General features: G+C 63.6%; 110 protein-coding genes, 3 tRNA genes, 3 pseudogenes, 1 CRISPR repeat array and 1 other annotated feature (1 of these 118 only partly in view). Of the genes and pseudogenes, 66 read left to right on the top strand and 50 right to left on the bottom strand.

The genetic code is table 11. The annotated features are described in order from the left end of the window. The 5 genes from GHK24_RS06370 to GHK24_RS06350 all read right to left on the bottom strand — a co-directional run. Positions 1-177: the beginning of a RelA/SpoT family protein gene (locus tag GHK24_RS06370; protein WP_228384570.1), read on the bottom strand. Its footprint begins 1,953 nt before the window's first position; the window shows 177 of its 2,130 coding nt (coding positions 1-177); its start codon is at positions 175-177; its stop codon lies beyond the left edge, outside the window. Positions 178-492: 315 nt separating this feature from the next. Then, positions 493-699: a DNA-directed RNA polymerase subunit omega gene (gene rpoZ, locus GHK24_RS06365; RefSeq protein WP_153470752.1), complete on the bottom strand. Its 207-nt coding sequence runs from the start codon at positions 697-699 to the stop codon at positions 493-495. Positions 700-717: 18 nt separating this feature from the next. Then, positions 718-1,326: a guanylate kinase gene (gene gmk / locus GHK24_RS06360; RefSeq protein WP_153470748.1), complete on the bottom strand. Its 609-nt coding sequence runs from the start codon at positions 1,324-1,326 to the stop codon at positions 718-720. Positions 1,327-1,584: 258 nt separating this feature from the next. After that, positions 1,585-3,126, bottom strand: a complete 1,542-nt coding sequence (locus GHK24_RS06355) for a B12-binding domain-containing radical SAM protein (protein WP_194286387.1) — start codon at positions 3,124-3,126, stop codon at positions 1,585-1,587. A gap of 350 nt (positions 3,127-3,476) precedes the next feature. After that, the gene (locus GHK24_RS06350; RefSeq protein ID WP_153470740.1) at positions 3,477-4,343 is read right to left on the bottom strand and encodes a YicC/YloC family endoribonuclease; all 867 of its coding nucleotides are present in this window, start codon (positions 4,341-4,343) and stop codon (positions 3,477-3,479) included. A gap of 180 nt (positions 4,344-4,523) precedes the next feature. Here GHK24_RS06350 and rph point away from each other — a divergent pair, with 180 nt between their 5' ends. From rph to hemW, 3 genes are read left to right on the top strand one after another with little or no spacing between them, the layout of a single operon-like run. Then, on the top strand, positions 4,524-5,252 hold the full coding sequence (rph, locus tag GHK24_RS06345) for a ribonuclease PH (RefSeq protein WP_153470736.1): 729 nt from the start codon (positions 4,524-4,526) through the stop codon (positions 5,250-5,252). Then, a complete protein-coding gene (gene rdgB / locus GHK24_RS06340; RefSeq protein ID WP_153470733.1) occupies positions 5,249-5,854 on the top strand; it encodes an RdgB/HAM1 family non-canonical purine NTP pyrophosphatase in 606 nt (201 codons plus the stop codon). The genes rph and rdgB overlap by 4 nt, the downstream gene beginning before the upstream one ends. Next, positions 5,854-7,116 (top strand): radical SAM family heme chaperone HemW, encoded by a 1,263-nt coding sequence (hemW, locus tag GHK24_RS06335; protein ID WP_153470730.1) that lies wholly within the window; start codon positions 5,854-5,856, stop codon positions 7,114-7,116. The genes rdgB and hemW overlap by 1 nt, the downstream gene beginning before the upstream one ends. A gap of 8 nt (positions 7,117-7,124) precedes the next feature. Here the strand turns inward: hemW and GHK24_RS06330 are convergent, their stop codons facing one another. Together GHK24_RS06330 and GHK24_RS06325 are read right to left on the bottom strand one after the other, a co-directional pair. After that, positions 7,125-7,637: a DUF2242 domain-containing protein gene (locus GHK24_RS06330; RefSeq protein WP_228384569.1), complete on the bottom strand. Its 513-nt coding sequence runs from the start codon at positions 7,635-7,637 to the stop codon at positions 7,125-7,127. Between the two features lie 90 nt (positions 7,638-7,727). Next, positions 7,728-8,951 carry an ankyrin repeat domain-containing protein gene (locus tag GHK24_RS06325; RefSeq protein WP_228384568.1) on the bottom strand — a complete coding sequence of 408 codons (1,224 nt, stop codon included), beginning with the start codon at positions 8,949-8,951 and terminating at the stop codon, positions 7,728-7,730. A gap of 47 nt (positions 8,952-8,998) precedes the next feature. Here GHK24_RS06325 and GHK24_RS06320 point away from each other — a divergent pair, with 47 nt between their 5' ends. Then, positions 8,999-9,628: an energy transducer TonB gene (locus GHK24_RS06320; protein WP_153470724.1), complete on the top strand. Its 630-nt coding sequence runs from the start codon at positions 8,999-9,001 to the stop codon at positions 9,626-9,628. A 58-nt stretch (positions 9,629-9,686) separates the two neighbouring features. Here GHK24_RS06320 and trmB read toward each other — a convergent pair whose 3' ends face one another. From trmB to thiS, 3 genes are all read right to left on the bottom strand, one after another. After that, positions 9,687-10,370 carry a tRNA (guanosine(46)-N7)-methyltransferase TrmB gene (trmB, locus tag GHK24_RS06315; protein WP_228384589.1) on the bottom strand — a complete coding sequence of 228 codons (684 nt, stop codon included), beginning with the start codon at positions 10,368-10,370 and terminating at the stop codon, positions 9,687-9,689. Between the two features lie 212 nt (positions 10,371-10,582). Beyond that, complete coding sequence (locus GHK24_RS06310; protein ID WP_153470721.1) at positions 10,583-11,377, bottom strand: thiazole synthase; 795 nt, start codon at positions 11,375-11,377, stop codon at positions 10,583-10,585. 259 nt (positions 11,378-11,636) lie between these two features. Further along, on the bottom strand, positions 11,637-11,837 hold the full coding sequence (thiS, locus tag GHK24_RS06305; RefSeq protein ID WP_153470718.1) for a sulfur carrier protein ThiS: 201 nt from the start codon (positions 11,835-11,837) through the stop codon (positions 11,637-11,639). Positions 11,838-11,956: 119 nt separating this feature from the next. Between thiS and GHK24_RS06300 the strand changes: the two genes are divergently transcribed. After that, entirely contained in the window at positions 11,957-13,123 is a 1,167-nt protein-coding gene (locus tag GHK24_RS06300) for an ABC transporter substrate-binding protein (protein WP_153470711.1), read from the top strand. After that, the gene (locus tag GHK24_RS06295) at positions 13,120-13,368 is read left to right on the top strand and encodes a hypothetical protein (protein WP_153470708.1); all 249 of its coding nucleotides are present in this window, start codon (positions 13,120-13,122) and stop codon (positions 13,366-13,368) included. The genes GHK24_RS06300 and GHK24_RS06295 overlap by 4 nt, the downstream gene beginning before the upstream one ends. A gap of 70 nt (positions 13,369-13,438) precedes the next feature. Here GHK24_RS06295 and GHK24_RS06290 read toward each other — a convergent pair. Beyond that, positions 13,439-13,512: transfer RNA gene (locus GHK24_RS06290), tRNA-Gly, on the bottom strand. Between the two features lie 154 nt (positions 13,513-13,666). Next, complete coding sequence (locus GHK24_RS06285) at positions 13,667-14,179, bottom strand: flavin reductase family protein (protein WP_153470705.1); 513 nt, start codon at positions 14,177-14,179, stop codon at positions 13,667-13,669. Between the two features lie 173 nt (positions 14,180-14,352). Between GHK24_RS06285 and purT the strand changes: the two genes are divergently transcribed. Next, on the top strand, positions 14,353-15,669 hold the full coding sequence (purT, locus tag GHK24_RS06280) for a formate-dependent phosphoribosylglycinamide formyltransferase (RefSeq protein WP_153470701.1): 1,317 nt from the start codon (positions 14,353-14,355) through the stop codon (positions 15,667-15,669). 64 nt (positions 15,670-15,733) lie between these two features. Beyond that, positions 15,734-16,918 (top strand): A/G-specific adenine glycosylase, encoded by a 1,185-nt coding sequence (gene mutY, locus GHK24_RS06275; RefSeq protein ID WP_340666121.1) that lies wholly within the window; start codon positions 15,734-15,736, stop codon positions 16,916-16,918. On the opposite strand, the gene GHK24_RS06270 is transcribed toward mutY, so the two are convergent. From GHK24_RS06270 to rapZ, 5 genes are all read right to left on the bottom strand, one after another. Further along, entirely contained in the window at positions 16,899-18,113 is a 1,215-nt protein-coding gene (locus GHK24_RS06270; RefSeq protein ID WP_340666120.1) for an MFS transporter, read from the bottom strand. The two genes, mutY and GHK24_RS06270, sit on opposite strands and share 20 nt — an antisense overlap. A gap of 76 nt (positions 18,114-18,189) precedes the next feature. Next, a complete protein-coding gene (locus GHK24_RS06265; protein WP_153470698.1) occupies positions 18,190-18,825 on the bottom strand; it encodes a flavin prenyltransferase UbiX in 636 nt (211 codons plus the stop codon). Then, a complete protein-coding gene (locus GHK24_RS06260; protein WP_194286393.1) occupies positions 18,818-19,387 on the bottom strand; it encodes a Gx transporter family protein in 570 nt (189 codons plus the stop codon). Before GHK24_RS06260 ends, GHK24_RS06265 begins: the two co-directional genes overlap by 8 nt. A gap of 74 nt (positions 19,388-19,461) precedes the next feature. Continuing rightward, entirely contained in the window at positions 19,462-19,836 is a 375-nt protein-coding gene (locus tag GHK24_RS06255; RefSeq protein ID WP_153470695.1) for a NusG domain II-containing protein, read from the bottom strand. After that, positions 19,836-20,696 (bottom strand): RNase adapter RapZ, encoded by an 861-nt coding sequence (gene rapZ / locus GHK24_RS06250; RefSeq protein ID WP_153470692.1) that lies wholly within the window; start codon positions 20,694-20,696, stop codon positions 19,836-19,838. Before rapZ ends, GHK24_RS06255 begins: the two co-directional genes overlap by 1 nt. Positions 20,697-20,936: 240 nt before the next feature. Here rapZ and GHK24_RS06245 point away from each other — a divergent pair, with 240 nt between their 5' ends. Further along, entirely contained in the window at positions 20,937-21,914 is a 978-nt protein-coding gene (locus GHK24_RS06245; protein ID WP_194286386.1) for a VirK/YbjX family protein, read from the top strand. A 16-nt stretch (positions 21,915-21,930) separates the two neighbouring features. Here GHK24_RS06245 and GHK24_RS06240 read toward each other — a convergent pair whose 3' ends face one another. The 4 genes from GHK24_RS06240 to ubiB form a co-directional block, all read right to left on the bottom strand. Beyond that, the gene (locus tag GHK24_RS06240; RefSeq protein ID WP_153470686.1) at positions 21,931-23,418 is read right to left on the bottom strand and encodes a high affinity choline transporter 1; all 1,488 of its coding nucleotides are present in this window, start codon (positions 23,416-23,418) and stop codon (positions 21,931-21,933) included. Between the two features lie 251 nt (positions 23,419-23,669). Further along, positions 23,670-25,841, bottom strand: a complete 2,172-nt coding sequence (locus GHK24_RS06235) for a diguanylate cyclase (protein ID WP_153470683.1) — start codon at positions 25,839-25,841, stop codon at positions 23,670-23,672. Positions 25,842-25,865: 24 nt separating this feature from the next. Then, the gene (locus tag GHK24_RS06230; RefSeq protein WP_153470680.1) at positions 25,866-27,008 is read right to left on the bottom strand and encodes a beta-ketoacyl-ACP synthase III; all 1,143 of its coding nucleotides are present in this window, start codon (positions 27,006-27,008) and stop codon (positions 25,866-25,868) included. A 148-nt stretch (positions 27,009-27,156) separates the two neighbouring features. Further along, entirely contained in the window at positions 27,157-28,692 is a 1,536-nt protein-coding gene (gene ubiB, locus GHK24_RS06225) for a ubiquinone biosynthesis regulatory protein kinase UbiB (RefSeq protein WP_153470677.1), read from the bottom strand. 259 nt (positions 28,693-28,951) lie between these two features. Here ubiB and argS point away from each other — a divergent pair, with 259 nt between their 5' ends. The 7 genes from argS (at position 28,952) to ubiT (ending at position 35,657) form a co-directional block, all read left to right on the top strand. Continuing rightward, complete coding sequence (gene argS / locus GHK24_RS06220) at positions 28,952-30,730, top strand: arginine--tRNA ligase (RefSeq protein ID WP_153470674.1); 1,779 nt, start codon at positions 28,952-28,954, stop codon at positions 30,728-30,730. A 25-nt stretch (positions 30,731-30,755) separates the two neighbouring features. Continuing rightward, positions 30,756-31,418, top strand: coding sequence for an SPOR domain-containing protein (locus GHK24_RS06215; protein ID WP_228384567.1), 663 nt, complete (start codon positions 30,756-30,758; stop codon positions 31,416-31,418). 18 nt (positions 31,419-31,436) lie between these two features. Further along, positions 31,437-32,114 carry a thiol:disulfide interchange protein DsbA/DsbL gene (locus tag GHK24_RS06210; protein ID WP_228384566.1) on the top strand — a complete coding sequence of 226 codons (678 nt, stop codon included), beginning with the start codon at positions 31,437-31,439 and terminating at the stop codon, positions 32,112-32,114. 81 nt (positions 32,115-32,195) lie between these two features. Continuing rightward, positions 32,196-32,972, top strand: a complete 777-nt coding sequence (locus tag GHK24_RS06205; protein ID WP_153470668.1) for an SDR family oxidoreductase — start codon at positions 32,196-32,198, stop codon at positions 32,970-32,972. A 194-nt stretch (positions 32,973-33,166) separates the two neighbouring features. Further along, a complete protein-coding gene (ubiU, locus tag GHK24_RS06200; protein WP_153470665.1) occupies positions 33,167-34,180 on the top strand; it encodes a ubiquinone anaerobic biosynthesis protein UbiU in 1,014 nt (337 codons plus the stop codon). Between the two features lie 113 nt (positions 34,181-34,293). After that, entirely contained in the window at positions 34,294-35,208 is a 915-nt protein-coding gene (locus GHK24_RS06195; RefSeq protein ID WP_153470662.1) for a U32 family peptidase, read from the top strand. Next, complete coding sequence (gene ubiT / locus GHK24_RS06190; protein ID WP_153470659.1) at positions 35,205-35,657, top strand: ubiquinone anaerobic biosynthesis accessory factor UbiT; 453 nt, start codon at positions 35,205-35,207, stop codon at positions 35,655-35,657. The genes GHK24_RS06195 and ubiT overlap by 4 nt, the downstream gene beginning before the upstream one ends. Before the next feature lie 42 nt (positions 35,658-35,699). Here the strand turns inward: ubiT and GHK24_RS06185 are convergent, their stop codons facing one another. Then, a complete protein-coding gene (locus GHK24_RS06185) occupies positions 35,700-36,950 on the bottom strand; it encodes an esterase/lipase family protein (RefSeq protein WP_153470656.1) in 1,251 nt (416 codons plus the stop codon). Between the two features lie 281 nt (positions 36,951-37,231). Between GHK24_RS06185 and GHK24_RS06180 the strand changes: the two genes are divergently transcribed. Beyond that, a complete protein-coding gene (locus GHK24_RS06180) occupies positions 37,232-39,253 on the top strand; it encodes a methyl-accepting chemotaxis protein (protein WP_153470653.1) in 2,022 nt (673 codons plus the stop codon). Positions 39,254-39,365: 112 nt separating this feature from the next. Here GHK24_RS06180 and GHK24_RS06175 read toward each other — a convergent pair whose 3' ends face one another. Together GHK24_RS06175 and GHK24_RS06170 are read right to left on the bottom strand one after the other, a co-directional pair. Then, on the bottom strand, positions 39,366-41,216 hold the full coding sequence (locus GHK24_RS06175; RefSeq protein WP_153470650.1) for a PHA/PHB synthase family protein: 1,851 nt from the start codon (positions 41,214-41,216) through the stop codon (positions 39,366-39,368). Between the two features lie 97 nt (positions 41,217-41,313). Continuing rightward, positions 41,314-42,492, bottom strand: a complete 1,179-nt coding sequence (locus tag GHK24_RS06170) for an MBL fold metallo-hydrolase (protein ID WP_340666119.1) — start codon at positions 42,490-42,492, stop codon at positions 41,314-41,316. Positions 42,493-42,785: 293 nt separating this feature from the next. Between GHK24_RS06170 and GHK24_RS06165 the strand changes: the two genes are divergently transcribed. From GHK24_RS06165 to GHK24_RS06100, 14 genes are all read left to right on the top strand, one after another. Then, positions 42,786-43,196 carry a MerR family transcriptional regulator gene (locus GHK24_RS06165; RefSeq protein ID WP_167681658.1) on the top strand — a complete coding sequence of 137 codons (411 nt, stop codon included), beginning with the start codon at positions 42,786-42,788 and terminating at the stop codon, positions 43,194-43,196. A 221-nt stretch (positions 43,197-43,417) separates the two neighbouring features. After that, positions 43,418-43,873, top strand: coding sequence for a PaaI family thioesterase (locus GHK24_RS06160; protein WP_153470644.1), 456 nt, complete (start codon positions 43,418-43,420; stop codon positions 43,871-43,873). Between the two features lie 5 nt (positions 43,874-43,878). Further along, positions 43,879-45,054: an isovaleryl-CoA dehydrogenase gene (locus tag GHK24_RS06155; RefSeq protein ID WP_153470641.1), complete on the top strand. Its 1,176-nt coding sequence runs from the start codon at positions 43,879-43,881 to the stop codon at positions 45,052-45,054. 106 nt (positions 45,055-45,160) lie between these two features. Next, positions 45,161-46,342, top strand: coding sequence for an acetyl-CoA C-acetyltransferase (locus tag GHK24_RS06150; protein WP_153470638.1), 1,182 nt, complete (start codon positions 45,161-45,163; stop codon positions 46,340-46,342). A 15-nt stretch (positions 46,343-46,357) separates the two neighbouring features. Continuing rightward, entirely contained in the window at positions 46,358-47,308 is a 951-nt protein-coding gene (locus GHK24_RS06145) for a DMT family transporter (protein WP_153470635.1), read from the top strand. Continuing rightward, complete coding sequence (locus GHK24_RS06140) at positions 47,305-48,447, top strand: acyl-CoA dehydrogenase (RefSeq protein WP_153470632.1); 1,143 nt, start codon at positions 47,305-47,307, stop codon at positions 48,445-48,447. The genes GHK24_RS06145 and GHK24_RS06140 overlap by 4 nt, the downstream gene beginning before the upstream one ends. Positions 48,448-48,534: 87 nt before the next feature. Further along, complete coding sequence (locus GHK24_RS06135) at positions 48,535-49,215, top strand: 2-hydroxychromene-2-carboxylate isomerase (RefSeq protein ID WP_228384565.1); 681 nt, start codon at positions 48,535-48,537, stop codon at positions 49,213-49,215. Beyond that, positions 49,215-50,840 carry a carboxyl transferase domain-containing protein gene (locus tag GHK24_RS06130; protein ID WP_153470628.1) on the top strand — a complete coding sequence of 542 codons (1,626 nt, stop codon included), beginning with the start codon at positions 49,215-49,217 and terminating at the stop codon, positions 50,838-50,840. The genes GHK24_RS06135 and GHK24_RS06130 overlap by 1 nt, the downstream gene beginning before the upstream one ends. Positions 50,841-50,886: 46 nt before the next feature. Further along, positions 50,887-51,690, top strand: coding sequence for an enoyl-CoA hydratase/isomerase family protein (locus tag GHK24_RS06125; protein WP_153470625.1), 804 nt, complete (start codon positions 50,887-50,889; stop codon positions 51,688-51,690). A 189-nt stretch (positions 51,691-51,879) separates the two neighbouring features. Next, entirely contained in the window at positions 51,880-54,090 is a 2,211-nt protein-coding gene (locus GHK24_RS06120; RefSeq protein WP_277986409.1) for an acetyl-CoA carboxylase biotin carboxylase subunit, read from the top strand. A gap of 1 nt (position 54,091) precedes the next feature. Further along, complete coding sequence (locus GHK24_RS06115; RefSeq protein ID WP_153470622.1) at positions 54,092-55,018, top strand: hydroxymethylglutaryl-CoA lyase; 927 nt, start codon at positions 54,092-54,094, stop codon at positions 55,016-55,018. Between the two features lie 49 nt (positions 55,019-55,067). Further along, positions 55,068-55,292 carry a DUF1289 domain-containing protein gene (locus tag GHK24_RS13610; protein WP_153470619.1) on the top strand — a complete coding sequence of 75 codons (225 nt, stop codon included), beginning with the start codon at positions 55,068-55,070 and terminating at the stop codon, positions 55,290-55,292. Between the two features lie 4 nt (positions 55,293-55,296). Beyond that, on the top strand, positions 55,297-55,485 hold the full coding sequence (locus GHK24_RS06105; protein WP_153470616.1) for a DUF1289 domain-containing protein: 189 nt from the start codon (positions 55,297-55,299) through the stop codon (positions 55,483-55,485). Then, the gene (locus GHK24_RS06100) at positions 55,485-56,465 is read left to right on the top strand and encodes an MBL fold metallo-hydrolase (RefSeq protein ID WP_340666118.1); all 981 of its coding nucleotides are present in this window, start codon (positions 55,485-55,487) and stop codon (positions 56,463-56,465) included. The genes GHK24_RS06105 and GHK24_RS06100 overlap by 1 nt, the downstream gene beginning before the upstream one ends. A 198-nt stretch (positions 56,466-56,663) precedes the next feature. Here GHK24_RS06100 and GHK24_RS06095 read toward each other — a convergent pair whose 3' ends face one another. The 3 genes from GHK24_RS06095 to GHK24_RS06085 form a co-directional block, all read right to left on the bottom strand. Beyond that, on the bottom strand, positions 56,664-57,338 hold the full coding sequence (locus GHK24_RS06095) for a hypothetical protein (RefSeq protein ID WP_153470613.1): 675 nt from the start codon (positions 57,336-57,338) through the stop codon (positions 56,664-56,666). 135 nt (positions 57,339-57,473) lie between these two features. After that, positions 57,474-57,701 (bottom strand): hypothetical protein, encoded by a 228-nt coding sequence (locus GHK24_RS06090; RefSeq protein WP_153470610.1) that lies wholly within the window; start codon positions 57,699-57,701, stop codon positions 57,474-57,476. Positions 57,702-57,787: 86 nt separating this feature from the next. Beyond that, positions 57,788-58,177 carry a hypothetical protein gene (locus GHK24_RS06085; protein ID WP_153470607.1) on the bottom strand — a complete coding sequence of 130 codons (390 nt, stop codon included), beginning with the start codon at positions 58,175-58,177 and terminating at the stop codon, positions 57,788-57,790. 348 nt (positions 58,178-58,525) lie between these two features. Between GHK24_RS06085 and GHK24_RS06080 the strand changes: the two genes are divergently transcribed. The 3 genes from GHK24_RS06080 to GHK24_RS06070 all read left to right on the top strand — a co-directional run bounded on the left by GHK24_RS06080 (position 58,526) and on the right by GHK24_RS06070 (position 59,773). Then, complete coding sequence (locus GHK24_RS06080) at positions 58,526-58,957, top strand: MerR family transcriptional regulator (RefSeq protein WP_153470604.1); 432 nt, start codon at positions 58,526-58,528, stop codon at positions 58,955-58,957. Continuing rightward, positions 58,932-59,333 (top strand): carboxymuconolactone decarboxylase family protein, encoded by a 402-nt coding sequence (locus tag GHK24_RS06075; protein ID WP_153470601.1) that lies wholly within the window; start codon positions 58,932-58,934, stop codon positions 59,331-59,333. Before GHK24_RS06080 ends, GHK24_RS06075 begins: the two co-directional genes overlap by 26 nt. A 149-nt stretch (positions 59,334-59,482) precedes the next feature. Next, positions 59,483-59,773: a hypothetical protein gene (locus tag GHK24_RS06070; protein WP_153470598.1), complete on the top strand. Its 291-nt coding sequence runs from the start codon at positions 59,483-59,485 to the stop codon at positions 59,771-59,773. A 32-nt stretch (positions 59,774-59,805) separates the two neighbouring features. Here the strand turns inward: GHK24_RS06070 and GHK24_RS06065 are convergent, their stop codons facing one another. After that, positions 59,806-60,765 (bottom strand): LysR substrate-binding domain-containing protein, encoded by a 960-nt coding sequence (locus GHK24_RS06065; RefSeq protein ID WP_153470595.1) that lies wholly within the window; start codon positions 60,763-60,765, stop codon positions 59,806-59,808. A gap of 103 nt (positions 60,766-60,868) precedes the next feature. Here GHK24_RS06065 and GHK24_RS06060 point away from each other — a divergent pair, with 103 nt between their 5' ends. After that, positions 60,869-61,570: a pirin family protein gene (locus tag GHK24_RS06060; protein ID WP_153470592.1), complete on the top strand. Its 702-nt coding sequence runs from the start codon at positions 60,869-60,871 to the stop codon at positions 61,568-61,570. A gap of 70 nt (positions 61,571-61,640) precedes the next feature. Continuing rightward, positions 61,641-62,195, top strand: a complete 555-nt coding sequence (locus tag GHK24_RS06055) for a flavodoxin family protein (protein WP_153470589.1) — start codon at positions 61,641-61,643, stop codon at positions 62,193-62,195. Here the strand turns inward: GHK24_RS06055 and GHK24_RS06050 are convergent. The 5 genes from GHK24_RS06050 to GHK24_RS06030 form a co-directional block, all read right to left on the bottom strand. After that, entirely contained in the window at positions 62,184-63,260 is a 1,077-nt protein-coding gene (locus GHK24_RS06050; RefSeq protein ID WP_340666116.1) for a GGDEF domain-containing protein, read from the bottom strand. The two genes, GHK24_RS06055 and GHK24_RS06050, sit on opposite strands and share 12 nt — an antisense overlap. A gap of 44 nt (positions 63,261-63,304) precedes the next feature. After that, positions 63,305-64,597, bottom strand: coding sequence for a Coenzyme F420 hydrogenase/dehydrogenase, beta subunit C-terminal domain (locus tag GHK24_RS06045; RefSeq protein WP_167682558.1), 1,293 nt, complete (start codon positions 64,595-64,597; stop codon positions 63,305-63,307). Between the two features lie 88 nt (positions 64,598-64,685). Beyond that, positions 64,686-64,913 (bottom strand): hypothetical protein, encoded by a 228-nt coding sequence (locus GHK24_RS06040; protein WP_153470586.1) that lies wholly within the window; start codon positions 64,911-64,913, stop codon positions 64,686-64,688. Next, positions 64,910-66,721, bottom strand: coding sequence for a 30S ribosomal protein S12 methylthiotransferase accessory factor YcaO (ycaO, locus tag GHK24_RS06035; protein WP_228384564.1), 1,812 nt, complete (start codon positions 66,719-66,721; stop codon positions 64,910-64,912). Before ycaO ends, GHK24_RS06040 begins: the two co-directional genes overlap by 4 nt. Before the next feature lie 92 nt (positions 66,722-66,813). Further along, positions 66,814-67,989, bottom strand: coding sequence for a M20 aminoacylase family protein (locus tag GHK24_RS06030; protein WP_153470580.1), 1,176 nt, complete (start codon positions 67,987-67,989; stop codon positions 66,814-66,816). 193 nt (positions 67,990-68,182) lie between these two features. On the opposite strand from GHK24_RS06030, the gene tolB reads away from it, so the two are divergent. From tolB to queC, 6 genes are read left to right on the top strand one after another with little or no spacing between them, the layout of a single operon-like run. Continuing rightward, positions 68,183-69,493, top strand: a complete 1,311-nt coding sequence (gene tolB, locus GHK24_RS06025) for a Tol-Pal system beta propeller repeat protein TolB (protein ID WP_153470577.1) — start codon at positions 68,183-68,185, stop codon at positions 69,491-69,493. A gap of 30 nt (positions 69,494-69,523) precedes the next feature. Next, positions 69,524-70,075: a peptidoglycan-associated lipoprotein Pal gene (gene pal, locus GHK24_RS06020; RefSeq protein WP_153470574.1), complete on the top strand. Its 552-nt coding sequence runs from the start codon at positions 69,524-69,526 to the stop codon at positions 70,073-70,075. Between the two features lie 2 nt (positions 70,076-70,077). Further along, positions 70,078-70,911 carry a tol-pal system protein YbgF gene (gene ybgF, locus GHK24_RS06015; RefSeq protein WP_228384563.1) on the top strand — a complete coding sequence of 278 codons (834 nt, stop codon included), beginning with the start codon at positions 70,078-70,080 and terminating at the stop codon, positions 70,909-70,911. 4 nt (positions 70,912-70,915) lie between these two features. After that, complete coding sequence (gene queE, locus GHK24_RS06010; RefSeq protein ID WP_340666115.1) at positions 70,916-71,569, top strand: 7-carboxy-7-deazaguanine synthase QueE; 654 nt, start codon at positions 70,916-70,918, stop codon at positions 71,567-71,569. Between the two features lie 23 nt (positions 71,570-71,592). After that, positions 71,593-71,955 (top strand): PilZ domain-containing protein, encoded by a 363-nt coding sequence (locus GHK24_RS06005; RefSeq protein ID WP_340666114.1) that lies wholly within the window; start codon positions 71,593-71,595, stop codon positions 71,953-71,955. 47 nt (positions 71,956-72,002) lie between these two features. After that, positions 72,003-72,692, top strand: coding sequence for a 7-cyano-7-deazaguanine synthase QueC (queC, locus tag GHK24_RS06000; RefSeq protein WP_153470571.1), 690 nt, complete (start codon positions 72,003-72,005; stop codon positions 72,690-72,692). A gap of 18 nt (positions 72,693-72,710) precedes the next feature. Here the strand turns inward: queC and GHK24_RS05995 are convergent, their stop codons facing one another. Further along, complete coding sequence (locus tag GHK24_RS05995) at positions 72,711-74,012, bottom strand: phenylacetate--CoA ligase family protein (protein ID WP_153470568.1); 1,302 nt, start codon at positions 74,010-74,012, stop codon at positions 72,711-72,713. A gap of 303 nt (positions 74,013-74,315) precedes the next feature. Here GHK24_RS05995 and GHK24_RS05990 point away from each other — a divergent pair. The 7 genes from GHK24_RS05990 (at position 74,316) to GHK24_RS13790 (ending at position 78,469) form a co-directional block, all read left to right on the top strand. After that, a tRNA-Lys gene (locus GHK24_RS05990) sits at positions 74,316-74,391 on the top strand. 23 nt (positions 74,392-74,414) lie between these two features. Continuing rightward, positions 74,415-74,490: transfer RNA gene (locus GHK24_RS05985), tRNA-Lys, on the top strand. 118 nt (positions 74,491-74,608) lie between these two features. Then, positions 74,609-75,775: a tyrosine-type recombinase/integrase gene (locus tag GHK24_RS05980; RefSeq protein ID WP_153470565.1), complete on the top strand. Its 1,167-nt coding sequence runs from the start codon at positions 74,609-74,611 to the stop codon at positions 75,773-75,775. Between the two features lie 86 nt (positions 75,776-75,861). Then, positions 75,862-76,074: a hypothetical protein gene (locus tag GHK24_RS05975; protein WP_153470562.1), complete on the top strand. Its 213-nt coding sequence runs from the start codon at positions 75,862-75,864 to the stop codon at positions 76,072-76,074. Between the two features lie 389 nt (positions 76,075-76,463). Then, positions 76,464-77,468 (top strand): tetratricopeptide repeat protein, encoded by a 1,005-nt coding sequence (locus GHK24_RS13795; RefSeq protein ID WP_153470559.1) that lies wholly within the window; start codon positions 76,464-76,466, stop codon positions 77,466-77,468. Further along, positions 77,431-77,853 carry a hypothetical protein gene (locus GHK24_RS05965; RefSeq protein ID WP_153470556.1) on the top strand — a complete coding sequence of 141 codons (423 nt, stop codon included), beginning with the start codon at positions 77,431-77,433 and terminating at the stop codon, positions 77,851-77,853. Before GHK24_RS13795 ends, GHK24_RS05965 begins: the two co-directional genes overlap by 38 nt. 493 nt (positions 77,854-78,346) lie before the next feature. Beyond that, positions 78,347-78,469: a hypothetical protein gene (locus tag GHK24_RS13790; RefSeq protein WP_277986408.1), complete on the top strand. Its 123-nt coding sequence runs from the start codon at positions 78,347-78,349 to the stop codon at positions 78,467-78,469. Between the two features lie 245 nt (positions 78,470-78,714). On the opposite strand, the gene GHK24_RS05950 is transcribed toward GHK24_RS13790, so the two are convergent. The 7 genes from GHK24_RS05950 to GHK24_RS05920 all read right to left on the bottom strand — a co-directional run bounded on the left by GHK24_RS05950 (position 78,715) and on the right by GHK24_RS05920 (position 83,236). Next, positions 78,715-79,542 carry a hypothetical protein gene (locus GHK24_RS05950; RefSeq protein WP_153470546.1) on the bottom strand — a complete coding sequence of 276 codons (828 nt, stop codon included), beginning with the start codon at positions 79,540-79,542 and terminating at the stop codon, positions 78,715-78,717. Further along, positions 79,481-80,071, bottom strand: a complete 591-nt coding sequence (locus tag GHK24_RS05945; protein WP_153470543.1) for a hypothetical protein — start codon at positions 80,069-80,071, stop codon at positions 79,481-79,483. The genes GHK24_RS05950 and GHK24_RS05945 overlap by 62 nt, the downstream gene beginning before the upstream one ends. Further along, positions 80,068-80,886, bottom strand: coding sequence for a hypothetical protein (locus tag GHK24_RS05940; RefSeq protein WP_153470540.1), 819 nt, complete (start codon positions 80,884-80,886; stop codon positions 80,068-80,070). The genes GHK24_RS05945 and GHK24_RS05940 overlap by 4 nt, the downstream gene beginning before the upstream one ends. Next, on the bottom strand, positions 80,883-81,293 hold the full coding sequence (locus tag GHK24_RS05935; protein ID WP_153470537.1) for a hypothetical protein: 411 nt from the start codon (positions 81,291-81,293) through the stop codon (positions 80,883-80,885). The genes GHK24_RS05940 and GHK24_RS05935 overlap by 4 nt, the downstream gene beginning before the upstream one ends. Positions 81,294-81,311: 18 nt before the next feature. After that, positions 81,312-81,944, bottom strand: a complete 633-nt coding sequence (locus tag GHK24_RS05930) for a hypothetical protein (RefSeq protein ID WP_153470534.1) — start codon at positions 81,942-81,944, stop codon at positions 81,312-81,314. An 87-nt stretch (positions 81,945-82,031) separates the two neighbouring features. Beyond that, a complete protein-coding gene (locus GHK24_RS05925; protein WP_153470531.1) occupies positions 82,032-82,910 on the bottom strand; it encodes a hypothetical protein in 879 nt (292 codons plus the stop codon). Next, positions 82,907-83,236, bottom strand: coding sequence for a hypothetical protein (locus GHK24_RS05920; RefSeq protein ID WP_153470528.1), 330 nt, complete (start codon positions 83,234-83,236; stop codon positions 82,907-82,909). The genes GHK24_RS05925 and GHK24_RS05920 overlap by 4 nt, the downstream gene beginning before the upstream one ends. A 176-nt stretch (positions 83,237-83,412) precedes the next feature. On the opposite strand from GHK24_RS05920, the gene GHK24_RS13965 reads away from it, so the two are divergent. From GHK24_RS13965 to GHK24_RS13595, 6 genes and pseudogenes are all read left to right on the top strand, one after another. Further along, the gene (locus GHK24_RS13965; RefSeq protein ID WP_153470525.1) at positions 83,413-83,562 is read left to right on the top strand and encodes a DUF4113 domain-containing protein; all 150 of its coding nucleotides are present in this window, start codon (positions 83,413-83,415) and stop codon (positions 83,560-83,562) included. 194 nt (positions 83,563-83,756) lie between these two features. Beyond that, positions 83,757-84,284 carry a hypothetical protein gene (locus GHK24_RS05910; protein WP_153470522.1) on the top strand — a complete coding sequence of 176 codons (528 nt, stop codon included), beginning with the start codon at positions 83,757-83,759 and terminating at the stop codon, positions 84,282-84,284. After that, positions 84,281-84,829, top strand: a complete 549-nt coding sequence (locus tag GHK24_RS05905) for a hypothetical protein (protein WP_153470519.1) — start codon at positions 84,281-84,283, stop codon at positions 84,827-84,829. Before GHK24_RS05910 ends, GHK24_RS05905 begins: the two co-directional genes overlap by 4 nt. A 14-nt stretch (positions 84,830-84,843) precedes the next feature. After that, positions 84,844-85,443 carry a hypothetical protein gene (locus GHK24_RS05900; protein WP_153470516.1) on the top strand — a complete coding sequence of 200 codons (600 nt, stop codon included), beginning with the start codon at positions 84,844-84,846 and terminating at the stop codon, positions 85,441-85,443. Then, positions 85,440-86,939 (top strand): hypothetical protein, encoded by a 1,500-nt coding sequence (locus GHK24_RS05895; protein ID WP_153470513.1) that lies wholly within the window; start codon positions 85,440-85,442, stop codon positions 86,937-86,939. The genes GHK24_RS05900 and GHK24_RS05895 overlap by 4 nt, the downstream gene beginning before the upstream one ends. Positions 86,940-87,030: 91 nt before the next feature. Further along, positions 87,031-87,779: pseudogene (locus tag GHK24_RS13595) on the top strand (IS3 family transposase); the annotation flags it as partial. A 177-nt stretch (positions 87,780-87,956) separates the two neighbouring features. Here GHK24_RS13595 and mobF read toward each other — a convergent pair. The 7 genes from mobF to GHK24_RS05850 form a co-directional block, all read right to left on the bottom strand. Beyond that, positions 87,957-91,340, bottom strand: a complete 3,384-nt coding sequence (mobF, locus tag GHK24_RS05880; RefSeq protein ID WP_153470502.1) for a MobF family relaxase — start codon at positions 91,338-91,340, stop codon at positions 87,957-87,959. Between the two features lie 8 nt (positions 91,341-91,348). Next, positions 91,349-93,241, bottom strand: coding sequence for a type IV secretion system DNA-binding domain-containing protein (locus GHK24_RS05875; RefSeq protein ID WP_153470499.1), 1,893 nt, complete (start codon positions 93,239-93,241; stop codon positions 91,349-91,351). Further along, entirely contained in the window at positions 93,242-93,574 is a 333-nt protein-coding gene (locus GHK24_RS05870) for a hypothetical protein (RefSeq protein WP_153470496.1), read from the bottom strand. It abuts the gene before it with no gap. 372 nt (positions 93,575-93,946) lie between these two features. Continuing rightward, a complete protein-coding gene (locus GHK24_RS05865) occupies positions 93,947-94,195 on the bottom strand; it encodes a hypothetical protein (protein ID WP_153470493.1) in 249 nt (82 codons plus the stop codon). Positions 94,196-94,223: 28 nt separating this feature from the next. Next, entirely contained in the window at positions 94,224-94,628 is a 405-nt protein-coding gene (locus GHK24_RS05860; protein ID WP_153470490.1) for a hypothetical protein, read from the bottom strand. Positions 94,629-94,827: 199 nt separating this feature from the next. Continuing rightward, complete coding sequence (locus tag GHK24_RS05855) at positions 94,828-95,370, bottom strand: hypothetical protein (protein WP_153470487.1); 543 nt, start codon at positions 95,368-95,370, stop codon at positions 94,828-94,830. Then, positions 95,345-95,971 carry a TonB-dependent receptor domain-containing protein gene (locus GHK24_RS05850; RefSeq protein WP_153470484.1) on the bottom strand — a complete coding sequence of 209 codons (627 nt, stop codon included), beginning with the start codon at positions 95,969-95,971 and terminating at the stop codon, positions 95,345-95,347. The genes GHK24_RS05855 and GHK24_RS05850 overlap by 26 nt, the downstream gene beginning before the upstream one ends. Before the next feature lie 241 nt (positions 95,972-96,212). Here GHK24_RS05850 and GHK24_RS14005 point away from each other — a divergent pair, with 241 nt between their 5' ends. Next, positions 96,213-96,581: a hypothetical protein gene (locus tag GHK24_RS14005; protein WP_228384562.1), complete on the top strand. Its 369-nt coding sequence runs from the start codon at positions 96,213-96,215 to the stop codon at positions 96,579-96,581. A gap of 102 nt (positions 96,582-96,683) precedes the next feature. Beyond that, positions 96,684-96,944, top strand: a complete 261-nt coding sequence (locus tag GHK24_RS05840; RefSeq protein WP_153470481.1) for a DUF1640 domain-containing protein — start codon at positions 96,684-96,686, stop codon at positions 96,942-96,944. Positions 96,945-97,087: 143 nt separating this feature from the next. Here the strand turns inward: GHK24_RS05840 and GHK24_RS05835 are convergent. Beyond that, positions 97,088-98,016 (bottom strand): annotated as a pseudogene (locus GHK24_RS05835) (integrase core domain-containing protein). A 168-nt stretch (positions 98,017-98,184) separates the two neighbouring features. On the opposite strand from GHK24_RS05835, the gene cas1f reads away from it, so the two are divergent. From cas1f to cas6f, 6 genes are read left to right on the top strand one after another with little or no spacing between them, the layout of a single operon-like run. After that, positions 98,185-99,195, top strand: a complete 1,011-nt coding sequence (gene cas1f, locus GHK24_RS05830) for a type I-F CRISPR-associated endonuclease Cas1f (protein WP_153470478.1) — start codon at positions 98,185-98,187, stop codon at positions 99,193-99,195. Next, positions 99,192-102,608 carry a type I-F CRISPR-associated helicase Cas3f gene (cas3f, locus tag GHK24_RS05825; RefSeq protein ID WP_153470475.1) on the top strand — a complete coding sequence of 1,139 codons (3,417 nt, stop codon included), beginning with the start codon at positions 99,192-99,194 and terminating at the stop codon, positions 102,606-102,608. The genes cas1f and cas3f overlap by 4 nt, the downstream gene beginning before the upstream one ends. 59 nt (positions 102,609-102,667) lie before the next feature. After that, entirely contained in the window at positions 102,668-103,984 is a 1,317-nt protein-coding gene (gene csy1, locus GHK24_RS05820; protein ID WP_153470472.1) for a type I-F CRISPR-associated protein Csy1, read from the top strand. Then, positions 103,974-105,020 carry a type I-F CRISPR-associated protein Csy2 gene (csy2, locus tag GHK24_RS05815; RefSeq protein ID WP_153470469.1) on the top strand — a complete coding sequence of 349 codons (1,047 nt, stop codon included), beginning with the start codon at positions 103,974-103,976 and terminating at the stop codon, positions 105,018-105,020. Before csy1 ends, csy2 begins: the two co-directional genes overlap by 11 nt. 21 nt (positions 105,021-105,041) lie before the next feature. Continuing rightward, the gene (csy3, locus tag GHK24_RS05810) at positions 105,042-106,079 is read left to right on the top strand and encodes a type I-F CRISPR-associated protein Csy3 (protein ID WP_153470466.1); all 1,038 of its coding nucleotides are present in this window, start codon (positions 105,042-105,044) and stop codon (positions 106,077-106,079) included. Between the two features lie 4 nt (positions 106,080-106,083). After that, on the top strand, positions 106,084-106,647 hold the full coding sequence (cas6f, locus tag GHK24_RS05805; RefSeq protein ID WP_153470463.1) for a type I-F CRISPR-associated endoribonuclease Cas6/Csy4: 564 nt from the start codon (positions 106,084-106,086) through the stop codon (positions 106,645-106,647). 129 nt (positions 106,648-106,776) lie between these two features. Then, positions 106,777-110,468: direct repeats of the CRISPR family, unit length 28 nt; unit sequence GTTCACTGCCGCGTAGGCAGCTCAGAAA. An 80-nt stretch (positions 110,469-110,548) separates the two neighbouring features. Here the strand turns inward: cas6f and GHK24_RS05800 are convergent. After that, positions 110,549-111,711: pseudogene (locus GHK24_RS05800) on the bottom strand (IS3 family transposase); the annotation flags it as partial. After that, positions 111,368-111,484: a sequence feature (AL1L pseudoknot), on the bottom strand. It overlaps the preceding pseudogene by 117 nt. Positions 111,712-111,941: 230 nt before the next feature. Here GHK24_RS05800 and GHK24_RS05795 point away from each other — a divergent pair. The 3 genes from GHK24_RS05795 to GHK24_RS05785 all read left to right on the top strand — a co-directional run. Continuing rightward, a complete protein-coding gene (locus GHK24_RS05795; protein WP_153470460.1) occupies positions 111,942-112,403 on the top strand; it encodes a hypothetical protein in 462 nt (153 codons plus the stop codon). 84 nt (positions 112,404-112,487) lie between these two features. Beyond that, positions 112,488-112,715: a hypothetical protein gene (locus GHK24_RS05790; RefSeq protein WP_153470457.1), complete on the top strand. Its 228-nt coding sequence runs from the start codon at positions 112,488-112,490 to the stop codon at positions 112,713-112,715. A gap of 604 nt (positions 112,716-113,319) precedes the next feature. Then, positions 113,320-113,472: transposase (locus tag GHK24_RS05785; protein WP_153468888.1), on the top strand; the 153-nt coding region annotated here is incomplete at its 3' end.

The following is a 113,472-nucleotide window of genomic DNA, read 5'->3' as shown; positions in this document are numbered from 1 at the left end:
CAGCGCGCCGGCAACGGCGAGAGGATGGGTGACGTAAGGCTCGCCGGACAACCGCGTCTGGCCCCGGTGCGCGATGCGGCTGAAGTGGTACGCCTCGCGGATCAGGCCGATTTCGTCAGGCTTGAGGTAATTGAGGCTGTCGATGAAGACGCGAAACGCCGGGTCTTCTTCCGCCAAGGCCCGCGCTGCGGCAGCGGGAGCATCAAGCGCACCGTCGGGCGTTACCGGCGACGGGCCAGATTGGGGCGACAGGGGCGAAGCGGGGGAGGAAACAGACGCAGAAACAGACTCAGAAGCAGGCGGAGAAGCGGGCGCCGGCGAGGTGGCAGGAACCGGCGCAGAAGCGGCGGGTGCAGCAGAAGCAGCCTGCTCAGGAGGAACGCCGGCCGCAGCAAGAGCGGCCGGCCCGGCAGGCGCGGCGGACGGAGTCGATAGGGGCGGTTCGGAACCTTCCCGGTTCATTATCGCTACCCGTGCGGCCCGCCCGCGGGATCAGGCCTGTCCCCGGTTGAGAATCTCGACGCCGAAGTGGCCGGCCGCCAGCTCGCGCAGGGCAATGACCGTCGGTTTGTCGCGGTCGGGCTCGACCATCGGCGTCGCGCCGGAAGCGATCTGACGCGCGCGATACGTCGCCGACAGCGTCATCTGAAAGCGGTTGGGGATTTGGTGCAGACAATCGTCAACGGTTACTCGTGCCATAGCGATACCTTGGAAAATTCAGAACAGGCTGGCAAACAGCCCGGAATGGCGCTCGGACTGGGCAGGCCAGCCAAGCCGCGAGGAGCGAACGACCGACGCCAAGTCTTCAAGAGCGTCGGCAAGGTCTCGATTAATAATAACATAGTCGAATTCGGCGGCATGGCGCATCTCCTCTTGTGCCGCCGCCAGGCGCCGCGCGATCGTTTCGGCGCTGTCGGTACCTCGCCCCCCCAGGCGACGCGCCAGTTCTTCCAGAGACGGCGGCAGAATGAAGACGCCGATCGCCTTGGGAAAGAGCGTGCGCACCTGCTGCGCGCCCTGCCAGTCGATCTCCAGCAGCACGTCGCGCCCGGCCGCCATTTCGGCATCGATCCATGGCTTCGACGTGCCGTAGAAATTGCCGTGCACCTCTGCCCACTCGAGGAACTGCCCCGCCTCGATCATCGCCCGGAAGGTCGGCACGTCGACGAAGTTGTAATGGACGCCGTCGACTTCGCCAACGCGCGGCGCGCGCGTCGTGAATGACACCGACAAACGGATACCCGCATCGCGCTCAAGCAACAGCCGCACCAGCGTCGTCTTGCCCGCCCCCGACGGCGCGGCGACGATGTAAAGATTACCGGCCATGAGCCTCTCCTGCCCTCGGCCGAACCAGCGCACCTGCCGCGCATGCAGCCCAGGGTGAGGAACACCGCCCCCCTGCCGCCGCCATTGAAAAAGATAGCCGCACGAAGTGACTCCTTGCGCAAAGCGGGCATTTTACCAGTTCGGAAAGCCCGTCCCCTGAGCCGTGTAGACGCCGGGCGACGGGATGCGCATCGAGCCCCGGCGCGGGCTAGTCGATATGACTATTTTCTTGCGCGCACCAATCAGAGCACGCGCCCGTCATTGCAGACTGTGCGCCCGAAAGTACTCTGTCCAGAACGGACTCTCCCGTACCATCAACGCCAGTTTTTGCCGCATTGCCGCCAAATCATCGACTTGACCGAGGCCGACCTTGCATTCGATCAATTTCAGCATGGCCAATGCATGGTCACTGCGCAGGGTAAGGACGTTTTCGAACGTTTCTTTCGCGCGCTGATAGTTCCCGAACTTGATATCGGTATTGTGCAGAAAATTCATTTCAAGGTTGATGCCATAGGCAATCGACTCGATTTGCCCCGGCGAGAAATCGTTCGTCTCGACCACGCATTTTTTATAACCCGCCAGTCGAATATCACCTTTGATAAAGCCAGCCTCCTTGGCCTTGATATACATTTCACTCCCCGCCAGAGGTGTCGCCACATTGATCCGATACCAATTGGCGTTCAGACCACGCAAGAACTCCCGCGTATCATCGATATCTTCCAGCGTCTCGCCGGGCATGCCAAGAATGATATTGCAATCGGTATAAATCCCCAGATCGTGGCAATCCTGCACAACCCGGTTGGTAATGGATAGCTTGAGCGGCTTTTTCATCGCCTGTTTCAGCACCCGCTCGCTCCCCCACTCGACAGCCAGGGGCAGCTGCCTGACGCCTGTCCGGTATAGCTCTTCCAGCATCGGACGATCCAGAGCGTAAAGCGCAAGCGCATTCGGAAAAAAACAGGCCAGATTCAGCTTTTGTGCAATCTTGAGGACTTCGGCCGCCCAGTTATTGTCCCAAAGGAACATGTCGTCTTCAATCACCAAGATATTTGGCGAATATGTTTGCGACAAGGCTGTCAACTCTGCCTCGATACGAGGAATGGAAAAACTGCGCATTTTCCGACCATGAACGGCGTGAGCAGAGCAGAATGTGCAATGAAACGGGCAGCCCCGACTGCCCATGAATGTAATGTAATTGGTTCGGTCACCCACCGAGGTGTACGCCTTGATGGTTGGGTTACGGTGATAATCTTGCAAAGCGATGCAGGAGTAATCCAGATACGGTATTTCATCAAGCTCGTCGATGAACTTATGCTGATACACCGTGCCGGCCTTCAGGTTATGCAAGGTAATCCACTGGCTCGACTGATCGCAATACGCCTTTTTATCTTCAGCCGCCATCAACTCTGTCAAAGCCAACTCGCCCTCGCCGAAGCACAGCGCATCAAACGCTTCCGGCGCATCCTCGAACAGCTCCTGGTACATCGTCGTGGGGAGATTCCCCCCGCAAATCCGGAACGCCCCGGGGAACATTTCTTTAGCGACCCCGGCCAGATCGATAAGATTCTCATACCCGGTAATGAAAAGTGAAGAAAAGCCGATCAGATCCGGGACGAAACCGGACTCCTTGACGGCGGCCAAGACACTGCAAAACCACTCATGAAACGATTCCGCATGGGCGTCATGCCAACTGTGATGAATTTCCGTATTGAAATCGATAACCCTGACCTCAGCGGCACATTTCTCCTTCAGCCAGGCGCTGATTGTCAGCACGCCGAGAGGAACGTCCGTAACCAGCACCCCATATCGTTTGCCATTAGGGTGCGTCCAGAACTTGCTGTTATCAGAAGGATTCGAAAATGCTTGAAAGGTAATGTTCGGTGGAGCAATCAAAAGACATTTAGGTGCCGCTCACGAATCTCCACAATTGATTGGTAACACGGCGCCGGGGCTATCACTACCGAACACAGAGCGTCTGGAGGCTTGGCGCGAACGCCACAAACTCACGTAACGCTGCACGCCACATGGACCCGCAGGCTGATCAGCGGCAAATCTACCATCTATTTCGCACGGCAGGACGAGATACAAAAAAGCCCCGAAAAGCGGGGCTCGTGTGGTTTTATTCTCGCCGCCTCATGCGGCCTGAAACTTCATTCGAGATTCTGAATCTGCTCGCGCATCTGCTCGATCAGCAGCTTCAGATCCATTGCCGTTTGCGAAACCGCGCTGAGAACGGACTTGGAGCCGAGGGTATTGGCTTCGCGATTGAGCTCCTGCATCAGGAAATCGAGCCGCTTGCCGGTCGCGCCGCCGGCCTTGAGTACGCGCTCGACCTCGTCGAGGTGCGTCGTCAGGCGCGCCAGTTCTTCGTCCACATCGATGCGTGCGGCGAACAGAACGAGTTCCTGCCGCACCCGCTCATCGTCGACCGAGCCGAGCGCGTCGAGCAGGCGCTGGCGCAATTTGTCCTGAAACGCCGCCTGCGCCGCCGGAATCAGCGGCGTGACGAGGCGCACATGCTCGCGAATGCGCGCGACGCGCTCGCGAATGACGTCGGCCAATTTGGCGCCCTCCCGCTCACGCGACGCGGTGAAATCGTCGAGCGCCTCGCGTAGCAAGGCCAGCGCCTCAGGCACCAGCGCTTCGACGTCGAGCGAATCGTCACCGAACATGCCCGGCCAGCGCAGCACCTCGCCGACCGACAGCGGCGCGGCGTGCGGTAGCGCGGCACGCACCTGCGCGTCGAAATCCGCCAGCCGCGCGAGCAGTTCGCCGCTCAACGCCTGCGGCACGGCCTTGGTCGCCGCCGGGATGAAATTGAGGCGGCACTCGATCTTGCCGCGCGACAGGCGCGCCGAGATCAACTCACGCAGCGCCGGCTCGGCGACGCGCAACTCCTCGCATATGCGGAACTGGAAATCGAGGTAGCGGGAATTGACGCTCTTCAACTCCAGATGAAGAGAACCACACTCGACATCGCGCGTGCGCGCGGCGTAACCGGTCATGCTGAAAATCATGGGGAATCCGAAAAGGAAGCTACGAAATAGGGAGGCAACGAAAAGGCACGCGCAGGCACCAAGCAGGCCGCGTCGCCAGGCGACAGACGCGTTCGCACGGCAGCGCAGGAAGCCGGATAATAGCCGCTCACTTCTCCACGCAACAAGCCACCACTCACTCCTCGCTCACGACAGGAAATCATGCGTCCCAGCCAACGTCAGCCTGCGCAATTGCGCGCACTTCGCCTCACCCGCCAGTTCACCCGTCACGCCGAAGGTTCGGTACTCATCGAGATCGGCGATACCCGCGTCTTGTGCACCGCGAGCGTTGAAGAGAGCGTGCCGCCCTTCCTGCGCGGCAAAGGCCAGGGCTGGGTGACGGCCGAATACGGCATGCTGCCGCGCGCCACGCACACACGCGGCGCACGCGAAGCCGCCAAGGGCAAGCAAAGCGGCCGCACGCAGGAAATCCAGCGCCTGATCGGCCGCTCGCTGCGCGCCGTCGTCGATCTCGCCGCGCTCGGCGAACGCCAGATCACGCTCGACTGCGATGTGCTGCAAGCCGACGGCGGCACGCGCTGTGCCGCCATCACCGGCGCCTGGGTGGCGCTCGCCGACGCCTGTGCCGGGCTGGTCGCCAGCGGCAAACTGCCGGCAAGCCCGCTGCGCGATCAGGTGGCCGCGGTGTCGGTCGGCATTTTCAATGGCGTTCCCGTGCTCGACCTCGACTACGCGGAAGACTCGCACTGCGATACCGACATGAACGTCGTCATGACCGGCAGCGGCGGCATCGTCGAGATACAGGGCACCGCCGAAGGCGCCCCCTTCTCGCGCGCCGAAGCCGACTGCCTGCTCGACCTTGGCGCCACCGGCATCGCCCAGCTGATCGCCGCGCAACGCGCCGCCCTGAACCAGAGCGCGCTAGCATGAAGCTCGTTCTCGCCTCCAACAACGCGAAAAAGCTCGGCGAGCTGCGCGAGATCCTCGCCCCCGCCGGCTGGGAACTGATTGCGCAGGGCGAACTGGGCGTCAGCGAAGCCGAAGAGCCCTACGCGACCTTCGTTGAAAACGCGCTGGCGAAAGCCCGCCACGCCGCCCGCGCAACCGGTCTGCCGGCGCTTGCTGACGACTCGGGACTCTGCGTCGACGCACTCGGCGGCGCCCCCGGTGTGCACTCCGCCCGTTACGCCGGCGAACCGAAGTCCGACGCGCGCAACAACGAAAAGCTGCTGGCCGAACTGGCACAGCACAGCAATGGCGACGCGTCGGCCTCGCGGCGTGCGCGTTTCGTCTGCGTCATCGTCTTTGTGCGCAGCGCCGACGATCCGCAGCCCTTGATCGCCGAAGGCGAGTGGATCGGCGAGATTCTACCGGCGCCAACCGGCGGCGGCGGTTTTGGCTACGACCCGCTACTGTGGATCGCCGAGTGTCAGGCCAGCGTCGCCGAATTACCCGCCGCCGAGAAGCACCGCCGCTCGCATCGCGGGCAGGCGCTCGCGCGTCTCCTCGAACGCCTGCGCGAACGCGGCTGATGGCGGCGAGCCGGCAAATTCCCGCACCAGACGTCCGCAGCACGGCGGGCGGCACCACGCCGCTGCCGCCTCTCTCGCTGTACGTACATTTTCCGTGGTGCATCAAGAAGTGCCCGTACTGCGACTTCAATTCGCACGGCGTGCGCGAAGCGATTCCCGAGGCAGCGTACGTCGCCGCGCTCATCGCCGATTTCACGGCCGCGGCGCCGGCCCTGGCTGGGCGGCCGATCCGCTCGGTGTTTTTCGGCGGCGGTACGCCAAGCCTCATGTCGGGCGAGGCGGTGCATCGCCTGCTCGACGAACTGCGCCAACAGGGCGCGCTGGCCGACGACGCGGAGATCACGCTCGAAGCCAATCCCGGCGCAGTGGAGGCGGCGCGCTTTCGTGCCTACCGGGAGGCCGGCGTCAATCGCCTGTCGCTTGGCATCCAGAGCTTCTCCGCGGCACAGTTACAGGCGCTCGGCCGCGTTCATAAGCAGGACGAAGCCCGTCGCGCCATCGAGCTGGCCGCCCGCCACTTCGCCAATTTCAATCTCGACCTGATGTACGCACTGCCCGGCCAGCGTGTCGACGAGGCGCTGGCCGATCTGGAAACGGCGCTCACCTTCGCGCCGCCGCATCTTTCCTGTTACCAGCTGACGCTGGAGCCGCACACGGCTTTTGCCGCCGCGCCGCCGGTGCTGCCCGACGACGACACGGCGGCAGCCATGCAGGAGGGCATCGAGGCGCGACTCGCCGCCGCCGGTTTCACGCACTACGAAACCTCGGCCTTCGCACGCCCCGGACGGCAGTGCCGGCACAACCTCAATTACTGGCACTACGGCGACTACCTCGGCATCGGCGCGGGCGCGCACAGCAAGCTGAGCTCGCTCGATGACGCCGGCCAGCTACGCGTGCTGCGCCAGGTGCGCTGGGCGCAACCGGCGCGCTACCTGTCCGAACTGGCGCCGGTCGACGCACGTGCCAGCACCGGCGGCAGCGCAGATGCCCCCACTCCCCGCCAGCCACTGGCCGAAGAATTCACGGTCGCCGCCGCAGAGCGGCCATTCGAATTCATGATGAACGCGCTGCGCCTCAATGAGGGCTTCGCGGAAAGCCTGTTCGCCGAACGCTGCGCACTGCCGCTCGCGCAGATCGAGGAGGCGCTCAGGCGGGCGGAGCGGGAGGGCTTGCTGGAACGCAGCGGCGGACGCATTGCACCGAGCGCGCGTGGCCGCCGCTTCCTCAACCGGCTGCTCGAAGGCTTCCTCAGCGACGACTGAGCAGGCGCTCACTCGTCGTCGCCGTCGAGCGCCTTGATCAGATCGAATAGCCGCCGGTAAAAGTCGGTCGAAGTGACCGTCTCCTCGCCTACCTTGACGAGCGAATCCTTGTCCGCCGCCCACGGCAAGGACAGCGAACCAATCGCCGAGACGCTGACGCCGGCGCTGCTGCCCTTCGATTTCATCTCGAATTCCGTCTCCAGCGCATTGGCGTAGATGGCGGTTCCCAGATTGCTCGGCAGGCAGACGAGCGTGATGGCCAGCCGGCTCGCCTTGTCGGGGGTTGGCCGGAAATACTTCTCGCCCTGGATGTTCGTCGGCTTGCTGTCATTGACCTGATAGCCCTGGCTCAACAAGGCACGTTTGGCGACTTCGCACGCGGCTGCCGGCGCCTTGCTGCTGTAGTACTGGAACGGCGTATCGCTGGGAAAGGTTTCCGCCTGATAGGCGTGCGTTTCCTTCACCGAACTGCACGCGCCAAGCAGGGCCAAAGCGCAGCCGGCTGCGGCCAGTGCTGCCATGGACCGTAATCGCATACTCATCGGCAATCATCCTCAAAAAGCACAGGCGCCACGCATGCGGCGCCTGACGACAAATCGCCATCCCCCGCGCTAACGCGGCAGACGGTCGAGCGCCTCGTTCAGACGGCGCTGAATATCCTGCGTTGGCCGCCCCTGCACCTCGGCCAGACGCAACTCGCGCAGCAGATCAGCCACTTGCCCCGGCGTGCTGGCGGCCGGCGCGCGACCGCCATTGCCCGCCTCGGCAGCACCTGCGGAAGCCGGCTTGGCGACCGGTGCACTCGACTGCAATTCGGCACGCTCGCTGCCGACCTGACCGCGCCGGCCGGTGATGACCAGCGTTCCCGGCGTTTGCGGCAAGGGGAACGGGCGCCGCGCCGCCTGCGGCGTGGGTGTCGTGTTCTGACGGAAGGTATTTACCGCCGCGAAGAATTTCTGCCGCAACTCGTCGGTAGGCCGCCCCTCAGCCTGCGCCTGTCGCAATTGCCGCAGCAGCTCGTCGATTTCGCCGGGAGCGCTGACGGAACGGCTGACCGGGCCAAAGCTCTCCTTTGGCGCGCGCGCGGCGATGGCGAATTCTTCCGGCGTCGAAATCATCCGTCCCAGACGCAGGTGGTCATAGCGCATCGCCAGGGTCAGCGCGCTGTCGCCCCAATCGTTCTTGGCCTTGGTATCGGCGCCCGCTTCGAGCAGCGTTTTTGCCAGCGACTCGCGCCCTTCACGCGCGGCGAGCATCAGCGGCGTCGACGCATTGGGCGAACGCGCATCGATCTTGGCGCCACGCTCGATGAGGAACTGCGCCACCTTCTCCTGACCATTGAACACTGCGTAATGCAGGGCGCTCCATTGCAGGTCGGGACGATTCAGCGTCGCGCCGTGATCGAGCAACCATTGCACCGCCGGCAGATGGCCGTTCCAGGCCGCCAGGAGAAGTGCCTGCTCGCCCGCGCGATTGGTCTGGCGCACCGTCGCCCCTCGCTCGACGAAGAGGCTCATCATCGGAATATCGCCGTTCCACGCGGCGATCATGAGGCCGGTGCCGAGGCGGTCGGCGATGAAATCCGGACTCAGACCCTCATCGAGCCAGCGCTTGACGGTGCGCACATCACCGCGCTCGACCGTCACGCCGAACTCGATCGGATCGGGCGCCGCCGCCTGCGCCGCCACGGGCAGGAACGCAAACGTCAGCAAGGCCGCCAGAGCGATACCGCATCGGCGCAAACAGTGGCCGAACCATCCCCGCCCGCCGTTAGGCCCGCCCGCCACCGGCATCGCCGCGAGGCCTGTCCGTGTTGCCATCCTGAGAATGTTCATCGTCGCTCCGCCTTTTCGCTCAATGCCCGGCAGATACCGCCGCTGCCATGGCCTTGCTGGTTTTGATGCACAATACCGCGCTCATGCCCTTACGCCTTGCCCTCGCCCTCGCGCTCTCGGTAACGCTGCACGCGGCGATTTTGCTCGCCGGCGCGATCCACCGGAAGGCGCCCCCACCGCCGACTGTTACGCTGGAAGCGCGGCTGCGCCCGCCCGAAGCGCCCGCCGAAGCGCTCCTCAAGAACACGCTCGACGCCACCGCTAAAGCCAGCAAAGCCGATACGAGCGCCCCCCCACCGGCCACGCCGCCCGAGCCGCCGCCCGTCGCGCGCGCGCCCGCCAAAGACGCGACGGCAGCGCCACCCAAACCCGCCCCCGCCTCGAGCCGTCGCGAAGCGCGTCCCGAGCCGTCTGCGAACGAGGTACGCGCGGCGCAGAAGAAGCTCGCCAGGCACCAGTATTACCCGCCGGAAGCCATCGCCGCCGGTCTCGAAGGCGAAGTGCGGGTCTTGCTCACGCTCGACGCCGACGGCGCGATCAGCGACGTCCAGCTCGCGGCCAGTTGCGGGCACGCGATTCTCGACAACGCCGCCCTGCGCGCCGTCTGGGCGATGGGTTCGCTGCCGGGAAGCCACCGCCGCGAACTGATACTGCCGGTGGTATTCCGTCTGCGCTAGCCGCCGGCGAATCGTCGGCACACGCGGCAGGCCCGGCACACCCGATACGGCACCGCGCTCACTCGGCCACTGGCAGACTGCGCTTGCGGAAGACGACATCCCAGATACCGTGCCCGAGGCGCAGGCCACGCTGCTCGAATTTGGTGAGCGGACGGTAATCCGGCCGCGGTGCGAAGCCCGCCGCCGTGTTCTCGAGACGCGGCTCGCCGGCCAGCGTTTCGAGCATCTGCTCGGCGTAGTTTTCCCAGTCCGTGGCGCAGTGAATGTAGCCGCCCGGCATCAAGCGGTCGGTCAGCAAGGCCACCAACGGTGGCTGAATCAGGCGACGCTTGCGATGACGCAGCTTCGGCCAGGGATCGGGGAAGAACACATGCACTCCCGCCAGCGAGTCGGGCGCGATCATGTCGCGCAAGACCTCGGCCGCGTCGTGCTGGATGATGCGCACGTTGCCAAGGCCGCGCTCGGCGATCAGCTTGCACAGACTGCCAACGCCCGGCGTGTGTACTTCAACACCAAGAAAATCGTGGTCGGCGCGGGCAACCGCGATGGTCGCCGTCGTTTCGCCCATGCCAAAGCCGATTTCGAGAATGCGCGGCGCGCGACGACCGAACAGCGCGTCAAAATCGAGCTGCGCCGGTGCGTAGTCGACCCCGATCTTCGCCATCATGCTGTCGCGGTAGCGCTGCTGCGCGTTCGACACGCGTCCCTGACGCAGGACGAAACTGCGCACCGGGCGCTGCATCAGCGACGCCGTATCGGCCGACACGGCGGCAGCGCCATCGCTGGCGGGCGTCGAGGCATCTGCGGCGTGGCCCGCGACGGGCCCTGCTTCCTGATCCATTTTTTGGCCTGCTTTGGGGCGCATGTCCTGAGCCGCTGCGTTACCCGGCGCAGCGTCGGTCGGCGAGGCGCGCAGCTGGCTGGCGGCGGTAGAGTCGTCTTGAGTCGTCATGGTCAGGAACCAATCAGGCCAGTGGTCGGCGACGAGGGGTCGGCCGAGTAGAACTTGCGCGCCATGCGCCCGGCGAGGAAGGCTTCGCGGCCAGCCTCGACCGCCTTCTTCATCGCCGACGCCATCAGCACCGGGTCCTGCGCGTGCGCGATGGCGGTGTTCATCAGCACGCCGTCGCAGCCGAGTTCCATGGCGATGGCCGCGTCCGAAGCCGTGCCGACGCCGGCGTCGACCAGCACCGGCACCTTCGCCGCGTCGAGGATCAGGCGCAGGTTCCACGGATTGACGATGCCCATGCCGGAGCCGATCAGCGAGGCCAGCGGCATGATCGCAACGCAGCCGATGTCTTCGAGCATCTTCGCCTGGATCGGGTCGTCGGCGCAGTAGACCATCACCTGGAAGCCTTCCTTGACCAGCGTTTCGGCGGCCTTCAGCGTTTCCGGCATGTTCGGGAACAGCGTCTTCGGGTCGCCGAGGACTTCGAGCTTGACCAGTGCGTGGCCGTCGAGCAGTTCGCGCGCCAGACGCAGCGTGCGCACCGCGTCGTCGGCGGTGTAACAGCCGGCGGTGTTGGGCAGGATGGTGAACTGCGACGGCGGCAGGAAATCGAGCAGGTTCGGCTCGCCGGCGTTCTGGCCGATGTTGGTGCGGCGGATGGCGACGGTGACGATCTCGGCGCCGGAGGCGTCGATGGCGGCGCGGGTTTCGGCGAAATCCTTGTACTTGCCGGTGCCGACGAGCAGGCGCGAGCGGTATTCGCGACCGGCGATGACGAGCGGGGTAGCAGTGCGGTTCATGGTTTTTCCGGAAGGAAGCAAATAAACGGGGCGCGTTGCGCGCGAAATTGGGGAAGCGCCGAGAATGTCGCGCCCATCGGCGCGATCTCGCTCAGCGGTCAGAAGACAGGTGATCTGCGATAGCGCATCGACACATTCTGGCAACTAATAGCAGCGACAATTTTCGCGCCGGCACGAGGCCGTCGGCGCTCGGCAAACGGGGCGCAGATGCGTCCCACCCGGCTGGCCGCCGCACAGCGCGTACCGACAGCCACCGCCCTCAGCCACCGCCGACCGCGACGACGATTTCCAGCCGGTCGCCCTCGGCGAGAGGCGTCTCGGCGTAGCGACTGCGCGGCACGATGTCGCCGTTTTTTTCGACGGCAATGCGCTTGCCGACAAAGCCCAGCGTATCGACCAGGCCGGCAACGGTCAGCGGTTCGGGAAAGGGGCGGGTTTCGCCGTTAATGACGAGGTTCATGGCGGGCGATTCTATCATCGCCCGCTCCCGACGCACGGCCCCGCCGGGAGCGGGCGCTGCCCTCTCGGCGGCGATTCGAGGATAATCCGCGGTCTCTACGCATTGTTTGAGGAGTTGCCATGCCCGTGCGTTTTCTTCGTCGCCGCCTCTTGCCGGCGCTGCTCGCCAGCCTGCTTGCCGGATCGGCCAGTATCGCCCTGGCCGACATCAAAGTCGGCGTGATCGCCTCATCGACCGGTGTCACCGCTGTCGTCGGCATCCCCCAGAAGAACACGATTGCCTTGCTGCCGAGCGAAATCGGCGGACAGAAAATCGATTACGTCGTCCTCGACGACGCCTCCGACCCAACCAACGCTGTCACCAACCTGAAAAAGCTGCTCGCCGAATACAAGGTCGATGCGCTGATCGGTCCGACGACCTCGCCGGCGGCGCTGGCCATGCTCGACTTCGTTGCCGAAGCGAAAACGCCACTGATCACGACGGTCGGTTCCTCGGCACTGGTGACGCCGATGGACGACAAGCGCCACTGGGTATTCAAGACGACGCAAAACGACGACCTCATCGCCGAAGCCGTCGTCGCCCACATGCGCGCCACGCACGTGCGCAGCATCGGTTTCATTGGTTTTAACGATCCGTACGGCGAGAACTGGTACAAGGTGTTCGCGCCGATGGCGGAAAAAGCCGGCATCCGCATCGTCGCCAATGAGCGCTTCACGCGCACCGATCCGTCCGTCACCGGGCAGGCGCTGAAGCTCCTCGCCGCCCGCCCCGATGCCGTTTTCGTCGCGGCCACCGGCGGCCCGGCGGTACTGCCGCAAACAGCGCTTGCCGAAAAAGGCTACAAGGGACGCATCTACCAGACGCACGGCGTCGCCACCAACGACTTCATCCGCATCGGCGGTGCCCGCGTCGAAGGCACGCTGATGGCCGGCGGACCGATGCTCGTTGCCGACGAACTGCCGGCGAGCAACCCGATCAAGGCCGTCGCGCAGAACTACATCAAGCTCTACGAAGCAAAGTACGGCGCCGGCACGACCTCGACCTTCGGTGCCAACACCTGGGACGCCGGCCTGCTGCTGCAAAAGACCATTCCCGAAGCGCTGAAGAAAGCGAAGCCGGGCACGCCGGAATTCCGCGCCGCGCTGCGCGACGCGCTGGAGCAGACGCGTGAACTCGTCGGCGCACAAGGCGTCTTCACCATGTCGCCGCGCAACCACAACGGCATGGACAGCCGCGCCCGCCTGATGATGACGGTCAAGGACGGGCACTGGATTCCGCTGCCGTGAGCGCACTCGAGCACTACGACGACGAACTGGCGCGGCTAGACCGCGAAATGGCCTACTACGCCGCCATCTGCGGCGTCGACCTGAGCGACCATGAAGCCGTCGAGGAATGCCTGCGCCACCCGCAAGACAACTGGCCGGAGGACAAGGCCCGCGAATCCCTGCGCGGCCTGATTCTGCTGCGCGTGAAGATCGAAGGCGAAATGCTCGACGACGGGCAAGTCGCCAAGGACTTCAATGGCTGGTAGCCGCCGTTGGTGACGGCAGGTCGATAAAAAAAGCGAAGGGCCGGAAATTCCGGCCCTTCGCTTTGCTGTCTGGAGCGGGTGAAGGGAATCGAACCCTCGTATAAAGCTTGGGAAGCTTTCGTTCTACCATTGAACTACACCCGCGAGGCCGCCATTCTATGCGGCGCCACCGATCACCACAAGCGTGCGCCGTAGCGCGGGCGGACACCTTTCGCGTCAACCAAGACGTAGGCTCTGCCGCCTACGAGGGCGGCAGAGCGGCGTCGGCACAAACGGAGTCCTCGTGCGGACTGTGGAGTTACTGCGCCGGCTCGGCCAGGGCGCGGTAGCGCCCGGCATGGAAGACCAGCGGCACGTGCGCATCCCCCGTCGCAAAGCGCTCGACGCGGCCGATGAAAACAAGGTGATCGCCGCCTTCGTGGCGAATTTCGTTGGCGCACTCGAACCAGGCACAGCAGCCGTCGAACAGCGGCGCGCCGCCGAGTCCTTGCCGTGGTTCGAGTCCCGCGAAGCGTTCGGGATCGCGGCCAGCAAAACGATCCGATAGCGCCTGCTGATCGACCGCCAGCACGTTGACGGCGAAATGCGAGGCAGCGACGAAATCTGCCAGTCGTGGCGAATTCGCCGACAAGCTCCAGACCACCAGTGGCGGATCGAGCGATACCGAGTTGAAGGAATTGACCGTCAAACCAATCGGCTGGCCGTCTGCGCCACGCGCCGTGACGATGGTTACGCCGGTGGTAAAGCGGCCAAGCGCGTGCCGGAACGCTCGCGAATCAAAATCGGCAACGGGGGAGGTCGAAGAAGGCATCGGGTAGTCCACACAAAACGGTTGAAATCGACACGTGGGGCCAGGCGGTGCGCAGCCAAAAACGCCGGAACACCGCCGCCGGAAAGCCTCTGAGCGAGGCCGCGCAAGGGCCGGGAAGAGCAACAGCGCATGCTAGAATCGCCCGTCCAAAACGGCTTCCGGGAGTCATTGCAATGTCAGGAAACACCGGCGCGGCAGCGCCTTCGGCGAATGCGGCGCAAACCGCCAGCGCATCGGCCATCGACGCTTCCCGCGCCGTCGCGCCGGGACCGCTTGGCTCGCTCGGCACGCCCTTGAGTCCGTCGGCCACACGCGTGATGCTGCTCGGCGCCGGCGAACTCGGCAAGGAAGTGATTATCGCTTTGCAGCGACTGGGTGTCGAGACGATCGCCGTAGACCGTTACGCCGATGCCCCCGGCATGCAGGTGGCGCACCGCGCGCATGTGGTGACGATGACCGACGGCGCCGCGCTGCGCGCGATCATCGAAGCCGAGCGCCCGCATCTGGTCGTTCCCGAGATCGAAGCCATCGCCACCGACATGCTGCAGGAGATCGAGCGCGAGGGCATCGCCGAGGTGATTCCGACGGCGCGCGCGACGCGCCTGACGATGAACCGCGAAGGCATCCGCCGCCTTGCCGCCGAAGAACTCGGCCTGCCGACCTCGCCCTACGCCTTTGCCGATTCGCTCGACGCGCTGCGCGCCGCCATCGACGGTAGCGAAGGCCGTCCGGGTATCGGCTTCCCCTGTCTGGTCAAGCCGGTGATGTCCTCGTCGGGCAAGGGCCAGTCGCTGCTGCGCAGCGCCGACGACGTCGAGAAGGCGTGGAACACCGCGCAGCAGGGCGGCCGCGTTGCCGGCGGGCGCATCATCGTCGAAGGCTTCATCGACTTCGACTACGAAATCACACAGTTGACCGTGCGCGCCGTCGGCGCCTCGGGGGCGGTGGAAACCTTCTTCTGCGAGCCGGTCGGCCATGTGCAGGTGGCCGGCGATTACGTCGAATCCTGGCAGCCGCAGGCGATGAGCGCCGTCGCGCGGCAGCGCGCACGTGACATCGCCGGCGCCGTGACCGCCAATCTCGGCGGCCGCGGCCTCTTCGGTGTCGAACTCTTCGTCAAGGGCGACATGGTGTGGTTCTCGGAAGTCAGCCCGCGCCCGCACGACACCGGGCTGGTCACGCTGGCGACGCAGCGCCTCTCCGAATTCGAACTGCACGCCCGCGCCATCCTCGGCCTGCCGGTCGACGTGACGCTGCGTGCGCCGGGCGCCTCGGCGGTGATCTACGGAGGTGTCGACGCCAGCGGCATCGCCTTCGATGGAATTGCCGACGCGCTGGCCGTACCCGACAGCGATCTGCGCCTCTTTGGCAAACCGGAGAGCTTCGTCAAGCGACGTATGGGGGTCGCGCTGGTGACCGCCGCCGATACCGACGAAGCGCGCCGTCGCGCCAAGCTCGCCGCGAGCCGCGTTCAGCCGCGGGCACGATGAAGGCGGTGCAGCGTTCGCACGGCTGGCGCTGGCGCGCCCTTGCCTTGGGCGGGGCGGCGCGCCGGTGAAGCCGCCGTCCGCCCGTCTGCCTACCGCCCCCTTGCCAGCGGGTGTCGACGCGGGCTTTGCCGAGCGCGTCATCGACTGGCAACGACAGCACGGTCGCCACGATCTGCCCTGGCAGCAGCGCGATTCGGCGCGCGATCCGTATCGTGTCTGGCTGTCCGAAATCATGTTGCAGCAAACGCAGGTCGCGACGGTCATCCCCTACTACCTGCGCTTTCTTGCGCGCTTTCCGACCCTCGACGCGCTGGCGGCGGCGCCGCTGGGCGATGTACTCGAACACTGGGCGGGACTCGGCTACTACGCGCGGGCGCGCAATCTGCACCGCTGCGCGCAAACCCTTGTCGCCGAGCACAACGGCCGCTTCCCGCCTGCGGCGGAGCGTATTGCCGAACTGCCGGGCATCGGCCGCTCGACGGCGGCGGCGATTGCCGTCTTCGGCTTTGGCGAGCGTGCCGCCATCCTCGACGGCAACGTCAAACGCGTTTTCGCGCGTCACTTCGGCATTGAGGGTTTCACCGGCTCACCCGCTATCGAGCGCCGCCTGTGGGCGCTGGCCGAGGCACTGCTGCCCACGCAGGGCGTCGACGCCTACACGCAAGGGCTGATGGACCTCGGTGCGACACTGTGCACGCGCGGTCAGGCGCGCTGCAACGACTGCCCGCTCGCCGCCGGCTGCGTCGCCCGCCGCGAGCAACGGCAGGCCGAACTGCCCTCGCCACGTCCGAAAAAACACGTTCCCGAACGGCAGACGACCTTCCTCATTCTCGATGACGGCGCCCGCGTGCTGCTTGAACGGCGCCCCGCCAGCGGTATCTGGGGCGGCCTGCTGGCGCCGCCGGAACTCGTCAGCGGCGGCCTCGACGACAGCGCCCCGCCGGCGACCGACCTTGAGGCCGCCGCCATCAGCGATGCCGAACGAACAGCAGCGAGTGCGCTCGCCCGCCGCCACGGCTGCCGGTTGCGACAGATGGAGGTTCTTCCGGCATTGACGCATGTATTCAGCCACTTCCGGCTGCATATCCGCGCCTTGCGCTGCCATGTCACCGCGCCGGGTGGCGGTATCGCCGAAGACGGCTGGTACTGGCTGGCCCGCAGCGCCCACGCGCACACGGCAGAAGCGACACTTGCGCGTGCCGCCTTACCGGCACCGATCCGCCGGCTATTCAGCGCGCTGCCGGACTGAAGCGGGCAATCGCCCAGCGCCCGAGAAATATCCCTGCCGCCAGCGTCAGGAAGCCTGCCCCCCAGCCAGCACGGCTTCCCGGCCCGACGAGATCGAGGGCAAGGCCGAAAAGCACAGGCCCCAAACCAGCGCCGGCAAAACCGACCGTCGCGTACACCGCCAGCGCGGCGCCGCGTTCGCTCGGCGCGGTCCCGGTGAGGAGGCCGGCCGTCATCGCCGCCGAATCGAGGTTCATCGTCGCCGCGTAGATCAGCAGCAAGGGCGCCAGCAGCCAGCTCCAGTGCGGCGGCGTCAGCGCGACAGCCAGCGCCAGCAAGCCCGAGGCTGGCATGACCCGCGTCAGCCAGCGGCGACGCCCCCAGCGCTGCGCGCCCTCGTTGCCGAGAATGCTCGCCGGCACCGCCAGAAACGTTGCCAGTGCGGCAATCAGGCCGGGCGATGACGTCCACAACGACGGCGCCACCGCCTCGACCCAGACGAGATAGGCGACCAGCCAGCTCCGAAAGGCGAAAAGCTCCCAGTTGTGGCCAAAATACGCCCCGCAATAGGCAATCACCCGGCGGTCACGCAGTACGCGACGCCAGCGCGCGGGATCGGGGCGCTGTGCCACGGGCGCCTTGGGCGCCACGCCCAGCCAGACCAGCGCAGCCGCCGCGAGGGAGGCCAGCGCCGCGAGGCTAAACAGGGTGGGCCACGCCAGCCAGCGCTGCGCCGCATCGACCCACAGGAAGGAAATGCCGGCGCCGACGCCGAAGCTCGCCGTGTAGAACGCCGTGCAACGCGACTGCGCGGAAGGCGGCAGGCGGTCAGTCAGCGCTTTCAGACCGGGCATGTAGGTGCCGGCGAGCGCCAGTCCGGCCAGCCACCACCAGGCGAGGGCGACGTTCAGAGCGCGCGCCGTCAAGGCGAAACCGGCCAAGGCCAGCGCCGACATAAGCGCACCGGCAAGATGTACGCGGCGCGCGTCGATGCGATCGGTCAGGTTGAGCAAGAGCGGCACGGCGAGGATGTAGCCGATGAAATACATGCCCCCCAGCCAGCCGCCCTGCGTCGCGCTCATCTGCCACATGGACGTGAAATGCGGCAGCAGCGACGGCGCCAGTGCGAAACCGCTCATCGAAAGGATTTCCGCCAGACAGAAGAGCGCGGTCAGGCGCCGCGCGGCGGTCGCGTCGACGGCGAGCACGGGCGCCACGGTTGGCGCCCTAGGCGGCGTACTCACCGGCGGAGCCGGGACACCCCGGCCACTCGCGCGGCGTCTGAATCGCCACTCATGCGAGGCCGGGAGCCTCCGTTCCGGCAGCGGTCGCACCCCAGCGCTGCATCAGCGAATGCGGCACGCGCAACTGATCGAGAATGCGCGCAACGACGAAATCGATCAGCGCATCGACGCTTTGCGGGTGGTGATAAAAGCCAGGATTGGGCGGCAGGATGACCGCCCCCGCGCGCGCCAGACGCAGCATGTTTTCGAGATGAATCGCCGAGAGGGGCGTTTCACGCGGCACCAGAATCAGCCGCCGCCCCTCCTTCAGCACCACGTCAGCGGCGCGTTCGATCAGCTTGTCCGCCAGGCCCTGCGCCACGGCAGCAAGCGTTCCCATCGAACACGGGCAGATCACCATGGCGTCGGGTGGATTGGAGCCGCTGGCCACCGGCGCGAACCACTCTTCGCGGCCGTAGACCTCCAGCGTTCCAGGCAAATCGGCGTAGCGCTCGCGCAGCGTCGCACGCAGGTCGGCGGCCCGTGCCGGCAATTCCAGCCCCATCTCCTGCCGGGCGACGATCTGTGCCGCCTGCGAGTACAAAAGCTGCACGCGGCAGCCGGCCGCCAGCAGGCATTCGAGCAGACGAACCCCGTAGGGCATGCCGGAAGCGCCGGTAAAGGCGAGGCAGACGGTATCAGGCATGCGGAACTCCGGAGTCGGCGGATAGCCGGGTGAGGGGCGCCACCTCGCCATCTGGCGGCGGCGCGTCGGCAGGCGCCTCGGCAAGCAGGCGCGCGGCGATCAGGCCGTTGATGATACCGAAGCCGAGCGCTGCCACGAAAAAGAAGGGAACCATGTAAAACAGACCGTTATGCGGAATCAGCCACAGGCGCGCCAGCACCAGCTGACTGCCGATGTGCGCGAAGGCCGCCAAAATACTCCAGCTGACCGGCCCGAACCAGCGCCGGGGTAGACGATACGCCAGCCCGAGCACGGCGAGACTGCCGAGCGCGCCCGCCAGACTGAGAAAGAAGCCCGGCGCCAGAAACTGCCCCAGGAGCAAGGCACCGGCAATGACGCGCAAACCGCTCACCCACGCCGCCGTGCGCCAGCCATAGCGCGCCAGAACGATCAGGGTGACGATGTTCGCCAGCCCCGGCTTGATGCCCGGCAAGGGCAAGGGAATCGCCGCGTCGATCAGCGACAGGCCGACGGCAGCGGCGGCCAGTTGAGCGATGCGATGGTCCTCCGGCGTCGTCAGCAAGGCCACCGTACGCGACGCGGCAGGCGCGTTGGGCTCACTCACGCGCTGCCTCCGCCGCACGGGCGCTGCCGCGCTCAATAACTAAGCGAGTCATACGCCTCCCGATTTCCCTTGATCTGCACGCTCACCTGATTCGGCGCGCAAATGGCAATCTCGCCCGGCCGCTCCAGCCAGCCCTGCCGCACGCAATACTGACGCGGCCCCGGATCGGCGACGACGCGCACCCGCCGACGTTCGACGGCAATCGTCGTCGTCCCGAGCGGCCCCGGCACGTCGATACGGCGATCACGCCCGAGATCGAGTTCGGCGAAGACCTCGCCCCCCCGCTTGACCACCGCTTTCTCGGCAACGCCGGCCTGAAAGGCGAGCGGAAACGACACTGCCACCAGCCCGGCGCCCGCCGCTGCCACCGCCCAGTCGCCGGGGCGGACGAAATCCAGCCAGCGCATCAGGCGCTCCCGGTAGCGGGCGGCGCAATCTGACGGTGGCGAACGAGAACGCGGGCATGCGACTGAAACAGGCGCCCCAGATACTCGGCGAAATACACCGAGCGATGCTGGCCGCCCGTACAGCCGATGGCGATGGTCAGGTAATTGCGACTGTCGCGGATGTAGGACGGCAGCCAGTCGCCGATGAAGCGGGCAATGTCGTCGCGCATGCGCAGCACTTCCGGCTGGCTTTCGAGAAACTCGAGCACCGGCAGGTCGCAGCCGGTCAAGGGCCGCAGTTGCGCGTCGTAATGCGGATTGGGCAGGCAGCGCACGTCGAAGACAAGATCGGCGTCGAGCGGCAGCCCATGCTTGAAACCGAAGGACTCGAACAGCAAGGTCAGTCCCTGCCCCGGCTCGGCGGCGACGAACTGGCGCACCCAATCGCGCAGCGTATTGGGCAGCACGTCGCTGGTATCGATGTGATGCCCGAGTTCGACCAACTCCTCGAGTCGCAAACGCTCCTCGGCAATCGCCTCCGACAGGGTGCTATCGCCAATCGCCAGCGGGTGGCGCCGCCGCGTTTCGGAAAAACGCTTGAGCAGCGTCTCGTTCTTGGCGTCGAGGAAGAGGAACTGCAGTTGCAGGTCGTGGGCACGCAAGGCATCGAGCTGCTGCGGCAACATGGCGACGCTCTCGCCGCCGCGAATGTCGATGGCCACCGCGCATTTGTCGTAGCCCTGCTGGTCGAGCTGCCCCACCAGCTGCGGCAGCAGGAGCGACGGCAAATTGTCGACGCAATAGTAGCCGGCATCCTCAAGCACCTTGAGGGCGATCGATTTGCCGGAACCGGACAGGCCGCTGATAAGGACGAGGTGCATGCGCTTCAGGATAGCGGAACGCCGCCCGACGGGGCAAGCCGGAAGCTGGAGAACGACACCGCCAGCTCCGCGCCGATGCCTATCCACGACCGGGCCAAGTGAAACAACGCCACTGACGGCTCGAGCCTGGTCATGCCCGACACGCCCAATCGGCATTAATCCTTCGCCCGCACGCCACACGTTGTTACAATTGGCAACAATCGCCTAACCCTCCGGCAAGACTCTTGCCCTGAAATGAACTTGAACCACCTGCAGGCTTATTGCCAGTCCGTTTCACATGTCTGGGGACTGAACCGGACACGACGTGCCGTCCGAGTTTCACGTTACCTACTGCGAGGACTGATCAATCCACTCGCCGCCTTCCACTGGTCATCCGCCGTACGAAGCGTCCCGGAACTCCAGCTTTGCCTCACGCACAATCCGCGTTTCCTGCTGAAACCGAGCCGGCACTATCTCAACCGCCACTATTCGTTCGCCCAGCGCGCCGCCGTCATTGCCAGCCACCACGCCGTGCTGGCCCGCCTGTTGGCGCCGGAACAACGCCTGCTCCTTGTCAGCGGACAGTCCATCCGGCTGGCCGAAATCATGGGAAAGCGCGGGACTCCCTACGCCATTACCCTTTGCAGAACCGACAAATTCGACCGTGAAGGCGAGTTGATCCTGGGCTTGCGCGACAGCGCGCAGCAACGCGATGTCTTTCGCCTCGCCTTTTCGCTGCACGCCACGATGAAAACGCTCTCGCTCGAGATTGGCTGCATCCAGGGCGTACGCAGCCCGGATGCCCGCGAGCTGATCAAGGTGGCAACCAAAGAGTGCCACGGCATCCGGCCGAAAAACCTGCTTTTGGAAGCACTCATGCCGCTGGCGCGGGTCTGGAATGTCGGTACTGTTTTCGGCGTCTCCAACGCGTCGCGCGTTTACCGCAGCGCTGCCACCTTCGCCGATTACGACACGCTCTGGTCAGAGGTCGGCGGCATTGCCGAGGCCGGCGGCAGATTCCGGCTGCCTTTGACGCTGGCGCACCGCGAGTTGAGCGAGATTCCCAATCACCACCGCTCCGAGTACCGCAAAAGGAATGCCCTGCGCAGCGATCTTGCCGAAAAAGTCGCCACCACCGCGACGGCGCTGCTGCGAGATTCCGTCGAGCGCGCAGATCGCCTCTGGCACGAAACGAATCGTCCGGCGCCCAAGCAACGCCCGAAAGTGAGCCTCGCCTGACGGGCGAGCGGCGCGTTTAGCCGTCGGAGCGACGCACCGACGATTCGGCGAGGCCGCGCGCCGCCATGGCGGCAGCAGGCACTGGGGCGGCTGACGGCAAGCCGATGCGTTGCGGCAGCAGCGAGCCGGCGATCATGCCGAGAATGCTCATGGCGAAGCCGATCAGTTGTGGCGGAACGATGCTGTCGTCGCCGAGCACGGCTTCGACGGCGAGCCAGGACGCCAGCCCGCAGAAGATCGCCGTCAGCGCCCCCTGCGTCGTCGCGCGCTTCCAGAAGGCGCCGAAGAACAACGGCACGAAAGCGCCCGCCAGCGTCACCTTGTAGGCGTTCTCGACCATCTGGAAGATCGAGTCGTTGGTATTAAGAGCGAACAACAGCACGACGCCGGCAAAGCAGACGATGGTGATGCGCATCATGCGCAGGAAGGCCTGATCGCTGATACCGGGAAAATAGGCGCGCACGATGTTCTCGGAAAAAGCCACCGAGGGCGCCAGCAGCGTTGCCGACGAGCAGCTCATGATCGCCGCCAGCACGGCGCCGAAGAAGATCGCCTGCGCCGCCACCGGCGTGTGTTGCAGCACCAGCGTCGGCAGCACCAGTTGCGGGTCGGAGTCGATGAGCGCCGTGAATTGCTCGGGAGCGATCAAGGTCGCTGAATAGGCGATGAACATCGGTACGAAGGTGAAACAGAAGTAGATCCCGCCGCCGAGCACCGACGCCCAGATGGCGATCTTCGCGCTCTTCGCCGAGGTGACGCGCTGGAAGACGTCCTGCTGCGGAATCGAGCCGAGCATCATCGTCACCCAGGCGCCGAGAAAGCCCAGCCACTCGACGGCACCGCCGGTAGGAAAGAGATCCAGCTTGCCGGCGGCTGCGGCGTGGCTGATCACGACATCGGCGCCGCCGGTCATGCCGGAGACCAGATAGCCGATATAGAGCAGGCCGCCCATGACGACGCCCATCTGCACAAAATCGAGTATCGCCACCGAGAACATGCCGCCAAAGGTGGTGTAGGTGAGGACGATGAGCGCGCCGAGCACCATGCCCGCCTGCTGCGAAATCGCGCCGTCGGTCACGACATTGAAGACGAGGCCCAGCGCCTTGATCTGCGCCGACACCCAGCCGAGATACGACGCAACGATGCACAGCGTCGTCAGCACCTCGACCGTGCGGTTGTAGCGCATGCGGAAGAAGTCGCCGAGTGTCAGGATGTTGAGCTTGTAGAGAACGGCGCCATAAAAGATGCCGGCGATGACAAGGCACAGGCTGGCGCCGAACGGATCGGCAACGACGCCACGCACGCCCTCCTTGACGAAGGTCGCCGAAACGCCGAACACCGCCTCGGCGCCGAACCACGTGGCGAAGACCGTCGCCGTCACCACCGGCAAGGGCAAGCGCCGCCCGGCGACGGCGAAATCCTTGGCGTTATGCACCCGCGTCGCGGCATACAGGCCAACGCCAATCGAAGCGACGAGGTAAAAGGCGACAAACCAGACGAGCATGGCCGGGCGGAATCCGCGCAGAGTGGAAAAAATGGCAGCGAATTATACGGTTATCAGGCCCGGCGGGGCGCTCGGAAAACACAGCGGCGGCAAGGTTTTCGCCCAGCCGTGGCAAGACGTCCACACGCCCCCTCACACTCGCTTCATCCACATTTACTGTGGATAAGTCTGTGGGTAGCGCGTGGGAAGGCAACGCAAGTGTCTAAGCCGACAGGAAAGCGCCTGCTCCGCTGCAAAAAGAGGCAGCCGGCTCAGGCATCGCCGGGAGTCGGCGTCCGGGAGTCGGTGCGCGCCAGGGCCACGCGATTACGCCCGCCGCTCTTGGCGGCGTAGAGCGCGAGATCGGCGGCACGGGCGAGTTCAGCATCGGTCTGACCATGCTCGGGATAGAGCGCCACGCCGATGGAAACGCTGAGTGCCGTCGCCCCTTCGCCGCTACCCAGCGTCAGTTCGGCACAGGCCGCGCAAATCTGCCGGGCACGCGCCAGTGCCGCCGCCTGCGCCATGTTCGGCAGCAGGACGATGAATTCGTCGCCGCCAAAGCGGCAGACGATGTCCTCGGTGCGCGCATGCGCGAGCAGCAAGGCGGCCACCTGGCGCAGCGCGTCGTCGCCGACTTCGTGCCCCAGTTCGTCGTTGATCTGCTTGAAGCGGTCGATATCGAGGAAAAGGAAGGCGATGGCGTAACCCTCGCGTTGCGCACGCGCGAATTCGCGTGGCCGCGTCTCCTCGAGATAGCGCCGGTTGAAGACACCGGTCAGCGGATCGCGCAGCGTCTGCTCCAGCAGTTGCGACTGCAAGGCCTGAATCTGCGCAATCTGCGTGCGCAGGCTCTGGTTGGCGCCCTCCAGTTCTTCGCGCATGCGAAAACGCTCGGTCGCATCCTGCGCCAGACACAAGACGCCGATGACCTCGCCGTCGGCGTTGATTTCCTGCGAGTTGCTCCACTCGCAAACGATCACCCGGCCATCGCGGGTGAGGTTGTGATTGACCGAGTGCCGAACGCCGCCGCCGATCAACACCTGATCGAGCACCTCACGAACTTTCGGCATGTCTTCGGGAATGACCATGCGCTCGATCGAACGGCCAAGCATTTCGCCGGCATTCCAGCCAAAAATGCGTTCGGCGTTGCTGTTCCAGCCCGCCACATGCGCGCCACGGTCGAGGAGGATGAAGGCGAGCGGCGCTTCTTCGTAAATGGTCCGGTAGCGCCGCTCGCTCAACTGCAATGAGGCCTCGATCTGCCGACGCAGCGACGCCTCCGTTGCCAGCCGTCGGTTGTTGTGGAAGATTTGCAGCGAGAAGAGCAAGGCACTGAGCACCGCGCCGAGCAACCCGAACATCATCCACGTCATCCAGCGCGGGATATGCCAGGCATCCGGCTCATAGAGCAGGCCGTCGAGCGAGATGCCGGGCGGCAACATGCCGAGTTCGGCGTAGATGTCGGCAATGTGCTGCCAGCGCCCGGGATAGGTGTAGCCGATGTCGACAGGCCCCGGCTGCACCAGGGGCGCCATGTGCGCCGCCTCGTAGCGCAGATGATCGCGACTCTTGCGCTGGCTGTACTTCTGCAGGATCAGATCGATGATCTCTTCCTGATGCTCCATCGCGTAATGCCAGCCGCGCAGACTCGCCTGCCGAAAAGCGGCCACCACGGCCGGCCGCTCGTTCACCATCTGCTCGGTGGTAAACAGGTTGTCGCCGTAAAAATCGATGCCCGAGGTGCGCGGCGAATAGAGAGCAAACGGCGTTTGCGACTGCGTCAGGAGAAACGGCTCGTCGGTGGAATAAACCGACATGGCCTCGACTTTCCCCGAACGCAGGTCGTCCGGATGAAAGCCGTGCGGCACCAGCGTAAAGCTGCCGGGCGCCAGCCCCTCACGCCGCAAGTAAGCAAACAGCTCGGCCGCCGCCGGCTCGATCATCACCGGCCGCCCGGCGATGCTATGCAGACTGCCAACGCCGGAGGGATCAAGCATCATCATGGCGAGCGGCGAATGCTGGAAGATCACGGCCAGCACAACGGGCTTCTGCCCGCGCGCGAAGCGCAACAGGAGATCGCTGTTGCCGACGCCGAACTCCGCGCGCCCTTCGAAAACGGCGTCGGTCGGATCATGTTTGCCGTCGGCCTCCTGGAAACGCACATCGAGGCCGACGTCGCGGTAATAGCCGCGCGCGGCCGCCGCGTAATACCCGGCAAACTGGAACTGGTGCTGCCATTTGAGCTGCAGGGTGACGGGCGTCAGCGTTGCCGCATCACTGGTCGACTCGCTGACCATCGGCGTGGCCGCCGCGGCGCCAGAGCCTTTTTCCGCCGGCGCCATCGGAGCCCCGGCGAAAGCGTGCGGCGCAAGCAGCGCCCCGCACGCGCAGAGGAGCGCCAGCCAGCGCCCGCCGCGTCGCCAGTCAAAGCAGGGTCGCATCACGTGCTCGCTCACTCGCCCCGCTTAGAGCCGGCGGACGACGACGCTGCCGATGGAGTAACCGGCGCCGAAGGAGCAGATGACGCCCGCGTCACCCGCCGCGAGGTCGTCGCGGTGACGGTGGAAGGCGATCACCGAACCGGCCGACGCCGTGTTGGCGAATTCGTCGAGGATCACCGGAGCCTCATCGGCCGTCGCTTCGCGCCCGAGCAGGCGCCGCGCGATCAATTGGTTCATCGACAGATTGGCCTGATGCAACCAGAAACGGCGCACGCCCGCAGGCGACAGCGACAGATCGGCAAGATGCGCGGCAATGTGATCGGCCGCCATCGGGCAGACCTCCTTGAAGACGCGCCGCCCTTCCTGCCGGAAGAGCTTGTCGCGGGCGGCAAAATCACCGTCCTCGCTGCGCGTCAGAAAGCCGAAATTGTTGCGGATCGCATTGGAGAAGCGCGTCACCAGACGAGTGCCCAGCACCTCCCAGCACCCGCCGGCGCCGACGGGATTCGTCGGCGGATCGAGGTCAGCACGTTCGATGACGAGCGCCGTACACACGTCGCCAAAGATGAAGTGGCAGTCGCGATCCTGCCAGGCCAGATGCGCCGAACAGATCTCCGGACTGACAACGAGCACGGCGCGCGCCGATCCGCTGCGCACCGCATTGGCCGCCTGTTCGATGGCAAAGGTGGCCGACGAGCAGGCGACGTTCATGTCGAAGGCAAAGCCCTGTTCGATCCCCAGCGCGTGCTGGATTTCGATGCCCATTGCCGGATACGGACGCTGCATGTTGGAAGCGGCGCAAATCACCGCGTCGATATCTGCGGGCTGGCGGCCGGCGGCGGCCAGCGCCTGCCGGGCGGCGGCGACCGCCATTTCGGCTTGCAGGGAAAGCTCGTCGTCGGCACGCGCGGCAAGGCGCGGGCGCAGACGCTGCGGATCGAGCACGCCCTCCTTGTCCATCACATAGCGACGGCGGATGCCGGAGGCTTTTTCGATGAAGGCGACGCTCGACAGCGCGAGCGGCGCCTGCTCGCCACGGGCAATGGCTTCCGCGTTGCGGGCGTTTTCCGCCTCGGCATACGCGTTGAAGGCGCTGACCAGTTCCTCGTTGTCGATAACGTACGGCGCAGTAAACAAGCCGGACCCGCTGATGACGACGCGCTTCATGGAACTGCTCCCTGTTCGAATTTTTCGGGTTGTTCGAATTATGCGAAACGATGCTGACGACGAATAACGATCCACTTCCCTAAAAAACCACGATCTCCTGCACTACCCACACGCGCATCGCGCCTGACGGCGCACCGCCTCTGACCCCTCAGAAGAAGTAGCGCGCCAGCAACAAAGCCAGCAGCAGGAGAGCGATCAAACCCAGCAAGGCGTTCTGCTGCCGCTGCGTCGCCGCGATCTGCGCCAGCAAGGGCGTCGGATCGACGGGCGCCGGTTGCGCCAGCGACTGATGCACCAGACGCGGCAACTGCGGCAGCGTGCGCGCCCAGTTCGGCACCTCGCGCTTGATGCCGTCGACGAAAGCGCGCCAGCCCAGCTGCTCGTTCATCCAGCGTTCAAGGAAAGGCTTCGCCGTCTTCCACAGATCCAGCTCGGGATCGAGCTGGCGACCGAGCCCTTCAATGTTGAGCAGCGTCTTTTGCAGCATGACGAGCTGCGGCTGGATTTCGACGTTGAAACGGCGCGAAGTCTGGAAGAGCCGCAATAGCACGCGACCAAACGAAATCTCGCGCAGCGGCCGGTCGAACACCGGCTCGCAGACAGCGCGGATTGCCGCCTCGAACTCGTCGATGCGCGTATCGGGCGGCGCCCAGCCGGCCTCGACGTGTGCCAGCGCGACGCGCTTGTAGTCGCGACGGAAGAAGGCGAGGAAATTCTGCGCCAGGTAGTTCTTGTCGACGTCGGTCAGCGTGCCGACGATGCCGAAGTCGAGCGCGATGTAGCTGCCGTGATGCTCCGGATCGGTGGCGACGAAGATGTTGCCGGGATGCATGTCGGCGTGAAAGAAGCCGTCGCGGAAGACCTGCGTGAAGAAAATCTCGACGCCGGCACGCGACAAGGCCGGCAGGTCGATGCCCGCCTCGACCAGCGCCTCGGTCTGGCTGATCGGGATGCCGCGCATGCGCTCCATGACCATCACCGTCGGCGTACAGAAATCCCAGTACACCTCGGGAATCTGCAGGATGTTCGAGCCGGCGAAATTGCGCCGCAGCTGCGAGCAGTTGGCGGCCTCGCGCATCAGGTCGAGTTCGTCGTAGAGATACTTGGCGAATTCGGCGACGACTTCGCGCGGACGCAGGCGACGACCGTCGGCCCAGACCTTCTCGAGCAACCCCGCGAAGGTATCGAGCAGGCCAAGGTCGTGAGCGATGACGTCGCGCATCGACGGCCGCAGGATTTTCACCGCCACGTCAAAACCGCCGTCTTCGGCGTGCAGCCGCGCAAAGTGAACCTGCGCAATCGACGCGCTCGCCACCGGCGTCGCGTTGAATTCGGCGAACACCTCGCTCGCCGGCCGACCGTAGGCCTTGGCGATTTCCGCCAGCGCCAGCTCGGAAGAGAAGGGCGGCACGCGGTCCTGCAGCTTCGCCAGCTCGTCGGCGATGTCCGCCGGCAACAGATCGCGCCGCGTCGACAACACCTGCCCGAACTTGACGAAAATCGGCCCCAGCGACTCCAGCGCCAGACGCAGCCGCTCGGCGGGCGGCACCGTGAAGCGACGCCAGAAGAAGAACATCCGCGTCAGGGCGACCAAGCGACCGCTCGACTCGTGTTCGAGGATCATTTCGTCAAGCCCGTAGCGGACAGAAATGCGGAGAATCTTGGCGAGGCGGAAAAGACGCATTGAGCGGGCGGACGGTGTCGGCAGGCGGAGGGAAGGCGTGAGTTTATCCCGAATCGGTGCGGGCGCGGCAGCGCTGGCGGCGGCTCATGTAACGAGTCGTAGCGCGATTCGCGCGCCCCTCGCCGCGCATCGGCCTGCCCCTCGCCCGCACCGCACCCAGACCGCCCGCCATGCCACGACGCCGCGCACGCGCGAGCTTCGCCCGTCGCGTCGTATAATCGGCCCTCGATAAAATCCAGCCCATCCTTCAGGATTCCTGATGAGTCAAGACATCAAGCTCCACCTCGCCGACCTGCTGCGCACCGCGCTCGCCAGCGTCGTGCCCGCCGGCGACGAGGCGACGAGCCTCCCGGCGATCACGCTGGAACGGCCGAAACAAGCCTCGCATGGCGATTTCGCCTGCAACATCGCCATGCAACTGGCGCGTACGCTCAAGCGCAATCCGCGCGAACTGGCGCAACTCATTCTCGGCGAACTGCCGCCCTCGCCCTACGTCGCCTCCGTCGATATCGCCGGCGCCGGCTTCATCAATTTCCACCTGCAACCAGCGGCCAAGCTCGACGCCGTCGCCGCCGTGCTGCGCGCGGGCGATGCCTACGGCCGCTCGACGGCGGGTGCCGGACGGCGCGTGCAGGTCGAATTCGTGTCGGCCAACCCGACCGGCCCGCTGCACGTCGGCCACGGCCGCGGCGCCGCCTACGGCGCCAGCCTCGCCAGCCTGCTCGCCTTTGCCGGCTGGGATGTGACGCGCGAGTACTACGTCAATGACGCCGGCCGGCAGATGGACATCCTCGGCGTGTCGACCTGGCTGCGCTATCTCGACCGCGCCGGCGAGCATGTTGCCTTCCCCGGCAACGCCTATCAGGGCGACTACGTGCGCGAGATGGCGGCGCAACTGCACGCCACGCAAGGCGCACGCTTCGTTCGCCCGGCGGCCAGCGTCGTCGCCGGCCTGCCCGCCATGCCGGACGCTGAACGCAGCGACGACGAAGCCAAGCAACAACGCGAATTGCACCTCGACGGCCTGATCGACCGCGCCAAGACGCTGCTCGGCGACGACTGGGCCTTCGTGCACGGCTTCGCGCTGAACGAGCAATTGAACGATTGCCGCGACGATCTGGAAGGCTTCGCTGTCCATTTCGACGTCTGGTTCTCGGAAAAATCGCTGTTCGATACCGGCCTCGTCGCGCGCTGCATCGACAAGCTCGAAAAAGCCGGCCATCTCTACACGCAGAACGGCGCCCGCTGGTTCCGCTCGACCGCCTTCGGCGACGAGAAAGACCGCGTCGTGCAACGCGAAAACGGCCTGTACACGTACTTCGCCTCCGACATCGCCTACCACCTCAACAAGTACGAGCGCGGTTTCGACCGCATCATCAACGTCTGGGGCGCCGACCACCACGGCTACATCCCGCGGGTGAAGGGGGCGCTCGACGCCCTCGGCCTTGACCGTGAGCGTCTGGACGTCGCCCTGGTGCAGTTCGCCGTCCTCTACCGCAACGGCCAGAAAGCCTCGATGTCGACGCGTTCGGGCGAATTCGTCACGCTGCGCGAGCTGCGCGGCGAAGTCGGCAACGACGCCTGCCGCTTCTTCTACGTGCTGCGCAAATCCGACCAGCACCTCGACTTCGACCTCGATCTCGCCAAGAGCCAGTCGAGCGACAACCCGGTCTACTACGTGCAGTACGCGCACGCCCGTATCGCCAGCCTGCTGGCGCAAAGCACCGACGCCGCCCTGCCGGTGCCGACGGCGGCGCGCCTGGCGCTCCTCTCCGGCGCACGCGAAGTCGCGCTGGCCGCCTGTCTGGGCGAATTCCCCGAAGTCATCGACGCCGCTGCAGCCGAACTCGCACCGCACGCCATCGCCTTCTACCTGCGCGATCTGGCCGCCGAGTTCCACAGCTACTACAACGCCGAACGCATGCGCGTCGACGATGCCGAACTGTGCGCAGCGCGCCTGACGCTGGCGGCCGCCGTTGCCCAGGTCATTCGCAACGGCCTGGGCCTGTTGGGCGTTTCCTGCCCGCAATCGATGTAAACGAGAAGAAACCATGAGCCGCGACATGAAGCCCCGCAGACAACCGGCACCGCGCAAATCCGGTGGCGGCACCCTGGTCGGCCTGTTCATCGGACTGGTGATCGGCGTCATCGCCGCTGCCGCCGTCGTCTGGTACATCAACAAGACGCCAACGCCCTTCACCAACAAACCGCAAGGGCCGGCACCGGCGAGCAGCAACGCCCCCGCGCCGGCGGCAAACGAAAAGAGCAACAACAACAGCGCCACGCCCGCCGCCCTGCCGGGCAAGCCCGGCGACCCGGCGCCGGAAGCCGGCAGCGACAAGCCGCGCTTCGATTTCTACAAAATCCTGCCGGGCGCCGCCGAACCCACTCCCGATACCAAGCCGTCCGGCAAGGGCGACAGCGATGCCAAGAGCAAGAACGACAAGTCGGACAAAGCCGAGAAATCGGATAAAGCCGACAGCGCCGCGCTCAAGGAACCGACCTTCCTGCAGGCCGGCTCCTTCCAGTCGGCGGGCGACGCCGACAACCAGAAGGCCAAACTGGCAATGATGGGCGTTGAAGCGACCGTGCAGCAGGTGATGGTGCAAGACAAGGTGTGGTACCGCGTCCGCCTCGGGCCGTTCTCGCGCAGCGACGATCTTGCCAAGACGCGCGCCGACCTCTCCCGACAAGGCGTCGACGCCACCGTCGTCAAGAAGGACTAACGAAGAAAGGCTCGAAAAATGCGTATGCAGACGATCAAGACTCTCACCGGCTGGTGCGCCGGCATGCTGCTCGCCCTGACGGCAACGACCGCCATGGCGCAATCGGCAGCCGTCGCCGGACGCGACTTCGCGCCGATTGACCCGGTGCAGGCGACCGACTCGCCGGCCAAGATCGAAGTCCTCGAATTCTTCTCCTACGGCTGCCCGCACTGCAACGACCTCAACCCATTGCTCGTGAAATGGGTGGCGCGGCAACCGGCGGATGTCGTCGTTCACCGCGTCCCGGTCTCCTTCGGCCGACCGCAATGGGCCATCCTCGGCAAGCTCTACTACGCGCTCGAAATCACCGGCGATCTCGCGCGACTCGACGGCGCCGTCTTCGCCGCGCTGCATGAAAAGGGGCTGCGCCTCATCGACGAGCGCAGCATCACCGAGTGGGCCGTCGCGCAGGGCGTCGACGCGCGCAAGTTCGCCGATGCCTTCAACTCCTTCAGCGTCGCCAGCAAGCTCAACCGCGCCGAGCAGATGGTGCAGGCGTACAAGATCGACGGCGTCCCGGCGATCACGGTCGACGGCAAATACCGCGTGCTGGCGCAAGGCCCGCTGGAAGCGCTGCTGACACAGAGCGACCGCGTCATTGCCAAGGCCCGCGCCGATCGTAGCGGCGCCAAAAAGCCCGCCCCCAAGAAAAAATAACACGCCACGGACGGCTCCCCTGTCACGCAGCCAAGCGCGCCAACGCCACCGTCCGTGCCCGTCACACACAGGCGCGGCGGCATGAGCGGAAAGCCTCGCCGCCTCTTCATCACGGGCGCCTCGTCAGGTATCGGCGAAGCGCTCGTGGCGCATTACGCCAGCGACCAGACGATCATCGGCGTCGTTGGCCGCCGGCCGGAGCGTCTGCACGCGCTGGCGCGCCGACTGCCCGGCCAGATCATCGCCTACCCGCTTGATGTGACCGAAGCGGACGCACTGGCCGCTGCCGGGAGCGACTTCATCGCCCGCTTCGGCGCCCCCGACGTCGTCATCGCCAGCGCCGGCGTCTCGGTCGGCACGCTCAGCGAATACGCCGAAGACCTCGCCGTGCTGCGGCGTGTGCTCGACATCAACGTCTACGGCATGGCCGCTACCTTCTCGCCTTTCATCGCCGCCATGCGAGCCGCCGGAGGCGGGCGGCTCGTCGGTCTCGCCTCGGTAGCCGGCATTCGCGGCCTGCCCGGCGCCGAAGCCTACAGCGCCTCGAAAGCCGCCGCGATTACCTACCTCGAAAGCCTGCGCCTCGAACTCGCCGACTCCGGTGTGCGTGTGGTGACGATCTGCCCGGGCTACATCGCCACGCCGATGACCGCCGTCAACCCGTACCCCATGCCCTTCCTGCTGCCGGCCGACGAGGCCGCGCGCCGCTTCGCGCGCGTCATCGAGCGCGGCGACAGCTACGCCGTGGTTCCCTGGCAAATGGGCTTCGTCGCCAAGCTGCTGCGCCTGCTGCCGAACGCGCTGTACGACCGACTGTTCGCCAAGGCGCCGCACAAGCCACGACAACTGCCGCTCTAGGCGGCCATCGCGGCCTGCCGGCGGTGCGTTGCACCGGCCGCGGAAGCAGACCGGCGCGCCTCCGGCACAGGGCCACCGCCCCCCCGTGAAACCCGGCCCGCCGGCACGCCGCGACGGCCGGGCTTTTTGACCAAAATCAAGCGCCTGTGGCGCAGGCTGGCTATACTTGGCGCCTTCGTTTGACGAGAACACCCATGCTCAACCAGAAACTCCCCGAGCTTGTCTGTCCCGCCGGCAGTCTGCCCGCACTGAAGAACGCCATCGATAACGGCGCCGATACGGTGTACTTCGGCTACCGCAACGATACGAATGCCCGTAATTTCGCCGGTCTGAATTTCGACGCCAAAGCCATGGCGGAAGGCATCCGTTACGCCCACAACCACGGCCGCCACGTGCTGCTGGCGATCAACACCTTCCCGCAACCGGGACGGCTGGCCGACTGGCACCGCGCCGTCGACGGCGCCGCCGATCTCGGCGTCGACGCGGTGATCATCGCCGACGTCGCCCTGCTCGACTACGCCAGCCGGCGCCACCCCAATCTGCGTCTGCACCTCTCGGTGCAGGGCTCGGCCACCAACTACGAAGCCGTCAACTTCGCGCACCGTGAATTCGGCGTGAAGCGTGCCGTGCTGCCGCGCGTGCTGACGCTGGCGCAGGTCGAGCACGTCATCAAGAACACGCCCATCGAGATCGAAGTCTTCGGCTTCGGCAGCCTGTGCGTGATGAACGAAGGCCGCTGCTGGCTCTCCTCCTACGCCACCGGCGAGAGCCCGAACACCGTTGGCGCCTGTTCGCCGGCGAAATACGTGAAGTGGGAAAAGAGCCCCGGCTCGATGAGCACGCGGCTGAACGGCGTCCTCATCGACCGTTTCGGCGACGACGAACCGGCCGGCTACCCGACCTTGTGCAAGGGCCGCTTTGAAGTCAACGGCGAGACCTATTACGCACTGGAAGAGCCGACCAGCCTCAACGTCCTCGAACTGCTGCCGGAAATCGCCCGCATCGGCGTCTCGGCGATCAAGGTCGAAGGCCGCCAGCGCAGCCCCACCTACGTCACGCAAGTGACGCGCACGCTGCGTGCGGCCCTCGATGCGCTGGCGCGCGAAGGCGAGCGTTTCTCGGTCAAGCCGGCCTGGCACGCTGAGCTGGCGAAGGTTTCCGAGGGCACGCAAGCGACGCTCGGCGCCTACAACCGCCCCTGGCGCTAAACCACGCCACCGCCGCGTCCGCCCGTCCCGTCGCGCCACCGTCTCATTCCCTACGCCGCCAGCCCGCCCCCGCCTGTTTGCGGCAGAACGAGAAACACACAGAGAAGCTGCTGATGAAAATCTCCCTCGGACCCCTGCTCTACTTCTGGCCGAAACAGGAAGTGCTCGAGTTCTACGCCGATGTGGCGCAGAACCCGGCCATCGACATCGTTTACCTCGGCGAGGTCGTCTGTTCGCGCCGTCAGCAATTGCGTCTGGCCGACTGGATCGGTCTGGCGCGCGATCTGGTCGACGCCGGCAAGGAAGTCGTCATCTCGGCGCAAGCCCTGCTCGAATCGGAAAGCGACCTGAAGACGCTGCGCCGCCTGATCGAGGAACTCGGTGACCGCTGCATGATCGAGGCCAACGACCTCGGCGCGGTGAGCCTGGCCGCCGGCAAGCCCTTCGTCGCCGGCCCGCACCTCAACATCTACAACGAAGGCACGATCGCCACCTACACGCGCTACGGCATGAAGCGCTGGGTGCCGCCGCTAGAAGCCTCGCGTGCGCAGATCGCCGCGCTGCATGCCGCCCGTCCGCAAGGGCTGGAGACCGAAGTCTTTGCCTTCGGCAAGCTGCCGCTCGCCTTCTCGGCCCGCTGCTTCACGGCGCGCCACTACACGCTCAACAAGGACGACTGCCAGTTCAAGTGCATCGACCACCCGGAAGGGATGACGCTGACGACGCGCGAGGGACAGCCCTTCCTCACCATCAACGGCATCCAGACCATGTCGGCGCAGAGCTACAACCTGCTCGGCGAAGTCGCCGACATGGCGGCTCTCGGCATCGACATCATTCGCATCAGCCCACAACCGCAGCACACGGCGGAAATCGTCGCCGCCTTCGACGCGGCGCGGCGCGGCCTGCCGGCAACGGCGCGCGCCGAATGGAATCCCAACGGTCTGGTCGATGGCTATTGGTTCGGCGACGCCGGTATCGTCCAGCGTCATCAGGCCGCGCTCAATCAACTGCAAGGAGTCGACGCATGAGCACGCTTCCCAACATTCCCCGTTTCAAGTTGCCGCCGCTCGTCGCCAACATCACCCGCCGTCTGCCGCAATGGCCGCACGCGCTCGTCCTGACCGCCGGCCTGAATGCTGCCGCCAAGATGAAGCTCTTGCCCGACGACAGTCTGGCGCTCCTCGACGGCCGCAGCTTCCTCGTGCGCGTCAACGACACCGGTGGCGAAGCGCGCTTCGTCTATCGCGGCGGCCTGTTCCGCCCGGTATTCGCGACGACGGGCGACGCCGACCTCATCTTCTCGGCCAACCTGTCGGCGTTCCTGCAAATGCTGGCGCGCCAGGAAGACCCCGATACCCTCTTCTTCAATCGCGAACTGTCGATCGAAGGCGATACCGAGCTTGGTCTTGTCGTCAAGAACATGCTCGACGCCATCGAGTGGCCGCAAATGCCGAAGATGCCGGCCTTCCGGCGCTAAACGCCAGGCGGCTGGCGGCCGGCTCCGGTACGCCGCACCCCGCTAGCCTGCGCCAGCCACCGCCGCGCTCGGGCGCGGCCAGACTGCGGCGACCCAGTCGCGCACACAACGCTGCACCCGCGCATCGCTCAACATCGCCAGATGGCCGACGCCGCCGATGCGGGCGGTCTCGACATCGCCGGCAGACGGTGACGCCGTCGCTCCCGAGAGGCTGACCATCCCGTCGCCCAGCCAGTCCGCCAGCGGATGCTCGACATCCTGCGCCAGACTCACCCCCAGCAAACGATAGGCAATCCCGCGCGTTGCCGCGCCTGCCGAGGAATGGGCAAGCGTCTCGCGCAGACGTTCGATCTCGGCTCGCCGGCTCACCGCCGCGCGTCCCCACTCGGCGCCGCCCGGCGCACGCGCCAGCGCCTGCGTCGCCCAGTCGGCAAGTTTTTCGACAGGCGCCCCGGCATGGGGCGTGGCCAGACACACCAGCAGGCGCGTCCTGCGCTGCCAGGGCCAACGCGGCCAGGCCCCGGCATCGTCGGCGGCCTCACAGGCACAGCGCGCCAGCAAGCCGCCAGCGCTATGTCCGACGAGCACGATCTCCGGCACCGCCACCCACGCGGCGCAGCGGGCGTCGAGCAGATCGCCAAAGGCACGCGCGTTGTCGGCGACTGCCAGCCCCGTGTTGTAGCGGAGATACAACGCCGTCGCGCCGACCTCGGCGGCCAGATTGGCGGCGAAGGGCGAGACGGCGGCCGGATCGCCGGGCGTTGAGCTATCCGCACAAACCGCATCTGCATCAAAGGCTTGCCAGAGATTTTCGTCACAGGCAAAGCCGTGCACATAGACGACGAGCCGGCGAGGCGTCCCCTCCGACGACCCCGACGACTCCGGAATCAGCGTCATCGGGATGGCCAGCGCGCTGCCCTGCGCCGCGAGATCTTCGCCGGCCAGCGCGTTGATCGCCGCCCGCACCGCTCCGGCGCGCTGGACGAGCGAGGCGCCCGGCGTACTGGCAGACTCCTCCAGCGCCGCCGTCGCCTCCAGCAGAGTGCCGCCGCCAAAGCGCAGCGCGGCAAAGACGCTGCCGCTGACGCCCGCATGAACACGCTCGGCCAGACGCGCCGGCACGCCGACGAAGGGCAGGCGCCGCAAGACACCGAAGGCCGTCGCGGCAAGCTCATCCTGCAAAGACTCCAGCCGGCGCGTGTCTTCCAGCAATTGCCGCTTGAGCAGCCGACTGAGACTGGGCGACGCATTCGACGGCGACGACTTGGGCGGCGGGGAAAAGGGCGGCGACATGGCAACTCCGGCCGGATGATCACGAAGGATGGACGATGGAGCGAAGCATCGGCCAGCGCAAAGGCGCCGGGCGAGGCCCGCGAGGAGAAGGATAGCGGCAAGCGCCGCGATGTACAGCGATGCCGGCAAGGCCCACGACAGCGCACCACGCACCCGCCCGCCGCAAACCCCGATCGAGGCCGATCCGCGAGGAAACAGCGGGCCTCTTCATTACAACGGGATTTCACGGCCGTGACACATTCGCCGCCTAGACTGCGGCAACTGTCTTGTCGGGAACCTCCATGTCACGCCTTTTCGCGCCTGCCGCCTGGCTGGTCGGGCGATTGAGCTATCGCCATAAACTGCTGCTCAACGCGGCGCTGGTGACGCTACCGATGCTCGCGCTCGCCGGCGGCGTCCTCTACGAACAACAACGCAGCCTGACGACGCTCGAACGCGAGCAGGCCGCCCTCGCCCAGCAATTGCCGGCCATCTCGCTCCTCGTTGCCCTCGCCGACCGGCACGCCACGGCACAAGCCAGCGCCGCTGGCGATGAGGCGGCAAGCCAGCAACGCGATGCCCGCCGTGACGCCGTCGACGGCACATTGGCTGCGCTGCGCGCGCAACTGGCCGCTGCGCCAGCCGGCACCAGCGATGCGGCACTGACCAGCAAATGGGACGATTTCAGCACGCGCTGGCAGGACGTGCGCCAGCAGAACGACGACGACGGTCTCAACGCACACAGCGAACTGGCGCAGATCGTCCGCGACGCCATGGCGCAATCGCTCGAAAGCGGCGGCCTGCGCGCCGACCCCGATGCCAGCGTCGCCCTGCTCGCCAACGCCCTCGGCGAACGCCTGCCGCAACTCATCGACAGTTTCGGACTGGCGCGCGATATCGGGGTCGGCGCAATCATGCGGCAACGCCTGAAAAGCGCGCAGCGCAGCCGTCTGCAACTGGTGCGCGGCAGCCTCGACCCGCTCGTCGGCGAGAGCGTCGACGCGGTGACGAAAGCCGTCGCCGCCCGCCCGGAACTCGCCGCCAGTCTGGAGGCGCCGACCTCGGCGCTTGCCAGCGCACACCTGCCGCTGGAAGAAGCGCTGACGACCAAGGTCATCGACACCACCGACTTCGACATCGCGCCGAACGACTACGCCCGGCGCGGCAGCGACGCCATTGCCGCCGCGCAGGCACTGGCCACGGCAGCCGCCCCCGCCGCCGCCGCAGTGCTTGCCGAGCGCGAGGATTCCTTGCGCCTGACCCGCAATCTGGTCGGCGCCGCGCTGATCGGCGCGCTACTACTCCTGGCGTGGGCCTTCGTCGGTGCCTATCAGTCGATCATGCACGGCATCCGCTCCCTGCACCGGGCAGCGGCGGCGCTGGCCGACGGCGATCTGCGCGCGCGTGCCGAGACGGCCTCGCACGACGAAGTCGCCGCCGTCGCCGACAGCTTCAACCGCATGGCCGCTCATTTCGCGGGCATCATTCACGATGCCACCGCCGCCGCCAGCGATGTCGCCAGCGCCGCCGGCAAGCTCGGCGGCATGGGGCAACAGGTCGCCGACGCCTCGGCACGCCAGAACGACGCCGCCACCCACACGGCCGGCGCGGCGCACGCGCTGACCGGATCGATCCGGCAGGTGGCGACGCACGCCGAAGAAACGGCACGCATCGCCAGCGACGCCGACAGCGCGACCCGCCACGGCGAACGCGACGCGCTGGCTACCGCCACTGAAATGCAGCGCATCGCCGACGGCGTGCTCAAAACGGTGGGCATCATCCGCTCGCTCGAAGACCGCTCGCGCGCCATCGACACCATCGTCCTGACCATCCGCGAAATCGCCGAGCAGACCAATCTTCTGGCGTTGAACGCCGCCATCGAAGCGGCGCGAGCCGGCGAAGCCGGACGCGGCTTCGCCGTCGTCGCCGACGAGGTCCGCAAGCTGGCCGAGCGCACGCGTGTGTCGACGCAGGAAATCGGCAGCACCATCGGCGCCATTCAGTCCGACATCACGCAAGCGGCGAGCGAAATGAACGCCAGTGGCGAACTGGTCGGCGGCAGCGCGCGTCTGGCGAACGATCTGGCGACGACTCTGGCCGAGATTCGCCAGACCGTCGCCAGCTCGGCCGAGCACGTGCGCGGCATCGTCAGCGAAGCGGCCAGCCAGGCCAGCACCAGCGAGGCGATCGCCGGCCACGCCGAAGAGATCGCGACGATGAGCGAGCATAACCACGCCGCCATTCAGGCCGCCGCCGAAGCGGCCGGCGCGCTGGCCGCACTGGCCGCCCGTCTGCGCGAGTCGGTGGCGGGCCTGCGCACCTGAAGGCGCAGGACTGACGCAGCGCCGCGCAGTGCGTCGAGATCAGGCGTGGCGGAGCCCGGACAGGTGCGACGCGCCGATACGCGGGAGGACGCGGAGAGACGCGGCGTAACGACTAGGCCGGCGCGCTGTCGTGCGCGACGGGCCGTTGCAGATCGAGCCGGAAGCGGGCAAAAGCGCCCGGCGCGTCTTCGATCACCGGCAGCGGACCACTGCCGGGAACCCGCGCCGGCACCTGCGCGTTGCCAGCAGGCAAGGCGAGCAGCCACTGGTGCCAGTCGGTCCACCACGAGCCATCGTGTGCCGTCGCTGCGGCAAGAAAATCGTCGGCAAGCGCCGGCAGGCTTTCGTTCGTCCAGTAGCCGTATTTGTTGGCCGCGGGCGGATTGACGATACCGGCGATATGGCCAGAGCCGCCGAGGACAAAGCGTACCGGCCCACGCGGCAGGAGCGCGCCGGCGTAGGTGGTCTTCCAGGGCGCGATGTGGTCTTCGATCGTCGAGATGAAGTAGCACGGCACCTTGACCTTGGCGACGTCGATCTTCACCCCGGCCAGCGTGATGCCGCCCGCTTTGCGCAGGGCGTTTTCGAGGTACATCTTGCGCAGGTAGAAGCTGTGCATGGCGTAGGGCATGCGCGTCGAATCGCTGTTCCAGTAAAGCAGGTCGAAGGGGAAGGGGTCCTTGCCCATCAGGTAGTTATTCACCACGAAAGACCAGATCAGGTCGTTGGCGCGCAGGAGGTTGAAGGTGCCGGCCATCTCGCTGCCTTCGAGGAAACCGCGTTCGGCCATTTTCTTCTCGAGCGCGCTGACCGAGGCCTCGTCGACAAAGACGCCCAGTTCGCCGGGATCGGAGAAGTCGACCAGCGAGGTAAAGAAGGTCGCCGAGGCGATGCGCCGATCGCGCGTCGCGGCGAGGTAGGCGAGCGTCGTCATCAGCAGCGTGCCGCCGAGACAGTAGCCGGCAGCGTTGACCTCTTTCTCGCCGCTGATCTGGCAAACCGCGTCGAGCGCGGCGAGCGTGCCTTCGCGCAGGTAATCCTCGAAAGTCTTGTGCGCCAGCCGCGCGTCCGGATTGACCCAGGACATGATGAAAACGCTATGTCCCTGATCGGTCGCCCACTTCACCAGCGAGTTCTTCTCGCGCAGATCGAGGATGTAGTACTTGTTGATCCACGGCGGAACGATGAGGAGCGGACGCTTGTACTGCGACGGGGTCGTCGGCGTGTACTGGATCAGCTGCATCAGCTCGTTCTGGAAAACCACCTTGCCGGGCGTCGTCGCGACGTTGCGCCCCAGCTCGAAGGCCTGGGTGTCTGTCATGCGAATGCGCAAAGTGCCGTCGCCCGCTTCGAGGTCGTGCAGAAGGTTGTTGAAGCCGCGCAGGAGATTTTCGCCGCGGGTATTCAGGGTCTCGCGGAACACCTCCGGATTGCTGAGCGCGAAGTTCGACGGCGACAGGGCGTTGAGGTACTGGCGCGTGAAGAAATTGACCTTGTTCTGCGTCAGCGGGTCGAGCCCTTCGAGATCGCTTACCGCTGAGTGCACATGGCGCGCCGACAGCAGGTAGGACTGCTTCATGAAATCGAAGAGCGCGTTGTTTTCCCAGTCGGCGTGGGCAAAACGCTTGTCACCCTTGTCCGGCGTGGCCAGCGGCGATACCGGCACGCCGAGCATCTTCAGGGACGTGTGCTGCCACAGCGAGACGTAGTCCCACATCATGTTCATCTGCGTCTGCGCGAGCTTGAACGGATGGGCCAGAAAGTGCGCCGACAGATCCATGAAGGCTTTGGCGACGCCAACATCGTCGCTCGCGGCCGACACGCCGTGCCGCGCGTGCCGATCGAGGTAGCGCGTCAGCAGCCGCGCGGAGCGCTGGGCGACTTCGGCGTAGATGTTGGCCACGTTAGCCAGATCGGCGGGACTGGCGGCTGGCGACTCCACGGACTTCGGCGCTTGCGTCATGTGAGGCTCCCTCTATCGCGTTTGGCACGAGGGCGTCGAGCACGCCGCCCCCGCCGCGCCGGATGGCGCGCACAACGAACCCGAGAGCGGATCGGCCTCAGGCCCGCATGAAACGGATGATGCCGTCGTCGCTGCGACAGCGGCGCAGGCGACCGGCGTGTTCCAGCCAGTTCAGATGAGCAATCGCTTCGCCCATCGCAAACATCGTCTGATGCGCGTCGAGCTCGCGCTCGAACAGTATTGGCAGCAACTCGGCCGCGCAGTGCGGCGTCGTACAGTGGGCTTCCAGTCGCACCAGACGCTCATGGTGGTGGGCGTGCAGCGCGTCGATGCGATCGTGCAGACCGCGGAAAGGCAAGCCATGCGAAGGCAGCACCAGCGTGTCGGCCGGCAAGGCCCGCAAGCGGTCGAGCGAAGCGAGGAAATCGGCCAGAGAATTGGCCTCCGGCGTGACAGCGAAGACACTGATATTGGTCGATATTTTCGGCAATACCATGTCACCGGAAATTAGCACATGGTCATCTTCACAGTAAAGCGCCGCGTGTTCCGGCGAATGCCCGTGACCGACGATCACCTGCCAGCGCCGCCCGCCGATGCATAGCTCGTCGCCAGCCAAGAGGCGCCGGTACTGCGTCGGCAACGCGGGCACGCCGCGGTTGTAACCGCCACGACCGGCCGCAATCGCCGCCGCCCCCTCGGGGCTGAGGCCATGCAGGGCGAACTGGCGTTGCATCGGCGCGTTGCCGTGGCCGCCGATTTCGTGCCAGACCGCGTGCGCCGTCAGGTATTCGCCGAGCGTCATCAGCACGGGTGCCCCGGTCTGCGTCTGCAACCACTCGGCGAGGCCAATATGGTCGGGGTGAAAATGGGTGACGACGATGCGGCGAATGCGCCCGCCCTGCGGCGTCGCTGCCAGCTCACCGAGAATCCGCGTCCAGCACTCCCGTACGACGGGCAAGGCGAAGCCGGTGTCGACGATCGTCCAGCCGCCCGCGGCGGCATCCGGCGCGGTACCTGCCGGCGTATCGCCTGTCAGCGCCGCGTCTCTCGCCGCCGCGCCTGCCAGAGCATCCTCCACCACGCTGTCTTGCGCTGCCGCATCGGCAAGAGCAAGCGGCACGAGCGCGCCATCGGCGATCAGCCACAGGTTGATGTGATTGAGCGCGAAGGGCAGGGGCATGCGCAACCAGCGCACACCGGGCGCGATCTCGATGCTCTCGCCAGCCGCCGGTACCTGCGTGCAGGGGTAACTCGGCAGCCCGGCAGTCGCTGACACTGGAGTCGTCAGTGGGTTCGGCGCGCCACCGGGCGTGGCATGAGGCGTGGTAGGAGACGTGGTATCGGGCGTGGCATCAAGGGGCGCAGGACTCATCAGGACGAAGCTCCGAAAAAAGAAGGGGCGGCATGCCGATTGTAAAAACCGCGTCAGGCGCTAAACTCGGCGGCCAGCGACGCCCACGCATTACAGCAGTTCATCACCAGCACTCGCCGTCACGCGCAACCATCGCGCCGTGCGCGAGGGGCCTGGGCGCCAAGGACTATATCATTCGACCCCACCCGGACAGCCCAGTGAGCAGGCAGGCGACGTTCAGCATTTCCGAGATTGCGCGCGAGTTCAACATCACGCCGCGCACCATCCGCTTCTACGAAGATCAGGGGCTGATCGCGCCGCGCCGCGACGGCCGTACCCGCGTCTTCGCCCGCCGCGACCGCACCCGCCTGAAGCTCGCCCTGCGCGGCAAACGCCTCGGTCTGAGCCTTGCCGAGATCAAGGAGCTGATCGGCATGTACGACACGGCACGCGACGAACGCTCGCAACTGGCCGAACTGCTGCTCGTCCTGGGCCGGCGCAAGGCGGCGCTGCTACAGCAGCGCGAAGACATCGAAGCCGTACTCGGCGAACTCGAAGCCTTCGAGACGCAATGCCGCGAACTGCTCGTCGGCGAGGACGAATGCGCCGACCCGCCATCCGCCGCCTGAACGGGCGCAGCGCCGCCACCACCTAACGCATCTCAGCCGGTACGCCGCCGGTATCTCCGCCCGGTCCGCTGCCAGCACCGCGCGCGGCAGCGCGCCAGCATTTTCTTTGCACCATACGCAAAGATGTTGACGTTAACGTCAACGTCAATTCAAATACCCCCGCCGTACCGTTCTGCCGCACTCCTCAGCCCTCCCCAAAGCCCTGTTGCCGGAGCGACGCCATGCACAAGCCTCACGACCCCGACTTCGCTGCCCGCGTGCGTACAAGCTTTGGCCGGCAGCCGGCGATGGCGCTGATCGGCGCGACACTGCCGGTGGTCGAGGCGGGCTACACCGAAATCCACCTGCCACGGCGTGCCGATCTGCTGCAGCAGCACGGCTACATCCATGGCGGCGTGGTCGGCATGATCGCCGACTCGGCGGCGGGCTACGCGGCGGCAACGTTGATCCCGGCGGAAGCCAGCGTGCTCACCGTCGAATACAAGATCAACCTGCTGGCGCCGGCCGACGGCCAGCTCCTGATCGCCGAAGGATCGGTGCTGCGCTACGGGCGCACGCTGATCATCACCCGCGGCGAGGTTTTCGCCGTACAAGACGGACACAAGACCCTGTGCGCGGTCATGCAGCAGACGATCATGACCGTGCATGGCAAAAAAGAAATAAACCATAAGGAGTGAGACAAATGAACTACCACGGACTCGATTTCGAACTCGGCGAGACGATCGACATGCTGCGCGACGCGGTGAAGGATTTCGCCGCCGCCGAAATCGCGCCGCGCGCCGCCGCCATCGACCGCGACAACGATTTCCCCGCCGACCTGTGGAAAAAGTTCGGCGACATGGGCCTGCTCGGCGTCACCGCCGAAGAGGAATACGGCGGCGCCGGCCTCGGCTACCTCGCGCACATCGTCGTCATGGAAGAACTGTCGCGCGCCTCGGCGGCGGTGGCACTCTCCTACGGCGCGCACTCCAACCTGTGTGTGAACCAGATCAAACGCAACGGCACGGCTGCACAGAAGCAGCGCTACCTGCCGAAACTCATCTCCGGCGAACACGTTGGCGCGCTCGCCATGTCCGAGCCGGGCGCCGGCTCCGACGTCGTCTCGATGACGCTGCGCGCCGAGAAGAAGGGCGACCGCTATGTGCTCAACGGCTCGAAGATGTGGATTACCAACGGCGGCGACGCCGACACGCTGGTCGTCTACGCCAAGATCGACCCGGGCGCCGGCCCGCGCGGCATCACCGCCTTCCTCGTCGAAAAGGGCTTCAAGGGCTTCTCCGCCGGCGCCAAGCTCGACAAGCTGGGCATGCGCGGCTCGAACACCTGGCCGCTGTTTTTCGACGACTGCGAAGTCCCCGCCGAAAACGTGCTCGGCCTCGAAAACGACGGCGCGCGCGTGCTGATGAGCGGGCTCGACTTCGAGCGCGCCGTGCTCGCCGGCGGCCCGCTCGGCATCATGGCCGCGTGCCTCGACACCGTGCTGCCCTACGTGCACGAGCGCCGCCAGTTCGGCCGGGCCATCGGCGAATTCCAGCTGATGCAGGGCAAGCTCGCCGACATGTACGCCACCTTCAACGCCTGCCGCGCCTACGTCTATGCCGTCGGCCGCGCCTGCGAGAAGGTCGGCGCCGGCAGCCGCTCGCCGCGCAAGGACGCCGCCGGCGCCATCCTCTACGCCGCCGAGAAGGCGACGTGGATGGCCGGCGAGACGATCCAGACGCTCGGCGGCAACGGCTACATCAACGACTACCCCGCCGGCCGCCTGTGGCGCGACGCCAAGCTCTACGAGATCGGTGCCGGCACCTCCGAAATCCGCCGCATGCTGATCGGCCGCGAGCTCTTCGGCGACACCGCCTGAGACGGCACCGGGCTGGTCGCGGCGCGACTTTTCCGCCATGCTTGGCGGTTACACCGCCGCCGCCCCCCCGCGCGACCACCGCTTTCATCTCTAGAGGAGACTTCCGATGTCCGATCCGATTGTCATCGTTGCCGCTGCCCGCACGCCGCTCGGCGCTTTTCAGGGTGAATTTGCCGCACTTACCGCGCCGCAGCTCGGTGCGGTCGCCATCCGCGCTGCCGTCGAGCGGGCCGGTCTGCTCCCCGACGCCATCGACGAAGTCGTCTTCGGTAACGTGCTGCAAGCCGGCGTCGGGCAGGCGCCCGCACGGCAAGCGACGCTCGGCGCCGGTCTGCCGCTCTCGGTCGGCGCCACGACGGTGCACAAGGTCTGTGGCTCGGCGCTGAAAGCCGTCATGCTGGCCCACGACGGACTCGTCGCCGGCAGCGCCAATATCGCCATCGCCGGCGGTATGGAATCAATGAGCAACGCCCCCTACCTGCTGCCGAAAGCGCGTAGCGGCTATCGCCTCGGCCACGGCCAGCTGATCGACCACATGTTCTTCGACGGCCTCGAAGACGCCTACGACAAAGGCCGCCTGATGGGCACCTTTGCCGAAGAATGCGCCAGCGCCTACGGCTTCACGCGCGAGAAACAGGATGCTTTCGCCGTCGCCTCGACCGAGCGTGCGCAACAGGCCATCGCCGAAGGCGCCTTCGCCTGGGAAATCGCGCCGGTGACCGTCAGCGGACGCAAGGGCGATGTGCTGATCGACACCGACGAGCAACCGGGGAAGGCGCGCATCGACAAGATCGCCACACTGAAGCCGGCATTCAAGAAAGACGGCACCGTCACCGCCGCCAACTCGTCGTCGATCTCCGACGGCGCCGCCGCGCTGGTCTTGCTGCGCGCCTCCGAAGCCGAGCGGCGGGGCCTGACGCCGCTGGCGCGCATCGTCGGCCACAGCAGTCACGCGCAAGCCCCGGCGTGGTTCACCACGGCACCGGTCGGCGCCATGCAAAAGCTCTTCGCAGCGACTGGCTGGAGCGCCGATAGCGTCGATCTCTTCGAGATCAACGAAGCCTTTGCCGTCGTCACCATGGCCGCCATGCACGACCTGCGTCTGCCGCACGAAAAGGTTAACGTGCACGGCGGCGCCTGCGCCCTCGGCCATCCGATCGGCGCCTCCGGTGCGCGCATCCTGACTACCCTGATCGGTGCGTTGCGCCGCCACGGTGGCCGTCGCGGCGTCGCCTCGCTGTGCATCGGCGGCGGTGAAGCCGTCGCCATCGCCATCGAACGTCTGTAGGTGGCCGCCGTCGCAATGAGCCACACGCATCCTGCTACGCCCCTCGCCACCTGGCTCAAGCTCCTCGGTACCGCCTTCTTCTGGGGCGGCACCTGGATCGCCGGCCGGGTGGCCGTGCGCGAAGTGACGCCGCTGGCCGCAGCCAGCTGGCGCTTTTTCGTCGCCGCGCTGGTGCTCGGCCTGCTGGTCGTCGCCCGCGAGGGGCTGCCGCGCTGGAGCCGCCGCGAGTGGCTGCTCCTCGTCGCCCTCGGCGCCAGCGGCATCTTTCTTTACAACATCTGCTTCCTCTACGGCTTGCAGCGCATCGAGGCCGGACGCGGCGCACTGGTTGTCGCACTGACCCCGGCCGCCGTCGCCGCCGCCGACTGGCTGTGCTTTGGCGCGCCAATGTCGCGTCTGCGTGCCACCGGCATCCTGCTGGCGATGCTCGGCTGCCTGGTCGTCGTCACCCACGGCGATCCGCTGCGCCTCTTCGCCGGCGAGGTCGGCCGGGGTGAATGGCTGATCATGGGCTGCGTCGTCCTCTGGGCGGCCTACACCTTCATCGGCCGCCGCGCCGCGCAAACGCTGTCGCCACTGGCCATGACCTTCGGCGCCAGCCTCACTGGCTGGGTCATGCTCACTATTGCCGCTGCTGTGGACGGCTCGCTGCTCGCGCTCGACGGCGCGGGCTGGCAGGGCATTTCCAGCATCGTCTTCCTCGGCCTGTTCGGCACCGTCATCGGCTTTACCTGGTACTCCGAAGCCGTCGAGCGCCTTGGCGCGACGCGCGCTTCGGCGTTCATCAACCTCGTACCGCTCTTCGCCGTACTGCTCGGCGCCCTGCTGCTCGACGAACGCGTCGGGCCGGCTGCCATTATCGGTGGCGTCATCGCCGTTGCCGGCGTCACCCTGACCAACCGCGCCACCCCGCAGGCGCGCCGCGTCGCCGCACGCGCCGCCCACACCCCGGAGAAAACCGCATGATCCTGACGCAGGAACAGGAAATGATCCGCGACACCCTGCGCGCCTTCGCGCAGGAAAAGCTGGCGCCGACCGCCGGCGAGCGCGACCGCACGCACGAATTCCCCGCCGCGCTGCTGCGCGAACTCGGCGAGCTGGGCGCGCTCGGCATGGTCGTCCCGGAAGAATGGGGTGGCGCCGGCATGGACTACCTCTCGCTGGCGCTGGCGCTTGAAGAGATCGCTGCCGGCGACGGCGCCATCTCGACCATCGTCAGCGTGCAGAACTCGCTGCCCTGCGGCATCCTCAACCGCTACGGCACGCAGCAGCAGAAGGAAACCTGGCTGCCGGCGCTGGCGCGCGGCGAAAAGCTCGGCTGCTTCTGCCTGACCGAACCGCACACCGGCTCCGACGCGTCGGCGATCACCACGCGCGCCGACCGCGACGGGGATGACTACATCCTCAACGGCGTCAAGCAGTTCATCACCACCGGCAAGTACGCCGACGTGGCCATCGTCTTCGCCGTCACCGACAAGGCCGCCGGCAAAAAGGGCATTTCCTGCTTCCTCGTGCCGACGGCGACGCCCGGCTACATCGTCGCCCGCCTCGAAGAAAAGATGGGACAGCACTGTTCGGACACCGCGCAGATCATCTTCGAAAGCTGCCGCGTACCGGCCTCGGCGCTGCTCGGCGCGCCCGGCGACGGCTACAAGATCGCGCTGGCCAATCTCGAAGCCGGGCGCATCGGCATCGCCGCGCAGTCGGTCGGCATGGCGCGCGCGGCGCTGGAAGCGGCGGTGAAGTACGCGCACGAACGCGAAACCTTCGGCAAGCCGATCATCGAGCATCAGGCGGTGAACTTCCGGCTGGCCGACATGGCGACGCAGGTCGACGCCGCGCGCCTGCTCGTCTGGCGCGCCGCCGCGCTGCGCGATGCCGGCAAGCCCTGCCTCAAGGAAGCGTCGATGGCCAAGATGTTCGCTTCCGAAATCGCCGAGAAGGTGTGTTCGGACGCCATCCAGATCCACGGCGGCTACGGCTACGTCTCCGATTTCCCGGTCGAACGCATCTACCGCGACGCGCGCGTCTGCCAGATCTACGAAGGCGCCAACGACATCCAGCGGCTGGTGATCGGCCGCGCCATCGCCGCCGACGGCGTCTAGGAGGCCCGTCGCGCCGTTCGTCCATCGTTGATCGCGTCACATGCCCGTCAAGAGGCACGATGCCCTGCCCCCCGGAGGAGACACGACTTGAACACCGAGTTGAGTAACGAGCAGCCCCCCCTCTCGCCGATCCAGTTCTACTTCGACTTTTCTTCGCCCTACGGCTATCTCGCGTCGACGCAGATCGACGCGCTGGCGGCGCGCCATGGCCGGCGCGTCGTCTGGCGGCCCATCCTGCTCGGCGTGATCTTTCGCACCACGGGGGCCGCGCCGCTGACCGAAGTGCCGCTCAAGGGCGATTACGCGCGCCGCGACTTCGCCCGCTCGGCGCGTTTCCTCAAGGTGCCTTTTCGCCTGCCGGCCCCTTTCCCGGTGCCCTCGCAAGCACCCGCCCGCGCCACGCTCTGGCTGCGCGAACGAGACCCGGCGGCAGCGGCCGAATTCGCGCGCGCGCTTTACCGCGCCTATTTCGTCGACGGCCGCGACATCGCCGCGCCGGAAACGAGCCTCGCCGTCGCCGCCGCATGTGCCGCCGCCGACAGGCGCTTTGCCGAGCGATGCGGCGTGGCCGATGCCGACGCGCTCTACGCCGAACTGGGCGCCGCCCTCGCCGCTCCGGCGCTGAAAGAAGCGCTCAAGGCCGAGTGCGCGACCGCACTCGCCGCAGGGGTTTTCGGCTCGCCTTTCTTCATCGTCGACGGCGAAGCCTTCTTCGGCGTCGACCGACTGCCACAACTCGAACACTGGCTTGCCGAAGGGGGATTCTGATGCCGCAACTGACTACCGCCATCGACCCGCGCAGCGCCGACTTTGCCGCCAACGCCGCCGCCATGCGCGCACAGGTCGACGACCTGCGCGCCACCGTCGCGCGCATCGCGCAGGGCGGCTCGGAAGCCGCTCGCCAGAAGCACGTCGCGCGCGGCAAGCTGCTCGCACGCGAACGCGTCGACGCGCTGATCGACCCCGGTTCGCCCTTCCTCGAACTGTCGCCGCTCGCCGCCTGGGGCATGTACGACGAGAAAGGGGATAGCCCTTTCGAGGTGCCGGCCGCGTCGGTGATCACCGGCATCGGCCGCATCAACGGCGTCGAATGCATGATCGTCGCCAACGACGCGACGGTGAAGGGCGGTACCTACTACCCGCTGACGGTGAAGAAGCACCTGCGCGCACAGGAAATCGCCGCCGAGAACCGCCTGCCCTGCGTCTATCTGGTCGATTCGGGCGGCGCCTTCCTGCCGCTGCAGGACGAGGTTTTCCCCGACCGCGAGCACTTCGGCCGCATCTTCTTCAACCAGGCCAACCTGTCGGCCGCCGGCATTCCGCAGATCGCCGCCGTGATGGGCTCGTGCACCGCCGGCGGCGCCTACGTGCCGGCGATGTGCGACGAGTCGATCATCGTGCACAACCAGGGCACCATCTTCCTCGGCGGCCCACCGCTCGTTAAGGCGGCGACCGGCGAAGTCGTCTCGGCTGAAGACTTGGGCGGCGGCGACGTGCATACGCGCATTTCCGGCGTGGTCGATCATCTGGCCGAGAACGACGCGCACGCCCTGGCCATCGCGCGGCGCATCGTCGGCAACCTCAACTGGCAGAAGACGCCGCCGGTGTCGCTCGCCGAACCGCGCCCGCCGGCCTACGCCGAAGAAGAGCTGTACGGCATCGTCCCGACCGACTCGCGCAAGCCTTTCGACGTGCGCGAGATCATCGCCCGCTTGGTCGACGGTTCGGACTTCGACGAATTCAAGGCGCGCTACGGCACGACCATCGTCTGCGGCTTCGCCCGCCTGTGGGGCTATCCGGTCGGCATCGTCGCCAACAACGGCATCCTCTTCTCGGAATCGGCGCTGAAGGCGGCGCACTTCATCGAACTGTGCGCGCAGCGCGGCATTCCGCTCGTCTTCCTGCAGAACATCACCGGCTTCATGGTCGGGCGCAAGTACGAAAACGCCGGCATCGCGCGCGACGGCGCCAAGATGGTCACCGCCGTGGCGACGGCGAAGGTGCCGAAGTTCACGGTGGTTATCGGCGGCTCCTTCGGCGCCGGCAACTACGGCATGTGCGGCCGCGCCTACAGCCCGCGCTTTCTGTGGATGTGGCCAAACGCGCGCATCTCGGTGATGGGCGGCGAACAGGCCGCCGGCGTGCTGGCGACGGTGCGCCGCGACGCACTCGAAGCCGCCGGCAAGACCTGGAGCGCCGAAGAGGAAGAAGCCTTCCGCGCACCAATCCGCGCGCAGTACGAAACGCAGGGACATCCCTACTACGCAAGCGCCCGCCTGTGGGACGATGGCATCATCGATCCGGCGCAGACGCGGCGCACGCTGGGCCTCGCGCTGTCGGCGTCGATGAACGCGCCGGCCGAAGCGACGAAATTCGGCATCTTTCGCATGTAGCGCGGCGCCCGCCAGACGCGCCTCGCATCCGTACAGGAGAGCTTTCATGAACTACCAGTCCATCGTCACCGAGATCGACGGCGCCGTCGGCATCCTCTCGTTGATGAAACCGGAGCGGCACAACGCCTTTGACGAGACGCTGATCAGCGAAATCACCGCCGGTCTGCGCCAACTTGAGGACGACCGGCGCGTGCGCGTCGTCATCATATCGGCCGCCGGCAAGAGCTTTTGCGCCGGCGCCGATCTCAACTGGATGAAGCGCGCCGCCGCCGCCAGCGACGACGAGAACCTCGCCGACGCGCGTCGTCTGGGCGAACTGCTGTCGACGCTCAACAGCCTCTCGAAGCCGACCATCGCCCGCGTGCACGGCCCGGCCTACGGCGGAGGCGTCGGCCTGATCGCCGCCTGCGATATCGCCATCGCCTCGTACGACGCCATTTTTTCGCTCTCGGAAGTGAAACTCGGCCTGATCCCGGCGGTAATCAGCCCCTACGTGCTGGCCGCCATCGGCGAACGCCACGCCCGCCGCTACATGCTCAGCGCCGAGCGCTTCTCCGCCGCCGAAGCCTACCGCATCGGACTGGTGCACGAGATCGTCCCCGGCATCGAGCAGCTCGACGACGCCATCGCCGAACTCGTCGACACGCTGCTGAAGAACGGCCCGCGCGCGCAGGCCGAGTGCAAGGCGCTGATCCGCGTCGTCGCCGGCCAGCCCATCGACGACGCCACCATTGAAGAAACCGTCCGCCGCATCACCTACGTTCGCGCCAGCCCGGAAGGCCGCGAAGGTCTGGCCGCCTTCCTCGACAAACGCAGGCCCGATTGGCAGCTCGACGACGAGGCGCTCTGAACCTCACCGCCCAAGGCCAGCACGCGAACAACCGGCCCACGCCAGCGCCGACGGCGCCCCCCGGCGACACCACGACCGATCGACGAAACAGATAGACGGCACAGAGTTACGACGGATTTCGCAGAACCACGACGACAACGACAGAGCACTCTACCCACGGCACACCGGCATTCCCTACACGGAGGCAGCATGAGCATGGCGGCGACACGCCCTTTGGGCACGGGCAGCAGATTCGACACTCTCCTCATCGCCAATCGCGGCGAGATCGCCTGTCGCATCATCCGCAGCGCGCGCCGACTGGGAATCCGCTGCGTCGCGGTGTACTCGGAGGCGGACGCCAACGCACGCCACGTACGGCTCGCGGATGAGGCGATCTGCATCGGGCCGGCGGCGGCTCGCGAGTCGTACCTCGACAGCGCGCGCCTCCTCGACGCCGCCCGCAAGACCGGCGCTCAGGCGATCCACCCCGGCTATGGCTTCCTCTCGGAAAACGCCGACTTCGCCGACGCCTGCGCTGCCGCCGGACTGATTTTCGTCGGCCCTCCGGCCGCCGCGATCCGCGCCATGGGCTCGAAATCGGCAGCGAAAACGCTGATGGCCGCCGCCGGCGTGCCACTGACGCCGGGCTACCACGGCGACAATCAGGACGCCGGGTTTCTCAACGCGCAGGCCGACGCCATTGGCTATCCGGTGCTGATCAAAGCCTCGGCGGGCGGTGGCGGCAAGGGCATGCGCGTCGTCGAGGCGAGTGCTGACTTTGCCGCCGCGCTCGCCTCCTGCCGCCGTGAAGCTGCGGCGGCCTTCGGCGACGAGCGTGTGCTCATCGAACGCTATCTGTTGCGTCCGCGCCACATCGAATTCCAGATTTTTGCCGACAGCCACGGCCACTGCGTGCATCTCTTCGAGCGCGACTGCTCGGTGCAGCGCCGCCACCAGAAAGTGCTCGAAGAAGCGCCCGCCCCCGGCATGACGCCGGAGCGCCGCCGCGCCATGGGCGAAGCCGCCGTCGCCGCGGCACGCGCGGTCGGCTATGTCGGCGCCGGCACCATCGAATTCATCGCCGAAAGCGATTTCGCCAGCAGCGGCCGCTTCTACTTCATGGAAATGAATACGCGCCTGCAGGTCGAGCATCCGGTCACGGAAATGATCACCGGGCAAGACCTCGTCGAATGGCAGTTGCGCGTCGCCGCCGGCGAAGCGCTGCCGCTGGCGCAGGAGCAGCTGCGCATTCACGGCCACGCTATCGAGGCGCGCATCTACGCCGAAGACGCCTCGCGTGGCTTCCTGCCGTCGACCGGGCGCCTGCTGCGACTGGCGACGCCCGCCGAGAGCGTGAACGTGCGCATCGACAGCGGCGTCGAAGAGGGCGACGAGATCACTCCGCACTACGACCCGATGATCGCCAAGCTGATCGTCTGGGACGGCGGAGCCAGCAGCGAGGGCGCGCGTGCCGGCGCCCTCGCCCGCCTGCGCCGCGCGCTCGCCGACTGGCGGGTGGCGGGCGTCACCACCAACATCGACTTTCTTGGGCGGCTCGTCGCCTGCCCCGCCTTCAGTCAGGCCGATCTCGATACGGGCCTCATCGAGCGCCAGCGCGAGCTGATCTTTACCGAAGCCGCCGCCGCGCCGCGCGAAGCGTTGCTCATCGCCGCCGTCGGCGAACTGCTTGCCGAAAACGAAGCCGCCCGCCGCGCGGCCCGTGCCAGCGGCGATCCATGGTCGCCCTGGAACGCCCGCGACGGCTGGCGCCTCAACCTCGGCTCGGCTCGCACGCTGACCTTCCGCGACGGCGAACGACTGGTCGACGTCAACGTGCGCTACGACGCCAGCGGCACGCGTGAGACACCCGCTGGCACCCGCAGCACACACGGCACAGGCAGCGACGCCGGCGCACCGGCGAGCGCCCAGTGGCAGCTGAGCTGTCAGGGCGAAGTCTCGCTCGTGCGCGCGCAGCGCCTCGCCGCCGAACCGGGCGCCGACGCGCCGGCCGAGCGCTTTGCCGTCGAGATCGACGGCCAACGGCACGTCGCCAGCGTCGTCGCCATCAACGAACCGGGGCTGGCACGGCGCATCGTCTTTGCCAACGGCGGCACCTGGCCGCTGCTCCGCCACGACCCGCTGCATCTTGTCGAAGCAGGCGGCCGTGGCAGTAGCGACGGCGGCCTGACGGCGCCGATGCCGGGCAAGATCATCGCCCTGCTCGCCACCGTCGGCCAGCCGCTCGAACGCGGCGCGCCGTTGCTCATCCTCGAAGCCATGAAAATGGAGCACACCATCACGGCGCCGCAGGCCGGCGTCGTTCGCCAGTTCCGCTACGCGGTCGGCGAGCAGGTCAGTGACGGCGCCGCGCTGGTCGACTTCGTCGCCAGCGAGCAGGTGCCCGCGCTCGGAGCGCACTGAAATGGCGCTGCCACGCCGCGTCCGTCTGGTCGAAGTCGGCCCCCGCGACGGTCTGCAGAACGAAGCGACGCCCGTCGCCACCGCCGTCAAGATCGAGCTCATCGAACGCCTCGCCGACGCCGGGCTGCCGGCCGTGGAGGCGACCTCCTTCGTCTCGCCGAAGTGGGTGCCGCAAATGGCCGACGCCGGCGATGTCCTGCGGGCCGTACTCGCCAGCCCGCGCCGCCGCCCCGGCGTCGATTTCCCGGTGCTGACGCCCAACCTCAGAGGCTTCGAAGCCGCGCTCGCGGCGGGCGCCCGCGAGGTAGCGATCTTCGCCGCCGCCTCGGAGCGCTTTTCGCAGACCAACATCAACTGCTCGATTGCCGACAGCCTCGCCCGCTTCGCGCCTCTGGCCGACGCCGCCAAGGCGCACGGCCTGCGCCTGCGCGGCTACGTCTCCTGCGTCGTCGGCTGCCCCTACGAAGGCGCCGTGGCGCCAGCGCAGGTTGCCGCCGTCGTGCGCGAGCTTGCCGCGCTCGGCTGCTACGAAATCTCGCTCGGCGACACCATCGGCGTCGGCACGCCGCGCGCCGTGCAGCGCATGATCGAGGCCTGCGCCGCCGTCGTGCCAGTTGAGCGGCTGGCGGGGCACTATCACGACACCTACGGCATGGCCGTCGCCAACGTCTACGCCTCGCTCGAACTCGGCGTGGCGACCTTCGACGCCGCCATCGGCGGGCTCGGCGGCTGCCCCTACGCCGCCGGCGCCTCCGGCAACGTGGCGACGGAAGACCTCGTCTATCTGCTACACGGCCTCGGCATCGCGACGGGCGTCGACATGGATCGGCTGCTCGACGCCGGCACTTTCATCCTCGCGCACCTTCGGCGCGAACCGCTGTCGAAGGCCGCACGTGCGCTGCTCGCAGCGCGCCACGCCCGGCGCTGAGGCTCCGCCCTCGGCGCCGGCGTTATCACCAACGCCCCGGATGCCGCCGATGAATGCACACCTCCCCTCGCCGCGTAAAGCCGCAGACCAGCCCGCCCCGGCCGCGTCGCCGAAATCGCCCTGCGTCGACATCTGCCGCATGGACGCCGCGCGCCGCCTCTGCACCGGCTGTCTGCGCACGCTCGACGAGATCGGCGGCTGGAGCGGTTTTTCAGATGACGAGAAGCGCGCCGTGCTGGCAGCCGTCGCCGCGCGACGTACGAAAGGAGAATGAAACGATGAGCAACGAACCCGAATGCATCGGCATGTGCGACTACGACCCAGAGAGCGGCATCTGTCTGGGCTGCGGTCGTCTGCCCGAATGTGCGGCCGCAGCGGACGACCAGCAAGCCAGCGCTGGCGCGGGCACCAACGTCGTCGCCGCCACCGTCACCTCTCAACGCGCACCAGCCAGCGGCCTCGACTGATGTCACCGGCAGCAGCGTCGGCCGCGAGGGCCGCTGCGGCTGCCTCGGCGACGATGCCGCCCGTCGCCCTGCCCACGACGCTGCGGGTCATCGAGCGCGGCTGGCTGTCGTCGAACAGCGTGCTCGGCATCGACGGCGACGCGGCGACGCTGATCGACAGCGGCTACGTCACCCACGCCGAGCAGACCGTCGCGCTGGTGCGCGCCGCGCTCGCCGGCCGGCGGCTGGAGCGCCTGTTCAACACGCACGCGCACTCCGACCACATCGGCGGCAACGCCGCGCTGGTCGAAGCCTTCGGCTGCCGCGTCAGCGTGCCGGTGGGCGTTGCCGCGACCATCGCTGAATGGGACGAAGAAGCCCTGCTGCTCTCGCCGCTCGGCCAGCAGGCGGCGCGCTTCACGCACGACGCAACGCTGGCCGCCGGCGACGGATTCGTCTGCGGCGAACTCAACTGGCGCGCGCTCGCCGTTCCCGGCCACGACGAAGACGCGCTCGCCTTCCACTGCGCCGACAAGCGCATCCTCATCTCCGGCGACGCGCTGTGGCAGACCGGCTTTGGCGTCGTCTTCGTCGAACTGCTCGGCCACGAGGAACAGCGCGGCGGCCTGAAGGAGCAATGCGAAACGCTCGACATGCTCGCGCGCCTGCCGGTCGACATCGTCATCCCCGGCCACGGCGCGCCATTCACCGACATCGGCCCGGCTTTCGAGCGCGCCTACCGCCGGCTGGAAGCCTTCGAGAACAACATCGACGCGCTGGCCCGGCACGCGCTGAAGGTGATCGTCGCCTTTGCCCTGCTCGAACGCCGCCGCATCCGCAGCGCCGACCTGCCGGCGTTTCTCGCCTCGCTCAGCTTCGCGCAAAGCGTGAACGCGCGCTTTCTCGGCATGAACGACGCCGCCCTCGCCGACTGGCTGGTGCGCGACCTGCGCCGCGCCGGGGCGCTGCGCGAGGAGGATGGGTGGGTGGTGGCGGGGTGAAGGCGCTGTGTGGAGGCCGGCGCGAGTCAGCGCTTGAAGTCTGCCGGAGCCATGCAGAGGTTTGCCAAGTGGGCGTCCGTTACTGGCCGGATATGGGACAGCACTGACGACACTCAGCGGAAATGCCGGCCTTGAGAAAACAACCGTTCAACGTGAAGGTAACCGGCCTTGCGCGCAAGGCCCGTGTTGACCGCAGGGTTAGACCCGCGCATTGACGGACGGCGCACGAATTTCAAGCTCAGTGTTTAAGCGGGTTTGCCTTGCAAGAGTTTGGCGAACGATTTCTTGCATGTATTCCCGAATGCCTGGAGGCGTAGCAGGATCGTTGATGATTTGACTAGCTCTGGCTAATTCTTGAAGGTTTACTCCAACTTGTGCTTGCTGTTCGTTTGCCCACTGAATTCTGGCGCGCTCTTCTCGCTCACCGGCGTAGTAAATGTCAGCTAGCGCAGTGCCAGCACCCTCTAAAGTTACCTTGGCAGGTGAATTTATTGAGAGGTTGCGAATGATTAGCGCATTTGTGCCGCGTAGTTCATAAAGCGGACGATATGAATCTGTCTCTCGAACGAAAACGACAGGTCTGGCATGGCGAGACACAACGTTCCAGAATTTTTGGGCTGACTCTTCCTTTCGAGCGAGAAATAGGTGCTCGCGCGAAGGCTCAAGTCGTAGGCCCTCTCGCTGGTAGAGCTCTGCGGATTCGCCAGCAACAACCAGCGCATCTGGGTCAAGCCCACCTTGTACGAGGGTGGCAATTCTTTCAAGCGTAACAAGCTTGATGTAGTTGATTTCAGTTTGTTGGAGATAATGAACCAGAGCCCAAGTTGGCAGCCCCTCTTCAGCGAAAAAAGTCGCTCTCACCCGTTCTTGCATTCATATTCTCCGTGCGTAATTGATGAGCGGGTCTAACGATAAAGGTAAGGGGCTGCGGCGCGCGGGTGGATGAGGAAAGCCAAAGCTATGCTTCTGTAGTCTCGCTTAACCAAAGGGTTAGGCATATGCACTGACTCAGCGAACTTTACGTGCATAGCCTTTTTTGACAACCCGGCCAATAAAACTATTAAGTCCTTGGCCCGCGATAGCTAAGCGCTGCATTTCATTGATGCTTGGTGCTCCTGCGCTTTGGTTTGTATAGAAATACACCGAGCCATCCCCAAATTGCACAGTGATAGCCCCGTCTCCAATTTCATAAGCCACAATATTTGATTTGCCACTGAGGTTTTTGTAGCGATCCATAAATGTCTCCCTTGCCTAACGTTCGACGTAAGGGGCCTGCCGCAGGCTGGTCCCCTTGACGTAGGGGTTAGGTTTCTTGCTGCCCATCAAAGCTCATCCTTGCAGAGAGCCTTCAGGAGATTGGGCGTAATGGATCCACGAAGGTTCTTATTTGCAGAGAGATACCCCAGGATCTTCTTGTTCTTGATGATCATCGGCGGTGTGGACGTGTAGGAATTTGTCGCCGAATGGCTGTTGTACTCGTTTCCAAAGGTACCGTACTGATTCCAGACTGACAGCGAGTTGTACTGACTTCCGTATGTCCCGTACTCGTTGAAGATCGACTCTGAGTCGTACGAGTTGGCGATCTTTCCAAGGTACGTGTTCTTGTCGTCCTGGGCGATCAAGACTGCGCCCTTGACTATCTCGCACACTTCCTCGGCGTGAGCGGAAGAGGCAATGAGGAAGACCAACACGACAAGTGCCTTTGACTTCATGACGTACCTCCCGAGAGTGACAAGAGAAGCCTAACGTGGAATGGGATTCCTAAAAGACGGAAAACATTCCGTCATGGCGTACCAAAAGCCCCAAAAAATCGATAAACGCCTCATTAAAACATCAGCATAGATAGTTTTAGTGCGTCCTAATCAAGCCAGTTTTGCCGTCACATCAAGAGCCGACTCCAGATTCACAGCGCAAAGGCCGACAGCTATGCACCGCCACCCCGACTCCGCAATCAATTATCCTTAAAACATATGACAATGGCCACCTCCACCTTGCCCGCCCGCAGCATTTGCCGGAAGCTGCGAACTTCGCTTGACTTCGAGTGCACTCAAAGTCGCACCATGCCCGACGTGACCAACAACGCCATCTCCATCGGCGAGCTCGCGCGCCTGAGCGGGCTTTCCACGCACACCCTGCGCTTCTACGAAGCCGAGGGAATCCTGCAGCCTGCCGGGCGCAACTCGGGCCGGCATCGGCAGTACCACCCGGCCGATGTGCTCTGGCTTGAGTTCGTTCTCCGGCTCAAGCAGACCGGGATGCCGCTGGCCGAGATCAGGCAGTACGCGGCGCTCAGAGCGCAAGGCGAGACGACGTTGCACGCGCGGCTGGCGATGCTCAAGCTCCATCGCGAACGCTTGGCCACCAGGATCGAAGAGCTTTCGACATGCGCCAGCGTTCTCGACGACAAGATCGGCATCTACCGGCAGATGATCACCGAGAGCGGGGCGCCAGCAGACGAGGCAGCCCATGCAGCAGACCCACAATCCCCTTGAATCGACCCGCTACCGCCGTGGCTGGGAAAAACTGCGCGAGATCGACGGCGCCGCCGGCGAGCGCGTCATCGAGTCGCTCGCCGACATCGCACCCGACTTCGCGCGCTACCTGATCGAGTTTCCCTTCGGCGACATCTACTCGCGGCCGCAGCTCGACCTCAAATCCAGAGAAATCGGTGTCGTCGCCGTGCTGACGGCGCTCGGCAACGCCGCGCCGCAGCTGAAAGTGCATATCCACGGCGCGCTCAACGTCGGCTGCACGCGCGAGGAAGTCGTCGAAATTATCATGCAGATGGCGATCTACGCCGGCTTTCCGGCGGCGCTCAACGGACTGTTCGCGGCGAAGGCGGTTTTCGCCGAGAGGGATGCCGCCTGAGTGCGATCCCCTACCCCGACCTCGGCAACGCTTCGCGAGTTATCCTTCCCTCCGGAGCGCAATAACGAGCACATAAATATCGTCCAACGAAGAATGCTCGCCTGACGCCCCCACCTCACAACCCCATATAACTCAAAGGCGCGACTTATATGACGGACAAAAAACCCGGTTTCAGTTCGATTTTGCAGATTCTGAAAAAAGACCCCTGGAAGCGGCGGGCGCAGGAGTTGCGTGCCGCCCTGCCGGACATCGAGGCACAGCTACGTGACGCCAGATCCGACACTGAAAGAAGCCTGCTCACGGCGCTGCTGGAGCTAAAGCAACAACAGATCGGGGCGGCGGCGCGGCAAAGCCACAGCGAGTGGAATCGCTGCAGCGCAGAAGCCGCCACGCTGGAAGAGAAGATCAACGCAGCGCGCGCCGAGCGCGTGGCCTCCTGAGGCGCTAAGGGCAGAACGCGAACACCCGGCGCTCACTGGCTCGGCGCAATGCGCTCGCCGAGCAGCGCCTGCCGCGTGACCTTGCCTTCCAGTTGCTGCAACCACCATTGCAGCGCCTTGCCGCGCGCGGCGTCGGGCGCTTTGCGCCAGGCGTAGACGACAGTGGTGACGCGTTCGGCGCGCTCGACGCGCTTTTCCACCAGCCGACCGCTGTCGATGTACGGGCGCGCCAGACATTCGGGTAAAAAACCGGCGCCGAGGCCGCGCAGCTGCGCCTGCAGCTTGTCCGGCATGCCGGGCACGGTGAATACGTCCTGCCCGGCGAGCAGGCCAAGAGTGAGGCCACCGCCACGCGGCACCGAGTCGGCGACGGCGACGGCGCGGTGCTGGCGGAGCAGATCGTCCGACAGCGGCTCGCTCGCCTGCGCCAGCGGGTGATGCGGCGCTACGGCAAAGACAAAGCGCAGGCTGCCGAGCGGGCGCGTCTGCAGGCCGGCGACGGTGCTCGCCTCGGCGACGACGCCGAGCGCCAGATCGGCCTGCCCGGAGGCGAGCGCGGCGAGCGTACCGGAGAGCGTTTCGTCGCGCAGGCGCAGGCGCGTCGGCGGCTTCAGCGCGAAGAACTGCTCGCATAGCTCCAAGACCGTGCGGCGGTCGATGATGCCGTCGAGCGCCAGCGTGAATTGCGATTCCCAGCCGGTGGCCACGCGGCGCACGCGGTTGGCGATGGCGTCGACTTCGGCGAGCAGGCGCGCGCCCTCGCGCAGCAGCTCGTGGCCGGCGGCGGTGAGGCTCGCCTGGCGCGAACTGCGGTCGAAGAGCAGCACGTCGAGTGCGTCTTCGATCTGGCGCACGCGATAACTGAGCGCGCTCGGCACCATGCCGGCGGCGCGAGCGGCGGCGGCAAAGCTGCCGGCATCGGCAATCCCTTGCAGCAGGGCCAGTGAATCCGGCGTCAGCACGTCGCGCGGAGAGGCTACGTTTTTGCTCATTGGCTCACCCATCATGCAGTTTTTTTGCATGATGCCAGCAATGCGGCTGCACCGCACGCGTGGCGCTCACTCCTATAGTGGAGTCCAGCAAAGGAGAGCCACCATGATCAACATTCGCAAATCGCAGGAACGTGGCCACGCCGACCACGGCTGGCTGAAGAGCAAGCATTCGTTCTCGTTCGCCGGCTATTACGACCCCGCGCACATGGGCTGGGGCAATCTGCGCGTGATCAACGAAGACTGGATCGCCGCCGGCAAGGGCTTCGGCACGCATGGTCACCGCGACATGGAGATCGTCACCTACGTGCTCAGCGGCGAACTGGCGCACCAGGACAGCATGGGCAACGGCACCAGCATCCCACCCGGCGACGTGCAGCGCATGAGCGCCGGCCATGGCGTGATGCACAGCGAGTTCAACCACGCCATCGATGCAGAGACGCATCTGCTGCAGATCTGGATCGAGCCCTCGCGCCTTGGCATCAGCCCCGGCTACGAACAGAAGACGATTCCCCCCGCCGACAAGCGCGGGCGCCTGCGCCGCGTTGCCTCGCCCGACGGCGCCGACAACTCGGTGACGATCACCGCCGACGCGACGCTCTACGCCGGCCTGTTCGACGGCGACGAGTCGGCAACGCTGACACTCGACCCGGCGCGCAAGGCCTACGTGCATCTGGTGCGCGGCACGCTCGTCGTCAATGGCCAGACGCTGCACGGCGGCGACGCCGCGTTGCTGGCGGAAGAAAGCGCCCTGCAACTGAGCCAGGGCAACGACGCCGAAGTGCTCGTTTTCGACCTCGCTGCCTGATTTGGGCTGATTTGGCCTGATTTACCCCAACGAACCTGAAGTCCCCAACCGAACGAAAAGGAGATTCACCATGGCAAAGATCGCTGTCGTCTTCCACTCCGGCTACGGCCACACGCTGCGCATTGCACAAGCCGTCGCCAAGGGCGCCGGTGCCGAATTGGTGCCCATCGACGCCGAAGGCAACCTGCCCGCCGGCGGCTGGGAGGCGCTCGCTGCGGCCGACGCGATCATCTTCGGCAGCCCGACCTACATGGGCACGGTGAGCTGGCAGTTCAAGAAATTCGCCGACGCGTCGAGCAAGGTGTGGGGCGCGCAGGCGTGGAAGGACAAGCTCTTCGCCGGCTTCACCAACAGCGCGACGATGAACGGCGACAAGCACTCGACGCTGCACTACCTCTTCACGCTGGCGATGCAGCACTCGGGCATCTGGGTCGGCACCGGCCTTATGCCGTCGAACAGCAAGGCGGCGCAGCGTGACGACGTGAACTACGTCGGCTCCTTCGCCGGCGCCATGGCGCAAACGCCCTCCGACGCCAACCCCGACGAAATCCCCGTCGGCGATCTGGAAACAGCGCGTCTGCTCGGCGTGCGTGTCGCTACGGTAGCGGCGCGGCTAGGCGCCTGAGTTGGCCCCTGACTTAGCGGCCGCTTGGCTTGCCTGAGCGGTCGGGCTGCACACGCGGTTGCGGCCGCCTTGCTTGGCGCGGTAGAGCGCGGCGTCGGCCTGGCGTATCAGTTCCTGCGGCGAACTGCCTTCCGCCGGCACCTGACTGGCAACGCCGATACTGACGGTGACGATGCCCGCCTCGGTCGCGGCGTGCGCCAGAGCCAGCGCGCGGACTTCCCTCTGAATGCGCCGCGCCACCTCAAATGCCTCATTTACACCGGCTTCGGCCAGCAGCAGGACGAACTCCTCACCGCCGTAGCGCGCGACGTTCTCGCCCGCCCGCTGCCCGGCGCGCGTCAGCGCTCCCGCCAGGGCGCGCAGGCACTCGTCGCCACGCGGGTGCCCATACCAGTCGTTGAAGTGCTTGAAGAAATCGACGTCGATCATCACGGCGGCGAGCGGTCGCTCGCGGCGCTGGCCGCGCTTCCATTCCAGTTGCAGCATGCGGTCGAAACAGCGGCGATTGGCGATGCCGGTCAGCGCGTCCGTATTGCTCAGCGACTCGAGACGCGCGTTGGCGTGCCGCAAGGCCTCCGTGCGTTCCTCGACCAGCGCTTCGAGGGCGCGGTTACGCGCGTGCAGGTCGGCCATCGGGTAAATCTCGTCGTCCCGCGCCTGGTGATAGGGGATCGAGATGCCGCTGTGGCAGATCTTCCAGTTGCCGTTTTCGCAGCGAAAGACGAGGACGAGCCGCGCCGTCTCGCGCGAAAAAATGGGGTCGGGCTGCGGCAGATGGATGTGAAAAAACGCCGTGACGGCGACAAGATCGGGGCACAGATCCTGTAGCGCGATGTCGAGCATCTCGATGCCGAGACGCCCGGGCACCTGCGCAAAATCGCGCTGGGTGATGCGTATCCACTCGTCACGGTTGTGTACGAGCACATCCGAAGCCCCCGCGTAGCCGCTGAAATTCTCGCTGAAGTGCTCGACGAGGCGCGGATCGCGCCCCGCGTACCGTTCGATGTACTCGTCGAAGAGAGCGCGGATCAGCGATTCACGTTCAGCAGATATCCGACACTCCACCCCACCCTCCTGTCATCGTTTCGCGGGCGCGAAAAGATGACAGCTTACTTGCGCTCCCCCTCTTTCGCCACTAGCCCGTAGGGTTCGACAAGCGACCAGACATGCGGCGGAATCATGTGTTTCATCCGTTTGGGATGCTCGCGACGCAGGTGCAAGACGCTCTCGACCGATTTCATCTCGATGCGGGCGCGGGCGAATTCGATACCGCGCGGGCCGACTTTCGGCATCAGCCAGCCGACCAGCGGCCGCAGCCAGTTCGGCATGCCGCGCACCGGCAAACCGCCCGCCGCCAGTTCGACGTTCTTGAGGAAACCTCGCACCGGCCCACGACGGTCGCCCGCGCTGCCCGGCTCGGCGAGCGTCACTTCGTCACCCAGCAGGGCGAGCAACTCGTCGCCGCGCGCGTTGCGCGTCAGCACCCACTGCTCGCCCTCGCCGCCCATGTAGCCGACGGTGATGTCGGCGAGGGTGTTGCTGTAATCGACGCAGCTGCGGCAGGTAATCGGGAAGAAATCTCCCGGCAGCTTCGACAGCGGCAGCAGCAGGAAGGGAATGCGCCGTTTGCGGCCATCGCGGTAGCGCAGCTCGACGTGATAGTCGGCGCAGAACTCCAGATAAGTGATGGTCGACGGATCGTCCTCCAGCAGTGCCAGAAATTCGTGAAAGCGCTCCGTCGTCGTGTTGTCCGAGCAGGGGATGCCGATGACGTCGATACGCTCGAAGCCCAGTTCGCGCTCAAGCACCCGCAGCGCATGCACCTGACACGGAATGCCGATCACGGCGAGGCGCTTGAAGCCGCGCGCGCGCGCCGGTTCGAGCAAGGCCAGCAGGGGCGCGTAGCCCATACGCATGCCGCGACACTGCGCCATGCCGGCGGCCTCGGTCACGAGCACGGGCTTCGGGCGCCAGACGTCGTCGGGATCGGGGGCCATCGCCAACACCGCGTCGACCGCGCCGCTCTCCAGCAGGCGCTCGGCAATGCGCGTGGTGATGCCCGTCCATTGCGCGCCTTGGCGCGGCGGCGTCAATGCCGCCCGCAACATGCGGCGGTAAGGGCCAAAAAACCGCTCGTCGGCGCGGGCTGGATCGCGCTCGCGGCCATGCACCCGGCGTTCCAGCGCCGCGTAGTCGGGCGCGATGAACTGGCAGGCGCGGCTGCATAGGCCGGGATCGGCCATGCGCGACACGCCGCAATCGGTGCACAAAGAGCGCGCCACCGGCTCGGCAACGTGCGGCGCCCACAGCGGCGACGTCGGGTCCGTCGCGTCTGGAACGGCCGAGACGCTCGAAACCTCCGAAGCATTCGCCGGCGAGGCGGTAGAAGCGTTGAAACTCACGATCGATGATTCCTCAAGCGTCCTTCAATCAAAAAAGCGGCCCGCGGCCAAACCTGGCGGATCCCGGCGTTACCTGGCTTATACCGGCTTAGCCCGGAACCCCCTGCTTGCGGCACAGCCCGTCACGGAAGGGGCCGCGCAGGATGCGCCAGTCTTCTCCGGGAGAAATCTGCGCGCAGATGAGGCCATCGGCCGTGTTGCTGACCCAGAGATACCAGGGCGCCGGTTCGGCACGCGCCAGCGGCATCGCCGTTAGCGCCAGTAGCGCGAGCGCGGCAACGCCGGCGCGCAGTGACTGTGGATGTCGCGTTTTCATGCGTGGTCTCCCGCAAGGCGCGCGAAGGCGGCGAGCAGTCGCGCGTGCATGGCGCACCCGGTAAAACTCGCGCCGGGTGCGTCGATTCCGAAAAAGCGCTGCTGCCCGGCCAGCAAGGCCTCGGCCTGCGCCAGCGTGGCATCGCCAAAGAGATGTACAAGATTCGCACGCCAGGGCGCCCAAGCCGAAGCGTCGGGGACGCCCGCCGTCGAACAGTCGTCGTCAGCCGCGTCCGAATCCGCGTCGTCGTCCCAATCGCCGGCCTCGTCCGCCGGGCCAAGCGCCAGACCCAGCAGGGTCTCGATGCAGTGGTAGACGCGCCGGCGCGCCGCGTGGAGCTGCGCGAAGTGGCCGATCCAGTCGCAGCCCTCGCGGATCGCGTCGAGGTCGCCGATGGCCAGGGCCAGCAAGGTTTTCAGCTCGCCGATGCGCAGGTCTTCCCAGAAGGAGCCGGCGTCGACCGCGAGACCGATCAGGACGCTCACCGGGCGCGCATCGTCGAAACCCTGCTCGTTCAGGCTCGCCAGCAGTGCGGCGCAATCGTCGTCGCCAAGGCTCGGCAGCGACAGGATCGCGGCGCGCAGCGAGGCGCCGACGCGGTTGTTCTCCCAGCGCAGATCGTCAATCGGATAGACCTCGGAGACGCCCGGCACGAGGAGCCGGCAGACAGCGAGGCCGTCCGTGACGCCGTAATCGATGCAATAGACATCGTGACCGGCGTCGTGCAGGCGCGCGGTGAGCCACTCGGCCTCGCGCTGCGTATCGCCTGCGAAATCCCACTCGCAAAAAGCGAAATCGGGGGTATCGGCAAGAAACGACCAGCCGACGACGCCGCTCGAATCGACGAAGTGCGCCTCGATATTGGGCGCGCTGGCGACCTCTTCCGGGTCGAGGCCCGGTTCGGGAAATCCGGCCAGCGCATCCAGCGCCCGGCCTTGCAGCAGTTCAGTGAGCGCCCGCTCCAGCGCAACGGCAAAGCGCGGGTGCGCGCCAAAGCTCGCGTAGCACCCCTGATCGTGCGGATTGAGCAACGTGACGTTGGCCACCGGGAAAGCACCGCCGAGCGACGCGTCCTTGACCAGCAGGCCAAAGCCCGCCGAGCGCAGACCGGCGATGCCCTCGGCCAGACGCGGGTAGCGGGCGATGACGGCCTCCGGCACGTCCGGCAGACAGAGCCCTTCGCGCAGGACGCGGAATTTGACGTGCCGCTCGACGACCTCGGACAACGCCTGCGTCCGCGCTTCCGCCAGCGTATTGCCGGCGGCGATGCCGTTGCTCAGGTAAAGGTTGCCGATGATGTTGGCGGGAAACCAGACCGTCTTGCCATCGCGCGAGCGCGTCGCCGGCAGCGCACAAATACCGCGCTCCACATCGGCGCTGTTGAAATCGAGAAAGTCCGCTGGCTCCAAGGCGCCGTCGGGGTCGTAGACGCGGCGCAATTCCGGCGTCAGCAGGCCGGCCGGCCAGCGCGCGCCGTTCAGGGCAAACCAGCGTTCTTGCGGGTGATGAATCGGCCGCCCGGCAGTGACGTCGGCGCCGAGCGCGTAGTGCGTCCAGAAATGGCGGCTGAACAGGCGTTCGCAAAACTCGCCCAGCGCGCTGGCGCGTGCTGCGAGTTCACTGCCGCCCTTGCCGTTACTGAAGAGCAGCGGACAGTCGGCGTCGCGCAGATGCACCGACCAGACGCCGGCGAGTGGATTGAGCCAGGCGCTCTCGTTTACCGCAAACCCGAGCGCCGCCAGCCGGGCGCGCAGGCGCTCAATCGTCGTTTCGAGCGGCGCATCCTTGCCCGCGAGGGGCGTCAACATCGGCATAAATGACCCGGCAGCGCCGGCCTTGATAGAGAGTGAAACAACAGGGCCGGGCGCGCGTCACGCACACCGGAGTACAGGGCGAACACTCAGTGATCGACGGCCAGCGCCGTTTTGACCAGGCTGATCCAGTAACTCACGCCAAGCGGCAGGATGGCGTCGTTAAAGTCGTAATGCGGGTTGTGCAGCGTGCAGCCGGCCACACCGGGGCCGTTGCCGAGCCAGGCGTAGCAGCCCGGCTTCTCGCGCAGCATGTAGGCGAAATCCTCGGCGCCCATCGACGGCATTTCGTCGTTACGCACCGCCGTCTCGCCGAGCACGGCCACGGCGGCACGATGGCACAGCGCCGTCTCGGCCACGCTGTTGATCGTCGGCGGGTAGCGCAGATCGAAAGTGACGCTGATCTGCGCGCCGAAGGTGGCGGCAACGCCAGCGACGACGCGCTCGACCGCCGCTTCGACATCGGCCTGCACCTGCGGGGTGAAGCTACGCAAGGTGCCGCGCAGAATGGCCTCGTCGGGCAGCACATTCCACGCCTCGCCAGCGTGAAACTGCGTGATGCTGACGACCGCCGACGAGCACGGATGCACGTTGCGCGAGACGATGCTCTGCAAGGACTGCACCAGCTGCGCGCCGGCAAGAATGCTGTCGACCCCCTCATGCGGCATGGCGGCGTGGCTACCGTGGCCGCGCACCTTGATCTCGAAGGCGCAGGTGCCGGCCATTACCGGGCCCGGTAACAAGACCATCTCACCGGCCGGCACACCCGGCCAGTTGTGCATGCCGAAGACGGCATCCATCGGGAATTTCTCGAAGAGGCCATCCTCGACCATGACCAGCGCCCCCGCTTCGGACTCCTCGGCAGGCTGGAAAATGAAGTTGACGACGCCATCGAAGTCGATGCGCTCGATGTTTTCGGCAAGGTAGCGCGCCGCGCCGAGGAGCATCGTCGTATGTCCGTCGTGCCCGCAGGCGTGCATGTGGCCGGGAATGCGCGAACGGTAGGGTGTCTCGTTCTTTTCCAGTACCGGCAGGGCATCCATGTCGGCCCGCAGGCCGATGGAACGCCGGCCGCTACCCTTGCGCAAGACACCGACCACCCCCGTCCCGGCGATTCCGCTGTGCACTTCCAGCCCGTAGCGCGTCAGCTCGCGGGCGACGATGTCGGCCGTCCGCGCCTCCTTGAACGCGAGCTCCGGGTGAGCATGGATGTCGTGGCGGATGGCAACGAGTTCGGTGAGGAATGGCAGGTGAAGGACGCTCATGGATGACTCCGGGTGAAGCGGGTAGTAATTTTAGCGCCGTTCGCGGCAGGCCGCGCGCCGGGGGAAATTACGCTTCGTTACAAACCCCTGGCGCCGTTGCGTGGCTATAATTACGCCTTGTCAATCTCCTGCGCCTGTCGCAGCGCCCCGGCGCCGCCGCGCTACCACCGCCTTGGTGACCACTTTCCGCCCGATGCTCCGCCTGCTGTCCGACCGGTTTTTACCGAACGCGCGACGCCTGAGCCTTGTCGCCGCCAGTTCTGCATTGCTGGCTCTTTCCGCCGCCCCTGCCCACGCCGAACTGACCATCGAGATCAGCGGTGCCGGTGCCAATCGGATTCCGCTCGCCATCGCCGACTTCGGCGGCGACACCGGTGTCGCGCGGGCGCTGACTTCCGTCATTCGCGGTGACCTCGAACGCAGCGGCATGTTCCGCCTGATCGATCCGGGCAGCGCGCCGCTCAACGAAAACAGCACGCCCGCCTGGGGCGACCTGCGCGTCAAGGGCGCCGACGCGATTGCTGCCGGCAGCATTTCCGGCGGCGGCGACGGCCGCATGGAAGCGCGCTTCCGCCTCAATGACGTCAATCGCCAGGCCGCCCTCGGCGGCGCCGCCTTCGTCACCTCGACGCCAATGCTTCGCACCGCTGGCCACCGCATCGCCGACGTCATCTACGAAAAACTGACCGGCGAGCCGGGTGTCTTCTCGACGCGCATCGCCTACGTCGTCAAAGGCAGCGGCCGTTACGAACTCCACATCGCCGACGCCGACGGACAGAACGCGCAAGCCGCCCTCGTTTCGCGCGAACCGATCATCTCGCCGGCCTGGTCGCCGGACGGCACGCGTCTGGCGTACGTCTCCTTCGAAAACAAGAAGCCGGTGATCTTCGTCCATTCACTGGCCAGCGGACGGCGTACCGCCGTCGCCAACTTCCGCGGCTCGAATTCCGCGCCGGCCTGGTCGCCCGACGGTCGCCGTCTGGCGGTGGTGCTGAGCAAGGAAGGCGGCTCGCAGATATTCCTGCTCAACGCCGACGGCTCCGGGGTGCAACGTCTGGCGACCTCGCCCGGCATCGACACCGAGCCGAGCTTCGCGCCGGATGGTCAGTCGATCTATTTCACCTCGGATCGCGGCGGCAGCGCGCAGATCTACCGCATTGGCGTCGGCGGTGGCGAAGCGCAGCGCATCAGCTTCGAAGGCAGCTACAACGTCACGCCGCGCGTCTCGCCCGATGGCCGCTCGCTGGCCTTCATTACCCGGCGCGACGGCAGTTTCCGGCTCGCGGTCATGGATCTTTCCAGCCGTCAGGTGCAGATCCTCACCGAGTCGCGTAAAGATGAATCACCCAGCTTCGCCCCGAATGGCCGCATGATCCTCGTGGCCACCGAACAGGGAGGGCGCGGTGTGCTTTCGGCGGTGTCGATCGACGGTCGCATCCGGCAAAAGCTTTCCATTCCTGCTGGCGATGTGCGCGAGCCAGCGTGGGGTCCGTTCCAGAGATAACGGCCGCGCACGGGCCATTGGAGAAAAAACATGAATCGCCTGCAAGTCCGCACCCCCTTTGCTGCTCCGCTCACCCTGTCGGCCATCGTTCTGGCCGCCTTCGTTGCCGGTTGCAGCTCCTCCCCGACCGGCCCCGAGCAAAATGGCGCGCCGGTTGAATCGCGCAACGCCGTTACGCCGGTGATCGCCGGCGACGTCCAAGGTCGTGGCCTGCCGGCCGTACTCACCGACCCGAAGAGCATCCTCTCCAAGCGCAGCGTTTTCTTCGACTACGACAAGTATGAAGTCAAGCCGGAGTACAAGGAGCTGGTCGCTGCTCACGCCAAGTTCCTCGCCGACAACCGTCAGTTCAAGATCCTGATCCAGGGCAACACCGATGATCGCGGCAGCCGTGAGTACAACCTCGCGCTCGGCCAAAAGCGTGCGGATGCCCTGAAGAAGATGCTGGTTCTGCTGGGCGCCCGCGAAGACCAAGTGGAATCGGTCAGCCTCGGCGAAGAAAAGCCGCGTAACGAAGGTCACGACGAAGCCGCCTGGGCGGAAAACCGTCGCGCCGACATCCTCTACAGCGGCGAGTTCTAAGCATGATGCGCCGCCGTCCGATGACCAAGCCAACCCGGCCAACGCTACTGACTGATTTGACTTCGTTCTCGCCGGCGGCGTTGTGCCTGTTGCTCTCGCTGGGGGCGGCTCCCGCCGCCCACGCTGGACTCTTCGATGACGACGAGGCACGCCGCCAGATCTCCGATCTGACGGCCAAGTCCGCCGAGCGTCACGACACCACGACCAAAGCGCAATTCGAGCTGGCCAACCAGTTGCAGGCCCTGCGCGAAGAAACCGCGCGGCTGCAAGGTCAGGTGGAAACACTCACCTACGAACTGGACGCCGAAAAGAAGCGTCAGCAGGATTTTTACATCGACCTCGACACCCGGTTGCGCAAGCTGGAACCCGCGCCCGGCAGCGACGCCCACGCGGCTGACGGCAAGCCCGCCGATGCCGCCAGCGATGCCAAATCGGCGACGCCCGCGCGTCCGGCCGCCGACCCGGCGGCCGAAGGGCGCGAATACGAGGCCGCGCTCAACCTCTTCAAAGGCAAGAAGTTCAAGGACGCAGGCACCGCCTTCAGCGGCTTCGTCAAGGCGCACCCGGACAGCACGCTGGCACCGAATGCCCAGTACTGGTTCGGCAACGCACTCTACGCGCAAGGCGACTGCAAGAAGGCCATCGAAGCGCACACCGCGCTGGTCGCCCGCTGGTCGCAGCACGCCAAGGCGTCCGACGCGCTGCTCAACATCAGCGCCTGCCAGCAGGAACTCGGCGATAACAAAGCGTCGCGCAAGACGCTCGAATCGCTCCTTGCCAAATACCCCGACAGCCCCGCCGCCGCTACCGCCAAGCAGCGCTTGAGCAAGAAGTAAGCGGGTGTCAGTGCCGTCAACGACGCTGCGCGTCAACGAGATATTCCTGTCGCTGCAAGGCGAGACCTCGCGTGCCGGTCTGCTGACCGTGTTCGTGCGCCTCACCGGCTGTCCCTTGCGTTGCGTCTGGTGCGACACCGAGTACGCCTTCAAGGGCGGCCAATCGCTCACGCAGACCGAAATTCTGGCGCGTGTGCATGAATTCGGCGTCAGCCGCATCTGTGTGACCGGCGGAGAACCGCTGGCACAGGCCGCTTGCCTGCCGCTCCTGACGGCACTCTGCGACGCCGGTGGCGATGTTTCGCTGGAAACCTCCGGCGCCCTCGACATCGCCCACGTTGATCCCCGCGTCTCGCGGATCGTCGATCTGAAAGCGCCGGGATCGGGCGAAGTCGACCGCAATTACTGGCCGAACATTGCGCAACTCACCGCGCACGACGAAGTAAAGTTCGTCCTCGCCGACCGCGCCGACTACGATTGGGCTTGTGCCACGATCCGCGAACACCGCCTCGACGAACGCTGCGCGCTGCTCTTTTCGCCGGTGGCCGGCCGCATTGAGCCTGCCACCCTGGCCGACTGGATCATCGCCGACCGTATGCCAGTGCGTTTTCAGCTACAACTGCACAAGCAGCTTTGGGATAACATGCGCGGGAAGTGAATCGCCCTGTCGAGGAGACCGCCGTGACCCAGGATCGCCGCCACCACACCCGCATCGCCTTTCACACGCCCGCGCAGTTGAGCGCCGCCGGCCAGGAATTCGCCGTACGCGTGCTCGACCTGTCGCTGAAGGGCGCACTCGTCGCGCTGCCACCGGCAGCGCCCGTCACCCCCGGCAGCGCCTGCGTACTTCTGGTACGCCTCGACGAGCTGGGCGACGCCATCTGTATTGACGGCGAAGTCCGCCACGTCGAAGGCGACGAAGCCGGTATCGTCTGCCGCTCGATTGACCTCGACAGCGTGACGCACCTGCGCCGCGTCGTCGAACTCAACCTCGGCGACGCCACCCTGCTCGAACGCGAATTGAGCGCCCTGACGCGCGATTGAGCCTCATCGGCGGTACGTCAGGACCGCCACCTCAGCGATGAATATCCATGCCTGATTCCCTCCGCCCCGCCGTGATCCTGTTGTCCGGCGGACTCGACTCGGCGACTACGCTCGCCATTGCACGCCACGAGGGCTTTCGCCCGTACTGCCTCTCGTTCGATTACGGCCAGCGCCATCGCGCCGAACTGACGGCCTCGCGCCGCGTCGCACAGGCGCAGGGCGCCGCCGAACACCGTATCGTCCGCCTCGATCTCGCCCAATTCGGCGGCTCGGCGCTCACGGACCGGAACATCGACGTGCCGGTCGACGGCCTGCAGCCGGGAATTCCCGTCACCTACGTTCCGGCACGCAACACGATCATGCTGTCGCTGGCGCTGGCCTGGGCGGAAACGCTCGGCTGCCGCGATATTTTCGTCGGCGTGAACGCTGTCGATTACTCCGGCTACCCGGATTGCCGGCCGGAATACATTGCCGCCTTCGAAGCCATGGCCAACCTCGCGACCAAAGCCGGCGTCGAGGGCGAACACCTGTCCATCCACGCGCCGCTGATGTCGCTCTCGAAAGCCGACATCATCCGGCGTGGCACGGCGCTAGGCGTCGATTACAGCGTCACGGTATCGTGCTATCAGGCCGACGACGAAGGGCGCGCCTGCGGCGTCTGTGACTCCTGCCGGCTACGCCATGAAGGCTTCGCGGCGGCTGGCCGCGCCGACCCCGGCCCACTGCAAGGGCGCTGATACTTTGCCGCCCGCCGCTCAGGCGGGTTCGAGCAGGCGGTGGTCTTCGACGCGCACCGCCTTGCCCTCCGCCGCCGGGATACTCCCCGCCCGCACCAGTTCGACCGCCGGCGTCACCAGCACCTCGTCGCGCAAGCGCGCAACCATGCGCTTGTGCAGCCCCGCCAGGGTCGGCGCGGCGGCGGCAAAGACCTCGTCGCGCACTTCCACCTTGACGCGAATCTGGTCCATGTCGTTTTCCTGATACAGCTCGATCAGGTAATTGTTGGCGACTTCCGGCATCGCCATCAGCACCTGCTCGATCTGCATCGGGAAGATGTTGCAGCCCTTGATGATGATCATGTCGTCGGTACGGCCGGTAATGCGATCCAGCCGCCGGTGCGTGCGGCCGCAGGCGCATTCGCCGGGGATGAAGCGGGTGAGATCGCGCGTGCGGTAGCGCAGGAGCGGCATGCCGTCGCGGCCGAGCGTCGTCATGACGAGTTCGCCGGTCTCGCCGTCGGGCAGCGGTGCCCCCGTCTGCGGATCGACGATCTCGGCGAGATAAGCGTCCTCCCAGACGTGCATGCCGGCCTGCGCCGCGCACTCGAAGGCAACGCCCGGGCCGTTCATTTCCGTCAGCCCATACGAGTTGAAAGCCTTCAAGCCGAGCACCTCTTCGATGCGGCGGCGCGTACGTTCGGTGTGCGGCTCGGCGCCGATGAGCGCAAAGCGCCAGCCTAGATCGGCCGGATCGACACCCTCCTGCCGCAGGAACTGCCCGAAGTGCAACGCGTAGGACGGGATGATGTGCACCCCGTCGACCTTGAAGTCGCGCAGCAACTTGAGCTGCCGCTTCGAGTTGCCGGCACCGGCCGGCACTGTCAGACAGCCCAGCCGTTCGGCGCCGTAGTGAATCCCCAGACCGCCCGTGAACAACCCGTAACCACTCATGTTCTGAAACACGTCGCCGCGCCGCAGGCCAACGGCGTGCATGCAGCGAGCCACCAGATTCGCCCAGGCGGCAACGTCATTCGCCGTATAGAACACCGCCGTCGGCGCCCCCGTCGTGCCCGAGGAGACATGCAGGCGGATGAAGTCCTCGCGCGGCTGACAGAGAAAACCATCGGGATACCCAGCACGCAGATCGTCCTTGGTCGTAAACGGCAGCTTGCGAATATCCAGCGGCGAATTGAAATCCTCCGGCCCCACGCCAAGCGCGCCGAGTCGCCGACGATAAAACGGCGATGCCAGACACGTCGCCACCGTCCGCCGCAAACCCTCGGTCTGCAGCGCGGCCAATTCATCACGGGAAGCAACTTCAACGGCATCGTAAAACATGACAAACCTTTACGCGCGCCACGCGACGCCGCCGCGCGACGTCTGACAATGGCTGTGAATTCGGGGGGAGGAATCTGCCGCGCGAACGACACGGCAAGCAAGGCGGGGAGTATCCGGGCTGCGCCGGCACGGGTCAACGACGACACGCCGCCGGCATGCCGCGACGCCATCCCTCGCGCCCCAGGCCCGCCCGCCGGGCAAGCAGCACGCCCAGCGTGCACGCGACAAAAAAGCACATCTTTGGCGCCGCTTGCGTTGACAGGCAGCAATACGCCTCTCTATAATCCGCGCTTCCTGATTTTCGGGTCGGTAGCTCAGTCGGTAGAGCAGCGGACTTTTAATCCGTTGGTCGCGAGTTCGAATCTCGCCCGACCCACCACCCGATCAGCAAACCCGGTTTCCGGGGCGTTAGCTCAGCTGGTAGAGCAGCGGACTCTTAATCCGTAGGTCGAGTGTTCGAATCACTCACGCCCCACCAAGTTTCAGCTAAAGAAACAAGCAATTAGGCCAGCCATCGAGCTGGCCTAATTGCTTTCGTTGCCTGAAAAGTGCAATTTCGGTACAGTTTGCCTTCGCAAGCCCTGCCCCGAAGAGCTATGGCAACGATCAGCAAGACCCCCTCCGGAACGTGGAAAGCTGTCATCCGAAAGACCGGCTGGCCAACCCACTCGAAGTCATTTCGGACAAAGCGCGACGCCGAAGATTGGTCTCGCCGCACCGAGGATGAGATGGTCCGCGGCGTTTTCATCCAGCGCTCGGGCGCGGAACGCATGACTGTGGCCGACGCGCTGAAGCGATACTTGGACGAGGTGCCGAAGAAGCCTTCCACGGCCGCTGCGGACGCCCGCCGCGCGAAATCTCTCATTGCCAGCCTTGGCAAGTACTCGATGGCCGCGCTGACGCGTGAGATTGTTGCGAAATACCGGGATGACAGACTCGCTGGCCTCGACCGGAAAGACGCAAAGGGAAAGCCAGCCCCCCGCCCTCGTTCGCCCAGTACCGTGCGCCTCGATCTTGCACTGCTCGGCCACCTGTACACGATCGCCATCAAAGAATGGGGAATGGGGCTTACGCACAACCCGGTCCAAGCCATCCGGAAGCCGCCGCCAGCACCGGGTAGAACGCGCCGACTGGCTGCGGATGAGGAAGAGCGCCTGCTCGCCGCCATGGCAGCGCATAGCAATCCAATGCTAGGTTGGATCGCCGGGATCGCACTGCACTCCGCAATGCGATCTGGAGAGATCGCGACGCTACGGCTAGGCCAGGTCGACTTGGAGCGCCGCGTGGTGCGACTCGACGAGACAAAGAACGGCAGCGCGCGCACCGTCCCTCTTTCGGCGGAAGCCACTGAACTGTTCCGCCAGGCGATCGCGAATCCGATTCGGCCAAAGGACTGCGATTTGATATTTTTCGGCGAACCGGGAAAAGATGGGAAACGCCGACCGTACGTCTTTCAGAAAATGTGGCGGGAAGCTCGCGCTGCGGCCCAGATCGAGGATTTTCGCTTCCACGACCTTCGCCACGAATCTGTGAGCCGTTTGGTCGAGGGGGGACTGAGTGATCAGAAAACAGCGGCGATCTCCGGGCACAAGTCGATGCAAATGCTCAAGCGCTACGCACACCTTCGCAGCGAGGACTTGATCGATGAACTGGATCGGATCAGCGAAGCGAAGGCAGCCAAGGCAGCGGCGGCAGAAACCCTCACCAAGGCTGCTGGCGAGGCCGTAGCGCCCGCCACAGAGGAACAAGGCTGCGCACCTTAACGGCCAGTGCGGCGGCTCTGGCGTAGCGCTCACTTCCTCCGGGGAAGCAAGGGGCGTCGGCGCTTCGGCCGCACTCCCAACGCACGGTGCTTCTGATCTTGCCGGGAAAAATGCAGCAGGAGCAAACCGCCAGCGATGCCGATGGCGCCGATCACGATCAAGGCAATAAGGTCGTTAGACATAGCTTGAGTATCGTAGCGGTGAAGAGCATTCCGCCACAAGCGTTCCAGGCCAACGTCGGCGATACGCACACCGGGATGAAAGCCGTCCTCTTTACGTGGAGTGAAATCAAGCCCTGATCGCACCACCGAGACCTGCGCGTACTCATATAACCCGATATCACGATACCTCAGTCAATTCCTTCCAAACCACCTCACCTGACTTAAACGGCATGCCCCGACAGCCAGTGACTGATACGGAGACTCACCCAGCCCCCAAGCTAAGCACTCCGCTCAAGGCCGTCGCTGAGCGACCGGACCTCGGTCTTTGCCAGCACTGATGCCAATGGGCTAAAATCGCCGCTACCGACCAAGAGTCGGATGCCCAGAGGCCGAAAGCCAGCAAGCACTAGGAAATTAACTGAAAGTTATTAAAAACCGCCAGACGCGGCGAGCATTCAGTTCGCATGTCCGGATATGCAGGCTATGGGCTGACAGCCCAATTGCGGGTGGAAACGTAGGGAAAGCACATGAAGAACTGGATTGCGGCCGCACTGCTGGCCGTACTGGCGGGGAGCGCCATCGCGGGCTACGACGAAGGTCTGGCGGCTTACGAAAAGAACGATTTCAAGACGGCGCTGCGGGAGTTTCGCCCCGTGGCAGTAAGCGGTGACGCGCGTGCGCAAAACATCCTCGGCTGGATGTACGCCAACGGCCAAGGCGTTGCGCAGAACAACAAGGAGGCCGTGCGCTGGTACCGCCTGGCGGCCGAGCAGGGAAATGCCTCGGCGCAAAACAACCTCGGCCGGATGTACGCCACCGGCTGGGGCGTTGCGCAGGACTACAAGGAGGCCGGGCGCTGGTACGGCCTGGCGGCCGAGCAGGGGGATGCCGCGGAGCAAACCAACCTCGGCTGGATGTACGCCAACGGCTGGGGCGTTGCGCAGGACGACAAGGAGGCCGTGCGCTGGTACCGCCTGGCGGCCGAGCAGGGGGATGCCACAGCGCAACGCAGCCTCGGCGTGATTTACTACAACGGCCAAGGCGTTGCGCAGGACTACAAGGAGGCCGTGCGCTGGTACCGCCTGGCGGCCGAGCAGGGAGATGCCACAGCGCAATACAACCTCGGCGTGATGTACGCCAACGGCCAAGGCGTTGCGCAGGACTACAAGGAGGCCGTGCGCTGGTACCGCCTGGCGGCCGAGCAGGGAGATGCCACAGCGCAATACAACCTCGGCGTGATGTACAGAGACGGCCAAGGCGTTGCGCAGGACTACAAGGAGGCCGTGCGCTGGTACCGCCTGGCGGCCGAGCTGGGGGATGCCACGGCGCAAAACAACCTCGGCGGGATGTACGCCAACGGCCAAGGCGTTGCGCAGGACTACAAGGAGGCCGTGCGCTGGTACCGCCTGGCGGCCGAGCGGGGGGGATGCCACGGCGCAAAACAACCTCGGGGGGATGTACAAAAGAGGTCAGGGCGTGCCAGCGAATGTCGTGGTGGCTTACGCTCTTTACAACCTTTCTGCGGCGAATGACCCGTCCGACTCGAATCGAGCCACCGGTAATCGCAAGGCGTTAGCGGACGAGATGGATGGCAGGCAGATTGAGGCTGCCCAGGAACTGACGCGCAGGATGGCTCAGGGAAAACCGATGAAAGTGCTGGATGCCTGGCTTAAGACGGCAGGCACTCAACAGTCGGCGCGCAAATCAGCACAGACCGGCGAGGCGCCACCGCAAGGCAACGCCGGCCCCTTTCCGGCGCGCCCGGCCAAGCGGCCAGGCGTGGTGAGTTGTAACACCCGTTGCAACAATGGCGACTGCTACCGTACCTACGACAACGGGCGGCAAATTCACTTTCAGGCGAAGCCCAAGTTCAACCCCTTCAACAACCAGATGGAGTGGGATTCCGGCTCCTGCTGAAATTGAGCCTGAAGCTGGAGATAGCTGCTTCCTATTTTTTGACTTGCTACAGCGGGTCGAGCGAGGCCGCACACGAGCAGTGCAATGAGAGGAGGCTCTGACCGAGGTGCTTCCACCTAGCGACAACTTGGAGCGAACTGCGCAGCTCGGGGAGATTAGGGAGATCACTCCTTACTGCAAAGTGGCACCTATAAGTTCGCGTGGGTGACTTGCCCCTGACGTCCCGCACAGAAGCACGCTCTATGAGGAATCGCCCGCCCTCTCCGCTGCGCCAAAGCACGGTCTACCATCCCCCATCCGCCGCTGTTGTTGACGCGACTGTTGCTGTTGCTGTTGCTGTTGCTGCTGTTGCTGCTGTTGCTGCTGTTGCTGCTGTTGCTGCTGTTGCTGCTGTGAGCAAACGTTATCACCAAACGACCACAACCCATTTATTAACAAGGTCTTATAGAAGTCGGTTTGCGAAAAAAAACAGCAGTAACAGTAACCGTCACTGTTGCCGCTGCGTCTACTGCTGATGCTGCTGCTACTGCAACAGTTGCTGCTACTGCTGCTGCCGGATAGCGGCGTCAATTTCGTCGATTCGCTGACGCCTCACCTCGTCGCCCGCAGCCGCTGAACAGCCTCGTCGGCGAAGCTCCCCCTGGTGGTAATAAACCGCGCGGACAAACTCGCCCCCTCCCTTCATTGCCTCGTCGATTGCCGCCTGCTGAACGCTCAGATTCGGATCGCAGACAATCCGCTTTGCGAGTTCCGCCGGATCGGCGGCGAACGCACCTCCTGAAACAGCGGCAAACGTGAGGAATACGATTGCTTTCACAGAAACCCCTTTCTTCTGGTTGTTGAGCCGACGATTTGCAACGCTCATCGTTGTCCGCCGCTGACAACTGATGTCGTCGCGCTGCCGCGTAACGACAACGCATACTCATTCCCGGCGAGCTTGCCCTCACCATAGAGCGTCGCACCTCGACCGGAGAGGCTGAGCTTTCCGTGCTCAAGGGCTAGCACGTCGCCGGTTACTAAAAATGCCCGGAAGCTCTCGATGGTGCGCGTTCGCCGCGCGATCGGTGACGCCCACGTTCCGACAGCAAATTCGTCGACTTTGGTCACTGCCGCGTCCTTCTCGCTACCAAATTGAACGGACGGCGTGAGTTCCTTCGCCTCTCGGCCAAGCTGCGAAGACACGATAACGTCCCGCACGAGGCTCCTGCCTTCTCCCAGAACACGTTCACCGCTCTGAACCTCCGCCGCCAGCGCAACACGCTCAACCGCCAGGTGCCAACGCGGAGCCAACCAAACCGCTGCCGCCTTGACGGCATCGCCGTAGCGCATTGTTGGTCGTGAAGACAAATAGTCGAATAACGCCGGCGATAGGTACGAGGCCGCCAGCGCGCAAAGCCCCATCTGCCCAGCAATTTTGCGTACAGCTCCCGCGTCTTCTGAAGGTCGCCCATCCTTCCCAATCGCCACTTCACGCGGAAACTCAACCACGGGCATGCTGAGCAACCGGCCACAGGTAGCGGCACTGCTGCTGGCGGTCTCAGTCAGCGCGTCGCCCAGCAGAGTCACGAGTGGCGTGGTCGAGGACAGCGACTTTTCCACGTTGATCGCCACCCCTTGCGCGGAGGCGTTAGCGGCGCAGCAGAGCGCGATCAGAACCAAGGTCGCCGGAAATAGGGCTCGATTCGCCATTTGGGACACTCCAGTGCTTTGCATTGATAGTGATATGAGAGATATCGGAGCAAATCGACGGCCTCGGCGGCGTTCGCACCGAGGGGCGCGACGGGTCCATGAGAGTTGCGAACTCGCGAAAACTGCGCCGCCTGATTTCATCAATCAGATATTGGCAATCTGACTGCGCCGCCGCCAACGCCCTTTCGTACTCCGCCGGCTGCGTCTGCCACGCCAGCCGATTAGCTTCTGCGACATCGAAGCTGTCCTCATCGTGCGTTGCGCGAAAGCGGTCGATTGCCGGCCCATAAAAGTCTTTCGCAAAGCGCTCAATCGCACGCGACCATGGGTGTTCGACCCGCTCACAATTGCCAGCGTGCGAGCACGCCCACTTGTCGTTTTTTGCCTTCGCGGCTTCGAAGGTGTTCGCAGGGCCCGGAGGAGAGGCAATGCGGCGGAACGTTTCAAGGTCTTCCGATAAGCCCGAGCAACCGGCAAGAAGCGCAGACATCAGCACCGCCGCCGAAGACGACGTTAACAACGACTTCATGGCAGGTCCACTCCGGCCGCACGGAACATGTCATTCACGCCGCTCAGCTCGCAAAACATGTCGTAATGCGGCGCGGACCACACTGTCTGCTTGAATTGGCTCGATTTCAGCAGCAGTCCGGCTTGCTGACTGTGCGCCGATGATCGCAGAAGCTCACACGTTTCCAGGTGGTCGATCTTTCTCCACGCCGCGCTCATCGCTTCGTGGGTCGGTGCAGCAACCAGCTCCGCAACCCGCTTGCTATCGGCGAGAGCCAAGTCGCGGTACATCTGGTAGCCGACCAGCGCTTTCGCAAAATAACGCGAGCTGTCGCCGTTGTATCCACGAAGATTGCTCTGACTCTCACGTATGTCACGGTTTGCGCCCAGCAGCGCCGAATACATCCGAACAACCTTCACGCAGCCAGAATCGCTGACAACCCCCACCGCACGCTCAATCAACCCATCAGCGGTCGCATCGAACAGGGTATGGCGAGAAGCATTAAGGGACGAAAGAGGGTCAATGCCGGCCCTATTTGCTTCATCGCCAATTCGGCGACAGACGCCGGTGCGACGCGTTTGCTCGATAAGCCTTCCGTCGAGCTTTAGCTTTGCGAGCCGGGGTACCGCCTGACCGGGCGGAATTCCGCCGAACGCGGCGAGCGTACGCTCATCGAGCCGCACCTTGCCGGTGCCACTCATCACCTGGTCGGTGATCATTTTCGCCTCGGACTCGCTGAGGTCGGCAGGCAAATTAAACATTGACTGCATCGTGCTGGCGCACCCCGCCAGCGCAACCGATACCCCCACACAAATTACTACTGAACTAATCTTCATTTTTTTCTCCCTTGTAATTTCGAGTGAGTGGCCTCCGCGATTCGCCGCTCGATCTCGGCGACCTGCAGATGCGTGTCGTGGGTCAGATCAATCGTCATCGACCACGATGCATCGAGCATCACGAACTCGATTGTCTTTAGGCCAAGCGCGTTAGCTACGCCCACGGCAACCGACAGCCCGGCAAGGCGCAGACAAATCACTACGTCCCCCACGATCTCCACACGAACCGCCCCGTCTTCCGACGGTTGGCAAATAATCGACAGGTCTGTTACCAAATCCGGCCGAACCGCCACAATGGCGCCCTGTGACGGCTGCTGAAAAGTGATCATTCGCTCCTCCGGTAATGCCTCTTCGAATTCCGTTTCGCCCCCGTTCGCGCACCACATGACTTCCCATACGTCTTTCATGTTCATTCCTTTCCGTGTTTAGGATTTCTGTTCGCAACCGCGCGCACGAATCTCGTTGAGCCGAAAGCGGTAGGCCGCATAAAAAGCGCCTTGCTCGTGCGCAGCATCCTGAAATGCGGCCGTCCTCATGGCTGGATCAGGGTCGCACGCCACCTTCCACGCAAGCTCAGCCGGCCGCGAGGTGCCTGTTTCAACGCGATCAAACCGGATAGCTCGCCCCATGCCCTGCGACACCACATCGCCAATCAACTGCTCGCCATGCTGATCGGCAGCGCCGGAGGGCACGATGCAGACGAACGTCTGTTCCTGGCTGTTTCCACCGAGATTCCTGCAATAGTTGGCGTAGGTGTTCTCGGCAACTCCTTCGAGCGCGACGACGAGTGGCACAGCCCCATTGGTCGATACCGGCAAGGTAATGCGCAGTGACCCATCTGCTGCGGCACTCAACGTCACGGCACCAGCCACCTCGCGGCGAAAAGCAGGGCTATGCAAACCTTGCCCCCGAGCCGCGTCAGCAAACTGTTTAACAATCGCCGCGATCTGCTGCTGTGACGGGGGCTCGGCCGCAAAGGCCTTCTGCAGTGAAAGGTCGAGCAAGACGGCGGCGCCGAAGATGCAGGCAATCGCGACGCCTTTAACGGTGATCTGCATTGTTCTTTCTCCAAAAGATGGTTTTTTGTCCTACATAGGCATGTCACCCCGATAGCGAAAAAAAACGCTACGGGGGAGTTAAGAGCCCTACTTCCCTGCGCTCAGTGAGCTGGAGCCCGTCACCGAAACGTCATTGCTGATTTCCTTGCGTACGTCTCGCTTACGAGAGAGTGTCGCGTCGCGGCTTTCGCTTGCCATCGAAGATGCCGCCGCCGTCGAACTGACCGTTCTGCCAGACGTAGCCGCCGTACGGAAAATGTAACGGCGGCCGTCTATGTGATCAGCATCGAAGAATGGACGACCGTTGCGGCTGACGCTGACGGCACCGTTTTGCGACGTAAAGGTCAGGGGGCCACTCACCCAGGTCATCCCCCCTCCCTTCCCGTAGTCGACGAAAAAGCGCCCCTCGCCGACGGCCTGCTCGGCAAGATGAATGATTCGGGCCGCATCGCCGACGGGAAGCGCAACGAGAGAACGTGCCGCCGGGGAATCCGGCATTGGCAACAGTCCGGGCTTTCTCAGGCGAGGAAGGAGGCGCGAAGCGGCTTCATTGAGCGCGATGGCGCAGATCGCAGGATCGGCGTAGCGCCGGTCGTCAAATGCCGCCTCCCAACCGCCAGAAGAAGTGTCTCCGAAGAATCGAGTCGCCTTGCCAACGCACTCCCGTAAGGGGGGCTCGGCATGACTTGCGAGTGCGCTGACTACCCAATTCGCGCCCCCAATTTCTGTCGATGCCTCAGCATTCGCGCCGACATCTGTGCGCGACTCAACACCGAGCCGCTGCTCGCTACCGGTCGACTTTTTGAGGTCCAACGAACTGCTGCGATCAGTCGCCGACGTTGCACCGCCTTTCAGCGAAGTGCTGCCATCCGTGCTCACCGCAGCACCGCCCCCCGGTTCAATCGCGAGCGCGAGCGGCGCAACGGCGACGAGCGCTGCGGCCGTGAGAAAGAAACGGGCGGTCATTTCGCGGCCCCCGCTTCTTCGACGGCACTGCGCATTGCCGCGAGGTCTTCCTTGCTGAGTTCAGCGGACGCTTTGCGCGCCTGTTTAGCCTGATCCGCTTCAGCCTGTAGGCGCTTTATGTCTTCCGGGGAAGGAGCGAGAACCTTGCCGCCGGGGGAATTCCACGCGGACGCAAAGCCGTAGTCGAACCTTGCGTCGTCCACGCGCTGCTCGGCCTGCCGCACATCAACGTCAAGCCGTACGTCTTCCCTGCCCTGTATCGCCAAGAAGATGAGCAGGCCAAGGACCGGCGTAGTGAGCAAGATGCCGGTGAAGAGTGGTTTCATTGATACCTCCGTGGTTGTTGAACACACGTTGATTGTGTCCAACTCCTGGAAGCACCCAAATCGAGCAAAGGGGTTACGTGAACTAGCGTTAGCTATTCAGTGGCGGCTGAGAATCCCGGTCCGACTCATTCTCGGCTTTTGCAGCCGTTCGCGCATCCGGCCGGTCGGCGGCGCTGATGGCGGCCTTGGATCGGGTGAATGGGAAGTTCGGGCGAGGCACCTTGAAGACAGGCGCTTCAACGGCAAGCCAGGGTGTATGGCAGATGCGGCAGGGGCGGAAGTCGCCGTGCTATTCGACCCGGTGGGGGGGGATTTGGTGCGTGTGAGGGGTGAGTGCGAGAGAAGCTGACAAACTGATAGCCACCAAACACGAATCGGTTGCCCAACCCCATTGGCATTAGTTGTATTATTTCGGACGTGCCCGATGCCAGCAGGCTGGATTGCTTGGCTCGCACACTGGCTCTGCATGCCGACGGCAAAATGGGCGCGCTTCCATATTTAACTGACAACAATGTGAGACATGAGCCGCGAATGGATCGGTATCGCCCAGGATTTGACTGAACACGGGGTCATTGGTAGACCGTACGCGCAACCTAGCACGCTAAAACCAGCCCATGTTAGCCCCGTCGGATATCCGGCCCCACCGAAAAGCGGACGTACAAAAACATTCCTGATTCTCGCTGGGGTCGTTGCAGCAGGAGCATTGACGTCGCCAGGGAAAGCAATTGTCAGTTCTGTCGAAAAAATATTTTTATCTTCGCCATCAACCACACCGGCGCAACCTTCCTCTGAAAATATCAGCAAGCCAGCAATTTCTAACACCCCAGCAGTCGAAAAAGATCCCCAGTCAAATCTAGCAGAATCAGCTGCGCCTCAACATCTGGCGGATGAACCTGTCCTGAAGAAAAAACTGGTAAAAAAAGAACACAGCACAAGCAGTAACAGACCAGCGCCTCCTGCCAGTGAGAGCTTCACCGATATATCGCCCCCCGCTGCGGAGTCGGATGTTGATATCAACAAATACCGAAGCCTTAAAGGAAGAATATGATGCGTAAATACATTATCTTGGCTGTCCTGGTACTGAATAGCGCCGTCACCTTAGCTGCTGAATTAACTCTGTTCGAAATTCCTCTGAGTACAGCCAGCAGGGAGGATATTCAGAGTGCCATTGCCAACGCAGGGGGCAAGCTGAAATCGTCTTCGCGCGATATTGACCAGTACGATGCTAGATCAATTGGGCTCCCTGGTGCGACGCAATTAGAAGTTGTTTATCTGGAAAAAAAACTGGTCATGGCTCAATATAGCTTTCGTTTTGGCAAGAATCAAGAAGAACGCATGCGAAAAATGCTAGTTTCAAAATACGGGCAACCTTCTGGTGGCAGGGGCGACTTCGACGGTGAATATATTGATGATGGTAAGTACCGTTGGGCTTTCGACAACCGCATGGACCTGATCTATACCAAAGAATTTAGCGGAAGTCGCTTTCTCAGTTATGTGAACGTGACAGAGGAGGCACGGCTTGGCCGGATCATCAAAGACGCGGATAAGCGAGCAGCAGAAAAAGAAGCGGCCTCGAAGAAAAGCGTTTTCTGACGCTGGAAAAATGAATGCTCATCAATTGGCATGATCAGACAACGCTATACGGAATTGAAGTGAAGGCATATTTTTTTGATGGTGATGCTGTTAAGGACGAATCCGTTCTGGCAAAGAGGGCGCTGCCATTCTTGGCTGCAGCGAGGCCGAAAACATTGTTCACGGAAAGCGACCGGCAGAACTTCTATTGCGACAAAATCGTGGCCCAGCCCGATGCGGTTTTTGAACATGGGGATGGCTTGATATCGGTAGAATACAAATCAGTCGGTGGCAAATCGCATAACCGTGCTGACTGGCGACAAAGTATCCGCCTAAAGGACATGCTGCAGTGCCTGATCGCTGGGTACGCTGTGGCGCAGACTTACAAGAAACCCACAGCATGCGTTCTACGCTACCACAATGTCTGCCATCTCCTTTACCCCGAGGCCGAAGTAATTCACACAGTGTTAGGCCTGATCCCGATGGCAATGAATTACCACTCGGAAGAGAGGCGGATTTCCGCATCCCAGTTGGCGCAGTTTTCGATTGATAAAATTAGGTCTTCATACAGCCCCCCAGATGACGACAGAAGTGCTGCTGGCAAGGCCGCACATGAATCCTTGTTGCGGCGATGACTTCCACACTGGCGGCTAATTACGCTGACTCAGCGGCAAAGGAAGTTTTAGATTTCGTAGAGAGGTCAACCCGCTTTATTGCAGAAGATCTGCGATTCAGTGAAATTCAGTGCTCGGATGTCAGTTTTCGTGTCGAAGTCCTGCACAAAATCAGATGCAGCTTGGCAGAAAATACAACAGCTGGAAGAGTGCAACACTCCTCGGATGACTTGGTTGCAGCATCAGGTGCCGAATATAAGACGCTTTCCGAATCATTGCGCACAGAAGCAACTGGAAACCACGACGTTATAAGTAATTTAGCTAAAAATATCCTAGATGGGCATTATGGCCAATATATCGATGACACGAATTATGGCTCGTATCAGCGTAGCGTCTACTTCACCTACACCTGCCCGACATGCTCGGGCGCCGGCAATGTTACCTGCGACTCTTGCCATGGAAGCGGCAACCATACGTGCAGCCATTGCGGCGGCATGGGAAGCACCTCAGAGACACATTGGGAAACGGATCACCGAGGAAACTCCACATCAACAACGCACAGTGAAACTTGCACTTGGTGCATGGGGAGTGGGCACACAACATGTTCCAACTGTGGTGGAAGTGGTGAGGTCACTTGCAGCACGTGTAAAGGTCACAGCGAACTAACTGATACCGCAACCCCAGCCTATGTCGTGAACTCCAGATATTCGATCTGCGAGGCAAGTACAGATGATCGAGATGTCGATTACGCGCTTAGCGTGCGCGCGCACCTGCCAACTATAGATGAGTATTTGGCAAGCATTAGCAGTCGGAATATCGAAACAAGAGAGGAACTGCAGCAAATACTTGAGCAAGTTTCGTTCGCCTGTCCCTTTTTTAGGGCCATTGTATCTATTAATGGCAATTCCGGTAAAATGGTTGTATTTGGCGAGAAGTGCCTAGTTTCTGATGCCGGCTGTCTCATCGAGAATCTCGTGCGGCCAGACTTGGCTTGCCTGCAAAACGCGCTTTCACGGATTCGCTGGTTTGATATGCCGGCAATGTTGTATGCACAGAAAATTGGTCGCCTGTTTATGGAGTCGGAAGTCCACCAAATGGCAATCGAGTACGCGCCTTCGTTTGGCAATAGTCACGACGACTACAACGATATTGCCGACAGACTTGCAAAATCGCTGTCTCCTGAGTACCTGCATAGCGCTGTCAGCAGCATGGAACGCCTTACCTCGACCATAAACGGGGAAACCCAGCGGGCAGCTTGGACGATTGCGCTATTGGTCGTAGGGGTAACCATGGTCCACTTTGTGCTACTGGACTCATATTTCATGGCAATGGTAGCCGCACTTGGAGTTGGGCTTTTGTCGGGTGCCGTTAGCCAATTGCTGATCAAAATTCAGCTGCGTAGAACTGGAGCGCAGCGGTTAGAGGACTTTGCTGTACGACGCAAGACTCATCGACCAGGCTTGCTGGCACTGCCTTGGCGAAAACGACAGCCAAGCATCAAAACTTCCTCATCCTGATGGAGAGGTGGCGCCGCGAAACTGAACAGCCGGACAAGTGGAGTTTCTGCTTCAATGGGCGACGCGAGTCGCCTGCCAAGGAGCAGAAGGAATGAGAAGACCCCGTCGCAACCACACAGCGGCCTTCAAGGCCAAGGTGGCCATCGCCGCCCTCAAGCGGTGACCAGACGCTGGCCGCGTTAGCGGAGAAGTTCGACGTTCATCCGAATCAGATCACGCAGTGGAAGACGCTTTGCTGGAGAACGCTTCCGGCGTCTTTGCCTCGGCCGCCGAGAAGAAGGAGGCGACGCCGGACCTGAAGGACCGGCATGCCAAGATCGGCCAGCAGGCGCTGGAGATCGATTTTTTGGCCGGCGCGCTCGGTCGCATCGGCGATGCGAGCGCAAAGCGATGATCGACAAGGCGCACGATCTGGCGGTCGTCAGGCAGGTGCAACTGCTCGATCTTTCCCGCTCATCGGTCTATTACCGGCCGCAGCCGACGCCCGAGAGCGACCTGCGGCTCACGCGGCGGATCGACGAACTGCACCTAGAGCATCCTTTTGCCGGCGCGCGCATGTTGCGCGACCTGCTCATCCAGGAAGGCGTCGCGGTCGGGCGCAAGCACGTCGGCACGCTGATGAAGACGCTGGACATCGAAGCCATCTACCGGAAAGCCAACACCAGCCGGCGCAATCAGGCGCACCGCATCTACCCCTACCTGCTGCGCGGCTTGGTCATCAACCGTCCGAATCAGGTCTGGGCAATGGATACGACCTACATTCCGATGCGCAGGGGCTTCGTCTATCTGAGCGCCGTGCTCGACTGGGCCACGCGCCGCGTGCTCGCCTGGCGGCTGGCAGCGGTATAGGGACAAATCCGTCTTCAGTGCGCCTGACGGCGCGCTGAACGGAAAAACATGCGCCTTTCGGCGAGCGACGCCGTTCTTCCGGCGCCGAAAAAAACGAGCGGAGGGCGTTATGCTCGGGGAAGCCATCAGTTTCTCACCGCCCTGCTAGCAAGCGAAGGTCCTACGTATTCACATCCACATACCCTGTGCGCGCTTCAACTTCTGTGCCGGCGCATCAAGTGCCGCCGTCTTGTTCAATTTCGCGCCAGCCTGTATCGCAGCTTTTGCGAGGTTCTGGGTGAAGACGCGAATCGCCCTCTTCGCGCGAGTGATGTTTACGTAAGTCTCGCGGTCGCCGTGCCTCCCCGCCGCCGTATTGTGGTGAAGGAACACCCTGAGCACTGATTGGCCCTGCGAAGCGTAGCTGGTCCAAACGTAGCCGTGATCGACGTGACGATACTTGCTGGTGTCGACGTCGATGGTTCTGCCGTCGTCGAGTTTCACGCGCAAACGACCGGGCTCGCTCTTTACCACCTCGCCCCGCATCCCCTTTCGAATCCCTGACTCGGCGTCGTTTTTCATGAACCGCACGCTGTCGCCCGTAGCCAGGCTAACGCGCTCCCGATGGAACACCTCCTTAGCTGCAACCATCGCCGGCTGAAAGGTGGATTCGCGACCATCTCCAAAGCGAACGGTAATCGTGTTGCGAGCTGGATTGGTTGCCGTAACCGTCGCCTGATCTCGCTTTTCCGCGCCAATACGAGCATACCGGCCCTTGAATTCGATCACGTCACCCTTCTGGAAGGCCCCCGCGTGTTTCAACTCCTCAGCGCTGCGATCTGTCGGCCTCAAAAGATCGAACGAGTGCTCACTCGTTAGCACGCCCCTGGCTTTGAGGCAGCTCCGAACGGCCTCATTGATTGCGCGGCGATCCGCATTGGTTGCCGTCACGATTATCGTGCTCTTCCGCTCGGCGGCGGACAACGTAGCAAACTCACTGCCGATCTGCCGAATCACTCCTTGGTTATCGATCGCAGCAGCGGCATCCAGCTCCAGCCGATATAGACTGCGGTCACGGATTTCGACGGCGGAAAGCTTCTTGGCAGCTTTCTCTGTGGCTTCCCAGCCCTTTACCTTGTCTGCCCACTTCTCACGAACTGCGTTCTGCTCGGTGGCGTACTCGTACGTATCGAGGCCTTTGAGGGCCGCGCCGTGCTCACCTCGCAAGACTTTGCTGACCGCCTCCTTGGCGATCTGTGTCTCCTGGCGCCGAATCGACCCTTCGCCAAGCTCGGCCACCGGCATGTGCTTTTGAGCCTCCTCGAATGCACGCCCAGCCTCGACGCCCTGATGCTGGAATCTGTCACCGAGAAAAACCGTCTTCACGCCGGCGCCTTGTGTGGCGTCGACTACGCCGTTGAATGCACGTTGCCCGGCCTGAGACGCCTCATCGTGAATCCATAGTTCTTTTTTCTGCGCATGTCCGCCAGCACGCTTTACGGCATCACTGAGTGCTCGCCGCTCGGCGGAAGCAATCTGCCGCCCTTCAACCCACATGCTTCCGCGCGCACTGATGCCCTCTATTAGCCCTGCTTTGCGCCATCCTTCGTAGCGCGAAAGGAATTTCATATCGACACCAGTCGATTTCCGAATGCCATCTCGGACGGCGCCGGCCAACTCACTTTTGAGCGTACCTCCGCGTACGAGCACAGATGTGCCACCGAGCAGTCCGGAGATTCCTTTGTCACGAACAACGATGTAGTCGCGCTTCGTCAGACCGAGGTGCCTAAGGTTGCGGCGGCTATGTGACTGGACCACGTGATCGCTCAGGCCACGAGTCCACGCATTTCCGTGCTTATCCAACACAAACGCCCGACGACTACTGTCGGTGGCAATCCTGAACTCTCCACTCTTCAGCCCTGCTTTCAGCCGCTCGTTCTTCGGCATGTTCAAGCCGACGGCGCCCCTCCGCACGCGAAGATCAGTTGTGAGCGCGCGCCTCGCAAGTTCGGCATCGTGTCGAATGAGGCGCTCATCGAGCAAGTGCCGGGAAAGCGTTGTCGATTTGATTCCACTCTCCTGGGCAAGCTTCTCTGCCTGATCGGTGCCAGTCGAAAACCCACGCACCTCCCAGCCGGCGTTTTTCGCGGCGACGTTAACGAATTCGAGCATTGTCGTCTTGCCCGTCCCCGCCAGTCCCTGGACTCCGGAAAAGCGATCAGCGCCGGTCAGAATTGCTTGTGCGGCGTTCCGCTGATCGTCGGACAGGCAAAAATTCGGATTCCCCGTCGCAAGACGCTTCGCCGATTGCCAGCGGGCGAGTTCCTCCTTGAAGTCCTCCACAGACACAACGGCCATGTGTGCGGCAGCGCCTTTGCGAAGCTGTTCGATCATGAGCTTCTGGTCGGCAACCGACGACGGTGTTGTGAACTTACCGTCCGCGCGGACGATCAAGTCTCCCCGTTTTACGGCGACACTCACTCCGGTCTCGATATCAGAGTAGATCGCTCTACCCGAGGACATTTTTGCAGCCGCCTGATAGAGGTCTTTAACTGAAAACGCAGCTTCCCGTTCGGACAGGTGCCGAATGGCTGATTCAACGGCATCGTGGCCCGCAAAAGGCGCCCCCTCTGCGGCGGCAAATCGCGATGGCGTTGGCGCCCTGATTCCCGCGTCAGCCGCGCGAAGTTGCCACTGCTCACGTTGAGCAACGGCACTATCAGGCGCGTTCTTGCCAGCACGGGTTTCAAGACAGGCCGCTTGCCGCGCGCTGAAACTTGCCGTTGCAGGATCGAGCCCTTTACTGCGCAGTGCGGCATCGATCTGCCTACTACGGATCGAGAATTCTTCGAGCTGGTGCTTTGAGATTCCGGCAATCTCGAAGCCGCCCTTTCCGTCGAAGTCGAGCTTGTACCCGGACCTCTGCAACAGGTGAGCGAGCTCGTTTTTGTAAAACGAATCCGCAGTCTTGCGCAGATCAAGCAGACGCTCATTGCTCAACGAATACCAGACACCTTTGTGGCACGTACTGTTTGAAATCAGAACATGGGTATGGGTCTGGGGATCGAGCTCGCGCGAGATGGAATGCTCTATCTTCGCGTAGCAGAGATTGCCGGTGCGAACCATCGCTCCGTTGATGCGAGCTTGCGAGCCATGTTTTTCCAAGAAGCCCAGCGCAGCGTCGACAGCTTGCTCGTGTGCCGCTCGGACGGCCGTGGCATCAAAAATCTCGCTGGCGATGGATACCGACTTGGGGGCGCTGAACGTGAAGTCGATACCCGCCCGGTGATCGCGTTCACCTCCCCGCATACGCCCGAGCTCACGCGCAATGCCCGCCTTGGGGCCGTTGATGTCCACCACCTGACCGTTGAGAACACTCGCGAGATCATCGGGCATGACGGCAGCTCCGATTCCCAGCCCGTGCAGTGCAGAACCTTCGCCGCCCCACGATGTGCGCACGCCATCTTTGTTGTAATACTCAGCACGCGGATCGTTCGCCTGCTGCTGGCCGTTTTTTTCGATGTGATAGGCCACCGCGCCCGCGCTGCTCGTGATTGTTTTGCAGGAGATCATTGCTCTCCTCACAGAAATGAGAGGCCGGAATCCCACTTGTCGTCATCGCTAGGGGATGAGGTGGAATCAGTGGGCGAGGGATGATCGGAGGACGGCGAAGCTAGCGGCTTGATCACGAGGTCATCTCGCCGGACAAAAGACGGCGCGACAACATCCCGCTTCTTGAACGGAACCACGACGCGAGCGATCGGAGAGTCGCCAGCGACTTTCAGATAGCCCGCAAAATCGGGCAACACCATGATCTGCGAAGGGGTCACCAAGCGGCGCTCGGCGCGCTTGGTCTGGATCGACGCGCCATCGCGGTTGAGTTCAACGCCGTAGGAGGTGCCCTCATCGCGCTCTGCGACCTCCTCTTTACCGAGCATGTCTGCAGAACGATTCGCGGTCTGATCATCAGCCGCACGCATTACAAGTTTTGTCTGCACGCCGTTCAGAAGAACCTGCGCCATCTCTTTGCCGTAGCGCTCTTCCAGGTGAGGGATGCTCTGCAAACCCAGCGCAGAATAAATCCCAAATTTGCGACCTTCGGTCAGTGCGGCTTCCAGAGCTTTCATCCGCTGGAGGGACGCGAGTTCGTCGAGGAATACACCCAGTCGAAGTGAGGTATGGTCGGGACGCCCCTCCATCGCGCCAAAAAGAGCGAGTTCGCACCACAGCGAAATGAAAGGCCGCAGCGTTTCGTGCATGTCGGCAGCCGAGGTGATGAACAGCCACGAATCACCGGGCTGCGACACCCAGTCGCGAATCGAAAACGAGGCATCCGCGCTTACATCGGGCATGTAAGGGAAAAACTTCACCGCGTCGCCGAGCGAAAGTCGGATGCTCTCCGATCCCTCCGGGTTTTCAGGATTCAGCTGCGCCGCCGACGAAAGGCCATGTTTCTGCACAAGTTTCGCGAGTTCTGTGAGCGAGGCAAGGGCGATAGTGCGGTGAACCGCTCTCAAACTCCTGCCGCTAATCGGGCCATCAGCCGCAATCCGCATCAAGTCCGCGAACAGCGTCCGAGCGGAGTTTTGCCACATCGGGTTAGGATCGTTGGCGCGATCAGGGACGAACATCGAACCTAACAACTCGAAGTCGTACTTGTTCTTCAGTTCAGCGAACGGCGACCATGGCGCGCAGCGCTGATCGAGCGGGTTAAGCAAAAAATCCTGGCCGGGACGGTAAAAGAACTCGGTGAACTCCCCGGTCTTGTCGTACACCACCGTCTTCATGCCGATACGTCGCTGCGCATCCAGCAAGTGCAGCATGGCTTGCGACTTGCCGACGCCCATCGCGCCAGTCAGCAAAATATTTCGGCCAACGAGTTGCTTTGGAATCGTCACGCCACCGATCTGAAGATGGCTTGGTTCGGGAGTGACATACAGCGGAGGCTGACCGTCCTGCTCGATTCGAATCGGCTGCTTAAGGAGTTGTTCCTTCAACTCATTGACGGGAACGAGTCGCTGTCCTCGCAAAAATTCGTCGCTCGCGGACTCTTCTCCTGCGCGCAACTGACGCCGCATCAGTAGACGGAACAGGAAGAAAGAAAGGAACGCGCCGGGCAAAAATGAGGCGAGCAACTTCCAGCGACCAACCTTCTCCCACAACCCTCGGGTTACGTCCGCAACTTCGCTGGCACGGAGTCGCCTCACGTCAACCCCGCCCGCAGTCAAATCGAGTTTCACCGTGCTGCCCATTCCGGCCACATCAAATGCGGTGGCCGCCCGGTTCTTAAGAATCAGATTGCGTTCGACGGGCGAGGTCAGCGCGAAAAAAACCGCCACAAAAAAGACGAAACCGGCGAGGCCGGCAACGATGAAGTTCGCCCCCATGTTCTTCGCTGCCATTTGCAGGCGGTGATAAGAGATGTCGCTCCCGCGCGTCCAGTCCGCCAACACACCTCGGTTTCGCAGAGCCATTTAGACGCCCTCCACTTCTTCCGGGAGCGGCGAGAGGGAATGCAAGTAGTCGGCTACCGATCTGCTCGCTACAGCTTCGGCCTCCGTGGGAAGAGCGCCGCGTGCGATCGCAATCGCCACGGTCTGCCTGAGCAGAGATTCAACGACGATCGATTCGATCCGCTGCTGCGATTCCAGCAACAGAGTCACGGCGGCATCGATCGACAGCCCACGCGCCAGCGCAAGTTTGGCGAATCCGGACAACGGTATTCCGGCTTCAGTCGCAGCACGGGTTAAGCCGACGAACTCGTCCTCGGCGAGTCGAATTGAGAGAACTTTTGACGCTGAAGACACGGTGCTTTCCCCTTGTTGAGTGAAGACACGACAAGTTTCTCGCCACCTCAAAAGCACCCAAATTCGCCGCCCAAACCCGGCTATTTTGCTTCGCGCATGTAAACAGCGAATACAGCCACAGGATCAGGACCGCCCCTCCTGTTCCGCACTGGTTGTTTACATCTAGACGCCTCCCTGTAAACAGGCGAAAACCAGAGCACTGCAGGCCCCGCGCGGTGCCAGCGAAGCTGCGTAATGTGTATGCTCTTAGGGCAGCAGTTTTTTTGCTGCCCGACCCAAAAAACTTCGGGGGTGATTTTCTCTGGCCGGTCTTTCCATCGGACGAAAAAAAAAGGGGCTCTCGCCCCCTTTTTTCTGCTCTCTCCCCGATCTTCAGGGCTGCACGGTCGCCACCCCGGACATTTCAACCTTCGCCCTTTGCGCCACGATCATTTTTAGTCGCGCCGCCAACTGGTCGGCAGGAATGTCGATCAAGCCAGCATCGAGAACCGCTCGCCCGGCCCTTTCGATTTTGGCAGCGAGCGCCGCGCGCTCACGCTCGGTCGCACGCTTTCGTTCTTCTGCAATGCGCTCGGTGAGGCGGCGCTGCCGTTCGAGAAGTTTGCTAATGGTGTCGCTCAAGATCATCTCCTTACCTTAGTTGAAAAAATCACTCGTCCACATCTTCTGGGGAGGTTGTGCATGCCCATCCCCACTCAAGCTCGGAATACCATTTCGGCAGTTCGTACTCGGCACTCGCTTCAGTGAGATGCCAACGCTGCGGCGAGGCGAAAACGCGGAGCCAAAAATGCAGCGGGAGGCGGGACGGATAAAACCCGTGCTCGGCATGATTGAGAATATGTAGGTGCACATCGCGATCATCGAGAGTTAGCAGCCTCTCGCTCTTTCGATAGATGGCAATCTGTTCCGGATAGCGGGTATCGATCTGGGCGCCGTCAAGCGTGTCGATGAAAAACTCGGCCTCTCCGGAAGAGGTAAAGCCGCTTATTCGCGCCAATAGAACCAGCTCAGGGCGTTCTGGCACGGCGAAAGTTGCGATGACGACGAAGCTCATTGCAGGGCTACTTGCAGCATGTCGCGTGCGATCGGCAACCACGCGGAAGCGGTCGGAACGGTGCAAAAGAAAAATATCGCGGCGCGGATGAATCCCATTTATTTCTCCTGAGTGGTGCTTTGCAAATTGCTGACGACTATCAGCTCACCGTTCGCTGACAGACCAACGCAACGGTGGTTACCTTTCTCGGAGCTGAAAGTCAGCTCGCCGCGCGTTGGCGGGCAGCGAAGGCCGCTGACTCGATCGCTTCAGGCGCCGACCGGCCGACGCGGCGCCAATCGGCGAGAATTGATTCAAGTACTGCGACGGGCATCCGGCGAAGCCGGAAGAAGAAGTGCTCGGCGATCTTTTGCCGAGCGCTCTCGACATCAGAGAAACCGGCGGCGCGATATACAACGTCCACGTCGACGCCGCAGAACTCTTCGCCAGCCTTCGCCGCCGTCGGCGAAAACAACCAGCCGGCGGCGGCGGCAGCGCGGGATGTTCCGGCAAGCCGTAATGCCTCGCCGGCGGCGGCAAGGATCAGATGGGGATCGAGCTCAAGGCGGCATTCGTCTGCCAGCTCGACGGCGAATAAGTCTGGCTGTTTTTCAAAGTGCTCGCTCATTTGCATCAGGGGCTCCGTAAATCTGGCTACACCTAATGTGCGAAGCGAGACGAAAAAAAACCGCCGGGGGAGCAGCGGGTTCGGTGACGAGGAAATTTTTTCTCGGCGGCTACTTCTGTTGATAGCGAACGCCAACGAAGAAGCTGGCGCGCGGCGCAGCGTAATTACGCACTAGCTCATACTTTTTGTCGGAAACGTTGTTGGCGCGTGCAAACAGTGTCCATTCGCGGTCAAGACGGTAGTCGGCAGACACATTGATGCGGGAATAGCGATCAAGGAGACGCGCGTTGCCTGCGTAGTCGTAGCTGTAGCGAGCACCGACAAGTTGCCATTCGCCGCCGACTTTTAACGCGCCGGTGCTGTAGGCGAGGTGCGCTTTGAATTGCTGCTCGGCTCGGTAGGCTAGCCGCTTGCCCGTCGCGTCATCGCGGGCCTGCTGAAGGTCGAGACTGACGCCACCGACGAGGGAGCCATACGCTTCGCCTCCCTTGATGCAGCACTTGCAATTGGCCTTGTCGTACCCTCGGCGGAACTGCATGGGGAGCAGGATTCCAGCCCGCTCGACCATGGCTTTACAGTTCCCTTTCCCGAGGACTCGATCAACAAGGGGGAGAATGATTTCCCGGCCTGTGTTTCGCTCACGGAAATCATCCAGGCGGTCCGCCTCTTCGGCGATGTAACCGAACATCATGATGTCGCCCGGCTGTTTCCAGTTATCAAGCAGCCGTCGTTTCAACGGGGCTTCGGATTTTCTAGTGGACAGTCGTCCTGAAAAATCCCATCCCGAAAAATTACCCTTTGGAGTTTTCGGTGGACGGACGCTTTTCTAGTGGTGCATGCACCGACAACTAAGGATGTACGTTCCTATACTCCCGTGTAGGACATCACCAATCATCAGGTAACAACAACCTTGCGGGTACGCTGTGCCCGACAGGGTGCGGCTCCGCGTATTTTTCTTTCACACAAGGAGCTACAAAATGGCAAACAACTACTACGACATGACCGGCGTGCTGGTTTTGGACAAAGTAACCCCGGTAATCAAAGCACTGTTCGGCGAGTTCGAACTCGATGAGAACGATCCGGGCAATGGTCAGGCGTACATCGCTAATATTTCCGAGAGCAGCAGTTGCTCTTGGGACTCAGTGCTGGAAAACCTGCAAGACCTGGCTGTTATGTGGCTGTCGGAGGGTCATCAAACCAAGTTGTACAGTTGGGTGAAGAGCTTGAGACCGCGCTTGCCGCTGGCAACACGGACGCAACCGCTGAGGCTGTACGTTCGAAAGTTGGCAACCTTTTGGCAGGCATTTATGACGAAGCCACTCGTGCTCAAGTACGCAGCAAGCTGATTCAGCTTTTGTCCGTTTAACGGAAGCCCATCAGCGAGAGGGGCTCCGGTTCCTCTGTGCGTGTTTCTGCTACCATACAAGTCAAGGAGTTATGAAATTAGTATGGCTATCCAATTCGATACGCTGCGGTACGTTGAAAAGCTGAAGTCGGCAGGCATCTCAGAGGCGCAAGCCAAGGCGGAAGCGGAGGCTTTGGCAACGGCGCCTGGTGAATCGGCCTCTGGCCTTCTGGCTACGAAAGATGACATCACCAACATCAAGATTGAGATGGCCGAAATCAAGTCGGAACTCAAGCTGATGAAGTGGATGCTCGTCACCATTGTCGCTGGCGTTGCTTCGTTGGTGGTAAAGGCTTTCTTTTAAGCAACTCTATGCAATCTCAAACCCCCGCGCAGCTCTGCTGCCGAGGGTTTTTCGCGTCTACGGGGTGCAGGTGAAAAAAGGCTAGAATTCGCCCGTTTAGCCTGCTGCCATGCCAGTTAATATCCTGCGACGTCCCCCCGTTTTCAGTAGCAGAGCGCTTTAGAGTCCGGGGGTAATGTAGCCGATTTCCGGGTGAGTGATTTGGCATAGGCGGCCGGCGTCAGTCCGCCCAGAGATTTCTTCGGTCGCTCCTCGTTGTATTCGCGGCGCCAGCGTTCGATGACGATCTGGGCGTGCCGCAGGCTGGTGAACCAATGCTCGTTCAGACACTCGTCGCGGAAGCGCCCGTTGAACGACTCGATGTAAGCGTTCTGATTCGGCTTGCCGGGCTCGATCAGGAACAACTGCACTCCTCGCGCGTGCGCCCAGTTCAACATCGCCCGGCTGCAGAACTCCTTGCCGTTATCGGTCCGGATCGCTTTGGGCAGTCCGCGTGTCTTCGCCAACTGGTCGAGTTTCCGGGTCAGTTGCATACCGCCCATCGCCCGTCAGGAACCATAGAGCCGATCCACTCGCTTGTGATTGACGACCTCTCCGGCCTGACGCAGCTTCAGATAGATCATCCCGGCGCCGTAGCGCCGGTGGCGATGGGCCAGGGCGATGATCTTCGCCTGCAGGGCGGTATTGCGATCCATCACCGGCCGGTAACGGAAGGAGATTGGGCTCATGCCCACGAACTGCAGCGCGCGTCGCTCGCTGAGTCCCCGGTCGATCAGGTAGCGCACCAGATCACGTCGTGACGGTGCGCTCACCACTTTTTTCTCAGGGCCTCCTTGGCAATTTCGTTCTCGAGGAGCGATTCGGCCAGCAGTTTCTTCAGCCGGGTGTTCTCGGCTTCGAGTTCCTTCAGGCGTTTGGCGTCCGAGACACTCATCCCGCCAAACTTGCTCCGCCACAGGTAGTAGCTCGCCTCCGAGAAGGCGTGCTTGCGGCACAACTCCGCGACCGGCATCCCGGCCTCCGCTTCCCGCAGGAAGCCAATGATCTGTTCTTCGCTGAATCGCTTCTTCATGTCCAATCTCCTTGTCGTCGTGGATTGGACTCTAAAGTCAGACGCTACTCAATTCGGGGAGGGACGTCGGTCGTCAGGACAATGACACGAAAAAATTTTCCGATAGGCGCATCGGTTGAGCCAGGGGCGGGGTCACAATACTCGATATGGTTAATGCAATGAAATGTCATGACCCCACTTGCTTCCTCTGAACTCAAGACGATCCTTCATTCCAAGCGCGCCAACCTCTACTACATTGAGCACTGTCGCGTGCTCGTCAACGGAGGGCGGGTCGAGTACGTGACCGACGAGGGTAAGCAGTCGCTCTACTGGAACATCCCCATCGCCAACACTACAGTTCTCCTGCTGGGGACCGGAACTTCCATCACCCAGGCCGCGATACGAGAACTGTCAAAGGCAGGAGTGATGGTCGGATTTTCGGGCGGTGGCGGCACGCCGCTGTGCAGCGCCAACGAGGCTGATTTCGAGGTCTCGTGGTTTTCCCCGCAGAGCGAATATCGCCCGACCGAGTACCTGCAGCACTGGGTTCGTTTCTGGTTCGACGAAGCGCACAGGCTGGAAGCCGCTAAGAGCTTCCAGCGTGCGCGGCTGACGCGTATCGCCGCGAGTTGGAGCGACAATCGCCAGCTTGCCGATGCCGGCTTTTGCGTCGCCCGCGAGCGTCTTGTCGCCGCTTTGGACGAGTCGCGGAAAATGATCGCCTCGGTCAGCGACAACGCGAATCTCCTCACGGAAGAAGCTCGTTTGACGAAGAAGCTTTTCAAACTGGCCTGCGACGCGACCGGCTATGGCGACTTCGTCCGCGCCAAGAACGGCGAGGGCTCGGATGCCGCCAACCGCTTCCTCGATCATGGCAACTACCTCGCCTATGGCCTCGGAGCGACGGCAGCGTGGGTTCTCGGCTTGCCGCACGGTCTCGCCGTGATGCACGGCAAGACTCGGCGTGGGGCTCTCGTCTTCGACATCGCCGACCTCATCAAGGACTCGGTGATCTTGCCGCAGGCCTTCGTCTCGGCGATGAAAGGTCATTCCGAGCAGGAGTTTCGGCAGGCATGCATCGAAGCGCTCACGCGCACCCAGTCGCTCGACTTCATGATCGACACGGTCAAGGCCACGGCACTGACCGTGGGGCAACTGGCGGCGAAGCTGCCCGATGATCACGGAAACGCCAATCAATGAACGTGCTGCTGATCTCGCAGTGCGACAAGCGGGCTCTTACCGAAACCCGGCGCATTCTCGACCAGTTCGCCGAGCGCCGCGGCGATCGGACCTGGCAGACGCCCATCACCAATGACGGGCTGCAAACCCTGCATCGGCTGTTGCGCAGGAGCGCGCGCAAGAATACGGCCGTCGCGTGCCACTGGATACGTGGCCTGGACCATTCTGAGTTGCTATGGGTCGTCGGCGACCGCAGCCGCTTCAACGCGCAGGGAGCGGTGCCGACCAACGCCACGCAGCACGACGTGCTGCGCCAGCATGACGAGAACGATTGGCACACCGGCGAGCTGATTCGCCTACTCGCCGACCTCGCCGGTCTTTTGCACGATCTGGGTAAGGCCATCGCCGCCTTTCAGTTGCGTCTGGCCGGAAAGATTGCCGGCCACAACTTGATCCGCCATGAATGGGTATCGCTCCGCCTGTTCGCAACCTTCGTCGGCGACGATGACGATGCTGCTTGGCTGGCGCGTCTGGGCACACTTCCCGAGCATGGGGACGAAAGCTGGAAAGGCAGGCTCCTGTACCGCGACGGTCTAGACGCTGTCGCCGGAGCCGCTTCCCCGTTCAAGTCCTTGCACCAAGCGCCGCTCGCGCAAGCCTTGGGCTGGCTGGTTCTTACCCACCACCGTCTGCCCGAGTGGCCGGGCAAAGAGGCTCCCGCAGCTTCGCAGTTGCGCGACGTGCTGACACTTCTTGATCCCAGTTGGAACGAGCGAGATTTCCGGGGCGCCGATCCTGCGGCACTGGCCCCCTACTGGAAATTCCCCCAAGGACTTTCGGTGAGCACCGAGGCATGGCGGCAGCGAGCTGCGCGCCTTGCCAGGCATCTGCTGGCGATGGTGGAGCGCGGCGCTGTTGCGCCACCGCTGGCCAATCCCTACGTGATGCACCTTAGCCGTTTGTGCCTGATGTTGGCCGACCACCATTATTCCGCACTGGAAGATGAGGGCAAGCGCGTGGTCGTGACGCCCGGCAATACGCTGTACGCCAACACGCTCCGGACCGACGGGCGTTCCAAGCAGTCGCAGGACACGCACGCCGTCCGCTACAACCAGCCGCTTGACGAACACCTCGTCGGCGTTGCCAAACTCAGTGCCGAGATTGCGCGCTTCCTGCCCCGTTTTGGAGAGCGCCTGCCGCGCCTCGGGCGCCGGCGACGCCTGCGCCAGCGCGTGAAGGACGAGCGCTTTCGCTGGCAGGACAAGGCGGCGGAGGTCGCCGGCGGCATGCGCGATCGTGCCAAAGAGCATGGCGCCTTCATCATCAACATGGCCTCGACCGGCTGCGGCAAGACGCTGGCCAATGCGCGCGTGATGGACGCGCTGGCCGACCCGGAGCAGGGAATGCGCTGCGCTTTCGCGCTCGGCTTGCGCACGCTGACCTTGCAGACCGGCCACGCCTTTCGCGACCTCCTCGGCTTGAGTGACGACGACCTCGCCATCCGTGTCGGTGGCTCGGCAAGTCGCGCACTGTTCGAGCACTTCGAGTCGCAGGCCGAAGCGAGCGGTTCTGCGTCGAGCCAGTCCCTGCTCGACGAAGACGGCGAAGTCTGCTTCGAGGGCGACAGCCGTGTCGAGGATCATCCCTTCCTGCGCCGGGCAATCGCCGATCAACAGGTACGTTCGCTGCTGCTGGCGCCGTTGCTCGTCTGCACGATCGACCACTTGACTCCCGCCACTGAGAGCCAGCGCGGTGGTCGACAGATCGCGCCGATGCTGCGCCTGATGAGCAGCGATCTGGTGCTCGACGAGCCCGACGATTTCGACATCAGCGACCTTCCCGCGCTCACCCGGCTGGTGCACTGGGCCGGTCTGCTCGGTGCGCGTGTCCTGTTGTCGTCGGCAACGCTGCCGCCGGCGCTGGTGCAAGGGCTGTTCGAGGCCTATCGCAACGGTCGCCAGCACTTCCAGCGCAACCGCGGCTCGCGACCCGGAAGCGCGGAGGCGCCGCCTGCGATCTGCTGCGCCTGGATCGACGAGTTCCACCAGCAGCAAGCCGATTGCGCAGAGGCGTCGACATTCCAACAGAACCATCAGCGCTTTGCCGAACGCCGCCATGCCGAATTGGCAAAACTGGCTGCCGATCCGCGTCGGCGCGGCGCTCTGCTGCCCTTACCGAGCCTGCCCAGGGACGCGAAGGAAATGGCTCAAGCTTTTGCCTCGGAGATTCTGAGTGCGGCACTGGCGCTGCACAAGCGTCACCACAGCATTGACCCGCTTGGCGGTAAGCGAGTCAGTTTCGGTCTCGTGCGCATGGCCAATATCGAGCCGATGATCGACGTCGCGCTGGCACTCTACAAAGCCGGTGTTCCCGCCGGAACGCGCGTCCATCTGTGCGTATATCATGCCCGCCACCCCTTGCTGATCCGTTCGGCGATCGAGCGGCAACTCGACCGCGTCCTGCAGCGGCACGACCCCGAAGCTGTTTTCCGCGACGCCGACATCCGCACGCGGCTCGACACCACGGGCGAGGCGAACCAGATTTTTGTCGTGCTCGGCTCGCCGGTTACCGAGGTCGGGCGCGACCACGACTACGACTGGGCAGTCGTCGAGCCTTCGTCCATGCGCTCGCTGATCCAGTTGGCCGGACGCGTGCGTCGTCATCGCCCCGGAAAGGTCGAGCACCCGAACATCCTAGTATTCAGGAGCAACCTGCGAAACTTCCGCCAACCGAACGATGCCTCGTTCAAATGGCCGGGGTTCGAGCAGGACACCGGCCAGTTCCGTCTGCACTCGCACGACCTCGCGCAACTGCTGCGAGTCCAGGAATGGGAGGTAATCGACGCGCGCCCGCGCATCGTCGCGCCGGCACCCGAGGCTCTCCAGCCCCGGCAGAGCCTTGTCGATCTGGAGCACAGCCGCATGCGCGCCACCATGCTGGGACAGCCATCCTGGCCGGTCGATGGCGGAAGGCGCTCGCGCCGGTCGGCGCAAGCCGTTCAGTCGCCGCTTAGTGCCGCGACTTGGTGGAATTCAAAACCCGAGGACGCCTTGACGACGGCCTTGCTACAACAAATGCAGCCATTCCGCAGCGATATCGGCGTGCACCAGGTCGATCTGGCTCTCCTGCCGAACGAGGACGGCGACGACTTCCTGCTGCACCGGATCAACAGCACGAAAGACGCGCACCGCGCCGAGAGTGTCTATGTGCGCGTCGATCGTTCATTGCACGTGCGTATCGCGGATGAAGCCGTACGCGGCAGCGGTATCGAGCCTTGGGGCATCACCGACTACCTCGCAACGCTGGCCCAACTAGCGACCGAACTTGACTTACCACTCGACAAGTGCGCGAAGCGCTTCGGCGTCGTCACCGTACCGGAGAATGAGACCGGCTGGCTTTATCACCCGACATTAGGTTTTTCGATAAATAAGTGACACACCGCAAACCATTGCCGCCATTTGAGTCCGTATTCAACAGTTCAGGGAGGAATTGAATGTCACCACCGCTTACATCCAGAGCATCTGACATCCGCGCAGTGCTGTCGAAGCATACGGAGATGCGACTGAGCCAAGTGCTCGAACGATTGACAGGTTCCGCCAGCGAGATCGAAAAGGAGCGGAAGAAACAGAGAGAGCGCTTTCACTTACCCTCCCTTATCGAGAGTGGTGCGGTATGCGTTACTCAGATACAGATGGCCACTCATATCCTAAAGGGAATCCATCCCGATCCTGAGGTCAAGAAAGCCACCAACATCCTCGTCACGCCTAGCGATCTGGCGAAAGTCGCATATGTGGGCTCTCACGTGCTTGGCGATGAGTTCGACGTTGATGCTACGGGGAATGGCGCTTTCAACAAGAAAACTTACGAAATATTCTTGCTGTTGAATGCCGAGTTTGAAGGCTCAAGTGTTCTGAATCTGCTGAAAAATCGCGACCCTGATGCCATCGCAGCGTTGGGCGGATCATCCGAACAATCCGCCAAGTGGGCAGAGGCATTTGCTCGAATCGACTCTCCTCGCTGCAACAAGCCTGCCTCGCACACCCTAGCAAAGCAGATCTACTGGCTGGTTGCCGACGATCCGCACGACGATGCCAGCTACCACCTGCTGGCGCCGCTCTATCCAACGTCGTTGGCGCACCGGGTCTATCAGAAGTTGCAGGACGACCGTTTTGGCGACGAAGCCAGAGCAGCGCGCGAGGCACGCAAGCAGGGCGTCTTTCATGAACGACCGGTGCGTGAATACCCGAACCTCGCCATCCAGACGCTCGGCGGAACCAAGCCACAGAACATCAGCCAGCTCAACAGCGAGCGCCGGGGCGACAACTGCCTGCTCGCCTCGTTTCCGCCACTGTGGCGCTCGCTGGAGGTCAAACCGCTGTACGGCACCGCTTCGCTGTTCAAGCGCTACGGCGCCCGCCTCGCAGTTCGCAATCTGGTCAAGCAACTGCGCGGCTTCCTGGTCGAAACAACTTCGAGCAACGTCCGCACGCGCCAGACCCGCGACGAAATCGTCCTGGCGCTGATCGACGAACTGGTGCAGTTCAGCGCAGAACTGAGAACCCTAGAGCCGGGCTGGAGCGCGGCGCCGGAATGCGAATTGCCGGAGGCGCAGCGCGCCTTTCTTGACCCGCTTGGCTCTGGCCTGACGGTCGACGATGCCGTCGATCGCGTCGCCGCCGACTTCGCCAATTGGCTGAATGCCCAACTGCGCGAGCCGCTGCCGGTGGGCGATCCGGAATTCCTGCACTGGCGCAAGCTGGCGCGCGAGCCATTGCACGACATGCAAGAGGAGGTCGCCCATGAGCAATGAAGCGAACGTGCCGCAAAACCCGGCGGTACTGGTCGTGCCGCACCTGCGCGTGCAGAACGCCAACGCCATCTCAAGTCCGATGACCTGGGGCTTTCCGTCAATCACCGCCTTCACGGGACTGATGACCGCGCTGGAACGCCGGCTTGGCCGCGATGCCGGAATTGCCTTCTTCGGCGTCGGCGTCGTCTGCCACGGCTTCGAAGCGCAGGTCACCGACAGCGGCTATACGCGCGCCTTTCATCTGACGCGCAACCCGGTGCTTCGCGACGGCAGCACCGCCGGCATCGTCGAGGAAGGCCGCGTCCATCTGGATCTGACGCTCGTTTTCGAGGTGAATGTGGACGATGCGCATCGCAGCGAAGCCGAAGCGCAGTTGCTGGCCGAGCGTGTGGCTCACGAACTGGCCGGCATGCGCGTTGCCGGCGGCAGCGTGATGCCACCCTTGCCCGGCAGTGCACGCCAGTTCCGACGCCCGCTTCTGGAACTGCGTTACGACGACTCGCAGGAAGAGGCTCGCAGCAAACAGTTTCGACGACTCGCCCGTCGTTGCTTGCCGGGATTCGCTCTGGTCTCTCGCGACGATCTCTTGCTTGATCGCCTGGCCAAGCTGCGGGAAGAGCAGCCCGAGGCCAGTGCCCTCGACGCGTGGCTCGAACTTGCCAGTTGGACGCAACGCGCCGTGCAGCGCCCACCAAAGAACGGCGAGACCGAGCCGACGGTCGAGTGGGTCAGCGACACCCGTATCGGCTGGACGGTGCCGATTCCAGTCGGCTTTGCCGCGCTGTCGCCCGTGCATCCGGCGGGCAGCGTCGCCGGTGCGCGTGACAAGGAAACGCCATTTCGCTTTGTCGAAACGGTGTGGTCGATCGGCCAATGGATCAGCCCGCACCGCCTGCATCGCCTCGACGATCTCTTCTGGTACCCAACGACTCAACCCGATATCGCCGCTGACGCCGAGGGCGAAATCGATCTGTACTGCTGCCGTAACGACTACACCCCGCCAACTCCGGCCCGCTTGGCCGAAGCTTCCGTCTGATTCGATCAAAGGAGAATACAAATGGCCAAAGCCGACACGCTCAAGACTGCATCCGTCCTCGCCTTCGAACGCAAGCTCGACCCCTCCGATGCACTGTTTTCCGCAGGCGCGTGGGCGCAACGTGCCGAAGGTGCCGCCTGGACGCCGCTCGGCATCCGCGAGAAATCCGTGCGCGGCACGATCTCGAACCGGCTCAAGACCAAGGATCAGGATCCGGTCAAGCTCGACGCCGCCATCGAAAACCCCAATCTGCAGACGGTCGACGTCGCAGCACTCCCGGCCGAAGCCGATACCTTGAAGGTGGAGTTCAGCTTGCGCGTGCTGGGTGGCACCGGCACGCCTTCGGCCTGCAACAACGCCGACTATCGGAGCAAGCTGCTCGCTACCGTGCAGGCCTATGTCGACGACTACGGTTTCGGCGAACTGGCACGGCGCTACGCGCACAATCTGGCGAACGCGCGTTTCCTCTGGCGCAACCGTGTTGGCGCCGAACAGGTCGAGGTGCAGATTCGGCAATTGGTTCGAGGAACGGCGGCGCGCACGTGGACCTTCGACGCGCTGACTCTCTCGCTGCGCGAATTTGAGGCGCCGACTTCAGTTGCCGCCGAGTTGCAGGCGCTGGCAGAAGTGATCGCGCAGGGCTTGGCAGGCAAAGGGCACGTATTGCTGCAAGTCACCGCATTTGCGCGCATCGGCGCCGGCCAGGAAGTGTATCCCTCGCAGGAACTCATCCTCGACAAGGGCAACAGCAAGAAGAGCAAGACGCTCTACCAGGTGCAGGGGGTGGCCGGTATCCACTCGCAGAAGCTGGGCAACGCGCTGCGAACCATCGACACCTGGCACCGGGAAGTCGCTGAACTTGGCCCCATCGCGGTCGAGCCCTACGGTTCAGTCACCACGCTGGGCAAGGCCTGCCGCAAGCCTACCGACAAACAGGACTTCTACACGCTGCTCGACAACTGGCTGCTCAAGGACAATGCACCGGAGCCGGAGCAACAACACTTCGTGATCGCCACGCTGATCCGCGGTGGCGTATTCGGTGACGCCGGCAAGGATTGAGGCAATGACTCACTACCTTGATTTCAGCCTTCGGCCAGATCCCGAGTTGCCTCCATCCCAACTGCTGAGCGCACTGTACGCCAAGCTGCACCGGGCTTTGGTGCAACGAAGCGACGGTCGTATCGCCGTCAGTTTTCCCGGCTATTCCACGGCACCTCCGCAACTGGGAACGACCTTGCGCCTTATTGGCCCCGAGGAAGACCTCAGTGCGCTGATAGCTGTGGACTGGATGCTGGCCTTGCGCGATCACGTGATCGTCAGTCCAATCGCCGCAATTCCCGCTCATGCAAAAGCACGAACCTTGCGCCGCGTGCAGGCCAAGAGCAGTCCCGAGCGGCTGCGCCGCCGACAGATGCGGCGGCACGGATTCACCGAAGAGGAGGTCGTGCAACGCATCCCCGACACGGCGACCGAGATGCTGCGCTTGCCCTACTTGCATCTCGCGAGCGCCAGTACCGGGCAGAAATTTCGCCTTTTCCTGCGCTTGGGGGAGCCGCAGTCGAGCAACGTGAGCGGCGAGTTCAACACCTACGGTTTGAGTACCACCGCAACCATCCCTTGGTTCTGACCCTTTTTTAAACCTTCCGCGCAACTTCATGATTTTTCGTGGAGTTGCGCACTTTTTTTTGCGAGGGTGAAAATAGGGGATGTTGGCGATAACACAAGTAAGACAAGCACTTGGATTTTCAACTGGCTAGTTCACTGCCGCGTAGGCAGCTCAGAAACCACGCAGAATTGGGGCACGCCCGACTATTACGTTCACTGCCGCGTAGGCAGCTCAGAAAGTTCGGCGCGAATTGTCGGCTCAAGGGCGCGCGTTCACTGCCGCGTAGGCAGCTCAGAAATTGATGCCGACCGTCATTACCGTCTGCGGCCCGTTCACTGCCGCGTAGGCAGCTCAGAAAGCGTGGAGTTGAACGAACCCTGATTGAGATCCGTTCACTGCCGCGTAGGCAGCTCAGAAAACATTGGCGCAAATTAGGTTAGAAATATGCAAGTTCACTGCCGCGTAGGCAGCTCAGAAAGACCAACAATTACGTCCGTCTGATGGCTCAGAGTTCACTGCCGCGTAGGCAGCTCAGAAAACGGATTCAAGCGTGATGCCCTGACCTTCTACGTTCACTGCCGCGTAGGCAGCTCAGAAAATAAGACAGAAGCGAACAAACCGTTCGCCACCGTTCACTGCCGCGTAGGCAGCTCAGAAAAATTCGAGCCGGCGTCACCGTCGGGACGCTTAGTTCACTGCCGCGTAGGCAGCTCAGAAACGTCGTGAGTTGGTCTCTCGCCGGCGACCGCGAGTTCACTGCCGCGTAGGCAGCTCAGAAATGGGAGCGAACCGTCACTTCGACATGGCGACAGTTCACTGCCGCGTAGGCAGCTCAGAAAGCCCGCCGATCTGCTGGCGCATGTGGCCGGCGGTTCACTGCCGCGTAGGCAGCTCAGAAAGATTGAGCAGACGCGGTGCGCGATGGCTAAGGGTTCACTGCCGCGTAGGCAGCTCAGAAATGTCAGGTCCGGGCAAAGGGCGGATGCTTCGGGTTCACTGCCGCGTAGGCAGCTCAGAAATGTTATGGAGTTCGGAAAATGATTATCGACGGGTTCACTGCCGCGTAGGCAGCTCAGAAAAGTCTGTGCAGCCTCGTTCAGATCAAAGAGGTGTTCACTGCCGCGTAGGCAGCTCAGAAAACTCAAACGCGCTATTCCACGCTTCGAGCAGCGTTCACTGCCGCGTAGGCAGCTCAGAAACTCACAGACGGGGCAGGAGGGGCACGGGTCGCGTTCACTGCCGCGTAGGCAGCTCAGAAATCGCGCGGCTGAATGAGCGTGCCTTTCCGCGCGTTCACTGCCGCGTAGGCAGCTCAGAAATTGGCGACCGCGACGAAATCGCCGCCGCCGTCGTTCACTGCCGCGTAGGCAGCTCAGAAAGGTCGGGCGCCCCGTGCGGGCACCGTGATAGTGTTCACTGCCGCGTAGGCAGCTCAGAAACGGCGCTGCCCCTGCGGCTCCGGGCTTGCCGTGTTCACTGCCGCGTAGGCAGCTCAGAAAGCTTATGTCGGCGTCGCCGCCCGCTACGACAAGTTCACTGCCGCGTAGGCAGCTCAGAAAGCATACGTGACGGCCGCCGCGACGGGCACGGGCGTTCACTGCCGCGTAGGCAGCTCAGAAATCCGCCGCCTCAACTTGTGTGGCTGCCTCGGCGTTCACTGCCGCGTAGGCAGCTCAGAAATCCCTGACGGAACGCTGAATCCGGACGTAAATGTTCACTGCCGCGTAGGCAGCTCAGAAAATAAAGACAGGCCAGGGCAACGCGACTTACGCGTTCACTGCCGCGTAGGCAGCTCAGAAAACCTTGGCCAACGCGCGCTCATGCTCCGGTATGTTCACTGCCGCGTAGGCAGCTCAGAAAAATCCGGGGCGTGGTCTAAGTCAGGCGGATTGAGTTCACTGCCGCGTAGGCAGCTCAGAAATCGAACATCGCTTTGATGTCGTCGACTTTTGCGTTCACTGCCGCGTAGGCAGCTCAGAAAAATCCGGGGCGTGGCGTAAAGCAGCCGGTTCCGTTCACTGCCGCGTAGGCAGCTCAGAAACCGGCGGGGGGCCAGGTCGGGTGAAGTCGAAATGTTCACTGCCGCGTAGGCAGCTCAGAAAAAGCGGGCGATGATTTTTTACACCGACGTTGCGTTCACTGCCGCGTAGGCAGCTCAGAAAGCAAGCGTCCTTGTCCTCCTTGTGCGGGCTATGTTCACTGCCGCGTAGGCAGCTCAGAAAACATGGGCGCAGGATTCGAATAACTCCGAAGAGTTCACTGCCGCGTAGGCAGCTCAGAAATATCGAAGTCAGCGTTGTGCGCCACGACTGTCGTTCACTGCCGCGTAGGCAGCTCAGAAATTTCGGAAGTCGGCTTTGACCCATCGGGGCGCGTTCACTGCCGCGTAGGCAGCTCAGAAAAAGCCTGACGCCGAGATTATCGCGCTCGGCGGGTTCACTGCCGCGTAGGCAGCTCAGAAAAAGAAGCAGAAATGCCCAAGGTGCCGCGACTCGTTCACTGCCGCGTAGGCAGCTCAGAAAGTGCCGAAGAAATTGCCGCCGCAGATCTCTTCGTTCACTGCCGCGTAGGCAGCTCAGAAACCTCCCTGCTCGGCGACGCGAACGCGGTAGCCGTTCACTGCCGCGTAGGCAGCTCAGAAATGCACGGCACCCCCGACCGTAGAGGCAACCCCGTTCACTGCCGCGTAGGCAGCTCAGAAATTTTCTCGGTTCGCGCAGCGTTTCGGGCGGGGGTTCACTGCCGCGTAGGCAGCTCAGAAATCGTCGTCAATGGCGCAACCGCAGCCCCCGACGTTCACTGCCGCGTAGGCAGCTCAGAAATGTCCGGGCAGCAGAATGATGTGAGTGACGGCGTTCACTGCCGCGTAGGCAGCTCAGAAATGACAAAATCAGGCTTTACGCTCCAGCCTGGCGTTCACTGCCGCGTAGGCAGCTCAGAAAATTTCGGCCCAAGCGTGGCGGCAATGTCATTAGTTCACTGCCGCGTAGGCAGCTCAGAAATCATCCGGCCCGACGCCGCGCCGCGCCCGCCAGTTCACTGCCGCGTAGGCAGCTCAGAAACAATCAAAAAGCCAAGCGGTGTAAGCGTCCCCGTTCACTGCCGCGTAGGCAGCTCAGAAATCGACGGCTGCCGCCTCATCGCCGAAGTAGCCGTTCACTGCCGCGTAGGCAGCTCAGAAATACACCAAGATCATCGACGGGCTGCGCAAGACGTTCACTGCCGCGTAGGCAGCTCAGAAATGTTCGGTAAAAGTCATGCTTCGATTCCCTCGGTTCACTGCCGCGTAGGCAGCTCAGAAAAGCAAGAGCAAGCGCCCGAGTTCTGCCGGTAGGTTCACTGCCGCGTAGGCAGCTCAGAAAACGAGCGGCAGCAGGCACAGCACGCGCTCCGCGTTCACTGCCGCGTAGGCAGCTCAGAAATTGCGCGCAATCTGGTCGCGCGTAACGCGGTTGTTCACTGCCGCGTAGGCAGCTCAGAAAGTCTCGCCGGTCAGCGCCATGCGGATGGCCTCGTTCACTGCCGCGTAGGCAGCTCAGAAAACATACGGCTTAGTTTCGGGGTCGCTGACGAGGTTCACTGCCGCGTAGGCAGCTCAGAAACAACCCGTTGTACCTACAAGGCATGCGTCGTGGTTCACTGCCGCGTAGGCAGCTCAGAAATGACGCCCACACAGCGCCGCAAGCTTGAAAAGGTTCACTGCCGCGTAGGCAACTCAGAAATGGAGCAAAGTTGACCACCACAACATTGGTGCGTTCACTGCCGCGTAGGCAGCTCAGAAAGATCCGATCCTGCCCCCTACATCCCATGTCGTGTTCACTGCCGCGTAGGCAGCTCAGAAACGCTTGCGCCTGACGCCCGCCGACGTGCCGGAGTGAATCGCCCCGGAAATCGCGGAGGCCATTTGGTTTGAGTCAGGGGTGAGGACCTGCTCACGGTGACTGCGGTAATAGAGTGCCTCAGCTTCGGCAGGAGGAATATAGCCGATGTGCTCAAGCAATCGATGATGATTGAACCATGAGACCCATTCGAGCGTGGCGAGCTCGACGGATTCCTTGTGCTTCCATGGCCCGCGGCGGTGGATTACCTCGGCCTTGTATAGGCCGTTGATGGTCTCGGCCAGCGCGTTGTCGTAGCTGTCGCCCTTGCTGCCCACCGAAGGCTCGATGCCGGCTTCCGCCAGTCGCTCGGAGTAGCGAATCGAGACGTACTGAGCGCCGCGGTCGCTGTGATGGATCAGCGTATTGCGGTCTGGCTGTCGGGCATACAGCGCCTGCTCCAGGGCATCAAGAACGAAATCGGTATGCATGCTGCGGCTGACCCGCCAGCCGACGATGAAGCGCGCGAACACGTCGATGACGAAGGCGACATAGACGAAGCCCTGCCAGGTCGAAACGTAGGTGAAATCGGCAACCCACAGCGGGTTGGGCCGGACGGCAGCGAACTGGCGATTGACCCGATCCAGTGGGCACGGAGCAGACGGATCGGGGCGCGTGGTGCGCACCGGCTTGCCCCGCATCGCGCCACGCAAGCCTTGCCGACGCATGAGCCGCTCGACCGTGCAGCGGGCGACCGGGATGCCTTCGCGATTGAGTTGCCGCCACACCTTGTCGGCACCATAGACCTGAAGGTTGGCCTGCCAGACACGTTCGACCTGTTCGCCCAATACTTCGTCACGCCGGTCGCGCGCGCAGCGAAGTTCCGGATGGCGTCGTCGTGCGGCATGGCGCCGATACGCGGACGGGGCAACCTGCAAGGCTTTGCAGATCGTCTCGACCCCGAGACGTTCCCGGTGCTCGTCGATGAAGGCCCTCACGATTTGAAGCGGCGGCCGAGCTCCGCCTGGGCGAAAAACGCGCTCGCCAGCCGCAGGATCTCGTTGGCCTTCTTCAACTCGCGATTCTCGCGTTCCAGTGCCTTGATACGTGCCGCGTCGGCGCTGGTCACGCCGTCGCGCTGGCCAGTGTCACGCTCGAACTGGCGAACCCAATTGCACAACGTTTGCGCGCTGCAACCGATCTTGGCGGCGATCGACTCGATCGCCGCCCACTGTGACCCGTAGTCGCCTCGCGACTCGAACACCATGCGGACGGCGCGCTTCAGGGGAGTACTTCGTCGGTTTCTGTCTCATAGTGGCTCCATCTTCTCAAAGACTGGAGCCTCCGCAAAACCCGGGGCGATTCACACCGCCCCGCAGGAAAATTTTTAAACGATCCGACCATCAAGTTGTGGAATGCTATGCAGTATGATCACTCTGCATCAACCACTAAATACGGGCACTAGGTTAAACTAAGATTTTTTAACGGCAGGTTGTCATGAGATCGAGAGGGTTTGTTCTGGCGATTGCTGCCGCTGTTGCCTTGTCTGGTTGTTCGATGTTTACCCCGCGAGAAGGTCCGGGTGGTGAAAAGCTTGTTTATTTGAAGTCGATCAAACGGACTGGTGGCGAATTTTCCATGTCGAGAAATGACGGGGTTCTTACCAGTGTCTTTGGGGTTGTTGGTCCCGCCGGTGCTGCGGTCGGTGCTGCGGCTGATGTTGTGTTTGGGACGGCTGCTGCGTCTCTTCAAGAGCCCGCGATCGATGTTTTTTATGCCAATCACGATGATACTCTGGCAGACATGGAGGGGCGACGATTCTTCGGGGCTGATTTCTTTAGTCGCCCTGCATGGGAAGGTTCCGAGAAGCTTTACCCGAAAAGCTGGGTAATTCTTACGTCTGACAAGGACGGAAAACTCCTGCTTCCCTGTGAGACGCCATGCCTGCCCGTTAAATAGTCCTTGCCAGTGCCTTCTTGATTTTTAACTCGCCTCTGAGGTATCGGTTCGCAGAGAATTGGTTTCATCGCCAAGGAAGTCTTGATGAACAAAACGTTGCTTGTTGCCGCCGGATTATTTGTATTTTCTGGTGCCGCGCTCGCGGATGCTTTTTCTGATGGTAAGGAGTTTGCGGCTACACAAGCAGGTTCGAGCCGCAACCTCATCCAGCAGACCGATACCGCTACATTACCTGGCTATACGACCAACGCGCCGCAATCGGCATCTTTCGGGTCAGGGTTGATCCGATTGTTCAGGTTTTACCGCCGGTGATTTTCAAAATTTGGATTTTTCTAAAATTGATATGACGGATTTTCTTGGGAACGTGATGAATTCGGTAAAACTCCCTTCTCAGCCTGATTCGAGTGGCATTGTCGATTCGCAGGTCAAGAAGAAGATTACTGATTTCTACAGGAAGTAATCGATCTTGTCTGGTTACGCGGGGGCTTCTCTATGTGCTGCCTTGATCTTATGAATAGTGCCGGCCATACGGTCTGACAGAGACGGGAAAATCCTTCTTCCTTGCGAGACGCCATGCGAACCTGTCGCGAAGTAGCGGGCTGACCATGAATCGGGGCTTGGGACCTCTTTCGATGCAAGCGAAGGGATGTCGTCGAAGCTCTAGCGCCTCGGTCCGCTCAAGCGAAATGTGAGTATCGCGCGTTGCCATGCGACACCTCCGACTGTTACGCGGACGAACGCGGTGCTCCCAAGAAAAAAGTCAGCGAATGGCGATCGCCTGCTGTCACACAGAGGCACCGTCAAATTTCATTTTATAAGTACGGTAAATTGACATTGTAGCGGTTCAGCTGACCTGCCCGGAGATTTTCGGACCATCTAAAACTTGAGAGGATGGCTTCCTTGAAGAGAGGAAGTCATGAGGAAGAGTCGATTCAGCGAAGCCCAAATGGTGACGATCCTGCGCGAAGCGGACAAGGCGCCGGTCGCAGAGATTGCGAAGAAGCACGGCATCAGCGAGCAGACGATCTACAGCTGGCGCAAGCAGTACGGCGTCCTGGATGCCGACGAG

This window comes from Rhodocyclus gracilis, from assembly GCF_009617575.1.
Taxonomy (GTDB): domain Bacteria; phylum Pseudomonadota; class Gammaproteobacteria; order Burkholderiales; family Rhodocyclaceae; genus Rhodocyclus; species Rhodocyclus gracilis.
The sequence above is the reverse complement of the archived record's forward strand: the minus strand, read 5'-3'. Positions and strand labels throughout refer to the sequence as shown.

Bases quoted from the DNA above. Each gene is read 5' to 3' on its own strand.
- rpoZ (WP_153470752.1), bottom strand. From the start codon at position 699: ATGGCACGAGTAACCGTTGACGATTGTCTGCACCAAATCCCCAACCGC.
- gmk (WP_153470748.1), bottom strand. From the start codon at position 1,326: ATGGCCGGTAATCTTTACATCGTCGCCGCGCCGTCGGGGGCGGGCAAG.
- GHK24_RS06350 (WP_153470740.1), bottom strand. From the start codon at position 4,343: ATGATTTTCAGCATGACCGGTTACGCCGCGCGCACGCGCGATGTCGAG.
- rph (WP_153470736.1), top strand. From the start codon at position 4,524: ATGCGTCCCAGCCAACGTCAGCCTGCGCAATTGCGCGCACTTCGCCTC.
- rdgB (WP_153470733.1), top strand. From the start codon at position 5,249: ATGAAGCTCGTTCTCGCCTCCAACAACGCGAAAAAGCTCGGCGAGCTG.
- hemW (WP_153470730.1), top strand. From the start codon at position 5,854: ATGGCGGCGAGCCGGCAAATTCCCGCACCAGACGTCCGCAGCACGGCG.
- GHK24_RS06330 (WP_228384569.1), bottom strand. From the start codon at position 7,637: ATGGCAGCACTGGCCGCAGCCGGCTGCGCTTTGGCCCTGCTTGGCGCG.
- GHK24_RS06325 (WP_228384568.1), bottom strand. From the start codon at position 8,951: ATGAACATTCTCAGGATGGCAACACGGACAGGCCTCGCGGCGATGCCG.
- GHK24_RS06320 (WP_153470724.1), top strand. From the start codon at position 8,999: ATGGCCTTGCTGGTTTTGATGCACAATACCGCGCTCATGCCCTTACGC.
- trmB (WP_228384589.1), bottom strand. From the start codon at position 10,370: ATGCAGCGCCCGGTGCGCAGTTTCGTCCTGCGTCAGGGACGCGTGTCG.
- GHK24_RS06310 (WP_153470721.1), bottom strand. From the start codon at position 11,377: ATGAACCGCACTGCTACCCCGCTCGTCATCGCCGGTCGCGAATACCGC.
- thiS (WP_153470718.1), bottom strand. From the start codon at position 11,837: ATGAACCTCGTCATTAACGGCGAAACCCGCCCCTTTCCCGAACCGCTG.
- GHK24_RS06300 (WP_153470711.1), top strand. From the start codon at position 11,957: ATGCCCGTGCGTTTTCTTCGTCGCCGCCTCTTGCCGGCGCTGCTCGCC.
- GHK24_RS06285 (WP_153470705.1), bottom strand. From the start codon at position 14,179: ATGCCTTCTTCGACCTCCCCCGTTGCCGATTTTGATTCGCGAGCGTTC.
- purT (WP_153470701.1), top strand. From the start codon at position 14,353: ATGTCAGGAAACACCGGCGCGGCAGCGCCTTCGGCGAATGCGGCGCAA.
- GHK24_RS06265 (WP_153470698.1), bottom strand. From the start codon at position 18,825: ATGCCTGATACCGTCTGCCTCGCCTTTACCGGCGCTTCCGGCATGCCC.
- GHK24_RS06255 (WP_153470695.1), bottom strand. From the start codon at position 19,836: ATGCGCTGGCTGGATTTCGTCCGCCCCGGCGACTGGGCGGTGGCAGCG.
- rapZ (WP_153470692.1), bottom strand. From the start codon at position 20,696: ATGCACCTCGTCCTTATCAGCGGCCTGTCCGGTTCCGGCAAATCGATC.
- GHK24_RS06240 (WP_153470686.1), bottom strand. From the start codon at position 23,418: ATGCTCGTCTGGTTTGTCGCCTTTTACCTCGTCGCTTCGATTGGCGTT.
- GHK24_RS06235 (WP_153470683.1), bottom strand. From the start codon at position 25,841: ATGCGACCCTGCTTTGACTGGCGACGCGGCGGGCGCTGGCTGGCGCTC.
- GHK24_RS06230 (WP_153470680.1), bottom strand. From the start codon at position 27,008: ATGAAGCGCGTCGTCATCAGCGGGTCCGGCTTGTTTACTGCGCCGTAC.
- ubiB (WP_153470677.1), bottom strand. From the start codon at position 28,692: ATGCGTCTTTTCCGCCTCGCCAAGATTCTCCGCATTTCTGTCCGCTAC.
- argS (WP_153470674.1), top strand. From the start codon at position 28,952: ATGAGTCAAGACATCAAGCTCCACCTCGCCGACCTGCTGCGCACCGCG.
- GHK24_RS06215 (WP_228384567.1), top strand. From the start codon at position 30,756: ATGAAGCCCCGCAGACAACCGGCACCGCGCAAATCCGGTGGCGGCACC.
- GHK24_RS06210 (WP_228384566.1), top strand. From the start codon at position 31,437: ATGCGTATGCAGACGATCAAGACTCTCACCGGCTGGTGCGCCGGCATG.
- GHK24_RS06205 (WP_153470668.1), top strand. From the start codon at position 32,196: ATGAGCGGAAAGCCTCGCCGCCTCTTCATCACGGGCGCCTCGTCAGGT.
- ubiU (WP_153470665.1), top strand. From the start codon at position 33,167: ATGCTCAACCAGAAACTCCCCGAGCTTGTCTGTCCCGCCGGCAGTCTG.
- GHK24_RS06195 (WP_153470662.1), top strand. From the start codon at position 34,294: ATGAAAATCTCCCTCGGACCCCTGCTCTACTTCTGGCCGAAACAGGAA.
- ubiT (WP_153470659.1), top strand. From the start codon at position 35,205: ATGAGCACGCTTCCCAACATTCCCCGTTTCAAGTTGCCGCCGCTCGTC.
- GHK24_RS06185 (WP_153470656.1), bottom strand. From the start codon at position 36,950: ATGTCGCCGCCCTTTTCCCCGCCGCCCAAGTCGTCGCCGTCGAATGCG.
- GHK24_RS06180 (WP_153470653.1), top strand. From the start codon at position 37,232: ATGTCACGCCTTTTCGCGCCTGCCGCCTGGCTGGTCGGGCGATTGAGC.
- GHK24_RS06175 (WP_153470650.1), bottom strand. From the start codon at position 41,216: ATGACGCAAGCGCCGAAGTCCGTGGAGTCGCCAGCCGCCAGTCCCGCC.
- GHK24_RS06160 (WP_153470644.1), top strand. From the start codon at position 43,418: ATGCACAAGCCTCACGACCCCGACTTCGCTGCCCGCGTGCGTACAAGC.
- GHK24_RS06155 (WP_153470641.1), top strand. From the start codon at position 43,879: ATGAACTACCACGGACTCGATTTCGAACTCGGCGAGACGATCGACATG.
- GHK24_RS06150 (WP_153470638.1), top strand. From the start codon at position 45,161: ATGTCCGATCCGATTGTCATCGTTGCCGCTGCCCGCACGCCGCTCGGC.
- GHK24_RS06145 (WP_153470635.1), top strand. From the start codon at position 46,358: ATGAGCCACACGCATCCTGCTACGCCCCTCGCCACCTGGCTCAAGCTC.
- GHK24_RS06140 (WP_153470632.1), top strand. From the start codon at position 47,305: ATGATCCTGACGCAGGAACAGGAAATGATCCGCGACACCCTGCGCGCC.
- GHK24_RS06130 (WP_153470628.1), top strand. From the start codon at position 49,215: ATGCCGCAACTGACTACCGCCATCGACCCGCGCAGCGCCGACTTTGCC.
- GHK24_RS06125 (WP_153470625.1), top strand. From the start codon at position 50,887: ATGAACTACCAGTCCATCGTCACCGAGATCGACGGCGCCGTCGGCATC.
- GHK24_RS06120 (WP_277986409.1), top strand. From the start codon at position 51,880: ATGAGCATGGCGGCGACACGCCCTTTGGGCACGGGCAGCAGATTCGAC.
- GHK24_RS06115 (WP_153470622.1), top strand. From the start codon at position 54,092: ATGGCGCTGCCACGCCGCGTCCGTCTGGTCGAAGTCGGCCCCCGCGAC.
- GHK24_RS13610 (WP_153470619.1), top strand. From the start codon at position 55,068: ATGAATGCACACCTCCCCTCGCCGCGTAAAGCCGCAGACCAGCCCGCC.
- GHK24_RS06105 (WP_153470616.1), top strand. From the start codon at position 55,297: ATGAGCAACGAACCCGAATGCATCGGCATGTGCGACTACGACCCAGAG.
- GHK24_RS06100 (WP_340666118.1), top strand. From the start codon at position 55,485: ATGTCACCGGCAGCAGCGTCGGCCGCGAGGGCCGCTGCGGCTGCCTCG.
- GHK24_RS06095 (WP_153470613.1), bottom strand. From the start codon at position 57,338: ATGCAAGAACGGGTGAGAGCGACTTTTTTCGCTGAAGAGGGGCTGCCA.
- GHK24_RS06090 (WP_153470610.1), bottom strand. From the start codon at position 57,701: ATGGATCGCTACAAAAACCTCAGTGGCAAATCAAATATTGTGGCTTAT.
- GHK24_RS06085 (WP_153470607.1), bottom strand. From the start codon at position 58,177: ATGAAGTCAAAGGCACTTGTCGTGTTGGTCTTCCTCATTGCCTCTTCC.
- GHK24_RS06080 (WP_153470604.1), top strand. From the start codon at position 58,526: ATGCCCGACGTGACCAACAACGCCATCTCCATCGGCGAGCTCGCGCGC.
- GHK24_RS06075 (WP_153470601.1), top strand. From the start codon at position 58,932: ATGCAGCAGACCCACAATCCCCTTGAATCGACCCGCTACCGCCGTGGC.
- GHK24_RS06070 (WP_153470598.1), top strand. From the start codon at position 59,483: ATGACGGACAAAAAACCCGGTTTCAGTTCGATTTTGCAGATTCTGAAA.
- GHK24_RS06065 (WP_153470595.1), bottom strand. From the start codon at position 60,765: ATGAGCAAAAACGTAGCCTCTCCGCGCGACGTGCTGACGCCGGATTCA.
- GHK24_RS06060 (WP_153470592.1), top strand. From the start codon at position 60,869: ATGATCAACATTCGCAAATCGCAGGAACGTGGCCACGCCGACCACGGC.
- GHK24_RS06055 (WP_153470589.1), top strand. From the start codon at position 61,641: ATGGCAAAGATCGCTGTCGTCTTCCACTCCGGCTACGGCCACACGCTG.
- GHK24_RS06040 (WP_153470586.1), bottom strand. From the start codon at position 64,913: ATGAAAACGCGACATCCACAGTCACTGCGCGCCGGCGTTGCCGCGCTC.
- ycaO (WP_228384564.1), bottom strand. From the start codon at position 66,721: ATGTTGACGCCCCTCGCGGGCAAGGATGCGCCGCTCGAAACGACGATT.
- GHK24_RS06030 (WP_153470580.1), bottom strand. From the start codon at position 67,989: ATGAGCGTCCTTCACCTGCCATTCCTCACCGAACTCGTTGCCATCCGC.
- tolB (WP_153470577.1), top strand. From the start codon at position 68,183: ATGCTCCGCCTGCTGTCCGACCGGTTTTTACCGAACGCGCGACGCCTG.
- pal (WP_153470574.1), top strand. From the start codon at position 69,524: ATGAATCGCCTGCAAGTCCGCACCCCCTTTGCTGCTCCGCTCACCCTG.
- ybgF (WP_228384563.1), top strand. From the start codon at position 70,078: ATGATGCGCCGCCGTCCGATGACCAAGCCAACCCGGCCAACGCTACTG.
- queC (WP_153470571.1), top strand. From the start codon at position 72,003: ATGCCTGATTCCCTCCGCCCCGCCGTGATCCTGTTGTCCGGCGGACTC.
- GHK24_RS05995 (WP_153470568.1), bottom strand. From the start codon at position 74,012: ATGTTTTACGATGCCGTTGAAGTTGCTTCCCGTGATGAATTGGCCGCG.
- GHK24_RS05980 (WP_153470565.1), top strand. From the start codon at position 74,609: ATGGCAACGATCAGCAAGACCCCCTCCGGAACGTGGAAAGCTGTCATC.
- GHK24_RS13795 (WP_153470559.1), top strand. From the start codon at position 76,464: ATGAAGAACTGGATTGCGGCCGCACTGCTGGCCGTACTGGCGGGGAGC.
- GHK24_RS05950 (WP_153470546.1), bottom strand. From the start codon at position 79,542: ATGGCGAATCGAGCCCTATTTCCGGCGACCTTGGTTCTGATCGCGCTC.
- GHK24_RS05945 (WP_153470543.1), bottom strand. From the start codon at position 80,071: ATGAAGTCGTTGTTAACGTCGTCTTCGGCGGCGGTGCTGATGTCTGCG.
- GHK24_RS05940 (WP_153470540.1), bottom strand. From the start codon at position 80,886: ATGAAGATTAGTTCAGTAGTAATTTGTGTGGGGGTATCGGTTGCGCTG.
- GHK24_RS05935 (WP_153470537.1), bottom strand. From the start codon at position 81,293: ATGAAAGACGTATGGGAAGTCATGTGGTGCGCGAACGGGGGCGAAACG.
- GHK24_RS05930 (WP_153470534.1), bottom strand. From the start codon at position 81,944: ATGCAGATCACCGTTAAAGGCGTCGCGATTGCCTGCATCTTCGGCGCC.
- GHK24_RS05925 (WP_153470531.1), bottom strand. From the start codon at position 82,910: ATGACCGCCCGTTTCTTTCTCACGGCCGCAGCGCTCGTCGCCGTTGCG.
- GHK24_RS05920 (WP_153470528.1), bottom strand. From the start codon at position 83,236: ATGAAACCACTCTTCACCGGCATCTTGCTCACTACGCCGGTCCTTGGC.
- GHK24_RS13965 (WP_153470525.1), top strand. From the start codon at position 83,413: ATGGCGGCCTTGGATCGGGTGAATGGGAAGTTCGGGCGAGGCACCTTG.
- GHK24_RS05910 (WP_153470522.1), top strand. From the start codon at position 83,757: ATGAGCCGCGAATGGATCGGTATCGCCCAGGATTTGACTGAACACGGG.
- GHK24_RS05905 (WP_153470519.1), top strand. From the start codon at position 84,281: ATGATGCGTAAATACATTATCTTGGCTGTCCTGGTACTGAATAGCGCC.
- GHK24_RS05900 (WP_153470516.1), top strand. From the start codon at position 84,844: ATGCTCATCAATTGGCATGATCAGACAACGCTATACGGAATTGAAGTG.
- GHK24_RS05895 (WP_153470513.1), top strand. From the start codon at position 85,440: ATGACTTCCACACTGGCGGCTAATTACGCTGACTCAGCGGCAAAGGAA.
- mobF (WP_153470502.1), bottom strand. From the start codon at position 91,340: ATGATCTCCTGCAAAACAATCACGAGCAGCGCGGGCGCGGTGGCCTAT.
- GHK24_RS05875 (WP_153470499.1), bottom strand. From the start codon at position 93,241: ATGGCTCTGCGAAACCGAGGTGTGTTGGCGGACTGGACGCGCGGGAGC.
- GHK24_RS05860 (WP_153470490.1), bottom strand. From the start codon at position 94,628: ATGAGCTTCGTCGTCATCGCAACTTTCGCCGTGCCAGAACGCCCTGAG.
- GHK24_RS14005 (WP_228384562.1), top strand. From the start codon at position 96,213: ATGGCAAACAACTACTACGACATGACCGGCGTGCTGGTTTTGGACAAA.
- GHK24_RS05840 (WP_153470481.1), top strand. From the start codon at position 96,684: ATGGCTATCCAATTCGATACGCTGCGGTACGTTGAAAAGCTGAAGTCG.
- cas1f (WP_153470478.1), top strand. From the start codon at position 98,185: ATGACCCCACTTGCTTCCTCTGAACTCAAGACGATCCTTCATTCCAAG.
- cas3f (WP_153470475.1), top strand. From the start codon at position 99,192: ATGAACGTGCTGCTGATCTCGCAGTGCGACAAGCGGGCTCTTACCGAA.
- csy1 (WP_153470472.1), top strand. From the start codon at position 102,668: ATGTCACCACCGCTTACATCCAGAGCATCTGACATCCGCGCAGTGCTG.
- csy2 (WP_153470469.1), top strand. From the start codon at position 103,974: ATGAGCAATGAAGCGAACGTGCCGCAAAACCCGGCGGTACTGGTCGTG.
- csy3 (WP_153470466.1), top strand. From the start codon at position 105,042: ATGGCCAAAGCCGACACGCTCAAGACTGCATCCGTCCTCGCCTTCGAA.
- cas6f (WP_153470463.1), top strand. From the start codon at position 106,084: ATGACTCACTACCTTGATTTCAGCCTTCGGCCAGATCCCGAGTTGCCT.
- GHK24_RS05795 (WP_153470460.1), top strand. From the start codon at position 111,942: ATGAGATCGAGAGGGTTTGTTCTGGCGATTGCTGCCGCTGTTGCCTTG.
- GHK24_RS05790 (WP_153470457.1), top strand. From the start codon at position 112,488: ATGAACAAAACGTTGCTTGTTGCCGCCGGATTATTTGTATTTTCTGGT.